Here is a 114714-nt window from a genome sequence, read left to right on the forward strand (position 1 = left end):
CTGCCATGCGCTGGATATCGTTCCAGGATACCCAGTCATAATACATACCTGCAGCTGGCCAATATCCACTCCCAACTCGAGTGCATTGGTACTGACTACTCCATAAATATCTCCGGAACGCAGGCCTTTTTCAATTTTTCTTCGTTCAGTTGGCAAATACCCTCCTCGATACCCCATGATTGATTTAGGACCTAATTGATTTTTAACCAACTCTTGCAGATAGGTTAAAATGATCTCTACTCGAACTCTGCTTCTGGCAAAGACAATAGTTTGAATTTTATTTTTTAACAATTCACCTGCGATCTTCCGAACCTCAAGTGTTGCACTTCTTCTTATATTTAAGGGCTTATTAACGATTGGCGGATTATAAAAAAGAAAGTGTTTGTTTCCACTTGGAGCACCATTATTATCAATCAGGACCATCTTCTCTTCTGTGAGGTTTTCAGCAAGCTCAAGCGGGTTGGCTATCGTGGCAGAAGTACAAATAAATACCGGGTTGCTTCCATAGTAACGACAGATTCTTTTTAGTCTGCGAATTACATTGGCCACATGGCTTCCAAAGACTCCTCGATACGTATGAAGCTCATCAATCACGACAAATTTGAGATTTTCAAAGAGTGAAACCCATTTTGTATGATGAGGCAGGATGGCCGAATGGAGCATATCTGGATTGGTTATGACAACATGTCCAGCTTTCCGGACCTTTTGACGAATGTTTGCTGGCGTATCGCCGTCATAGGTGTAACTATTAATATCAATTCCCGCCGCCTGAATGATTTCATTTATTTCACTCTTCTGGTCCTGTGCCAGCGCTTTTGTAGGAAACATATAAAGTGCCCTTGCGTTCGGGTTCGATAAAATACTTTGTAAAACGGGCAGGTTATAGCAAAGTGTTTTTCCAGAAGCAGTAGGCGTAACGGCTACTATACTATTACCGGCCATAATACTTTTGTATGCGGTTTTTTGGTGTGTATACAGCTTTTCAACTCCCTTACTAGTCAGTGAATCTCTTAATGCCGTATGAAGGTTATCTGGAAGAGACACCGTTTGGGCTTCTTTGGCCTCAAGTGTTTTCCAGGTAACAATATTTTCTTTAAAACTATCATTTATTTTTAAATCGGCAAGAATTTCTTGCAGATTTTTTTTCAATTTCATGGGATCACCTCGTTACCACCATTATAGCGAATAAACGTTCGCAAAAAAAGCTTATTAATTATTATTTATGTGTCTGTTACAATAGTATAAGGTATTTTATTTCGTCTGTGGAGGTATAGCATGAGAATTGAAGATATTAAGAAAGTGCTTTCGGAGTTCATGCTTTTTAAGGAATTAGATGACTACGAATTAACGAAGATTGCTAACATTTCCATTGCAAGGGAATGGAAAAAGCAAAGTCATGTTTTTCTTCAAGGTGACCCTTTAGAAAATGTTTACTTCATTTATGATGGCAAAATCAAAATATACAAAAGTGATATTCACGGAAAAGAACAAATTGTCGCGATTATGAAAAAGGGCGAAATGTTTCCCCACGTCGGCTTCTTTAGAAAAGGCAGTTACCCTGCATACGCTGAAGTTCTTGAACCATCAACACTGATTGCAGTGCCTATTTCAAAATTCGAAGGTGTTCTCATTGAGTATCCTGAACTAAGTATTAAAGTATTTAAAGTACTAGGTGAAAAAATCGTCGATTTGCAAAACCGGCTCGAAGAACAAATTCTTAATAATACATATGAGCAAATAATCAAACTCCTCATCCGTCTTGGGCAAAAGCATGGAAAGGAATTAGAGGATGGAACGATTCTGCTTAAGTCTGAGTTTACCAATCGTGACTTGGCCAGTATGATCGGGACTACCCGCGAAACCATCAGCAGAACGCTGACAAAAATGAAAAAGGACGAACTAATCGAAGTAGATGATAATGGAAATATGCTCCTGGATATAGATGTCCTGCTTTTAGAAATTAACTTAATTTAAATAACCGCAGCGTTTAAATAGCTGCGGTTTTTCTATTGATTAAGCTTTTGATAACTAAAGCATATCCGCTATGTCTTCTTGTGCGGTACCAATTAATTTTAAGTTAAAAGTTTCCTGGAGAACCTGCAGGACACCTTCTGAGATAAATACAGGCGGCTTTGGTCCGATACGAATATCCTGTATTCCTAAGCTAAATAGTCCTAAAAGAATCGCCACAGCTTTTTGCTCGAACCAGGATAATACGATACTAACAGGAAGTTCATTCATTTCGCATCCAATTGCATCAGCCAATGCCATCGCAATCTTTACGGTAGATCCTGAGTTGTTACACTGCCCTAAATCGATATAACGAGGAATATTAGTTCCAGGAACCACACCATAATCAACATCGTTAAAACGGAACTTACCGCATGAGGTTGTCAAAATAACGGTTTCCTGCGGAAGAGAAGTTGCCAACTCACGATAATATTCTCCTCCTTTACCAGGCGCATCACAGCCCGCAATGACAAAGAACCGTTTAATTTTACCAGCCTTTACTGCTTCTATAACTTCTGGTGCTAAGCCAAGAACGGTTTCATGATGGAAACCTGTAAGCAAGGTTTCGTCTGAATGTATATCTGCTTCCGGAAGCTCAAGAGCTCTCTCGATTAGTGGTGAAAAATCATCATTGGTGATCTTTTGTACATTTTCAAGACCGGCCACTTTATAGCTGAACATTCTATCTGCGTATGTACCTTTGATTGGCATTACACAGTTGGTGGTTGCCAAAATGGCACCAGGAAACTTTTCAAAAAGACGTCGTTGGTCATACCATGCCTTTCCAATATTACCCTTTAAATGAGGATATTTCTTTAAAGCTGGGTACCCATGTGCTGGGAGCATTTCGGAATGTGTATAAATATTAATGCCTTTTCCTTCAGTCTGCTTTAGTAATTCCTCGAGTGCAAACAGGTTATGACCCGAAACCACAATCGATTTTCCTTCAATTTTGTTTTGGCTTACACGAATTGGCTCGGGAATGCCAAGACGCTTTGTATGGGCTTCATCAAGCATTTCCATCACACGGACAGTTGCCTGCCCCACCTTCATTGCCATTTCGATATGTTCTTGAACATTGAAATTAGAATTCGTTAATGTCATATAAAGAGCTTCTTGGGTAGTTGTATCAACAAATGAATCCGTATATCCTAGTTGATTAGCATGTGTCCGATAAGCCGCAATTCCTTTTAATCCGTAGATTATGGTATCCTGCAAGCTTGAAATGGTTTCATCTTTCCCACAAACACCCACGACTGTACAGCCTCCAACAGGAGTTTGTTCACACTGATTACAGAACATTTTGTTCCCTCACTTTCTCGTAAATTACTTTCTCATGATATAAATAATAGAAAATTTTTCATGTGACATTTATCACTAAAAATAAAGTTGTAATAAAAGGTTCATAATTTATCGCAAACGTATGATGCTGCACACACACCAGCCTAACGCATATGATATGGTGAGAAAATACGGAAAGTGAGGGAAAGTATGATGTCATCCATGCCTCCAAGTGACAATAATAACAATAAGAAGTATAAACCTGAGCAGTTTCGTGATTTTTTTAGAACGATGAATGACTTTATTCATGAAAAACCCGTGAAGGGATTTCTACAATCTATTGATGAATTTTTTAATAGTCCGTTTCCAAGTGGAGCTTTTCCTGTTGAGGTTCAGGAAACAGAGGACGAATATATTATTACTGCAGAGCTCCCAGGGGTTAAAAAGGAACAAATACGTCTCAATATCTTACCAAATCATGTGAGTATTTCCGTCGAAAATAAAGAAATGGAATCAAAGGAAGACCTAAACAATCACTTTTTCCAAAAAAGGGTTTCACAACAAAGACTCTCGCGGACCATCCCCTTACCTATGACCATTAATGAAAAATTGGTTAAGGCTTCCTATCGGGATGGATTACTAACCATTCGAATTCCACAAGTTAGAGGCAAAACAATAAATATAGAGGACTAAAGAGCGATACGAAAAAATCAAACAATAAATTTTTCGACAAATACCCAAAAAGAAAGACGGCTTTTGGCCGTCTTTCTACTGTTTTATGCTTTAAATATTCCTCCTAACCCTTTTACGAGTGAGGATACTTGGGTTACTGCACTGACTACCTGCCCCGCTGTATTCACCATCTTATTCACGTCGACTGTCCCGTCTTGTGATTTAAAAGAATTCATTAAAGATTGAATTCCCCCCGGCTGTTTTATCATTGCATTTGGTTTTGGATATGGGTTCATTACACTGTATCCGTTCATTTGCTGCATATACTGATTTGGCGGTATTTGCTCCTTAGGCTGCAGAGGATTTTGAAATAAAAATTGTGCATCTTTAGGAGGATAATGCCCCGTTGTATTGGGCATTTGCGTAAGCTTTCCACCAGACTGATAGCTCGAATCAAACGGTTGATATGACGGTTGATAGTTCTGCTGAAAGTAAGGGTTCTGTTGTTGATATGGATACCATTCCATGCTTTGTACTGCTTGGTACTGATATGGCTGATTACGAGGAACTGGTTGAAAATTGGGTGGATAATAACCTGGGTTCCTGTAATTCATTTGCCCCGAGTATCCATGATTTATATAATAGTTTGATCTATTTCTACCGTACATGGGCAAACATCTCCTCCGCATTTTCATTACTACACACTATGTAACAATGAAGAAAGGGGTGCATATTTTCAACAAGTTTTCAATGTCAAAATGCAGAGAAATTTGTCTAAAGTTTAAATATTTTAAAAACTAGGAATCCTTTTTTTTCATGTTACTATAAAAAAAAGATGAAGGAGGAATTACATATGGACATTCGCTCACTTAAAAGCAAATTTAATCAAAGTCGGGATTACAGCACTGATGATGTAAACGCATTAATGGATTTTGCTAAAAAGGCTTATATTCATAACGAGATTAATATTAAAGAATATTTCCTGCTTGTACGTGAGCTTGAAGCTCAGGGCGCCGTGATTCCTGACGATTATAAGAAAGACTCCCTCATCGAAAATTCATAATAAATAAAATTACAGCTAGACAAGCCTTATTAGAGATGCATTCCCTGCATCTCTTTTTATTTTTCTAATTCTTTCACGATTTCTAAGAGAAAATATTCAACCGTCCGATTAGCATTTAGAAATCTAGAACGGCTTGTTTTCGGGAAAAATGCCTGTATAGATAACTGATCAATATGGTCTAAAGTGGTATCGATTTGTTTAAGATGGAGATGTTTTTGCGGATTTTTTACTAACCAGTTTTTCATCAAAGTACCCCATTCTTGGGCAGCTTTCTTAACCTCGTCGGCAAATGGCTTAATCACTTCATGAAAATCATGGCTCGTCCCTTTCTCCCGGGCTTCCTCGTAATAATTCATAAATAAATGGTTATAGTTTAACAGCTTTTTGGTTAAATCCAGTATCTCTTCTGACATCGAGTATTATTCCTTTCGAATACAAAAAATAAAAAGCAGCTTTTTATAAAGCTACTCAATTTTGATCTTATTCATATTCTATCGGTAACCAAAAGCCCATTTCAAGTTTTAGTGCTTTTGTAACTGAATTGTTTTGTTCTGCATTTGTTTCATTTGATGCTGGATTTATTTTATCTAGTTCTTCTTCAAGCTTAGAGAGTCTTTGTACAGGTGCCGTTAATTTATTTAGCTCCTCATTATTCATTTGAATGCGAAGGTCCGAGAAAGATGCTTCCAGCACAATCTCCAATTCTTCTAATTGATCATGTATCTCTGTCAGCATAGAAAGCAGCTTTTCCTTTTCCGGCAATGACGAATTCATCAAATTAAGAACCTCCTCGCGATTATATATTAGGTACTATTCGCTTTCTTTTAAAGGCTTCCTCCCCCTCTGACAAAACTAGAAGAGATTCGCCAAAGAAAGTGCCAATTTGGCATTTATTCCCTTCCTATTCGACACTGCCTCATTTTCGCATGAAAAAATGAAAAATCGAACAAGCTAAAATTGGAGGTGTTGATAAATGTCCAAAAAGAAACAAAACAAAAAATCTGGTGCAGCGCAAGTAGAAAATAAAGTTGGCTATGGTGATAAAAAGCTCGAAGGACCAAATCGTCCGGCGGAATAAGGAGTATAAAAAGCAAGGCTCTCGCCTTGCTTTTTATATTTTCTTTAGGTGTGAAGCCTTATGCAGCGCCAGCATTAAATCCAGCTGATTTGATTTCTCAAAGTACCAGTCTGTTAAGTGAATAGGATGGCGATGTCTTGCGGGAAAATGCAGCCATGCAGGGGAGATTACCTTTTTTTTGCTCCAATCCTCGTAGTCATAATGATTGTGCTCAATGATTGGAAAGGCTGCTCGTAGTATCGGTGTTTTACGATTGGTTTTTGTCTTAAAATATTGCTCGTAATCATAACGCGACCCAGTATGCGGTGTTTTATCGGCAAACTCGAAAAAAAACGGAAATAGACGAGGGTGGGTCAAAATTCTTGCCAGCCTCCTTCCGAGATTTATTCGTTTTGAAAGTGACTTAAAGCCATTTACACTTGCACCATATAATTCTCCCCCACATGTCGGAAATAGGACACAGCTAAAATGCAGCCAATCTTGAATATTAAAGATCCAAGTTTTAAAAACCCTCTCCTTGAATACGGGATGCTGGATGACTGGTGAATGAATAACATTTTGCTCATTAATTATCAATGCGGTGGTAAGCCGTTCCCGATCTCCTTCTCTCCAGTACTTCTCCCACTCTTTTTGGATGAATTCAGAACATTTGAAATACGGAAGCAAATGAAACATGGGACGCTTAATTTTCGTCGAATATTGATAGACCAGTAATTGGGGGTATACGTCGTGGAAAATCAACCAATTGGCTCGCTCAAAAGTAAGAAATAAATCTTTTTTTGTTTTAGGCTCTAATATTTCTCGAAAGACATGCCCCTCCAAATCACACATATTCCATCCGCCATTCCTTGATACCATGCTGGCAAGGAATGACCATATAATGTCGGAATTTTTTTTGAAATAAGCAAAATAGGCGTCCGTCCTTGATATATTATCAAGATTCTTGTTATCCGTTTCAGCTTTAATTTGACTGATGGTCTCAATCTCATGTATTGTAAGATGATTCATATTCACCTTCTACTTTCAAATAGGTAGTTTTTGAGAATCGATGATTTATGAAGGCTGTATTCGTAAAGATTGTTGTTAAAATCTTAAAGCCGATTTTACCGCGGAAATAGTTATTTTGCCCTTTTGAATTTTGTTTGCTGGCTCAAAGAGCCTTTTATGAAAAAAGAATCATGCTTTTTCTCGAGAGTCAAGGTACATTATTTTTATTAGCGTGTGTTTACCAGATAATTTTATACACCCCATAACAACGGAGATTTGATATGATAAGTAATAGCTTGAGAGGTGCTTATCATGAATTTTAATTATCCAAACGGAAAAAGGTATATTCCAAAAGGAACTGAAACAGAATCCAAAGTAAAGAAACAAAGTAATCACTCCTATAGTAATAGAGGAATGACCCTTGAAGAAGATTTGAACGAAACGAATGAATATTACCGAGAGAGAAAAATTGCCGTCATTCATAAAAAACCTACACCTGTTCAAATTGTTCAAGTGGATTATCCCAAAAGAAGTGCTGCTGTTATTAAAGAAGCATATTTCAAACAAGCATCGACCACTGATTATAACGGGGTATACAAAGGTAAATACATCGATTTTGAGGCAAAAGAAACGGCAAATTCAACATCGTTTCCATTGAAAAATTTCCATCAGCATCAAATTGATCATATGCAGGAAGTGGTTTCGCAAGGTGGTATCTGTTTTGTTATTCTCCGGTTTTCAAAGCAGGAGCAAGTATATTTACTGCAAGCCAAACACATGTTGTCCTTTTGGGATAGAATGAAAAATGGGGGAAGAAAATCCATTACAAAGGAAGAAATCGAGCAAATAGGAATATTAATTCCTCTTGGATTTCAACCCAGAATTGACTATATTAAAATAATAGATACACTTTTTCATTTTTAGATTATTGAAAATGGCTGAAGTATGAAAGGAAGGAAATTTATCATGGCAGAATCGAGAGAGGAGCGCCGTAAAAAACTACAGCAGTCCAAAGGTAAACAAAAGGCGAAGAAAAAACCCAGCGGGATGGTTAAAAAGATTTTTCTAGTCCTTGTTGCCCTTGGAATTATTGGTATTTTGGCAGGCGTTGGAACTTTTGCTTATTTAGTAAAGGATACTCCTAAACTTGATCCGAAATTATTAAAAGACCCCATCTCCTCTAAAGTTTTAGATAAAGATGGCGGGCTGATTGCAGAAGTTGGTTCAGAAAACCGTGAATATGTAAACTATAAGGATATACCAAAACTTCTTGAAGATGCTGTTTTAGCAGTAGAGGATGTTCGATTTTATAAACATCATGGTTTAGACCCTATCCGCTTGGCTGGAGCTGTTGTAGCCAATTTCCGTGAAGGATTTGGTTCTGAAGGGGCCAGTACCATTACACAGCAGGTTATCAAGAATTCATTTTTAACTCCTGAAAAAACCTTAAAGCGAAAGGTACAGGAAGCATGGATGGCCTATCAGCTTGAACAAAAATATACAAAACACCAAATCTTTGAAATGTATGTGAATAAAGTTTATGTATCTGAAGGGAGTCATGGACTGGCGACCGCGGCAAAAATATACTATGGGAAACCATTAAATGAACTTACCCTTCCAGAAGCTGCACAGCTCGCTGGGATGCCTCAAAGTCCAAATAATTACAACCCTTTTGATCATCCCGATTTAGCAGAAAAAAGACGTAATATTGTATTAATGTTAATGGAACAGCATGGCTATATTACCAAAGAACAAATGGAAGAAGCAAAAAGTGTTCCGGTGACTGCTACATTAGTTAAAGAAGAGGAACGAGATAGAGACGAAAAACCGTATGATTCATTTGTCGATGCTGTAATCGATGAAGTGGAAGATCAAGGAGACTTCGATATCTTTTCCGATGGATTAACCATTCATACCACACTCGATAAAAACGCACAATTGTATGTCAACACCATTCTTAATACGGATGAAGTCATAAAATATCCCGATGCAGAGTTTCAAGCAGGGATCGCTCTCATAGACACAAAAACGGGTGAAATCCGTGCGATTGGTGGCGGGCGAAACCAAGAGGTAAGCCGCGGATTTAACTATGCAATTGATACACAGCGGCAGCCTGGTTCAACCATAAAACCAGTACTTGATTATGCTCCAGCAATTGAATACCTAAATTGGGGTACTTATCAAACAATTGATGATAAACCGATAAAGTATTCTACTGGTCAAGAGTTTGGTAACTGGGATGACAAATATATGGGACCAATTTCTATGCGGACTGCCTTACAATACTCTAGAAATACACCTGCGGTTCAAGCGCTTCAGCAGGTTGGTTTAGAAAAGGCTAAGGAGTTTGCTATCAACTTAGGAATACCGTTAAAGGAAATTTATGAATCTTATGCCATCGGCGGCTTTGGCGGAAAAACGGTAGGAGTTTCCCCTCTCCAAATGGCCGGAGCTTATAGTGCTTTTGGAAATAATGGAATGTATACGAAACCTTATGCCGTCAAGAAAATCGAACTTCGAGATGGTACAGTCCTTGACACTGCACCAGAATCAAAACTGGTCATGAAGGATTCTACGGCTTTCATGATTACAGATATGTTAAAGAGTGTTCTTGTTTCTCCAGGTACTGGTACGACAGCAAAAGTTCCAGGGCTTCCAATTGCAGGAAAAACAGGTACGACTAATTATACGGAAGCTGATATGAAAAAATGGAATATAACGAGCAGCAAGGTTGTTCCTGATGCATGGTTTGCAGGATATACAACGAACTACACTGCAGCGGTTTGGACGGGTTATTCTAGTATTAAAACGCCTATTCAAGCAGGTGCAGATCAAAAAATCGCCCAATTAATCTTTAAGAATCTCATGGAATATGTATCAAAGGACATCAAGACACCTGACTTCCCTGTTCCAGACAGCGTGCAAAAGGTTAGAATTGAAAAAGGTTCTAAACCGCCAGCATTAGCAAGTGAATTTACTCCGGATAGTGAGGTTATTACAGAATATGCCGTGAAAGGTCATGCACCAAAAACGGTATCAGAGAAATACAACAAGATTGCCGCTCCGAGCAATCCAAAAGCAACCTATGATGCAGAAAAAAATGTTGTGACCCTAACATGGGATTACAACAATCCAGAAAATGCTAATGTTCAATTTGAACTTACAGTTACTGATGGTGCTGCACCAAAAACATCAACTATTTCAGAAAGAGTTGTTACACTTCAGAATCCAACACCAGGTACAACGTATAGCATTACAATCACAGCCATTATAGACGGGAAAAGAAGTGACCCTGCTTCAACTTCAGTTGAAATACCACTGCCTCAACAGAATGAAGAAGATGAAGGTAATGGCAACAACGGAAATGGTAATGGTAATGGCGAAGGTAATGGAGACGGTGGCGGTGACGGTGACGGTGACGGTGATGGTGATGGTAATGAACCCGGAACCACGGAAACTGGAAACGGTAATGGCAATGGTAATGGTAATGGTAATGGTAATGGCACCAGCAGCCCAGGTGGAGGTTAATACTCCGATAACAAAAAAGCGTCTAGCCCTTTTGGCTTAGACGCTTTTTTACGATATTTTTCTTAGCAAGCAGTTTTTCCTGCTCCGTAAACAACTCAGAAAGCTGGCGGTAAGAATGAAATAAGTTAGGCCTTGAAAGTATATAGGTTATTCTTTCTTCGAGATTAAACGGTTTTATTTCTAATAGATTAAATGGAATCGGTTCTTTTGACTGAACTTGTCTATCATTTGACCAATATAAAAATTGAATAAAATACCCGATTCCTTTCTTCATTAACTGTAGTGTGGATTTTTGATCACGATTACGATAAAGAGTTTCAAGTTCAGATCTTATTCCATCCCATTTAGCTAATAAGAGTGAAATATTCTCTTCCGAAGCTTCTATATCTATTTTCTCTAGATAAGGGATAATTAGCTGGTTATCCATTGACTGCTTCCCTCTCCTTCATTCTCTTTTTACCTTCCCTGCACAGCTCTAATAAAGGACAGCTAGGGCACTGTGGGTTTTGCGCTTTACAATGATAGCGGCCAAAGAAAATTAATCGATGATGAGTAACAGACCACTCGTCCTTGGGTACTTTCTTCATTAATGTTTTTTCAACTTCTAATACAGAATCCTTCCATCGGCATATTCCTAGGCGTTTACTTACTCGCTCAACATGCGTATCCACGGCGATAGCTGGAATATTAAATGCCACCGATACAACCACATTTGCCGTTTTTCTGCCAACACCTGCAAGTTTCGTTAATTCATCACGATCACGCGGTACTTCGCCGTCGTATTCATCCAAAAGTAATCTGCACAAACTTTGGATATTCTTCGCTTTGTTTCTGTAGAGTCCAATAGAGCGAATATCATTTTGCAATTCCTCTAATGGTACACGTAAGTAATCCTCTGGTGTTTTATATTTTTTAAATAAATCCTTGGTCACCTTATTGACGAGAACATCCGTACATTGAGCGGACAATGCCACAGCAATGACCAGTTCAAAAGGATTTGAATGTACTAGTTCACAATGTGCATCAGGAAACATTTCGTCCATTTTATCTAGACAAAAACGTATTTGTGTATTGTTTAACAAAAAAAGTCACCTGCCATGAGTAATAATATATTAAATATAAATGGAAACAAACGAGAGGAATTTTCCTCTCGTTCAGTATGTTTATTGCTCGAGCCAATTGTAAAAAGGCACAGAAGTAGTTGTAGAGGCTTGAGTATCTTGAGCCGGTCTATTTGGTGTTTGCTTTTGGCGAAACTTTCGTCCATGATTTTTAGCCTGTTCAATCGTTTTTATGCCATTCTTTTTCCATTCAAAAAGAATCCTGTCAATATACCGGAAATTTAACTTTCCTGACATGACCGATTCTCTTAGTGCTGCCTTTATGATAATGGGATCATGGTGGTCATCATCCATCCACATAGCTAACGATTCACATTCAAATGGGGATAGAGGACGGCCAAATTCCTTCTCAAAACACGTGTAAAGATCGCTTTCGTCTGCTTGCTTGGTAACCTCTTTTGACTGTTTATTTTTCATTAAAAATTGTTCTACAAGTCGTTCCCATAAAGGTTGAACAGAGTATTTCTCAAACCTGATACCTTCTGATGAGTATTCATCTATGATTTCAATAAACCCTTTTTGGATTAATCTACGCAGAATTTCATTGCATTCCGAAACGGTAATCGTCATTCGAGAGGATAGCTCTTCTGGGGTAGGGAAGTCATTTCCCTTTTCAATAAAGGTAATAATATTTAATAAAAGAACAAGTTCATATTCATTAAGATTCATATTTCGGTACTCAGAAAATAATACAGCAGGAACCGTTATATTACCTTCCTGAAGCCATGATAATATATTTGTTTTCATCTTTACGACACCTCTTGATTAGTATAACACGAACTATCTCTCTGAGTAAGAGGAATGGAGTAACCATATTTTATAAGAAAAGTAAAAAGCCTGCAGATGCAGACTTTTTTTGGTCATCCAATATTTTTAATCTTGACGTTTTGATTCGACAAAATCCTTTATTCTTGCTACAGCTTTTTCTAGCAGATCTAAAGAGGTTGCATAGGATAGACGGATATTATCTGGTGTGCCGAACCCGGAGCCTGGAATTACAGCTACCTTAGCCTCCACTAACAACGCTTCAACAAAAGCATCGACATTCGGATATCCTGTTATTTCAGCTGCTTCCTTTACATTTGGATATAAGTAAAAAGCTCCTTGCGGCTTTACACATGTGAAACCAGGTATCGAAACTAATTGATTATAAATGACTTCTAATCGATGTTCAAATGCCTGCCGCATTTCTTCTACTGGCTCCTGAGGGCCATTATAGGCTGCAATAGAGGCATACTGTGCAGTTGTCGTCGGATTAGAGGTACTATGACTCGCGAGATTTGTCATCGCCTCAATGATCTCCCTATTGCCGGCTGCATAGCCAATACGCCAGCCTGTCATAGAGTGTGATTTCGAAACTCCATTAATAACAATGGTCTGCTCCTTTAGTTCTGGTGATAGCTGCGCAATCGATACATGTTTATTTTCACCATATATAAGCTTTTCATAAATCTCATCTGAAACAATTAATATATTTTTTTCGAGGCATAATTTACCTAATTCCTGCAGTTCCTCCGCTGTATAAATAACACCAGTAGGATTACTTGGCGAGTTGATAATAACTGCTCTCGTTCTTTCAGAGATGACCGAACCTAATTGTTCAGGTGTAATCTTAAACTCTTGTGACTCTAATCCATCTACGTATACAGGAACGCCGCCCGCTAATTTAACTTGTTCAGGGTAGCTTACCCAATAAGGCGTCGGAATAATAACCTCATCACCTTCATTTAAGAGCACTTGAAAAAGCGTATATAAAACATGTTTCGCACCGTTTCCTACGATGATTTCATTTAGTTTATAGGAAAGACCTTGGTCTCGTTCAAATTTTTCGATGATGGCTTTCTTTAATGCCGGTAAGCCTGCTGAAGGAGTGTACTTTGTATGCCCTTCATTCATAGACCTCGTTGCAGCATCTAAAATATGCTGTGGAGTGTTATAATCGGGCTCACCTGCACCTAAACCAATGACATCCACCCCTTGATCCTTTAACTCTTTCGCCTTTGCTGTAATCGCTAATGTGGTTGACGGTGTTAATGCTAGTACCCTGTTTGCTAATTTAACTGCCATTTCCTTTTCCTCCTGCTCGAATAAAGCTATAAATTTTCAATTTTTTTTAGCCATTCGCCTGTTTTAAAATCAACATAATAATAATTTATTAAATTATTTTCAGAACGGTAATATATTTCCCATAATGGGATATTATTTTCCATTCCTAATTTAACTGAAATAATCTTTTTTGGACTTTTCTCTTCCAATAGTCTCTGTACAGCATCTTCTTTTGAGATTCCATTTTTCCGTTTATCCCAAATTACTTTCTTGCTCTTCTCAGGAATCCATACGATGATATTTTCACCTTTTTTATTTTTCCCCTCGAGAACACTTACGGTTTCTGTTCCGTGATAGATATGGAAATCCTCCACCTCACTAAACTCGACCTTTTCGTTAGCCAATGATACAGCTTTTTCTTGTGCTGTATTTAGAGGCTCCTGGGCATTTGCATATACTTTTACAAAAATCCCTACACAAATTACAATTAATAAAACTAAAAATAAGATTATTTTTTTCATTGTACTCCACTTCTTCCAGCTATGGCTCCTAACTTTTCGGTCGTTTCAATCCGTCAAAGTTGGACAGTCGCCTCCGCTTTACATCTTTATGTACGATAAATCGTAAAAATAGCTTTACTTTGATCTTCTTTGTCTAGTGCCAAGCCGAACATTAGGTCCTGTTGTTTTAATGTTCGGTTAAGGGCATCAACAATTTTGTATAAGTCCGGACTAAGCTGAAGCTTTACAGTCGAGAGGACTTCTATTTTTGACTCCATAGTATTCCTCCTTTATCTCTCTAAAGCAATAATATCAGCTATAGTCTTCCTTTTCTACAGGAAAGGTGAATACTTCATAGTTATTTTCAGTAAATTTTATTGTAATCGTCCCATGCTTTTTGGTAAAAAAGACTTCTGACCATGTATCCTGCAAATCATAAATAATATCAGGGTCAGGCTGGTGCTGCTCTGACTCAAACAAAATCGATATTTGCGGATTAACATATTGAATCAATTTCTCAGATAACGAATCTTCCTTAGCCCAATTAGGTACTTTGAAAATTGTAACGTCATCAAGTGGTTTCTTTAATAAATTTTCTTCCACACGATCACTAGAGGAAGTCATTAAAAAAATGCGGTGCTTAAAAAACTGCAGCGTAAAATCGATTCCTTCATTTTCGCCTTTTCCTGCAGATAATACTTCTGCCGATAAATCAGGGATCAGGTCTTGGATTGTACCCTCGTTCCATGGAATCACTTCTACTTCGGAAAAGGATGCAGTCATATTTTTTAGTTCGTTTGTTATCTCAGGAGTTGAAATCAATTTCTTTACATTATATTTTGGTATGATTTGAGTAAGTTGGTCAACAAAAAGATTTTGACGGCTGGTAATGATTAATGTTGAAACTTCTTTTACACGGTATGTTTTGAGAATCTCACTTAAGTCCTCACTTGTTTCTTCTCCACCCGTATTTACCAAGATATTTTCTCCATTAGAGCCTTGAATGAGGGTAGCTTCACCGTCACCTAATCCCAAAAACGTAACAGCAATCTCATGATCCTTCAAATTTAAATCGATTTTTTCAACATTACCATATTCAAAAGAAGAGGCACTTCCAATCGAAGTTAACTGAAAAAAGATTGCTGCTGCAAGTAATAACATTTTCATACACATACCTCCCATATTATTAGGATGTGTAATTTTTCCAAATTTCATTATAACCATTTGTAAATTATTTCAACCAATTCATCGATATTACCCTTCTTCATCGGTACATTTGGAATAGATTTTAGAAAGGCCTTACCATATTTCGTAGTAGTAATCCTTTTATCAAAAACCATCATAATTCCACGGTCTTTTTCCGTACGGATTAGACGTCCAAAGCCCTGTTTAAATCTGAGAATTGCTTCAGGTAATGAATACTCCGTAAAGGCATTTCCACCCTGCTGTTTGATTACTTGACACTTGGCTTCTGTCAGTGGTTCGTCAGGCGGACTGAAGGGCAATCTGACAATCACCAAACAGGATAAATCCTCCCCTGGGATATCTACCCCTTCCCAAAAGCTGCTTGTCCCCAGCAAAATGGCTTTATCATACCTTTGAAAATTCCTTGTGAGTCTCGATCGGCTGCCGCTTGTAATCCCTTGAGCAATCATCGCAAAGTCATTGAGGAATCCACTTTCTTTAATAAGCTCATAGGTTTTCTTTAACATTTCATGAGCCGTAAAGAGAATCAACATTCTTCCTTTTGTTGCCTCAGCAATGGTAATGATATGCTCGGAAATGGCAATCACGTAGTCCTCTAGACTTGTTGCATTTACTTCTGGCAAATCCTCAGGAATTAACAGCTGAACCTGATTTTTATAATCAAAAGGAGACGGTATGGCCAATGTCAAAGTATTGTCTTTGACAAGCCCAATTTCATTTATCACATAATCAAATGAATGATTAACAGTCAGGGTGGCTGAAGTTAAGACAACTCCCTTTTTAATGTTAAAGAACCTTTCTCTTAGCGAAGCCGATACAAACGCCGGCTGGGCATAGAAGGTCGTTACATTCTGTTGTGAACGGAAGTCTATTTCTATCCACTTAACATCATTGGACTTTTTAATAAAGCAATCTTGAACGGTCATTCTCAGCTCTTCTAGTTCATTTCTAAAGGATATAATTTCCTCTAATTTTCCTTTTTGCTTACTTGTTAGTGATCCCTTACTTTTCCTTATCAGCTCTAAACGCTGAGTTATTGCTGTTTGCAGATCTTTCAAAAGAAAGGAAAATCGCTCGGCGCTATGGACTAGCGCATTTCTTCCTTTGCCGCCATCGTTATGTGAAAAACGCACCTTCGCACGGTTTAAGCCTTTTCTTTCTGCAGAATTGGATTTTGCATAAAGGGCAGTCAGCTTAAAAAACTCGTCCATTTCGTACGAAAGATCCGCGGCAAGTTGATTTATTTTTCCGGTCTCAGCTGCCTCATCCCTAGCAGTTTTTAAAGAATCCAGGATGATTTCGAGCTCATAAAATAGCAGGCGCTGCTCATATTGTCCAAATTGGCTTAAAAGCAAACGCGTAGTTAAGTAGTCTAAAGAGCGGCCAAAATATTGACTGGCCACCTTCTCAAAATGATGACCTTCATCAATAACAGCATAATCAAAGTCAGGTAATATGGATGTATCAGCTGATAGATTACTTAATAGCAGTGAATGATTGGTGATGATGATGTCCGCATTCTGTGCTTCGTTTTTTGCCCGTAAATAAAAATCTTTCTCCTGCCAAAGTTTATTCATCGAAAAGATGGTTTGTTCATTTTTAATTTTATTCCAAAAAATATTGCCGCCGCTTGATAGATTTAATTCATCTCGATCACCGGTATTGGTTTCCGTCAGCCAGACAAGAATTTGCATTTTGGTTAACGTGGTATCATAATTGTCATTTTCCTCTAACAAGGACAGAACGAATTTCTCTAAGCTAATATAATGATTTCTCCCTTTTAACAAAACGCACTTTGTTTCGAAAGGAAGAATCTTTGCTAATACAGGAATTTCGTTATAAATGATTTGCTCTTGAAGCTGAATGGTATGGGTACTCACTACAATTGGCTGCTTAGTTTGTTTTGCGAAATAAGCAGCTGGAAGCAGGTAACCTAGAGATTTTCCAACACCAGTTCCTGCCTCAATGAGAGTATGCTTCCCAGAATGGAAAGCATGGTAAACCCCATCCATCATTTGAAATTGACCTGTTCTCTTTTCAAAATTGGTAAAAGCATTTTTAACCATATTCACTTTTTCGTCTTCGCCGGCTGGATACAGGCAATCCTCCTGATACTGCCTGGCAGCTGAAGTTATAATACTCTGAGTTTTTTTCAAAGCAAGCGTATTGTTGCATATCTCAATCGATTCGTTCCAGCTGACATTTGCCAGGTCTATTTCTAAAATAATTTCATCTATCAATTGCTGTAAATCACTTTTTAGGCCTCCTGAAAGCTGCGATAGCTGACGGAGCGTCAATTCCGGTAATTGAGATAAACGATTTACCAAAATAAGAAATAGCTCTGCCGTAACTTGGGCATCACTGTCAGCCTGGTGAGGGCGATCATGCTGCAGGTCCTCTCTAACTGCAAGGTCTGATAACTTATAGCCATCGGCAGTAGGAAATATGATTCTCGCCATTTCAACGGTATCTAAGACTGATCCATAGAAGCCGTCAAATCCTGCTTGAATTAATTCTTCCTGTAAAAAGGACAAGTCAAATAAAACATTATGCGCAACGAAATAGGCACCTTCTAATAACGAGTTAACCTTTGGGGCTATTTCCATAAATAATGGAGCGTCTTTTACCATGTTATCCTCTAAGCCTGTTAATTCTTCAATAAAAGCTGGGATTGGCCTTTTGGGATTGACTAAAGATGAGAAGCTTTCTGTGATTTTCCCGTCTTCAATGACCACAGCAGCAAATTGGATTATTTTGTCCCCTTTTTTAGGGTTATTTCCTGTAGTTTCTAAATCGACTACAACAAATTTATTGTTCATTCTATATAACACCTCAAACCTTCATTAAAACGGTATCACAAAAAAGCTAAAAGAAAAAGAAAACCTTACGATATAGTATATAAAATTATCACAAAAAAAGAAAAAATCCCCGGTTAACGGGGATTACCTTACATAATCGTTAAGGCTGGTTCAGCATATATTAGTTCTTTTATTCTATTTTGTTCATCCATAATCGCAACTTTAGGCTGATGGCTTTGGACTTTTTCTTCAGCTACCAAGCAATAGGAGATAATAATAACAATATCACCTTTTTGCACAAGCCTAGCAGCTGCACCATTTAAACAAATAACTCCGCTCCCTCTTTCGCCTGGGATGATATACGTTTCAAGTCGTGCACCATTATTGTTATTAACAATTTGAACCTTTTCATTTGCGACCATACCAACAGCATCGAGTAAATCTTCATCTATCGTAATACTTCCAACATAATTAAGATTAGCTTCTGTTACCGTTGCACGGTGGATTTTTCCATTCATCATATGCCGAAACATTATTTTACTCCTCCAATTTCCTGGCCCACTTCTAGGATGATATTATCAATTAACCGAACCTTTGAAAATTTAACCGCAATCGCAATGATACAGGTACCATCTATATTTTCTAATGTTTTTAACTGAGGATAAGAATAGATCTCTACATAATCAATTTCTCCATTGGTTTCTGAACAAATCATGTTTGAGATTAAATTCTTTATCGTTCGAGGGTTCCGTTCCCCTCCCTCAATCGTTTCTTTAGCGGCGGCTAAGCTTTTAAATAAAACGGCAGCTTGACGTCTCTCGTTAGGCAATAAATTAACGTTTCGAGAGCTTTTCGCAAGACCATCTTCTTCACGGACAATATCTACAGGAATTAACTCAATCGGAAAATTAAAATCCGTTATTAACCCCTCAATAACAGCAACTTGCTGGGCGTCCTTCTTACCAAAATAAGCCCTTGTTGGCAGCACAATATTAAAAAGCTTTGTTAAAACAGCAGCCACACCATCAAAATGGCCAGGTCTAGATTTCCCACATAAAACATCTGTACGTTCCTGAACGATTATTCTAACGGATGAAGAATGCGGATACATTTCTTCTACTGAAGGATAAAAAAGGAAGTCAACTCCTTCACATTCAGCTAATGATTGATCTCTATCAAAATCTCGAGGGTAGGTTGAAAAATCCTCAGTCGGCCCAAATTGCAGTGGATTGACAAAAATACTCAAAACAACAATATCATTTTCTTCTCTCGCTCTTTTTAATAGAGTTAAATGACCCTCATGTAAAAATCCCATAGTCGGCACAAACCCGATTGATTTTGATTGGGCCTTCAGATTTATTATTTCAGTTTGCATGTCTTTTATCGTGGTAATGACTCTCATTTTATTCCTCCGTAAAGGCCGCTGAGCTCTCTTTCTTTCATCGTAAAGGAGTGCTTATCTTCAGGAAACTGCTCCGACTTTACTTCTTTTACATAGGCTTGTATGGATTCAATAATGAATGGATTTAGGGAGTAATATTGCTTTACAAACTTAGGCACTCTCTCCACACCATAACCTAAAATATCATGATAGACGAGTACCTGTCCGTCTACATCAACCCCTGCACCAATACCGATAATAGGAATGGTTACATTCTTAGCTACTTCTTCAGCAAGCTGCTTTGGTACACATTCTAGTACAATAGCGAATGCCCCCGCTTCCTCACATTTTTTTGCGTCTTGCATCAATTTCATTGCACCTTTAGCATCTTTTCCTTGAACTTTATAACCGCCTAATACGCCAACAGACTGCGGGGTTAATCCAAGATGGCCGCAAACCGGAATACCAGCCTTTGTAAGAGCTGCAATCTGGTCAATTACTTCATCCGCTCCCTCTAGCTTTACAGCGTGAGCACCTGTCTCTTGAATTAATCTGCCGGCGTTCAGTAAAGTATCCCGAACGGATAAATGATAGGTTAAGAAAGGCATATCAACGACAATAAACGTGTCTTTAGCTCCTCGTTTAACTGCTTTCGTATGATGAATCATGTCTTCCATCGTCACTGGAACTGTAGAGTCGTATCCAAGTACCACCATACCGAGAGAGTCTCCAACTAAAATTACATCCACTCCTGCTTGCTCTGCCTGCTTAGCAGACGGGTAATCATAAGCAGTAAGCATGACGATTTTTTCCTTGCTTTCTTTCATTTTCAAGAAATCTGTACTTTGCTTCATCAACATTCCCTCCTTTTCAGTAGGAAGAGGGGCTAAAAAAGAGCAAATAAAAAGATCCATCTGAAGGCAGAGGATCTTGGTACTCTTTTACATGTTCTATCCCTCTGTCCCGGTCCGTTTTACGGATCTAGGCAGAAACCTTTTTAATTGTAAAAAGCAGTTTCAGGTGCAGCTCTCAAGGATACCGCCCATTATTTGAATTATAAGAAAAAATTCAGAAAACCGCAAGATATTCTTTTTATCAATAACCGTTAACTTTATAGTTCTATATCCGCGGAGTAGACATGGTGTGTTTTGCCATGGTCGTCTACCATTATTAAAACTCCATCATCTGTAATGCCTTGTGCGGTACCGGTAATAGAATTAGATAAGGTACGGGCTGTGATTTTTCTGCCAATACTTATGGCATAACCTTCCCATAGAAGCTTTATAGGAAGGAAACCTTCCTCTAAATATAAGAGATACAATTTTTCCAGATTCATAAAGATCGCCTTGATTAAGTCAGATCGGGATACTTTATCCCCCTTTTCAATGAAAAGGGAGGTGGCTGTCTCCTGCAGCTCAATAGGAAAATCTTCTTTTGTCTGATTAACATTCATACCGATTCCGATAATGATTGAATTAATACGGTCTGCTTCTGCTTCAAGTTCGGTTAGTATTCCCGTTACCTTTTTCCCTCTTATAAGGATGTCATTAGGCCATTTTATTTCCGGCAGCAGCCCTGTAAGGTCCTCAATCGCCTGAACTATGGCCACCGCGGTTAAAAGGGTTAATTGTGGAGCCTTTGGCAGCGGGATATTTGGCCGAAGAATAATACTCATCCAAACGCCTGTATACTTGGGCGAGTGCCATTTGCGATCCATTCTTCCACGTCCGGCTACCTGTTCTTCTGCAATAATAACTGTTCCTTCAGATGCATTTTCATAAGCCAGCCGGTGGGCAATTTTTTGAGTGGATTCTACGGTTTCCTCATAGTATACGTTTTTACCTATGAAATTTGTTTTTAATCCAAGTCTTAATTCATCAGCAGTTATCTTCTCGGGTGTTTTCACAATCCGATATCCTTTGCGTCGTACCGCTTCTAATTCAAAACCTTCTTTACGGAGCTCTTCAATATGCTTCCAGACAGCCGTCCTAGAGCAGCCAATTAATTCTGCAATCCGCTGCCCTGATAAGTAGGATTCTCCGGCATTAGTGAAGGCATCAAGCAAGTCTTTCCTTAGTTGTGATTGCACTCCATCAGCCACTCCTTTATGATTTTTTTATTATTTACTATTTTACCAGCTATAATAGCTTGCTCAACCTTAAACAAGAGCTCCTTCACCCATGGCCCGCCGGTTTTGTTAAACCAACCCATTAAGTCATTTCCTGTTACGTCCATTTCTGATCGCTTTTTAATTGGCAGTCCTTCGTACACTTGTAAATAGTGCGGAATGGCATTTTGATCTTCAATACCTTTTATGACAAGGTAGAGAACTTCTACAGAAACAAAAATCCCTTTGCCAGCAGTATATAAATCATAAGAGGACCAGCTTGTTTCGAATCTCTGATATAGGTAATGGAGAATAAGCTGAATTTCCCTAATTTCCTTCAACGGGATTCGCCAGCCTCTGAGAAATTCCTCGATACCCTTCTTTTCAATTTTCAGACAGTAAACTAACAATGACCACATTTCACATCTGTTTAATTTTTCAAGCTTGTACTCGAACATTAATTTAATGTTGTCTTCTTTGTTCGATAAACCTGGTAAATAGGAATAAATATTCGTTTGAAGTATTAGTTCTAATGCCTGTTTCCGATCATCACCACAAAGTAATTTGTCGAACTCAGCTTGTTTTCGCTCAACCGCAATATTCTCGAGTAAATGTACCAAGCTAATCAGTGCGTTTAGCGTTTCCTTTTCAATTTTGAATGATAACTGACTGACAAAACGCACAGCACGCATCATTCTTAAAGCATCCTCTTGAAAGCGATCAACTGCTTTTCCGACTGTTTGAATGATTTGGTTCTTAATCGAATTTTGACCGTTAAAGGGGTCAATAAGGATTCCGTCTTTATCCATAGCTATCGCGTTCATGGTGAAATCTCTGCGCTGCAAATCCTCAGTCAGATTCCTAATAAATGAGACTTCTTTTGGTCTGCGGAAATCCTCATATTCCGCTTCACTGCGAAATGTCGTAATTTCATATGATTGATCATGAAAAAGAACTAAAACCGTTCCATGCTCAATCCCGATATCCACAGTCTTTGAAAATATTTGCTTTACTTCCTCGGGGGTTGCTGAGGTAGCAATATCCACGTCGTTTATCTCTTTATTTAATAGGAAATCTCTCACAGAACCCCCGACAAAATAAGCTTCAAACCCGGCATCCTCCAGTTTTTTTAAAACTGGTACCGCTGCTATAAAAGGCTCTTTCATTCTAATCACCCTTAATTTAAGAGCTTAAAATATAATTGCTCATATTGCCCGACAATTTGTTCGGCTCTAAATTTTGTGTTAACCACACCAACACCGTTGGCTGCAAATTGCTGATGTAGTTGTTGGTCACTTAATACCTTAATCGCCTTGGAAGAAATATCGTCAATATCCCCTAATTCACAGATGTATCCAGTCTCTCCATGCTGAATGACTTCAGGCATACCGCCAACATTCGTACCAATACAAGGAACCCCGCAAGCCATTGCCTCAAGCGCCACTAGACCAAAGCTTTCCTTTTCTGATAATAAAAGCTTTAAATCACTGATTGAATACAATTCATCAAGGTTTTCCTGTTTTCCAAGCAGGTGAACTTTATCCGTTAAGCCTAATTTTTTCACTAACCTGCACACAGGTGTCATTTCAGGACCATCCCCAACTAGCAGTAATCTAGCCGGCATCGCTGCTGAAATTCTTGCAAATGTCTTTACAACATCCTGAACTCGTTTAACTGGTCGGAAATTCGAAACATGGATGACAATCTTTTCGTTATCTTTAATCCCAAATTCTTTCTTTAAATGATTTGCATCTCTCTTTTGATAAATTCTTTCGTCAATAAAATTATAAACCGTTTCGATTTGTTTATCTGGCTGTATAAGTTCATGAGTCTGCTCGATTAAAGACCTTGAAACTGCTGTTACAACATCTGATTTTTCAATTCCAAATTTAATGGCTTCAGTTAGCGATGGATCGTAGCCTAATACGGTGATATCTGTCCCATGAAGAGTGGTGACAATTTTTACATCCACGTTGGACATTTGTTTTGCCAATATGGCACAAACGGCATGTGGAATCGCATAGTGTACATGAAGAATGTCTAAATTCTCCCTGTTTGCAACCTCTGCCATTTTACTGGCTAAAGCAATGTCATAGGGTGGATATTGAAAAACTGAGTATTGATTTACCTCAACTTGATGATAAAAAATATTATGATAAATTCGATTAAGTCTAAAAGGAATGCTGGATGAAATAAAATGAATTTCATGTCCCTTCTCGGCCAGCATTTTTCCTAATTCTGTGGCTACAACTCCTGAGCCCCCAACCGTGGGATAACAGGTAATTCCTATTTTTAGTTTCTTCATTTTTAATCTCCAATCAAGTCACGATACAAGAGGATTGGCACCTTTGATTTAAAACCTTCTGCAAATTTAACTCCAACTTGTTGACCAAATAATCTTTCCCTTGCTTCAACGGTTTCTATATATCCATTTACAAGCGGCGTTTCGACACTGTTTTCTGTTTGCTCAAATTGGCTTTTATAGGCCCTTAAAGCAGCTGTTTTATGCCCCATTGTCTCTGAGATATCGATGGTGAAATCTGGCTTATGAAAGCCATTTATCATATAGAAATATATCCTTGAAACCTTATGAGGTGCTTCATTATTTTTTGTTTGGTATTTTCTTATCCCAGCAGAAAAGACCGCCTCCTCTACAAGGCGGGCACAGTTCCCGTGATCAGGATGTCGGTCTTCAAAATAGGGAGCAAAGACGATTTGTGGCTGGTATCGTCTAATGACGGACGCAATCTCACGAATAAATTCCTCCTTAAGAAGGAGCCCCCTGTCTGGTAATCCAAGTGACAATCTCTCTGTCACACCCAATATTTCAGCCGCTTTCTTTGCTTCTAGTTTCCTTAATTCGATGGTCCCATTTGAAGATAAATCTGCGTCTGTTAAATCACAAATTCCTATCCTTTTTCCATTTGCAGTCAGTTTGGCAATACTGCCTCCCATGCCAATTTCAACGTCATCAGCATGGGCACCAAACGCTAGTATATGTAAGGGCTTATCGCTCATCACTTTCACCGTTTTTATGAAGAATATTTCTCCACTCTAGGAACCCTTCATCTAAACCTCTTATCAAGAGTTCAGCGGTCCCCATATTTGTTGCAAGCGGAATCGAGTATACGTCACATAGACGAACAAGCGCTGTTACATCTGGTTCATGCGGCTGTGCAGTCAGTGGATCACGAAAAAAGAATATTGCATCCATTTTATTTTTTGCGATCATTGCACCAATTTCCTGATCTCCCCCAAGCGGGCCAGACTGAAATCTTGTAATGGGTAATCCTGTTGCTTCTTGAATTCTCATCCCAGTAGTTCCGGTCGCAAAAAGTGTGTGCTTTGAAAAAATTGTTTGATATGCTGTTGCAAATTGTACAAGGTCATTCTTTTTATTATCGTGTGCGATTAAGGCTATATTCATGGCAGTGCTCCTATTCTAGAATATTTTCAAGTCCATAAACAAAAACATCTTGCTTCATTACTGTCTCTACTGCTATCTTAACACCAGACATAAAAGATGCGCGATTATAGGAATCATGACGAATCGATAATGTTTGTCCATCTGAACCAAATAAAACCTGTTGATGCGCAACTAATCCTGGGAGTCTCACAGAGTGAATATGCATTCCATTAAACTCTGCACCCCGCGCGCCACTGATGGTTTCTTTCTCATCAGGATGACCCTGTTCTTTGAATTCCCTCACAGCTGCCATCATTTCAGCAGTTTTAACAGCAGTGCCGGATGGAGCGTCCAATTTCTGATCATGATGCAGTTCGATTATTTCGATATCATTAAAATATTTTGCAGCCATTTGTGAAAACTTCATCATTAAAACAGCGCCAAGAGCAAAATTTGGGGCAATAATACAACCTAACTTCTTGTCCTTACAAATACGCTCCAACTCTTCTAAGTCAGCTTTTGTAAACCCTGTGGTTCCTACAACTGGCCTCACATTATACTGCAGCGCTGTTCTTGCATGATGCATACCTACTTCAGGTGTAGTTAAGTCAATTAATACATCACACTCAACGCTTTGCAGGCTCTTTTCGATCGTTGAGTAAATTGGGACATTCTTAATAGATTGGAAACCATCTAAGTCACTTAACATGTGGTCCTCATATTTATGGTCAACTACTGCCACTAGTTCAAAGTGTTCAGTATTCGTTACCATTTTGACGGCTTCAGACCCCATCCTTCCTCGTGGTCCCGCAATAATAATTTTTACGCTATTCATTCACTTACTCTCCTCATCCTTATTTTCTATCCTCGTCCAGCGATCCTTGTCTCTCGTGTTAAATTTATTCATGACATAATCATGAGCCTGTTCCAAGTCAATATTCAAAGAATTGGCCAGGCAAATGATGACGAAAAGAAGGTCTCCCAGCTCCTCCTCAATAGCCTTTTCCGTTTCGCTTGATTTCTTAGGCTTCTCACCATAATAATGATTAACTTCTCTAGCAAGTTCACCTAGTTCTTCTGTAAGGCGAGCTACCATTGCAAGAGGACTAAAATACCCTTCTTTAAATTGACTTATGTATGTATCTACTTCCGTCTGCAGATCTTTGATAGATTTCCCTTCGGGCACACCATTCACCTCTTTTGAAAATTACAAAAACACCTACTAAATACATTAGCCTAAAATAGGTTCGTTTTACAAATATTTTTATATTAAGTATAAACTTTCCTGCTTAAAATTGCTCTTCTATTGTTAATTCGCTATAATTAAAGCCGCTGGCTGGGGACTATTTGGCAGAGGAGGAAAAATTGTGATATTCGGACTTAAAATGAAAAATGTTTTATTTATTCTAATTGGAACAGCGATTATGTCTTTTGGACTGGTCAATTTCAATATGCAAAATAAACTCGCTGAAGGCGGTTTTACAGGTATAACCCTTCTTCTTTATTTCATGTTCAAATGGGATCCATCTTATACAAACTTAATTTTAAATATCCCGCTTTTTTTTATTGGCTGGAAATTACTTGGAAGAAACGCTTTTATCTACACAATTCTTGGGACAGTTGGCCTCTCGGTATTTTTATGGATTTTCCAGCGTTATTCAATCTACATGCCGCTAAAGGATGACTTATTGCTGGCTGCACTATTTGCTGGTGTTTTTCTTGGAATTGGATTAGGAATTATCTTTCGCTACGGCGGGACGACAGGCGGAGTCGATATCATTGCACGACTTGTTCAGAAATATGCTGGCTGGAGCATGGGAAGGACCATGTTTATCTTTGATATATGTGTGATTGGGGCATCTGTTCTCACCTATCTCAATTATAGAGAGGCAATGTATACACTAGTCGCAGTATTTATTGGAGCGAGGGTGATTGATTTTATTCAAGAAGGAGCCTATACAGCCAGAGGTGCGATGATTGTCTCTGAAAGAAACGATGATATTGCGAAAAAAATTATGGATGAAATGGATCGTGGCGTTACCGTTCTTAAGGGTTATGGGTCTTTTACAAAAATAGAACGTGAAGTGTTATATTGTGTCGTAGCTAAAAATGAGATTGTACGCTTGAAAAATTTAATTACTTCCGTTGACCCGCATGCTTTTGTTTCGGTCACCGTTGTCCATGATGTCCACGGAGAAGGTTTTACTCTAGATGAAAATAAAAAACCAATCGAAATATAGAAAAAGCAATGTCCGGCTGGACATTGCTTTTATTCATTACTTCTATTCATTCCAGTAAAAATAAGGACTAGCCTCAATAACTCTAAAACAGCTACTGCAGCGGCTGCTACATATGTTAATGCAGCTGCATTTAAAACCTTTCTCGCATTCCGCTCCTCTTCATTGCGGATTAATCCTAAAGAAACGACTTGGTCCATTGCCCGATTAGAGGCATTAAATTCAACTGGCAACGTAATCACTTGAAAAAGTACGGCAGCTGCCATAAACACAATACCAGCTAACAACAGTCCGCTCATTTGAGAAAAGATCCCAATTAGAACCAGTACCCAAGATAAGTTAGAGCCAATATTTGCTACAGGAACTAGAGCATGACGAAAGCGTAAAAATGCATATCGCTGTGCGTCTTGTATCGCATGCCCGCACTCATGGGCTGCAATGGCAGTAGACGCTATGGAATGACCACGAAAATTTTCAGGGGATAACCTTACTGTTTTCGTCCTGGGATCATAGTGGTCACTTAAAAAGCCTCTTCCCTCTTCAACTCCCACATTAAAAAGACCGTTTGCATTTAGTACTTCCCTCGCTACTTCTGCACCTGTACGATAGCTTGAATTAGCTACACGAGAATATTTTACAAAAGTACCCTTAACCCTAAATTGAGCCCATAGGGGCACCAGCATAACAATAAGAAAATAAATTAAAAATCCCATTTTGAACCTCCAGTACTTCTAAAGGTGAAATGATTATTGTGAAGTCCAAACTTAATCCTTATGAACTCTAGAACGGTTTTTTCGCATATCCTTTTCACCCTGATATTTTCTCCAGCCTACATAAGAAAGAGTTAAAATGATAATGCTTCCGGTAGAAATAATTACCCACCAGAGTGATGGGTCTGCCTCATCCTCATCCATATTCTCAAAAAGATTCTTTAAATCCATTTCTAGACCTTCTAATTCCTGCTGGGTTTTTACGTTGCTTACAACCTCCGACCGGTATTCATCAATAAAATTGATACGAGCGTCTATTCTTTGAATATTCTCTGCTGAAACATCAATTTTCATACTTGGATAAATAACGTTGTATAAGGCCATAAAATTATTGAAATTTGAATGGAAATGTGCGGAATCACCTGTACTCGCGGCTTCTCTCGCTTCTTGAAACGCCGTTAAAATTTGATTCTTCATTTCAGTCCATAATGGCTGATGACTAGTAGCAATAGCATCAATCACTAAACGAAACTTCGTAAGTCTTTGAACCCTTTCCTCGTATTCCATATTTGGGCTTGCTGCCGCCTCCATTGCCTCATCGTGTGAGACGGTAATAATTCTTAATTCATCCATCGTAAAAGGATGTTCTTTGCTGGAAATGTCTGTGAATTCCTCTGAGAAATAACTCAGAAGTTTTTTGCCATCTTCATATCTTTGAAATTTTATCATTTGAAGTGCTTCATCAGAGATATGATCAAGCTTCTCTATCGGCGTGTGCGAATTCGCACTAACCGTCATGGGAGTCAGCATAATGACAATTAAAAATAATAGAAACCATTTATACTTCAAACCTTGTCCCCCCTATCATTACTATTAAAATGTATGAGGGGGTGGACAAGGTTAGACCATCTTTTATCCTATCAAAAAACTATTTTAATTCTAGTTTTTAAATAGTAAGTTTAAAACGATTCGGGCGTATTACGAAGTAATAACCGATCCCAACTGATAAGATGGAAAGCCAAAAGGTAAAATAACCAATTTGAGGTGTAACTTCATGTAACATATGATATCGAGGTAACATGAAAAAGACATAATCTATTACATCATTATGTAAAGTCCAAATAGCTGTAACAACCAAATGCCACCATTTAAAACGATAAAAAGGGGCATACAATAATGCTTGAACTGCCATAGCAAAATGAGAAAAAATCAGCATAACTCCGACCCAATCCAACTCACCTTGAGCGGTAAAGACCAGTAGATTCATTACTACAGCCCATATTCCATATTTAAATAACGTGACAATAGCAAGTGCCTCTACAAGCGGCCAATTCTTCTTCATTAGAAAAGCCGCTAGGACAAAGACAAAAAATAGACTAGCAGTAGGACTATCAGGGACAAATAAAAGGAAAATAGGGGGGGTTTCTTTTAACTGCCAGCCATACCACACATACCCATAGACTGTTCCCGCAATATTTACAACAAGTAAAAGCCATAAAAATGGCCTGTTAGCCAACAGAGGATAAATCCATTTCACTACGATTCCTCTTTTCTATTTATGAATAATAAAAGCTGACGAAAATCCGTCAGCTTTTTTTCAATCGTTTATTATTTCCCTAAGTTTGCGATGTATTCAGATAGCTTTTTCAGCTGATCGTCATCACCTTTAAAAACACCTGCAGGCATGGTTCCTTTACCTTCTTTTGCAATTGTTGCAATTTCCTCAGCAGATAGTCCTGTTTCAATTAATGTCGGGGCACCAGCTCCACCCTGGAAGCTATCACCGTGACAAGTGATACAGGTATTATCGGAAGCAATTTTATATTCTTCAGATGTCTTATCAATTTCAACGTCAGCTACAATTTTACCATATTCTTTCGCTGCTTCCCAATCATGAGTAACAGCAGACTGCCATGTTAAAAATGTAATACATGCTAACGCCAATAGCATAAATCCAGTTGCCAATGGACGCTTACTTGGGCGGCGTTCTGGTCCACGATCTAAGAATGGAGCTAATAATAATGCGCCAAAAGCTAGTCCCGGAATAACCATAGCACCAATTACAGTATATGGTCCAGCAGCAAATTCATACTTCAGTAATTGATATAAGAACAAGAAGTACCAGTCTGGCATTGGTGTGTAACCTGTATCTGATGGATCCGCAATCCTTTCAAGTGGACTCGGATGTGCAACTGTTAAACATAAAAAGCCGACAAGAAATACTGCACCTACCAACCATTCTTTCAAAAGGAAGTTAGGCCAAAACGCCTCTGTTTTACCAGGGTATTCTGAGTAATCTTTCGGAATATTTGTTTTCGTACGTGCCTCAGGTGCCAATACACGTGAGTCACCCACGAATTTCATTCCTTTACCGCGATGCATCGAACAATCCCCCTCCTTTATTCGCAAATTAAAAATAGTTCGGAATCAAATAAGAGTATTATAGTGGTCCAGAAATACCCTGTTTACGAATCATCATGAAATGAGCTGCCATTAATCCAAATAATGCAGCAGGTAAGAAGAACACGTGAATCGCAAAGAAACGAGTTAATGTTTGAGCACCAACAATCGTCTCATGGCCCGAAAGTAAAGTTTTTAGATAAACACCAATAAAAGGTGTTGCCTCGATAATTTGAAGTGTAACTTTTGTTGCGAACAACGCTTTCATATCCCAAGGTAATAAGTAACCAGTTAAACCTAACGCCAGCATGATGAAGAAAATGAGTACTCCAACAATCCAGTTAAGTTCACGAGGTTTTTTGTATGCGCCTTGGAAGAAAACGCGTAATGTATGTAAGAACATCATTACAATAACTAAACTTGCACCCCAGTGGTGCATACCGCGTACGATTTGTCCAAATGCTACTTCGTTTTGAAGGTAGAAAACAGATTCCCACGCGTTTTTGATATCTGGTACATAATACATGGTTAAGAACATACCAGAAAGTATTTGAATAACTGTAACAAAAAACGTTAGACCTCCAAAGCAATAAACAAACGCCGAAAAATGATGCGCCGGGTTTACGTGCTCAGGGACTTCATGGTCTGCAATATCGCGCCACAAAGGCGTAATATCTAAACGTTCATCTACCCAATCGTAAATTTTGTTTAACAATGATTACGCCTCCTTCGTCCGTGGTTCAGCTTTTCCTAAGTAAAGTAAACCGTCTTTTTCTTGAATTGGATATACATCCAGCGGTGCAATTGGTGGTGTACCCTTAACATTCATTCCATCCTTTGTATAACGGCCAAAGTGACATGGACAGAAGAATTGATCCTTATGTTGTTCGTCTGTTGCCCAACCAACTGTACAACCTAAGTGTTTACAGACAGGAGATAGAGCTACAATATTATCTTGCTCATCCCTATACACCCAGGCGGTATTCGTCACGTCTGAAGTATACCATGCATCCTTTTGTTCAAAGGTGAAATCTACTCGTTGTGGTTCAGTGGTAATATCTTTAATTTTCAATGGAGTTGCAATAAAATCTCCACCTGCTTCAGCTGTTAATACTGGATCAATTGCAAAACGAACCATTGGCATTAACATACCTGCCGCCATAAATCCCCCTACACCAGTCAAAGTATAACTTAAAAATTGTCTTCTTGATACGCGATGCTTACTCATGCTTATCCCCCCTCTATTCACAAGTTAAGTCCATCGGACATAAATTAAACACATATAAAACTAGGACATAACCATGATATATCAATCTTTATCCTAGGTCAATATCATACTATTTTAAAAACATGTTAATCAGCAAAGAATTACAAATTTTCATGCCACTTTTGCGTAAAAAGGGGCAGAATCTGTTTTACCTGGCTTTCAATCATTGAAATCTTTTGTGATTCATTCAAATGCTCGAGCGGCAGGGAAGGAAGCCAAACTAATGAACCTTTAAGCTTGTCCTCAAAGTTCTTCCAATCAATCTCAGAAGTTATGTAAAATATATGCTTAAACTCATTTTTTTCGATATTCTCTTCCCATTTCTTCAATCCGTTTATTATATCTTCATATTGATCACTCTTTAAGTATGTATAGGGAGGAACCAACATCAATCTTCCAGTAAATTGTCTCTCAAGGTAATTGGTTAGTAACGTAATAAATTCTGCGCTCGAGGCTGATTGTTTCATTTCATTCCCAAATGCAACAGAATACAATGGGATTACCGTCGTATCCACGTATTCTTTTGCAGTTAAATATGTTTCTATATCCTTTGATACCCACTTCATTTATTCACCCCCCTTTTTGTTCATCATTAGTTCTATCATATCATTTTTTTTTTGAAAACATAAAAGGAAAAGAGAGAAAAAATTCAGTAAACACACAAAATGGAAGCTTGCTTATCGCAAGCTTCCATTCTGCTCTGTTTCTTTGAGTTGATTTAGCTGTTCGGTTAAAGCACGAAAGGCTTTTTTATCCTGCTTATCAAGGGCTTCATCAATTAATTGAAGTAGCTTCTCGCGTTGAAACCGTTCAATGCTGTTTTGCAAAAATTGTTCTGCTATAATTCCGTCTTTTTCATTTACTTGAAGGTGTTTCGGAACAAATGGGTTTTCCTCTAATACAGCAGCGTATTGGTGTGCTTGATTGGATGCATGAAAGTTTAATTGAATAAAAATATCTTCATCACGATTTAACCGAATATCATGAAAGGATTTTTCAGCATCAGTTGTCATAACATTCTCTTTATAAAAGCGAAACGGTACCTTATCAACACAGTGAGTTGACATGATCAGCCCACGCGGACAATACTGTGCTTGCTCTACAAAATGAACCTTCTCCATTAATTGGTCGTGACTCATTAAATAATTTAGAATCCAAACACACTCTCTTCGTTTTAATTGATAATGATTTAAAAACCAGCGAATAAAGTCCTTTTTCTCGTTGACAGAAACAGGGGTTGCCATAAGATAGTTTCCCTCCTCTGTATATTCAGCTTTTTATTAATTCTCTCTACTAATTAGACGGTCAAGCAAATCAGCATACTCTCCATTTGTTGGATCACCTTTTTGTAACTGTTTAAAAATTTCGGCAGCAAGGTCGATTTTTCCTTCCTCAATTAAAAAATAACCATAATCGTTCAAAAATGCTTCATTATTCTTAAAAAAAGTATATGCACTTTCATATTTGTCTAATGCACCGGAATATTCCTCTAACTTATCGTAGGCTAGGGCAGAATCCCATAGGAGCTGGGGTTCCTCGTCTTCTACAAAGTCCAGCTGTGAAATCAAATCAATGACTGCTTCATACCTCTCTTGCTGAAAGAAAAGCTTATTTAAGGTTAGTGCCGCTTCAGTAAAACCTGGATCTAATGCGAGTGCCTCGCGGAAGTATTGTTCGGCCAGCTCCGGTTGAACGAGCTTAATCGCAATCTTGCCGCCAAAGAAAAATAAATCCTTATTAAATTCATCCTGCTTAATACCTTCTTGAATTACCTTTAAGCTATTTTCAAGTTCTTCTTCCCGTTCATATGCCTTTGCAAGATGTAGATATAGGGAATGGTATTCTGGGTCCAGCCCTTTTAATTCCTCGAACTTTTCTATGGCAGTCCGATTATATCCTGCTTGAAGTGCTGTAAAGGCATAACCAAATAGTGTATTAATCTCTAATTTCTGATCAATTGCTTTGTCATAATAGAATAGAGCTTCTTCAAATTCTCCAGAGGCACTTAAAAGCTCCGCCATTCGCTGATAAATACTAACTCCTGCAATCTCTTGCTGCTCCTTTAAAACAGCCTCATATGATTTCAGAGCCTTCGTTACTTCACCTTGGTCACTGTAGAGTTCACCCAGTGCAAAATCAATGATAACCTCATCCGGCAATATATCCTTTGCTTTCAGCAGTTTTCTTTCACATACCTCATATAAACCTTGAACTTGATACAAGTCTGCTAACAGCAAGAGAGATTGTCCAAAGCTGGGGTCGTGTTCAGAGATTTTTTCTAATTCAAGAATTGCTTGTTCCTCATCGCCGGCATCGACTAATATTTCACCTAGTAAGACGAGCAGTTCACCCTCTTCAGGGTAAATGGTTAATAGGTTTTCAACAAGTGCCTTTGATTCAGCTAAAAATCCAAATTGGAACATTTCTTCAGCAAGAAGGAATTTTTCATCGGGCTGACCTTTGGTTAATACAACATTATATTCATTTATGGCCTCATTATGTTGGCCGTTTTCCAACATTGTAATAATTTTATTCACTCTGTCCATTATCTCTTTCCTCTCGGTTCCCTTAATTAACTATAACGCAAAATAAGATGGAGTTCGCACCCTAACATATTCTCCATATCCAGGTTTAAATAAAACCTCTTCCCCTGCACGTACTACTTTTCCCTTATTAACTGTAACTAGAAGTCTATCACTATGATAATGAAATAATTCCACTTCATCAACATTGATGATTTCTCTAGCTTTAAGGTATAGATTATAGCTTACTTCAGCTCCATGCAATAAACTTGCCTTTTGTGGATATAAACCGATTTTATTTAAAACTGGAACGGACAATGGCTGATCCTCTTTCATTTCCTCAAGGATGGCAGGAATTTTTTCATTTTCCATTATATCCTTCCATTTCGACAAAGCCCTTCTTGCATCCTTCTTTAGGTCGGTAGAAATTAATGGAACAAGCGGACAATTATAAGGAAAAAGTGCCTCTCTAATCCATCCCCATGGAATGTTGGTTAGTTCATTAAGGTCCTCTATATAGATAAAAATTGCCGGAATCCTTTCTTTCTTACATTTCCTGATAAATGAGGGAGTTAAAAGACGCAGTGGAATTTTTACACTAATGAGAAAATCGATAGGACTGCTAATGAGAGCCGTTTTGGTTTCTTTTATCTTTTCTGTTAATTCACTTTCGTATGTTATCGAACTGCAGGTAACTAATGTAGTACATCCTTTCAAAAGAAAGTTATCAACCATGTATGTTCGGAATTCGTGAAAGGAAGCATTAAGAGGTATTCTTGTATCTAAAAGTACATAAGATGGGGTCATGATATAAGATTCTGCATTCATTTTTACATATTTGTTATGATGTATAAGATCCTTCTTTGCAGCAATGTGGTCTCCCTCAACCAACAGAGATGATCTTGTAAGTTTCATTTCCTTTAGTATATTAGCATTTTCAATGATATAACCCATCCTACCACCCTTTTCACAGCTTTCCTTCTTAAGACAAGCTATGAGTGATCTTTAAAAACTAGAACCGGAAAATAAACACAGAAAAAGCTGCACAAAGGCAGCTTTAATTTTTCAGGCTATTTAGATGATTAAAGAAATTTGGATAAGAAACTGAGATAGCTTCTGGATCTTCGAGCTCTACTTGGTCCTCACAAAGCAAGGAGGCGATTGCAAGCATCATTCCAATTCTATGGTCACCATGACTGGAAACTTTTCCACCTCTTAGGGTAGTGCCGCCATGAATAATCATTCCATCATCAGTTGCTTCTATGGAAGCACCCAGCTTTGTTAATTCTTGAACGACCGTATCAATTCGATTTGTTTCTTTGACTTTTAATTCAGAAGCGTCTTTTATAATTGTTGTTCCTTCAGCTTGTGTCGCTAATAAGGCAATGATTGGGATTTCATCAATTAATCTCGGGATAACATCCCCCTCAACGACAGTACCTCTTAGCCTTGAAGTTTTAATCGTAATGTCCCCAGCCGGTTCAAAGGAATTCTCATCATTGTTATGAATTTCTAAATTAGCTCCCATTTGATTCATAATCTCAATGATTCCCGTTCTAGTCGGATTAAGACCCACATTCTTTAAGAGAATTTCACTATCTTCCACAATCGCACCTGCAACCAGGAAAAACGCTGCAGAGGAAATATCTCCAGGTACAAGAATATCAGAAGCAATAAGCTTTTGACCTCCTTTTACCGTGATTTTACGATTATCCTTCCCGACTTCTCCGCCGAATTTACGAATCATTCTTTCTGTATGATCACGTGATTCAGCTTTTTCGATTATAGTCGTTTCTCCCTCAGCCTGAAGACCAGCAAGAATTAAAGCGGATTTTACCTGAGCACTCGCAACAGGCATCTTATAGTTAATAGGATTTAAATGTCCACCGCGAATACTAAGTGGAGTAAATTCTCCATTTTTTCTGCCGTCAATCTTCGCCCCCATCGTTCTTAATGGCTCCGTTACCCTAGTCATTGGTCTTTTTCCAATCGACTGGTCACCTATAAGTGATGAGAAGAATGGTCTTCCCGCTAAAATTCCTAATAATAGACGAATGGTTGTTCCAGAATTTCCAACATCCAATAGTTCATTAGGTTCTTTTAAACCATCAAATCCATTCCCGTAAATCGTTAGACCTTCTTCATTTTCTTCAATTACGACTCCTAACTTTCGGAAACAAGAAATGGTACTTAAACAATCATCGCCCGGCAGGAAGTTTGTTACCCTTGTTACACCTTGGGCAATAGAACCAAACATAACAGAACGATGTGAAATTGATTTATCTCCAGGTATTTCTATACTGCCCTTTAAACCCTTCAGTGTTGGCTGTAATGCTATTAATTCCATTTCATCACCTATATTCAAATCAAATTATGTTCCAATCGAGGTAGCATAGCTGGAACAGGCATGAATACATCTTTCTGCCCGCCTGCGGTCCTCTTCTGTTTGAAAACTAATGACTAGTACTCCATAAATTTCGTCTTCTCTAGTTTCTAGTATGCGGATGTTTGTAATACTGATATTTTCTTTTGCTAAGTATCCTGTAACCTCTGAAATAACACCTGGATAATCTGGAACGTCGACAAATAAATCGTAAAATGCAGGAATAGCTCCCTTTTCTCTAACAGGGAGACCGTCACGGTACTGCTTTGCCTGCAGAAAATAGCTGAAAATCCCCTCACTATTTTCTTGCTCAAGCAACACCTTTACCCAATCCATTTCTTCCTTCCATTTATCGATTAACTCTATCAAAACCTCACGATTATGCAGTAATATATCCTTCCACATTTCCGGGCTGCTAGAAGCAATCCTAGTAATATCTCTAAACCCTCCTGCTGCTAAACGTGGAATAAGACTCTCACCTTCCGCTAACCTTTCCGTTTGACGGACGATAGATGCCGCAATGATATGAGGGAAATGACTAACAATTCCCGTTAAGTAATCATGGTTATCAGGAGTAACAGTTAGGAATTTTGCATTTGTACCTTTGAGCCATTCCTTTAACCTTTCCACCTTTGAGCTTTCAATATGCTCCTCTGGCGTAAAGAGATAAAAGGCATTTTCAAATAGAATCTCTTTTGCAGCAGATACACCGCTTTTATGGGAACCAGCCATCGGATGTCCCCCGATAAAGGTGTATCCTTTTTTCTTTAAACTTGCAGCATTGGCAACAATTTTACTTTTTGTACTTCCGGTATCCGTAATAATTACCTCTGGATTTAACGACTGTTCTGATAATAATTGAATGATCGTTTCCGTCTCGATTACTGGTGCGGAAATAATAATTAAATCTGCGGTTTTAGCACCTTCAACGATATCATCAGCCACTTCATCAATAACACCTAGCATTTTTCCAAGTCTAGCTTGTTCTGGATGAATATCATAGCCCATTATGATAGCATCTTTATGTTCTTTCTTAATACATAAAGCTAAAGAACCGCCAATTAACCCAAGCCCAATAACAAAAACTCGGCCTTTCATTGGTAGTCCCCCTAGTTTTTACTGAGCTTCTCTGTATTTTGTTTAGTCAAGAATTCTCCTAATGCATTTAGTACACCATCATTTTGATCAGAAGAGCCAACTGTAATTCTTAAATAAGAAGGGAATCCTAAAGCTTTACCAGATCTAACAATATAGCCTTTTTCTAATAAATATTGAAACCCTTGATTGGCATCGGCCTTGATATCAATTAAAACAAAGTTAGTTTGAGAAGGATAATAGCTCAGATTGTGTCGTTCGCAGAAATCATAAAATTGAGTCAAACCTTGTCTGTTTTTCTCTTTACAATCTTTGACAAACTCTTGGTCTTCAAGTGCAGCTTGAGCCGCCACCTGTCCAAATGAATTAACATTAAAAGGTTCTCTTGCAGGTTCCAAAGCTTGAATAATTGAACGATTTGCAACACCATAGCCAACCCTTAGAGAAGCAAGACCGTATATTTTTGAGAAAGTTCGTAACACAATTAAATTTGGATAAGTTCTTGTTAATTCAATTGAGTCATAATAATCATCTGCAAATACGTATTCATAGTAAGCTTCATCCAACACTACTAAAACATGTGCTGGTACTTTATCTAAAAATGTAATTAAATTATTTTTTGAGACGTATGTACCTGTCGGATTATTAGGACTGCAGACCCAGACGACATTGGTATCAGCATCAATCGCAGCATACATTTTTTCTAAATCATGCTGGCCATCAAGTAATGGGATTTCCCTAATCTCTGCTCCCTCTATCACTGCATTATGTTTGTATTGGGAGAAGGAAGGTGTCGCCATCACCGTATTTGCACCTGGGTGGAGCAGTGACCTTGAGATGATTTGTATAATATTATCTGACCCATTACCAAATATCAGTTCATCTTGGTTGACCTTTAAGAAGGAAGCTACTGATTCTCTTAAGGTGGTCGCATACCCATCTGGGTAAATAGCAAAGCCTGGCTGCTGACTTTGTAAAGCAGTATGCACTTTAGCAGAACACCCAAAAGGATTTTCATTTGATGCAAGTTTTACAATCTGATCTAATTTGTATTGTTTCTTAACTGACTCAATTGATTTTCCCGGCTGATATGGAGTCAGTGTTAATAACTGCTTTTTCCATCTCATTTATCTCCACTCCATCCTTTTGATTATTTATTAATATCTGTCTATTTAGTCAAGGTATTGCCTAAATCAGGTCGTAATGCCTTTGCCCCTCCTAAATAAACATGAACAATCTCTTCCTGTGGTACGGCCGTATTTACGTGCAGCATGACTCTTACACAAAACGGCAGAGCATTTGGCACTGCCAATTCTCTCATACACATAACCGGTACGTAGGTCCAGCCAGGAAATTTACGCAGTGCTCTTGCTGGGAAAGCCGCGTTTAGGTCATCCGTAGTTGAAATGAAAACAGAAGCAACCTGCTCTGGAAGGATATTGTTTCCTTCGATTACTTGTTTTAAAAGCTCTTCTGTTGCTGATATGATTACTTCTTCGGAATTGCAATCAACGGTGACTGCACCCCTCACCCCTCTAATCATGAAAAGCTCCCCCTTGTTTTTAGAGATTCTTGATACGTTCTAATAAAAATTCATCCGAAAGCTCTTGAAGTTTTGGCTGCCCAATTTGCTCTAATAAGACAAAATTTACTGATCCACCGGATGATTTTTTATCCTGCTTCATTTTTGACAGCAGGCGATCAGCTGATAAGTGAGCTGGTATCTCTGTTTGATACCCAAGTCCTTGAACCCATGAAATAAACTCATCCGTTTTAAAGGATAGCCCTGAAACCTCTTTGCTAAGCTTTAAAGCGAAAATCATTCCAATCATTACTGCTTCACCATGTGTGAAATTACCGTAACCCATTTCAGATTCAATGGCATGTCCTAGTGTATGACCAAAATTTAAGAAAGCACGGATTCCTGTTTCTTTTTCATCCTTAGACACAAATTCATTTTTGATTTGAATCCCTTTTGTGAGTGATTCAAATAATTGTTCAGAGGTTAAGGCATTAAGATGATGAATTTCGGTCTTTAACCATTGATAAAAGTCAGCATCATAAATAAGGGCATGTTTAATAACCTCTGCAAAACCAGAACGAATTTCTTGATCAGGCAGCGTATTGAGCAGTTCAAGGTCATAAAAAACGGCCTCTGGCTGATGGAAAGCCCCAATCATATTTTTTCCTAGAGGATGATTAATGGCCACTTTCCCTCCAACTGCGCTATCATGCGCGAGAATGGTTGTTGGAATTTGGATAAATGGTATTCCTCTCATAAAAGAAGCTGCAACAAAACCTGATAAGTCCCCTACTGCACCACCGCCAAATGCGAGAATAACAGATTTTCGGTCCAGGCGGTGTTCTAATGCCATGGATAAGGCTTCATAGTAGACCTCGAACGTTTTTGCTTTCTCACCGCTAGGAGCAGTAAAAATAACTGAATTCCATTCAGACAAGAGCGGTATTACTTTTTCCAGATGTATTTTCGCAACTGTTTCATCTGTAATAATTAGTATTCTAGTCAGATTTGTAAAATGATTATTTAAAAAATGGCTGATTTCAGTTCTTACACCTTCGCCAACAAACACCTCATAGCTTTTGGAGCTCGTTTGAATTTGAATCGTCTCCATTAAAATTCCCTCGCGTATTCACGCTGACGTTTAATTTCGGCTGCGAATGTATCGAAGCGATCACTATTAAATTGTTCTATGAGAGAATTAGCAAGTTCCCATGCGACAACATTTTCTGCCACTACTGCAGCTGCAGGAACAGCACAGCTGTCTGAACGTTCAACACTTGCCGAAAAAGGCTCTTTTGAATCGATATCAACGCTCATAAGAGGCTTATATAGGGTTGGAATGGGCTTCATTACTCCGCGCACGACAATTGGCATCCCCGTAGTCATACCGCCTTCAAAACCGCCTAGACGATTTGTCTTGCGAGTATAACCATTGTCTTGATCCCAAACGATCTCATCATGTACTTCACTTCCTGGCTTTCTTGCTGCCTCAAAGCCGATGCCAAACTCTACTCCTTTGAATGCATTGATACTCACAATCGCTGCTGCCAGCTTTGCATCTAATTTTCTATCATACTGGACATAGCTGCCCACACCAGCAGGCATACCCGCTGCAATTACTTCGACAACGCCGCCGATAGAATCACCATTCTTCTTAGCATTGTCAATTGCATTCATCATGTCTTGCTCTACTTCTGGGTCAGCACAGCGTACAGGTGAAAGCTCTGTCCTTTGCTTTAATTCCTCAATGGATAAATTAGAATCAGTACTTGCCTTTACACCGCCAATCTCAACTACATGAGAAACGAGTGTAACGCCAACTAAAGATAAAAGCTGCTTTGCAACTGCACCTGCTGCTACTCTAACAGTTGTTTCCCGGGCAGATGAACGTTCTAAGACGTTTCTCATATCTCGATGCCCGTATTTTATTGCTCCATTCAAATCTGCATGTCCAGGTCGCGGCCGGGTTATTTTACGTTTAACTTCATCCTCTTGTCCCTCTTCTAATGGATCGGCTCCCATAATTTTTGTCCAATGCTTCCAATCATTGTTCTTTACTACTAGAGCAATCGGAGATCCAAGTGTTTGTCCATGTCGAACTCCTGATAAAATTTCGACAGTATCTTTTTCGATCTGCATTCTTCTGCCGCGGCCATACCCCTGCTGCCGCCTTGCAAGCTCAGTATTTATATCTTCAGCCACTAATGGCATCCCTGCTGGAAGTCCCTCTAGTATTGTCGTTAATTGTGGACCGTGTGATTCTCCAGCTGTTAAATATCTCATTCCCATTACACTTTCCCCCTTCAACTCATTAAAGGATTTTTATAAATATACCATAAACAGACAAATAAACCTAGTATAATTATCTGAAAATAGCATAAATTGCTTGATGATTATTTATCTAATGATAATAATAGATACTCTATTTGTACACTATTGTTTCTAAAATATTTTTATTTTTTCAAATGTATACGCATACAAAAAGGCACCTGTATATACTATACAAGTGCCTCTTTTATCTAAATTAGTAAATCCATTCGTTAACTAGTTTAGAGTATTCTACCACTCCGCCATCTTTAAAAAACAATCCAATTTCACGCTCTGCACTTGCAGGCGAATCCGAACCGTGAATAACATTCTTTCCAACAGTTAAGCCAAAATCGCCGCGAATTGTACCAGGTGCTGCATCCTTAGGATTGGTTGAGCCCATCATTTGACGTGCAGTAGCAATAACATTTTCACCTTGCCAAACCATAGCAAAAACAGGACCAGATGTAATGAAATCTACTAATTCACCAAAGAATGGACGTTCTTTGTGCTCACCATAGTGTTCTTCAGCAAGTTCAGTCGGGATGCTCATTAATTTAGCGCCTGCTAATTGGAAGCCCTTTTTTTCAAAACGAGCTACGATTTCTCCGATTAAATTACGCTGTACACCATCAGGCTTCACCATTAAAAATGTTTTTTCCATGAATTCCACTCCTAATATAGTATGTATAATAATTGCCATAGTGGGACAATCCATCAAGATGTTATCATTTTTTCGAATATTTCGCAAGTCGAAAGCGCCCTCATTCACTAAAAAGCAAAATAAAAAGAGAGAAAACGATTGTTTTACTCTCTTCCCTCTAATATTTACGCCGCCCAATAAATTTAGCGATATCACGCAGTGTCTTTTTAGCTTTATTAGCCGGAAGCTCTTCTAGCACCGCAAGCGCCTTATCTAAGTACATATCACTTAATGCGATGGACTTTTCAATTGCACCGGACTCTTTAATTAGATTGATAATCTTTTGAATCTGAGCTGGTTCGATATCCTGGTGAACCTTTTCGATCTCATAGCGAATAGTTTCATTTTCCATCGCATAAAGTGCAGGAGCTGTAATATTTCCCTGAAGTAAATCACTGCCTGCAGGCTTTCCAAGCTCCTCTTCGGAAGAGGTAAAATCCAAGATATCATCTGTAATTTGAAATGCCATTCCAACATAGTAGCCAAATAGATACAGTTTCTTGTGTATTGATTCTTCCACATCAGCAGCAATCGCACCCAACTGACAACTTGCAGAGATTAGCAATGCCGTTTTTCTTTTGATTCGTCGCAAATAATCCCTGAGATGTTGATTAAAACGATACTTATCTTTGATTTGTTGAATTTCACCAACCGTTACTTCAACAATCGTATTAGCTAGTATCTTATGAGCTAAGGGCTTATTAATATCACTCATCAGCTCAAGAGAAAGTGCAAAGATAAAATCGCCCGTATACATGGCGGTTTTGTTGTCCCATTTTGCCTTAACGGTCGGCTGTCCTCTTCGTAAATCCGCATCGTCAATTACATCATCATGAACAAGCGAAGCCATATGAATGAGTTCTAGAGCAACCGCAACGTTTTTCATCACATTAATATCGTACCGTCCAAACTTTCCAGCCAATAAAACAAAAACAGGCCGAATTCTTTTCCCACCTGCCTGCAAGGTATGCAAAGAAGCCCGTTTCAAAAAAAGAGAATCCGCTTGGATCGTCTCTTCCAATTTTTTTTCGATTGTATTAATATCTGAATTCAAAAATGAATACATCATCTTTAATTTCATTTGTATTCACCAGCTTTTCGTCCTGTTTACAAATCTAAATAGAATTACTTCTTATATCCAATATGAACCGCCGCTGCCCCGCCGCTATATGGTTTATAAAACACGTCCTTAAAGCCGGCAGTCTCAAACATTCGGGCCAATTCTTTCATACCTGGGAAACTGCGTGCCGATTCATTCAGCCAAGCATATTCCTGATAACTCTTAGCAAATAACTTACCAAACAAAGGCATGATAAATTTGAAATAAAAATAATAAAGCTGTTTATAACCAATTAAGGTAGGCTGGGAGGTTTCAAGGCAAACTGCAATCCCTCCTGGCTTTAATACGCGATTCATTTCTTTTAAAACTTGAAGGTAATCAGGTACATTTCTTAACCCAAACCCTATTGTAACATAATCAAAGCTATTATCTGGGAATGGCAGTTCCATCGCGTTACCGTGTATTAGGTTCACCTGTTTTAGACCTAGTTTTTTTACCTTTTCAATCCCAACATTTAGCATATTTTGACTAAAGTCCAATCCAGTAACCTCACCGGAAGAACCCACGGCTTCAGCTAGAGCAATCGTCCAGTCTCCTGTTCCACAACATACATCCAGCGCTTTCGAACCTGGCTTGACATTCATCCTTCTCATAGTGTCCTTACGCCATTTGATGTGCTGCTGAAAACTAATAACCGAGTTCATTTTATCGTAGTTATCGGATATTTTTTCAAAAACCTTATGAACTCGTTGTTCCTTAGATTGCTGCATATGCTTACCCTTCTTCCACTAAAGTTTTCACAATTGGTTGATGTTCATTAATGATCGAAGTAATTCTAGCTTCAAGCATATCATTTAAATATGGCAGCTGACTCGTTCCCTTTATCAGGAATTGTTTTGAAGAATCAAGATAACGATCACAAATGACAAGCAAATCACTTTGTTGTTTATCTGACAGATTTTTTATTGAGCGATTAGTATTCACTATGGTTAATTCTTTTAACGTTTCGAACACTACGCTGCTTCCAGCCTCCATAAAAAGCCTTTTCTCATGTAGTAAACGCTTGAAAAAGAATAGTTTAGCAATAAACTCATTCCACAAGTCCACTTTAAAACATTCGGAGAATTTCACAAGTAAAGAACTTTCAATTTTCTTTATACTTGTCATTAGATTTTCAATGCTGTTTAATTCTTTTTGATAAATGGAAATTTTATGTTCATTAATTTCTTTTATTCCTTTAGAGAGTTCTTTTATCATGTTGATATCTTCAGACTCTGCCAATAATTTATAATACAAGCCGCTATAATAATCCCCAGCGAGGACCGTTAATTGTCTATTTATCTCATCTACTGCAGCGTTAGATATATGCTCATGGGTATCAAGGGCAATTTGAATCAGCATGGTTGTCATCGCATAATTTTTCATCTCATTGTAAGACAATTCGAGTCGATCCATAATGGACACGAGAATAAGCAGTTTATCTTCATCTATTACTGGCGTCTCAATATATTTTAGCAAGTAAGGATGAAATACTTTTTGCTCAACTTGCTCCTTAATGTCTGTAAATTTTTGTCGAATGTCTGGCAATTTAATCACCCTTGCTTCCCCGAATTTATATATTTATGACGATCCTTTTGTTTAAACAAGGCAGTGACAATTATATCATAAAAGCGTTTGTATGGGCAGAAATTCACAAAATAAATACATTTCTAGCGTAAAGAAAGAAGAAGACTGACTAAAAATAATTACAGGCAATTAAAATATTTATCACTATTTTTTCATTTCACTTTCCATTTCGCCAAAATGCGTCATTATTTTTGCATTTCCCCTGATTTTAATCGCTGATGTATGTTCGGTGAACTGGGCGATCAATACTTCCCCTTTATCAAGCTTTTCAGAATGATGAAATTTTGTATCTGTTCCTCTTGTCAAACCAATCACATTCACACCATCATCAATTGCTTTTATCACAACAAAGTCACTACTTTGTGGTTGTCTTTTTTCCATAGTATCACCCCATTAATTCTTAATTAACGATAGTATTTCTGAACGAGCAATGGTATCATTTGCAAGATTACCGCGAACTGCTGTTGTAACTGTCTTTGAACCAGGTTTTTTTACCCCGCGCATTGTCATACACATATGTTCCGCCTCAATAACCACCATTACTCCATGTGGGTCTAATTTTTCCATCATACTATCAGCAATGGTAGAGGTAATTCTCTCTTGCAGCTGAGGTCTCTTTGCGACAGCTTCCACCGCCCTTGCTAATTTACTCAATCCTGTTACGCGGCCGCCTTTAGGAATATATGCTATATGTGCTTTTCCAAAGAAAGGTACAAGATGATGTTCACACATGGAATAGAATGGGATGTCCTTAACCAGAACTAACTCTTCATGGTCTTCACTAAATATGGTTTCGAAATGTTTTTTCGGATCTTCATTCAGACCGCTAAAAACCTCTTCATACATTTTTGCTACTCGTTTCGGCGTATCAAGAAGACCTTCTCTGCTCGGATCTTCGCCTATCGCCGTTAATATTGTACGCACCGCTTCCTCAATCTGCGTGCGATTCACTTCAGTCATGCATATTCCCCCTACTATGTATCAAACAAGTATATATGACAAATACATATTAGCACAACCGTGGTTTTGTTCAAAGTACATAGAAAAAAGGTCATGGAGTGTTACCATGACCTTTTTGCCGAAGCAATAAATTTATGTAATTATTTTACTGCATCTTTAAGCGCTTTACCTGGTTTGAAAGCAGGAACTTTGCTTGCACCAATTTCGATTTCCTCACCAGTTTGAGGATTACGTCCTTTACGTGCCGCACGTTCGCGTACTTCAAAGTTACCAAAACCGATTAATTGGACTTTATCACCATTTTTCAAAGCATCTAGAATTGAATCAAAAACAGCATCAACTGCTTTTGTAGCGTCTTTTTTAGAAAGTTCGCTTGCTTCTGCAACTGCGTTAATTAGTTCTGTCTTGTTCATGCTATTCACCTCCTCCCAATAATATAAGTTAAGAATCGTAAATAAGATTACTTATCTACATTTCTAAACAATTTTTCTTATTTCTATACGTCATAGCGCAGTTTTATTGGCAAAGTAATCAAAAATTACAGTTTTTGATATTTTAATCTACTTTTTTAATAAGAAACCTTATTATATAAAGGTTTTAAGCACTAGACGTGAGTCTGTTAAAAGATTATCACAATCATTTACTCTTATCAAGAATATTTCATGAAATAATGGTAATCTTTTCTTCATTTCTACAAATTTCTCCTTTTTTTTGACGAACTTGGTTGTTTTTTTTGTAAAAATAAAAAGAAGACTCCAAATTGGAGTCTCCAGGATTAAAGAATTATTGCAATCAAACCGCCAGATCCTTCGTTTATGATTCTCTCTAATGTTTCTTTTAGTTTATACCTTGCATTCTCTGGCATTAAGGATAGTTTCGCTTGAATACCCTCTCTAACGATGGAGCTTAACGAACGTCCAAAAATATCAGAATTCCAGATGGACAGTGGATCATCCTCAAAGTCCTGCATTAAGTAGCGGACTAACTCTTCACTTTGCTTTTCTGTTCCGATAATAGGAGCGAACTCTGATTCAACATCGACCTTAATCATATGGATCGATGGAGCTACTGCTCGAAGCCTCACTCCGAACCTTGCACCTTGGCGGATAATTTCCGGTTCTTCCAGACTCATATCTGATAATGACGGTGAGGCAATACCGTAACCTGTCTGTTTCACCATTTTTAAAGCATCTGATATATGATCATACTCCGCTTTTGCATGAGCAAAATCCTGCATGAGCTCAAGGAGATGGTCTTTACCCCTAATTTCTACCCCGACGATTTCTTTTAAGATGTCATCGTAAAGTTCATCTGGAGCAAATAAGTCGATTTCTGCAACCCCTTGACCCATTTCAATTCCGGCTAATCCCGCCCTCTCAATGTAGTCAAAGTCGCTGAATTGCTGCACGACCCGGTCAACATCTCTTAATCTCTTGATATCTTTAACCGTTTCTTTAACTGCTTCTTGATAGCTTTCACGCAGCCAGTGATTCTCTCTCAATACCATTACCCAGCTAGGAAGATTAACATTAACCTCTAGCACAGGAAACTCGTATAGAGCCTCTCTAAGAACGTTAAGTACATCACTGTCGCGCATGCTTTCAACACTCATTGCCAGCACAGGAATGTCATACTTTTCCGCTAAGCTGGACCTGAGTGTTTCCGTGCTCGGGTGATATGGCTGAGCACTATTAACAACCATAATAAACGGTTTGCCCACTTCCTTCAGCTCATTGATCACTCTTTCCTCAGCTTCGATATAATTACTTCTAGGTATTTCACCAATTGTGCCGTCAGTAGTCACCACTACACCAATCGTAGAATGCTCTTGAATGACTTTCCTAGTTCCAATTTCAGCAGCTTCATGGAATGGAATCGGCTCTTCATACCAAGGAGTCGTAATCATCCTTGGACCATTTTCATCCTCATACCCTTTAGCACCTGGAACCGTGTAACCGACACAATCAACCAGTCTAATATTAACATTAAGTCCTTCGTCAACATGGACACTAGCAGCTTGATTCGGAACGAACTTGGGCTCAGTTGTCATGATTGTTTTTCCTGCAGCACTTTGAGGAAGCTCATCTACGGTTCTAGATCTCTCTGCTTCGTTGTCTATATTGGGTAAAACCACAAGCTCCATAAATTTCTTAATAAATGTGGATTTTCCTGTTCTTACAGCTCCTACTACTCCTAAATAAATATCACCGCCGGTTCTTTCGGCAATATCTTTGAAAATATCAACCTTTTCCAAGTGATCCCCTCCCGATCATAGAGTAAAGTGGGATAATATTATCCATCAAGATATTTTTGGACAATATATATTTATGACGTTGTCCTACATTGTTATGACAGTTTTTAAAAATATTTTTACCCCCTTAACTATTTATTCCTTGAATATGCTAGTATCTGTTGTGTCTGAACAGTTGATTGAATGAGGGTTTATGGTAAAGTAACACGGGAGAGACTCCTAAACCGTATGTCTTTAACCTGATTGGTATATGACAATTATGTGCCCAAAAAAAACCCTTCTCCTACAATATATTTCGAAGGAGAAGGGTTATGACTATTTGATATTACTTATTGCTTTAAAAAAACTGGTTCGTTTGTCTCAGGATCCACTGTATACGGTAAAGAATAGGCGGGAACAAACATGGAATCCTCCACAAGAATATTACGAATATCCTCGCCAGGTATTACCTTCTTGTCCGATTTCTTTAACTCCTGAAATAAATCTTGACGGTAATCGACGTAGACTTCCGCGTCTGTCGTTACTACAAACGGCAGATTTTGATTAGAGTATGGACTAATGGCATATGGCTCCTGCTTATACCCCAATTCGTTAAAATCAATTGTATATACATTATCAGCAATTTTTTCTTTATATGGCGGGTAGCCATTGGATTTGATTCTCAGATTAATATCACGAATGGTATCAGCCATTCTCAAGTCTAATAGTTTTACGGTTGGGTTGGTTTCAACATCTACAAGGACATATTGAAAGATCCCGCCGCTTTCAAAGGCATTCCCTGGAGGCTCTGCCATATATTTAGGAGCAACTTTTTTAAATTCAATTGGGTATTTTTGATAGATTGGAGTCACAGCATCTCTTGTTTTTATCGGCAAGATTCCGCCATTATCCTCCTTAAAAGAATTTACCGCTTGTTGAACTGCAGCGATTTGGTCTGTATATGGGATTTGATTTTCCGCTAACTTCTCAGATGGATACATACATCCGGATAAAAACAAAGAAGTTACAATGATCAATGTGACAACGGCCTTCCAATTCATACAATCACCTATTTTTTCTTTTTTCTGTATTTATGTAAAAAGGACAATAACCAACGTGATTCCCGAAATGATTAAAAAAATGTAAGCAAGAACCGCAGTAAAAAACTTTAGGATTCCTGTTAACTTATAACGGCTCAAATAAATTGTAATAATAGCAAGAAACATAATTCCCATTCCTGCAATCGATATCCACATTTTCAACATACCTGGTGACATCAGGACACCCCCTTTATTCCGAAAGCTATTATAACATATGGATGGTGCTTTCATAAAAGTTTTGTTTTTTTACATAAAGGAAAAAAGGAATTCTTGTTAAAATAACGTGTTGATTTGTGCGGAAGGCACGAAGACTCCTCGAAAATGCTATCGCATTTTCTTCGTGCGTGGGCGGACTCGAGGATGTAATTCAATGTCCTGCAGGAGTACGGAGCAGGTGAGACCCCACAGGCGCTACAGCGCCGAGGAGGCTCACCGCAACGCCTGCGGAAAGCGAAGTGCCTCGTGACAGGCAAAGACCGCCTGTCTCTGCGGTGATTATTCAAGGAAGCTTTCCTTAGTGGAGCACAAATCAACACACCCCATCAACAACAAAAAAACTGAAGTAAAGAGGGGCGAGTTCCTTACTTCAGTCTTAGTGACTAAACAACCCAAACATTTAGGTTCATACTACACGTGTGCTTCGCTTGCATTGTATGCAACAATGTGGGGAAACGCACTCAATGAATGCCTATTTTTCAGTGAAAAATACACAATTTTAATCTTCAAGGTTTCTTTCTTCAAGAATATTTACTAAATCTTCCATTTCATGAGTTTTTCCACGTGCCATTAATACATCAACTGCATCTTTTGCATTTTTTCCATTAAATAAAACATCATATAGGGCAAATGTGATCGGCATGCTGACCTCATACTTATTGGCAAGCTGATAGGCTGCTTTCGTTGTCCTAACTCCTTCAACAACCATACCCATGTTATCGAGAACCTCATCAAGGTTTTTTCCTTTACCAAGCAGATTTCCCGCTCTCCAGTTCCTTGAATGGACGCTTGTACAAGTTACAATTAAATCCCCTATTCCCGCTAAACCAGAAAAGGTTAACGGGTTAGCTCCCATTTTTGTTCCGAGTCGCGCTATTTCAGCTAATCCTCGAGTTATTAAAGCCGCTTTTGCATTATCACCATACCCCAGCCCGTCCGTTATTCCGGCAGCCAAAGCAATGATATTCTTTAATGCTCCGCCAATTTCAACCCCTATAACATCAGGATTGGTATAGACTCGAAAATTATGGTTAATAAACAAATCTTGTATCTCTTCCGCTGCAGCCATATTTTCTGACGAAACCGTTACAGTTGTCGGGTGTCTCAGACTAACTTCCTCGGCATGACTTGGACCTGAGAGGACAACCACTGCCTTTAATAGCTCACTTGGCATTTCTTCCTCTATCAGTTCCGATATTCTCAAAAGGGAATCGGGCTCAATCCCTTTACTAACATGTGCAATGGTCAAAGGTGAGTTTTGAACGGTACGTATTTTCCCAAGTACTTCGCGAATTGCTTTCGTCGGTACCGCTAATATCACCGTTTTGATTCCAGCTAAAACGTCACTCAATGAAGCATAACCGACAATTAATTCAGGTAAATTGATTTCTGGCAAGTATTTCTTATTTGTATGGAACTGATTGATTTCCTGCACCTGAGATTCATTATGGCTCCACAACCGGACTTCATGTTCATTGTCTGCAAGGACCATCGCAAGTGCAGTCCCCCAGCTCCCTGCTCCAATAACGGCTACAGCTTCTTTTTTTTCCTGCATTTAGCTCACTCCCACCGTAAAATTATTTTCTTTCTCTTGCATAAATTTTTATCGGGGTTCCCTCGAATCCAAATGCTTCACGGATTCGATTTTCTAAGAAGCGCTCATAAGAGAAATGCAATAATTCTGGTTCGTTTACAAAGACGACAAAGGTTGGCGGTTTCACCGCTACTTGCGTCGTATAATAAATCTTTAATCGACGACCTTTATCCGTAGGTGTTGGATTCATAGCTACCGCATCCATAATTATATCATTTAAAACGCTGGTTTCGACACGCATTGCATGGTTTTCACTAGCAGTATTGATCATTGGAAGCAGCGTATGAATGCGTTTCTTGGTCTTTGCAGATAAGAAAACAATTGGAGCATAACTTAGGAAGAGAAAATGCTCTCTAATTTTTTGCTCAAGTTCCTTCATTGTCTTTTCATCTTTTTCTACCGCATCCCACTTGTTGACAACAATCACAATTGCCCTCCCAGCTTCATGTGCATAACCGGCAATTTTCTTATCCTGTTCTATGATTCCTTCTTCTGCATTAATGACAACTAAAACAACATCAGATCGTTCTATTGCCCTTAAGGCACGAAGTACACTATATTTTTCGGTACTCTCATACACTTTTCCTTTTTTCCGCATTCCAGCCGTATCGATAATGACATACTTATCGCCATTATATGTATACGGTGAATCCACGGCATCTCTTGTTGTTCCAGCAATATCACTTACAATGACACGGTCTTCTCCCAAAATTGCATTCACTAATGACGACTTCCCAACATTAGGCCGGCCTATTAAAGAAAATTTAATGACATCTGCATCATAATCCTGTCCCTTGTTCTTAGGGAAATGTTTAGCTGCCTCATCTAGAAGATCACCTAATCCAAGACCATGAGAGCCTGATACAGGTATAGGTTCACCGAATCCTAATGAATAAAAATCATAGATTTGTTCACGCATTTCAGGATTATCAATTTTATTAACAGCTAATACAATGGGTTTTTTTGATTTATATAATATCTTTGCAACTTCTTCGTCTGCAGCCGTTACCCCTTCTCTGCCATTTGTTAAAAAAATGATAACATCTGCCTCATCAATAGCTACTTCTGCCTGTTGACGAATTTGCTCGAGAAACGGTTCATCACCAATATCAATTCCACCCGTATCAATGACATTAAAATCATGTGTCAACCATTCTCCTGAGCTATAAATTCGATCACGTGTCACTCCTGGTATATCCTCAACGATGGAAATTCTTTCTCCAACAATTCTGTTGAAAATAGTTGATTTTCCAACATTTGGTCGTCCTACAATGGCTATAACAGGTTTTACCATTATAATCGCCATCCTTTCATCCATATATTTATCAATATTTTGTTATTATTATCGTTAAAGCAGAGAAACTCAATTTTTATAATTAAGCAGTTGCGTACTAATGATAAAGAAACCCTTCTTTGAAGAGAAGGGTCTAACCATATTATTTTAGCAATGTTAGTCCTTTACCGCAATCCAAAACATGGAAGAATTATTCTAGGAAGATTTTTGTTTACCCTTCTCCAAAAAATGAAAATGGTTTTGAAAGAAGGAACCTGCATTTTCTAGTATGCTCCAGCTTACCAACAAAATTGTAATTAATGAAAACACATCTAGGTAAGCAATGGCCCCAATCGGATAAGAAAATTCAAATTTACTAAGATAAAAGGCATAGAGGATCTCTCCTTGCATGGTGCCACTTACAACAATCAACAATCTGTCTTTTAAAGAAGTTAGTAAAAAAATCGCCAGGCAGCTAAAACATATCCCCATCATCCATTCCTTTTGAAAAATCACCCATACAGGATCATAAATGACAAATAAGTTAAAGGTAACATATGCAATCGTTACAATGAAAGAACAAATAAAGGCATATAGCAATGATCCCAGTTTTTTCTTACTAAGAATTATATAAGATAATATCAGCATAAATAATCCACTAGCATGAAACTCAAAGCTCAAAAACATAAAATGTACATTCGAAAGAATAATCAATACTAAAATGAAACTTGCTAATTTTGAACGATAATGATTTTGTTTGTTCATAAAAAAAGTCACATATACCCAAAATACCCAAAGTATCCAATAAAACATTGAACCCTCCATTATCACACACCTCCTACTATTTCCATTATCGGTATTCTTTATGTAGTTTCATACTTCCCTGAATAATCTTTCATCAACAAAATCATGTTAATAGTAGGAGGTGTGGAGAAATGGGAAAAGATCGACAAGCAAAAAAGGTTAAAGCAAGCGGCAGAGCTGGAGTAGACCGTGATCAGGCGCTTCATTATCCTGGTTCAACTAAACTTCAAAGCCCTGAAGAGGCACGAGGATTAAACGATAATAAGTATAGCTGACAAAAAAGCTCCCGCTGGCTGCGGGAGCTTATTTTATAGTTCGCTGGCTGTATGTTCTTGTATCGATTCCCCTTTGCGTTAACCAATGGTGCATTTGACCAGATATCATCAATGGTGCTTTTTGCAGTTCTTGAATAGATTTAGCTCCTAAAGCAGTCATAATGATTGTTAACTCATCATGAAGGAACGAGATTTCTTCATATAGGGCATCTATTCCCTTTTCAACGAGGATCTTCAAGAAAAAGCCTGCAAAGCCAATCGCACTAGCTCCTAAAGCTATACCTTTAGCGAGTTCAACACTAGAGGTAATCCCGCCAGAGCCAAGGATTGAAATCGATTTCGAGGCATGTGAGGCTTCAGAGATAGAAATGGCAGTAGGTATTCCCCATTGATTAAAGAAAGCTTGTGATTTTTCACTGCGCTTGTTTTCTATTTCAGCAAAATTTGTTCCCCCGAAACCGCCGATGTCCACAGCTGAAACCCCTATTGCTGAGAGAGACTCCACTGTTTCTTTACACATTCCAAAGCCAACTTCCTTTACTATAACGGGAACGTTTACCTCTTTTACAATCGCTTCTATTCTTTTTAGAGCACCAGAAAATTCCCGGTCCCCTTCCGGCATCGTCAGTTCCTGGATTACGTTTAAGTGCACCTGTAAAGCATTAGCCTCAATCATATCTATAGCCATTTTTGCTTGTTCAGGAGTTGCTTCACTACCTAAATTAGCAATCAGCACACCAGAGGGGTTTTCTTTTCGTACTACTTCATATGTATAACTCTCAGATTTATCTTTCAATGCCGACATTTGTGACCCCACTGCCATAGCTAGCCCCGCTTCCTTTGCCAACTGTGCTAACTGCTTATTAAGCTTGTAGGTTTTCTCGCCGCCGCCGCCTGTCATAGCATTGATAAAAATTGGCGAACTTAAAGAAAGTCCGCCAATTATTTGGTGAAAGGTGACATCTGAAACATTGATGTTTGGTAAACTTTGATGAATAAATTGGACATCATCAAATGCTGTTGACCGCTTTTGCCCAGTTTCTAGGGCATAGCGAATGTGATCCCATTTCCGTTCAGATCTAGACACTTTATATCACCATTATTTTCCCAGATTCTTTAATTTATCGCCAATCATTTCGCCAAGCTGGAATCCTTTTGATTCCTCTGGAAGTTCGTAATCAAAGTTTTCTTCCACATCTTTTTCAAGAAGATCTTTGATACTTAGTGAAAGTCGCTGCTCCTGTTCGTTTGCGTCTAGTACTTTCACTTGCACCTCTTGCCCTTCCTTCAATACTTCATGTGGTGTACCAATATGCTTATGAGCAATTTGTGAGATGTGCACCAGGCCTTCAACACCAGGAAAAACCTCTACAAACGCACCATATGAAACTAATCTTTTAACTGTTCCTGTTAATGTGCTGCCCTTAGGTGCTTTTTCAGCTATATCAGACCATGGTCCTGGTTGTGTTTCTTTAATAGATAAAGAAATTCTTTCATTATCACGATCTACATTAAGGACCTTTACTTTTACTTTTTGACCTTCTTGTACAACATCTGAAGGTTTATCAATATGTTGATATGATAATTGAGAAATATGAACAAGACCATCGATACCGCCAATATCAACGAATGCTCCAAAATCCGTAATTCTTTGAACAGTACCATCAATTACTGAACCTGGAGTAATCGTGTTAAGGAGGTTTTTCTTATGTTTACCCTTTTCTTCTTCCACCACTGCACGGTGAGATAGAATGAGACGATTTTTTTCTTTATCAAGTTCAACAATCTTAAAAGTTAGATTTTTACCTTTATAATCTGAAAAATCTTCGACAAAATGAGCTTCTACTAAAGATGCAGGTACAAAGCCTCGAACGCCAAGATCAACGACAAGACCTCCCTTTACTACATCCTTTACTTCCGTTTCAAATACTTCTCCGCTATTGAAAAGATTTTCTAGATTTACCCAGGCCTTCTCAGCGTCTACTTTTCTTTTTGATAATACTAGGGCATCTTCTTCAACCTTTAATACCTCAAGTTCTAATTCATCGCCTTCAGAAACAACGTCAGAGGCTTTTTCAACATGAAGGCTAGAAAGCTCGCTGATTGGAATAATACCATCATGCTTACTATCTTGAATATTTACAATAACCTGTTTTTCTTCTACCTTCGTAACTTGTCCAGTGACTTTATCACCGATCGTATAATTTTTTACATCTACTTGGTTCATTTCTTCCGACATATGTATTCCTCCTTAATCCAATTACTGCTAAATAAATTATATAATATCAAAATGATAAACGAGTGAATATTCTAATAAAATCTCTTTTTATTAACTTCTTACAAATAGCCATTTTTGTCAAGCAGAACCTATCGGTGCTCTTTAATAAGTTTATGGATTTCTGACATTATTAATTCAGTCACCTGTTCCGCAGAGGCCTTGGCTGACCTCATTTCCTCCATTGCAATCGGCTTTCCATAAACAACCTTTAACGTTTTCAAACTTTTGTACGGTCCAATTATGGCGCATGGGACTACATCTGCTTCTGTTCTAAGGGCAAAAAAACCCGCACCCGATAGACCTTTGCCGATTTCACCCGTTTTACTCCTTGTCCCTTCAGGAAAAAGCCCAAACACATTTCCTTCTTTTAAAACCTTTAATCCAGCTCTTAATGATTCCCTGTCCCCTTTCCCCCTTTTTACTGGGAAAGCGTTGCACTTTCTTACGATATTACCCAATACAGGAACCTTGAACAATTCTTCCTTTGCCATAAAATGGACAGGTCGAGGAGCCGTGATACCAACGATTAAAGGATCAAAATTATGAATATGATTTGTACAAAGCAGCACCCCGCCATCTTTAGGGAAATGCTCTAATCCACTAACTTCAATTCGATACCACGGTTTAAAAACACCCGCAACAACTGATCTTGCAAACGAATAAAACGTCACACTTATCCAACCCTTTCATGCACGAGATCCATAATTTTTTCTACTACTTCTGGGATCGTCAAAGATGTTGTGTCAATTTCAAATGCGTCGTCTGCTTTTTTTAATGGTGCAAATTCTCGTTCAGAGTCTATTTTATCACGACGGGCAATTTCTGCCTTTAATTGTTCTAAATCGGAAGGAAAGCCTTTTTGGAGATTTTCTGTATGTCGTCTTACGGCTCTTTTTTCTACACTGGCAAGTAGAAAAACCTTTACTTCCGCATTTGGAAGCACATGTGTCCCTATGTCCCTGCCATCCATCACAACCCCGCCGTCTACGGCAAAGGATTGCTGCATTCTTACCATTTCTTCACGGACCTTTTGGTGCTTAGCTACAATCGAAACCGAATTTGTAACTTCTGATGAACGAATCGCTTCCGTTACTTCTTGATTATCAAGAAATACCAATTGACCTTTGGGTGAAGGGAACAGTTCTAATTTTGTTGCTAATAGAGTGTCTAATAGAGAGTTTTCATCTTCTAAGTTAAGTTCATTAACCAGTGCTTTATATGTTAAGGCACGATACATTGCACCAGTATCTATATATATGTAGGATAACTTTTCTGCCACAACTTTTGCTACTGTGCTCTTACCCGCTGCGGCAGGTCCGTCAATTGCGATTGATAATTTTTTTTCCATAGATCCTCCTAAGTTACTCATGTTCGTCTGATACACTCTTATTTATTTTACCATAAGAAAGCTGATTGCCTCTTTTTTTTAGCATTTTTATATTGGATTTTCTTTTATAATGTTCCCACTTTGAGAATAAAAAAAAAGCAGGAATCCTGCTTTTTAATCACTAAAGGTTTGTAGAATCTCTGTAAATGTATTTTCATTTACACCTTCATATTTTGTTAACTGTTCTAATTGAGGAAAAATATCTAGTTGATGTAAGAATAGCTGAGCGAAAAAAAGAAAGATAAATTGGATTATAATTACCTTTATTAATATTCTTTCTACCATTTTCATACCATCACTCCAAATTCCAATTACTACTATTATTGGAGTGATGGCATAATTTTATTCTAACAGCTTATATAACCTCGTCGTAGACTTCTTCGGCATTTTTTAGTTTTTCTACTTCTTCTTCGACACCGTCTACAGCATTAATAAAGATTCTATAGGAGTCGTCACCAATGGTTCCTAGGAATTCGTAACATAATACTTCTTTGTTTAGATCGTTAACGATAACAGCTTGTCTCTCTTCCATTACTTTAAAGTTAGGATTTACTTTTGCTCGAGCTTGTTCACTGGTTAGTGCTGGTTTTTCAATTTTTCTTGTGTCATTTAATGATTTTAAATAATCCTCTGCCGAGAAACCAATGATATTGCCATTATCCAGTGCCACTTCTACTTTAATAGCCTCAGGATAAATTCTGATATTGTTTTCTGTGGTGACAAAATTAAATACACCCGTATTATCGTATTGAGTACTCTCAAACAACTCCATATTTTTATATCCATTCTCTTTTAGAAATGCTGCAGCTCTAAGATTTGCATCGTTTAAACTAATTTTCTGCTGTGTAACATCTCTATGATTAATAAACCATATTGGATACCCTGCTTTTTTGGTAATATCCATGCTTCCCTCTTGACCAGTTTTCTTATTTCTTATCGAGATACTATAAAAACCGTAATCTGAACCTTTACCATTCTCAGTTACTTTAACCTCAGCATTCCCGTCAAATTTCATATATTTTTTTGCAATGCTGATGGCTTCTTTTTCAGAAATGGTCTTTCCTTTAATTTTCTTAAAATTATCGTCCTTCTTTTGCATATTCGTAAAGCTCGGACCAAAGTCACTTTCATCATACCCGGATACCGTTTTTTCAACTGTTTTAAATCCATCAATAATCGTATTGTCGGTTTGTTCTTTCCCTGAAGCTAACGCAAGTTCAACGTCCATCCAGCGAAGATTATTTTCCAACACCATATGCTGTACTTTACGCAGTTCACTCTGAATATCACCAGATTGCTTGTATAGAACCTTTAACGTTTCATACTCCTCTTCTGATAATGGTTCTTTATCCAAATCTCTTACCGCTGTTTGATAACTAAACTTTCCAATTTTAGATAAAAACTCTTCTGTTTTATTGAATGGAAGCAATGTCAGTGGCAGCTGTCCTACATCACTATGTGCTTCAGAGGTTAGTCTCCAAACTTCAACTAGTGAAGGGGATAAAGAATGCCTAGAATTCATCGCAAGAGTGGTGCCAATCTTATCGTGAAGTATATCCATTTGATAAGTAAGATCATGAAAGGCACGTTGATAATTATTTTCAGCATTTAATAAAATCGCATTTTTCTCTCGATGTTCTTGATATCCCCAGTAGGCTGTTCCCGCCACACCCAGTGCTAGAACACCAATAACTATTCCTCTTATCATCCTTTTCACCCCTCTATTCGCAAAAAATATGTTTCCCAATTCGTTTGATTTGCGGTCTTGACCAAATCCACTTGCTAGTAGCTGTTACTGGATTAAAATAATAAAGAGCTTCGCCAGTAGGATCAATTCCATTTATGGCATCTAAAACTGCTTTTTTAGCTGTTTCATTCGGAGTAAGCCAAATTTGCCCATCAGCGACGGCAGTAAAGGCACCAGGTTCGAAAATAACTCCTGATACGGTATTAGGAAAGGATGCGCTATTTACCCTGTTAAGGATAACTGCTGCTACTGCCACTTGACCTGTATATGGTTCACCCCTCGCTTCTCCATAAACAGCATTAGCCATCAATTGTATATCATTACTTGAAAATCCACCTGGAGTATTAGCCGCAGTTGGTTTAGTTGGTGCTGCTTTTGGAGCAGGGGCTGGGGCAGCCGGTTTTGGACTAGGTGCTTTAGCAGCAGGTGCCTTGGCTGGAGCTTTAGCCGGTGCCTTTGGCTGAGCATTTGGCTGTGGTGCGCTCTGCTTTTTTTGATCTACTCCACCGTAATGTGTAAATTTATTTCCTTTGTTGATTTGATTCTTTACAAATTGTTTATTATATTTACTTGCTTTGACCAATTTTGCCTTTGTTTCCGTACCTGCTAGACCATCGATTGGCAGCCCGAACTCATATTGAAAATTCCTTAATGCCCAATAGGTGCTCCAACCGAATACTCCATCGATTTTCTTATTGTAAAATCCCAAATACTGAAGTCTAGATTGAAGCTCGATGACATCATCTCCAACCGCACCTTGTTGGATAACCTGATTAGAGAATGCAAATGCCCTGTTATTCTCGAGAAACGTAAATGGCATTATACAAAGGGAGATTAAGATTGGAACAGTTAATTTAACGATTTTCTTCTTCATGGTAAAGTAACCCCCAGTTGTAAATCTTTTTAGATGTAAGCCTATTTTTTGTCTTAATGGCAAATTTATTCAAAAAAAATACCCTTCATTTAAGAATGAAAGGAATTTTGAGTTGAATATTGTTTTTTCTTATGGTTAGTCGTTAAAATTCTGGCAATCTTAACCTTCCTTAAACCGAACCACCAAAGGAAGATCATAAAAGGTAAAATAATATATAGCCAGTTTTCTTGTGAGATTAAAATGTAATCATAAAATCCATGTAAAATGAATGGCAATAGCAGGGAGATTATAACCCATTTTGCCTTTTTTCCTTCTGTAAATTTTGCTTTACCAAGGTAAAATCCCATAATGACTCCGAATAGAGCATGGCTGGATACAGGCAGAAGCGCCCTTGCCATCGCATGTTCGATTCCATTGGCAATCAAATAAAAAATATTTTCAACGGTGGCAAAACCAAGTGATACTGCCACCCCATATACAATTCCGTCAAATGGCTCATCTAACTCGACGTGCTGGTAGATAGCATAAAAAAGGATAAACCATTTAAAAAATTCTTCAAGAAGGCTTGATGAAAGGAATGCTTCAATAAATCCAGATTTGATTATATTCTCCGTATGAAGTACATGCTGAATAAACATGATTGGAAACACTAGCAGAGCACCAAACATGAATGTTCTTAAAACTACCGAAATCGGCTCTGACTCATATTCATCTTTTAAATAAAAATAACTTAATAAGGCCAGTCCGGGGGCAATACCGGCTGATAATATTCCCAGCATGGATAATCCTCATTTCAAATCAATTCGTTACTTTAATCCTAACATGATATTGTCATTAATTAAATGAAAGATTATATCCATTTGTTAATTGCCCTTTAAAAATTTATTTTCTCTAGTCCACTGGCAAGTGCTACTGCTAATTTAATTCTAGCTTTTTTGGAATCATTATCACTACCAAGGATGACACCCTTATTATAAAGGTCATAGGCACTGCCTTTATAGTCATAAGTTGTATAAACAGAACCTTCTTCTGCACTAGTTGTGATTACTAAGACGATTCCTTCTGTAAGTGATTTTTCTATTTCTTCCATCATTTGAGGTGCAACTTGACCGCGGCCCACACCTTCAAGGATGATTCCTTTTACCCCTGATTCTCTTGCGGCCTTAATAAATTTACCATCAGCGCCAATATAACATTTTACGATATCTACTTGAGGAATAGGTGATTGAATAGAAAAGTATTCTCTCTTTATTGGCTTTTGAAAGATCTGTACCACATCATTATCGATAATCCCAAGATAACCGAATCCAAAAACGTTAAATCCTTGGATATTAGAGGCGTGTTCTTTTTTTACGTATCGGGCAGCAAATATTCGTTCATTGAACACGACAACTGCACCCGCATTCAGTAAATCCGTAGAACAAGCTGAATAGATAGCGTGCCTTAGATTAATGAAGACATCACTTCCTAAATCCTCTGGAGAGCGTTGTGAGCCTGTTATTACAACCGGCCGCGGGTCCCTGATAGTTAAATCAAGAAAATAGGCGGTTTCCTCCATTGTATCTGTACCGTGAGTAACGACAACTCCAGAAACCTCTTCATCCTCATAATACTTGTCAATTTTATTTTTTAAAGCGACTAAATCCTCAAAAGTAATATGTATGCTTGCCTTTTGAAATACTGATTCAACAATGACTTCAATGTCAGTGGGAAGATTACACATCGCTGCAAGCTCTTCGCCAGTTAATTCGCCCGAAGCTAATTTTCCTGAATCCTTATTTGGTTTGCTGGCAATGGTACCTCCTGTTGTTAACAAAACTACCTTTTTCATAAAATACTTCACCCCGTAACTTGTTTTTCTTTAATAGATTGAGCAATAAGATCTCCATGGAACCTGCCATTTTCAATAAAAATTTCATTAGCGTTATTCCCAGCTGCGATTACTCCTGCAATATAAACTCCTTCAATATTCGTCTCCATTGTATCAGGATTAAACAGCGGTCTTCCAGTTTCTTCGTCAATTTTTATCCCCATTGCTTTTAAAAATTGGTGGTCTGGACGATATCCTGTCATGGCAAAAACAAAATCATTGTATACGGCCTTTTCTTCGCCATCCTTTTTATACCGTACCTGCTCTTCGGTTATTTCAATAACATGAGCATTAAATTCCATTTTAATGATTCCATTTCGTACCAATGCCTCAAATTCTGGGAGAATCCACGGCTTTATGCTCGGTGAATATTCTTTACCGCGGTATAAAACGGTTACTCTCGCACCCGCTTTTACCAGTTCAAGTGCTGCATCCACACTAGAGTTTTTTCCGCCAATAACACATACATCCTTATCAAAATAAGGGTGTGCTTCTTTAAAATAATGAGACACCTTCGGTAAATCTTCCCCAGGGACATTCATGTAGTTTGGATGGTCATAGTAACCTGTAGCAATGACAACAAACGATGATTGATAGGTTTGTTTATCCGTAACGACGTGAAAGCCCTCTTCTTCTTCTTTCATCACTTTTAATACTCGCTCAAAAGAGTTGACACACAGTTGTTTCCTCTTTACTACATCCCGATAGTAGACAAGGGCTTGATTTCTTTTTGGTTTATAGCTTTCGGTTATGAATGGTACATCGCCGATTTCTAGCTTTTCACTGGTACTAAAAAATGTTTGATGGGTTGGATAATGGTAGATAGCATTTACTACGTTACCTTTTTCAATAATAAGAGGGTTAAGCCCCATTTCTTTAAAGGCAATAGCTGCAGCCAAACCGCATGGTCCACCACCAACGATAATGATATCTTCTAATTGCAAATTGATCACCTCAATTTATTATTCCATAAGCTGTGATAAATTTGTCTGTTGATTTGAGCTCCACTAAGGAAAGCTTCTTTGAATAATCACCGCAGGGACAGGCGGTCTTTGCCTGTCACGAGGCACTTCGCTTTCCGCGGGCGGTCCGGGGAGCCTCCTCGGCGCTTATGCGCCTGCGGGGTCTCCCCAGCCCCGTCCTCCCGCAGGAGTCTTCGTGCCTTCCGCGCAAATCAACAGAGTGCCAAAATAAATAAATCTGCTTTTAACACAGCCATTTAAAAAAACTCCTACCGTCATATGATAGGAGTTTTTCCAATTTGTTTCAATAGTAATGTTTTAAATCCAGCCTCTGAATCGGCTTGCTTCGGCCATTTTCCGGACACCGACCATGTATGCGGCTAGGCGCATATCTACACGTCGAGTTTGTGCTGTTTCATAAATATTGTTAAATGATTTGACCATTACTTTTTCGAGTTTTTCTTCTACTTCTTCTTCAGACCAGTAATAGCCTTGGTTATTCTGAACCCATTCGAAGTAGGAAACCGTAACTCCTCCAGCAGATGCAAGTACATCTGGAACCAGTAACACACCTCGCTCGGTTAATATCTCAGTTGCCTCTAGCGTTGTTGGTCCATTAGCAGCCTCAACAACAATTCCCGCACGAATATTATGAGCATTATCAGCTGTAATTTGATTTTCTATCGCAGCAGGTACGAGAATGTCGCACTCAAGTTCTAGCAGTTCCTTATTCGAGATTGTGTTATTAAATAATTTTGTTACGGTACCAAAACTATCACGACGGTCTAAGAGATAGTCAATATCAAGGCCATCAGGATCATATAAAGCACCATACGCATCGGAAATACCTACAACCTTAGCTCCTGCATCATGCATGAATTTTGATAAATAGCTTCCTGCATTACCAAAACCTTGAATAACAACCCTTGCACCCTCAATTTCGATTCCTTTTCTTTTTGCTGCCTCGCGGATACAAATGGTTACCCCCTTAGCAGTAGCCGATTCACGCCCGTGAGAGCCTCCTAGTACCAGCGGCTTACCAGTAATAAATCCAGGAGAGTTAAATTCATCTATACGACTATACTCATCCATCATCCAAGCCATAATTTGAGAATTTGTAAAAACATCCGGTGCAGGAATATCTTTTGTAGGACCAACGATTTGACTGATTGCTCGTACATACCCACGACTCAATCTTTCAAGTTCTCTAAATGACATATCACGCGGATCACAAATAATTCCGCCTTTGCCACCGCCATAAGGAAGGTCAACAATTCCACATTTTAAGCTCATCCAAATGGAAAGGGCCTTTACTTCAGTCTCCGATACATTGGGATGAAACCTAATCCCGCCCTTTGTTGGACCGACTGCGTCATTGTGCTGCGCACGGTAGCCGGTAAATATTTTTATTGATCCGTCATCCATCCTTATTGGAATTTTAACTGTCATCATACGTAATGGCTCTTTTAAGAGCTCATAAACTTCTTCAGGATAACCTAACTTTTCAAGAGCTTTATGTATAACGGTCTGTGTTGAAGTTAATACATTATTTTCTTCCTCTTGATTAGTTTTTTCATTACTATTTTCGGCTGCCATCCTGTAAACCTCCTAGAAAAATCACTTTTACAAATGTTGTCGCTTTCAGACACAAGTATACACGTTTAAATGATTTATGCAAGATGAAAAATTCACTTTTCACTATTTTTGAGTTATTTATTGTAACCGCTGTCATACTTGTTGAACATGGCTTTCGAACAAAATAAAAAAGGAGCGGCGGACTCCTATTTACATTTCCTCAAAGGTTCAAAATCTATTTGAAATATTTTCGAATCATCTCCACCGCTTCATTTTCAACAATCAGATTTCCATATTCTTCAAGTACATGTGTACTAAGAATCGATGGATTACCATACTCGGATAAAAATGCTGCAATTTTTTCTACGATAGAAGTATCAATGTTATTCATATTTAAGTAATATCGATTGTTATAGGAATATAAACTGCCGCCATTTACGTTTAATCCAAACAACCTGTGAGAAAGAGCGATGATATCTTCTATACTTTCGAATTGATACAGTAGGTTTTCACAGCCTTCAACCCTTACTTGCATCTCCACAAAGCCATCAAATAAGACTTCTTCATCTTCAATATTATCGTCAACCGTTATGATCATAATCATTCCTTGAGCCTGCAAGGAGAAAATTTCAACTGCAACAGAACCTTGTATCTCAACATCAAATTCTTCACTTGCCTCCTCCAGCATGTCATGGAAAAGTTGATGCCATTTTATAGAATCTTTCCAAATATCATCCTTGGAAAGTCCCCTTTCCATTAAATCATCAGAGGTTAAAAAAATCTTTATCTTATTGACCGTTAAGCGTTCTAAGCGCATGCTCTTTTGCCCCCTGCCGTGACATAACTCTTATCCCTAGTGTATGTCAATGGCGTTGGTTGGTGCTTTGTCTAAAAGACCATCCGTTCCATTAGCCAAATTTCCCATTCATTAATGGTTTGTCCAAAAATGAAGGATGAGTATAGATCTTTATCAGATGGTTTCATTGCAGTTATAGCCCTACCTCCAAGCCCAATCGTAAGATCCTTATGTTTCACCGTTAGATGATTAACAACTAAAAGTGCATCTTTTAACTCCTCCTGAACCCCACAACAGATAATCACGAAATCAGGATGAATCATATCCAATATTTGGTCATTCTCATCTTCTGAACTAAATTTACCAATATTTATTACTTGTATACCACGTTTTCTTAAATAAAAAGAAAACATTAGGAGCTCAATATTATCCCAATCATTTGACCAGTTTATACATAACGCTTTGTTCTGATGGACATTAATAGGTAAACTATGAATAATAGTCTCAACCCTGGCTTTTATAAGAGATAAGGAAAAATACTTCTGTGCAGATACAATTTTTCCAGCACTAAAAGAATCCTCTATTTTCTTTAGAATCTGACTAAAAATATCAATGATAACTTTTTCCATTGTAAAGATACTAAACAAATTATTTATAATTTCGTTTATCCTCTCATGCTCGAAGTGGATTAAGGCTTCGTACAGAGAGTCTGTCAAACTGATTAGGGGATTATCCTGCTTCAGGTTTAAGGCTTCAGAATCCATCTGAGATTGATTATGTCCCATTAAGGAAACGGCCTGACTGATGGTGAATCCCTGGTTAACCTTTTTTATTAACCACTTTAGTATTTTGATATGCTCCTCTGTATATAATCGATGCCCTGCATCATTTCTAACAGGAGCAATCATTTGATATCGTCTTTCCCATGCTCGCAGCGTTCCTGGCTGAATCCCCAGCATTAATGCAGCCGCTTTAATATTATATTTACCCTCTTGGTCCGCCATCCTTATTCCTCCGATAATTAACCAGCCATTCTTGAGAAAATTAACTAACCCTTTTTAATGGTAATTAAATGACATTGTGCAGGTGCACCTAGCCTTAACGGGATCCCTGTTGTACCATAGCCATTACTAATTAATAATGTAGTATTATCTAATTTTTCTACTTTCCCTTTTTTATATGGACTGTAACCCAAAATATGTATTTGTCCTCCATGAGTATGACCACTTAGCACAAGACGAATATTATGTTCGGGCAATATTTTGTCTGTGATATCTGGGTAGTGACTTGCCAATATTTTAAAACTGTTATTCTCGGCATCTAACAACGCCAAGTCCAATCTGTCTCGCCCTTTACCTACTTCATCCACACCAAGCAAAGATATTTTATCGCCATTTTTAGATTCAAAGATAGCTGAAGTATTATCCAATACTTTTATTCCAGAATCCAAAAGAATGGCATCCAATTTACGAAAGTCCGCTTCATAATCATTATTACCCCAAACAAAATATACTGGACCAGCCTGTTTTAATTTCTCAAGGTTTTGCTTAACCCTTTCAAAAGGAACCTTTTTCTCCATTAAATCCCCGCCAATTATTACAATATCAGTTTTCCCTTTAACTGTATTGATAATCTCATCCGAAATAAGGCGCTTATGTATATCAGAGATAAAAAATATTGATACCGAACCGAACGACTCTGGAAAATCTTCAAAGGTCATTTCATGTGGTACTACGTGATTTAGGAATGCTTCTTTTACCATATACAAGATTAAGGCTACTCCTAGTATTAAAAGTAAAACAAGAATAATAATCATTCATTTCCCCTTTTCCATTCTAAAATGTTCTATGGAAATCATACCATAAAGAAAACTAAAACTAAAAAGGACTAATGCCTACTCCGTCTTTTCTTTTCTCCCTTTATTGTAAGATTGAGTATCTCTTTAAATAGTTGTACACTAACGAATAATCCGAAGAATAAAGCTAATGAGGCAGCAAAAAATTCCAATGGATAAATAATCGGCCCAACCAAAATATCAGAAAAATGTAATGGATCAGTAATTGGAAACCATTCAATAAATAAATATCCACACAGAAAAATAAAAAATATCCGCCAGATTATCCTCAACACAAAAATCCCTCCCATACATTGTATGAGAAGGATTTCATTTCTTTCCGGTTCAATTTACTAATCCTCCTGAATACTTAAAATCCGGAAACCTTGCTCTTCCAGCTCACCTCTATGGAATATCCTACCTTCCTAATTATAGTTCAACAAAACATTGAATTATCCTTTTTATCTCAAGTATTATGTCATGAATCTTGAAAATTATCATATTTATTATTGATGTTTACTAAGGGAGGGAGACAATGTTTACACATTATAAATCATACTGTCCCGTCGTCAGTCCGTTTGACCCCTGCAAACCAATACCAGAAAAAGTATATTCTACTCCGCCGAATCTTTATATCGGTTTTCAACCTCCAAATCTTCCACAATTCACACCACTTGAAGCATTAAAAGCAGGGACACTATGGAAACCATTTTATGATCCTTACTTCAACCCTTTTGAGAAAGCAACGGGGGGAGTGCCACGATGAAACAAATTCCAGCCGAATATTATCAGATGTTAGAGCAGCTTCAAGCAGTAGACTTTGTTTTAGTTGAATTACAATTGTATTTAGATACACATCCGGACGATCTCGAGGCCATTAAGCAATTTAATCATTATGCAAAAGAAAGAAAAACGTTAAAAAAGGCTTTTGAAAGTCAATTTGGACCCCTTTTGCAGTTTGGCAACAGCTACTCGGGACACCCATGGAATTGGAACGATCCTCCATGGCCTTGGCAAGTTTAATCTAAATTTATAAACTGAGGGAGGTAATTCTGTACATGTGGATATACGAAAAGAAGCTTCAATATCCAGTTCGAGTTAGTACTTGCAATCCAACTTTAGCCAAATATCTAATTGAACAATATGGTGGGGCAGATGGTGAGCTTTCAGCAGCTTTACGTTATCTAAATCAAAGATATTCTATACCTGATAAAGTCATTGGGTTATTAACTGATATTGGCACTGAGGAGTTCGCACATCTAGAAATGATAGCCACCATGATTTATAAACTAACGAAGGATGCCACCCCAGAAATGATGAAAGCAGCGGGTCTTGGAGACCATTATTCCAACCATGATAATGCATTATTTTACCATAATGCTGCAGGAGTACCTTGGACAGCTTCCTATATACAAGCCAAAGGTGATCCGATTGCTGATCTTTACGAAGATATTGCAGCAGAAGAAAAGGCGAGGGCCACGTACCAATGGATTATTAATCTAAGTGATGACCCTGATTTAAATGATGGTCTTAGATTCCTGCGCGAACGTGAAATTGTTCATTCGCAGCGCTTCCGTGAAGCAGTAGAAATATTAAAAGACGAACAAGGTAAAAAGAAGTTTTTTTAAAAATGCCAGAAGAAGCAGTTTATCGCTGCTTCTTATTTTTTTTCGTGATAAAGATTAATGTCATAGATTTTTTTCATTACCTCAAAATCAAGATGGCGATTTTTCCAATGCTCTTCTTTCTTCCAAAGATCCTTGCTGCGATTTACGATTTCGCACCTTAATTCCTGGTATTCTTTTTCTTTTTTATCTTTTTGCTGCCTTAAGACATTCATCGCCCCATACAGGATTGCTGTAATGGCAAATAAACCGATATTTACGGCGTCACTAACAGAGGCTGAAAACATTGCAAAGAAAGAATAAGAGTATTGTTTAGCAATCATAAAATAGAAATAACTAAAAAATAGGAATGCAAAAAGGAGCATAGAATAGATGGTTAAATAATGCCATCTTTTGGCTGTATCAAATTTAATTTTCCTTTTGCGTACGTTTTCCAGCATTTGTTTCGTTGCCTCATCAGTATACTCCAGTGAACGTATTGGTTTATCCATACTATCAACCACCTCAGTAACATAAATATGAACTTGTCCGATAAAATATGAAAAATTACATAAAAAAAACCGACCAAAAAATGATCGGCTACTTATTTAATGGAATTTTTAAAACTTGACCTAAATAAATTTCATTACCTTTCATGTTATTGGCTTTCCGGATAATATCCTCTCCAGCTTTTGAATGGTAATATTTCAAAGAAATTCGATAAAGATTTTCTCCCGATTTAACTGTATGATAAATGACTGAAGGCGCAGGTTCAACATTTTTATCGGTGCCTTGCCCGCTAATAGGAGTCGGTTCAGAAGCTGGACTCTCAATTGGAGCATCCTGGCTGATAGACTTTTGAACTTCGATAGCCTCTTGGTCATCCTCCACAGGGGCGTTTTCTTTTTCCTCTACTTCGGTTTCAATCGTACTTTCCGTTTCAGGTTTTTCAAAGTTAATGACTTCATATCCAGAAGAGTCACCGGTGACTTTCTCAGTTTTACCGCCTTTTCCCTCCTCAAGATACGAGTAAGCACTAAAAATAACGATAGGAAGAAGAATAAAAAATAATACCAGGATACGAATAATTGGATACTTTATTTTCCATTTTGTTTTCTTTCTTTTTTCCCTATGAATTTGTTCCCTCGGAGGTAATTGGTCACGAACCTCAGTTGTTTCTTCATTAATTTTTTCAATTCGCCGTTTTAGCCGTTCCGCCTGGCTTCTAAAAGGTTCTTCTTTATTCATGAAGCAGTCCCTCCTGTTCATCGACATCTATGGTGAGTTTATATTTAATATAAAGCCCTAATAAAAAATCAATTGTAAAATGCATGATCATCGTAAGAGCTAAATTGTTACTCCATTCATAAACGGAGCCAATAAAAAAACTAAGAATGACAATATTAGAAAATAAAAACCAATTAAAAAGGTATCGATAATGTATAATGGCAAAAATAAGACTTGCAAGAATTAATCCAACCTTCGTTTGGATGACACCACGAAAAAGCAGCTCTTCACTGAATGCAACAAATGCTGCAATCAAAGCTATGTGAAAAACACTTCTATTCTTAAAAATTCTTTCGTTCAAACCTCCATCGTCGTAAAAAGACTTTGGTAGTAATTTGATTAATATAATATCTACAATGACTACAGTTGCACCTGCTGGAACGCCAATTAACAAAATTCTCACATCAGAAAAGTCAATGGTTTGCAAATATGAAAAATGATCAAATAATAGAATGCCTAAAATAAATGTAATGCCAAGCAGTAAGATTTGGGTCATATATAGATGAGAGAGCAGTTCTCTATCGGTTAATCCTTTAATTAGTTCATTATATTTATTTTTCATATACTCAACTCACGATTTAGTAGAATATTGGCTAAATAATCCTTCCACATTTCTTCGTTAACAGTGTTGTTGTGGACATTATCCGCTGCTTCGTATTCTTGTAACTGAATTCCACAAACGTCGCAGCAATTCTGTTTATTTCCCTCAACAGGCTCTTCTTCAAAATAATCTAGAATTAATTCTCTTCTACACGATTTGGATTTAATCCACTTTTTTAAATAATGAATACTGTCCTTCTTAACCTTTAATCTATCATTAACAAAATCCTTCAAGCTCTGTCTTGCTTGTTCTAAGTTTGAAAAAGCTACAGGCTTTTTGATAAAGTCTTGAATAATCCGCCACTGAACCTCCGAGAACCCCCCATCTTCTCGTAAATGCTGATTCATTTTAAGAAAATGGTCATTCAGATTTTCTTCCTTTGGAAAATATGAAAATAGCCAGTCAATTTGCAGCTCAGACGGTAATTCGCTTTCTGCCAGCTGTACTGGAAGCTGTTCATCTCCTGGAGAATATAGTAAAATCGCAATACTATCCTCACCATCGCGTCCTGCCCGCCCAATTTCCTGCAGGTAAGATTCGACTTGCATTGGCATATGGTAATGAATAATAAATCTTATATTTTCCTTATTAACTCCCATTCCAAAAGCACTTGTTGCACAAATTACATCGAGTTGTCCATGAATAAATTGTTGTTGTATTAAGATTCTTTGTTCCTGGTCTAAGCCTCCATGGTAAGCCATGGCTTTAGTAATACCCTTTTCCGCTAATAGAGAAGCCATTTGTTCAGCCATTTTCTTACTTGAAAAATAAATGATTCCCGGTTTTTGAAGCTGTCGAACTAATTCTATCAAACGAGATTGTTTATCATAATAGTTAGGTACTTCTTCAATATAAAAAGCGATATTAGGCCGGTCTATCGTTGATTCAATCTTAGTAAAACTCTGTAAGTCGAGAGATTGAATAATATCCTCTCTTACTTTTTTGGTTGCTGTTGCTGTTAAAGCGAGGGTTAGGGGATTCCCTAATTGTTTCCGGTATTCTCCTAACTTCGAATATTCCGGGCGAAAGTCGTAGCCCCACTGTGAAATACAATGTGCCTCATCTACTACAAATAATGAAACAGTAAGAGCCTGCAGCCTGTTCATAATAATAGGCAAGCTTAACATCTCTGGCGAAACGAAAATATATTTATATTTTGTTAAATTCCGTAATACGTATCCTCTCTTCTCCGAATCAAGAAAAGAATTCAATGCAATGACCCGTTTCTCGCCAAACTTCATTAATTGTTCCACCTGGTCCTGCATTAAAGATAACAGAGGAGAAATGATTAAGATTTGACCTTCTAGACAATACCCTGGCAGTTGGTAGCATAAGGATTTTCCAGTGCCTGTTGGAAGCATTGCAATCGTGTGGTTCCCTCCAAGCAGAGAAGAAATCACTTCCTTTTGCCCGGTTTTAAAGGTTTGATACCCAAAATACTTATTAAGAAGATTTTCTAATTCCATTGTCTATCACCATACTTTGCAAGAACGAGTCTGATTTGAAAGTAGGAAGCTGTTTTTAAAGTGTTCCTAATTACCTTAAGCTCCCTAGTAGATTCTCGCCTTGAAATTTCTAAAATCTTAAGCTGAATTTCTTCATCTACATATGAGTTAATAGAAAAATCTTTAACATTCAAAGCAAACTCTACAAGATGGTCTTCAATCGTACTTATTTTTAGATTCCGAATGCTTGAGATCTCCTCAGCGGTAAAGCCTTGATTTAAAAGCACCAGGGTTTTACGAGCCGAAAGTGTTAAGGAATCCTTTTGGTCTAAATTAGCAAGCAGCGATGATAACACTTTAAAGCGAAAAGGATCAGTTTCAACAAAATGAAGTAAACAATGAATTGAATTAATAAATTCGAGATGATAGTGTGTTGAATCTATATTTAACTTTTTCGCAATTTGGGACGAGGTCAACCCAATTTGCTTGTATCCCGTTAATCGAAAGATTAAGACGTCTGGATTGACATCCCTTGCCTGTTCAAAAATATTAACTAATTCCGAAAAAAGGGATTTTCCCAGCTCTCGCTTGGGTATAGAGGCAGACTTTAGAAAACCCTTTAACCAGTTATGAACGTCCACATTTTTTTGGATTGGGATATATTTCGTTTCTTGGAATGTAAAATTTGAAGTTACTTGTACTAATAACGAGAGTCTTTCCCAAACTAATAAAGTAAAGGGTTGATACCGCCAGCCATTTACATAATAGGGCTGTGAATGATTTATTAAGTAATCTTCGCCAGCTGAGGTAAGTAGAAATCTTTGTTCCCCACATGGTTCAACCAGTTTTTTTTCAATTAAGTGATTAAAAATCTCTTCAAAAGATTCTCGAGTTAATGGTTCAAGTATCCGAAAGTATCTTTTAAGTGAAAATAAATGTGCATCCTGAAGTGTTTGTGATGATTTTTTTCCATTTAAAAGATGATAGATGGAATAAATTGTTCGTTCACCATTTAATTGTTTTAAACAATATAACAAAATGTTTTCAATTTTACACATTTCATTCCACCACTTTTTGCTTATAATCGACAAAATCACCTATTTTTCTATCCCTTATTCTATCATGAAACAGACGGTCGTGCTGCTAAAAATTGTGGAGGATTAGCGGAATCCAAATCCTATAGAGCATTTTTCTATTGAAAAGTTACTCTTAGAGTTTTACAATAGGAGTGAGTAATGCGTTTCCATAATATATGGAATGTAGTAAGTTATTTTATTGGGAGGTTTTTTTTTCATGGCAAAGTATACGATTGTTGACAAAGAAACTTGCATTGCATGCGGAGCATGCGGCGCAGCAGCACCAGACATTTATGATTATGATGATGAGGGTATTGCATTTGTAACTCTTGATGATAATGAGGGTATTGTTGAAATCCCTGATGTATTAATTGATGACATGATGGATGCTTTCGAAGGCTGTCCTACAGATTCAATTAAAGTTGCTGATGAACCGTTTGAAGGCAACGCAACTAAATTCGAATAATATTTTGTCATTAAAATATTGTTAAGCTGCTGCCCCCGCCGACTTAGGCGGGGGTTATTTATTCATATAAAATAAAAATAAGAAACCGGGATCGCGCCTGGTTTCTTACTTTTAGTATATTAAGCACTTTTTACAATGGTTAATTTATTGATCCATGACTGCATTCTAATGAATAGCAGCATAAATATTGAAGACATCATTATGCCTTTAATGATATTGAAAGGTAAGATTGCAGGTACTACTAAATTACGCATGTCAGGGAACTGCAGCAGCGAAGTATAAGCCGGTAAAATAAACAAGTAATTTAAAACGCTCATCATTACCGCCATAATAAGGGTTCCGACAATCAGTGCAAGTGTCATTCCTTTTCTGGTTTTCATTTTGTTGTAAACATAGTAAGTAGGCAGCACAAACAATATACCAGCTAGAAAATTGGCAATATGCCCAACCGGAATTCCTGTTGCACTTCCAGTAGCTACATAATTAAGGGCATTTTTGAAAAACTCGACTAATATTCCTGCAGCAGGTCCAAAAATTAAAGCTGCGATTAATGCTGGGATATCGCTAAAATCAATGAACAAGAAATTTGGGAATGGCGGGAGCGGGAAATTTATCAGCATTAAAAGATATGCGATACTGCTCAGCATTCCAATTGATACAATTGCTTTGACACTCATGTTTTTCTTCATTTTTTCCTCTCTCCTCTTTGATCCATCAAGTTAGGAAGAGAGGTTCAGCAGCTTTTAAGGTGTCCCAGTAAAATAAAAAACCTCAAGAAATATATCTTGAGGGAGTTTACAAAGGCACTCTTAATAAACGTTCAAAATACCAGCATTTTTTGAACGTCGCAGAACCTCCATCTTCTCCCATCCAGACTATACTGTCGGCTTTGGAATCACACCAAATCCTGCCATAACGGCTCGCGGGCTCAAGAGTTTTACTCTAATACCGCCGATCGGGAATTTCACCCTGCCCCGAAGATAGATCGATATTTAATTTCTTTTTAATTATACTAATAATAATTAGTTATGAAAAGAAAAAAGCGCTAACACATATTTGATGGTTAGCGCGGGTGAGTTATTTATAGATAACTAAAATTTGTTCAGGCATGATAAGATCTGATTTTAATTGATTAACTTCCTTTAGCTTTTCAACTGTAAGATTACTTTTCTTTGCTATAGAAGTCAGTGTGTCTCCTGCTTGTACAATATAATGGGCCTTATCACTATTTACATTCGTACTAGCAACTAGGCTTTCTATGTTACTAGCCATGCCGCCTTTTACTGCCACACCAACCTCAGCATTGCCAAGAAGCCTTTCGGGATCGATAGCATTTTTCTTATCATAGGTCCATTCGATTTGATGACTCTCAAAATGGAGATGAACGCCTGTAGATTCACCCGTTCTCCCCATGGTTCCAATTCTATCACCCTGTTTAATCGCTTGCCCCTCATTAACAAGTCGATTATTTAAGTGAGCATAAACAGTAACAAAATTATTTGGGTGCTTAATAAAGACAACATTCCCATACGTTTTCGAATAATAGGATTTACCAACTACGCCATCCTCTACAGCAACTATAGGTGAATTAAGACTCCCAGCAATATCTATTCCTTTATGTGTTCCATGCCTTGTCCCATATGTATCAGATACGACACCATCCGTGGGCCATATCCATCCAGCTTTTATTTCTTGTGAATCCCGCATACTCGCTTCCGTCTGTTTACCTCCTAAAAATAATAAACTGACACAAAGCGCCATAATTGCGGCGATTAAAAGCCGCCTTATGTAGTCTCGCATTTAATTTTTTTCCTCCTTAATCTTGTCCTCTCCTCCACAAACCATATGTTAACTTAATTAAGTTTAGAACTTATAGTTTGATGAGAGCGGTTGAACATACTTGTTATAATTTGGAGACAAATGGATTTTTATACACAAAAAAAGATTAACCTTGTTATGGTCAATCTTTTTAACACATTTTTATTGGATTTGACGAAGATTCGGCGCTAGTGGAACTTTCATTTCTTTCGTTAAATCAAATGGTCCTAAAAGCTGAATAGGGGCATTCAAAACCGTTATCGTATCAATCCCAAAATCCTTAGCAGTTAATAAAATAGCTTCATAGGAGTACACGGTTTCCAAGTTATTCTCCATTGCTGCGTTTTCATCCAGGGTGATGATTAAATTATTTTCTTTGGTTGTAACCTCCTTAATAGGGAAGGAAGGCACTAAAGAGGCTGCTAGACCTAGCTCTTGATGATCTGTCTTCATTGCTTCGAAAGCAGCGTTAATATCTTGATACGTATCAGCCGAAGGGACGAGGTAGGTGGTTTCCATCCCATCAGGTGTATAAAAGAAATAAGCGTGTTTTCCTTCTGGTTTTACTTCTAATTCTTGCAGTACGCCATAATTACCAAGTTCTATACCGGGCTGACCATCTGTTTTTAGCATAATTTTATTTACATTGCTGTTCGAAGCTATATTTTTCTTAAGCGTGGTTATAAAATTCAATTCAGCAGTAGAACCTTGCCCATATGGATGATTTTTAGGTACGTCAACAATGACCGTATTCTTAGTATCATCCAATTCGAACTTGGCATTTACAGGATAATAATCAGATAATCCCCATTCCTCTTCATTTAATAATTCCATTGATTCTGTAAAAATAGTTAACCAATTCTTATTATTATCCGGAGTAACAACAATGGATATAGGTACTACATTTTGTGCCTGCGAATCAGGAATCCAATAGGTGATTACAGTTCCATCATCCACTTCATCATCATATAAAGCATTTTTATTGATTTCGGTTATCCCCATTTCAGGTTCAGAACCTGATATACGATCTTCTTTTTTCATCAAAAGCGATGAGTGATCATCAGACTGGCTTATCTTTGCTTCACTTGAAGATTCTTCCTGTTTTGCACTATCAAAAGAATTTTGTGTTCCATTCAACATTTTAGGAACTAATAAGAAGAATAGGAGTAAGGCCGCTGCAGCTGCAAAACCTGGAATTAGCCACGCCGGTCTTTTTCTCTTTTTTATAGAAAGATTTTGGTATATGTCACGAGGATTGCGATGGTCTTGTATTTTGGGCATTTGCCTTAGTAATTCTTCGAGCTGCTTATCGCTCCACTCTGACTTTTTCACTTTCTAATCCCTCCTTTTCATTAAACATTTCCATATACTTCTTTAAAACCTTTAATGCGCGGTGCTGTGTTGTTTTCACTTTACTCTCTGTCCACCCCAATGTTTCGGCAGTTTCGGTAATAGATAAATCATTTAAGAAACGCAATATCACTACAGAACGTTGATCCACTGTACAATGCTCTAAACACTGATAAATCCATTTGACTTCTTCTTTATGAACCATAATTTCTTCTGGAATTGGGTATTCATCTTTTACTTGGCTTGAAGACCAATCAAACTTTTCAAGCAGTCTGCCCTTCCATCCCTTTTGCTTTCGAAATGAATCAATTGCGACATTCCGTGCGATAGAAAAAAGCCACGTTTTTTCGCTGCTCTTTCCTTCAAAACGATGATAGGATTTAAACACCCTGATATATACTTCTTGTACTAAATCCTCTGCCTGTTCCTTGTTTCTTACCATATAAAATAAAAATTGAAAAACGTCATGATGATATTTTTGATATAGTTCATCGAAAACGGAGTCCATCCATTCCCCTCCCCGTTCATAGAATTAGTCGATACTTATGTACAAAAAGTTTCACATTTTAAATATAGACTTTTTATGCCAAAAAGTGAAGGCTACATTAAGAACTGTAAAAAACAAAAAAACTCACCAGTAAATAGATGAGTTTTGCGTTTTTCAAAATGTTCCCCGTGAATCAAGAGAAATCGCCATTTTTTTCTTATTTTCGTGGAAGTAAGAAGGTAAATGTCGTTCCTTGTCCAATTTTACTTTGTACCGAAATATGCCCTCGGTGTGCATCAATAATATTTTTCGCAATAGCTAGTCCCAGCCCAGTACCAGCTCTTCCTCTAGTACGTGCTTTGTCCGCTTTATAAAAACGTTCAAAAACGAATGGTAAATCTTCTTCCGGTATACCTGAACCTGAATCTGACACTTCCACTCTTATGCCAAAATCATCCTTTTTTACAAGTAATCTAACTGATCCACCCTGTGGAGTATGTCTGATAGCATTATCAATTAAATTGGTCAGAACTTGTTCAATCCGATCGGGGTCAAATAATATATTGGGTATATTATTTTCTAGGTCAGCACTTAGGTGAATTTCATTGTCTCTAGCCAGCCCTTGAAATTTATGGACGATTCTATTCATAAAGGAGTGGAGGTTTACCTCATCAAGTGTTAACTGAATATGTCCTGCTTCCATTCTAGCAAGGTCAAGCAGCTCATTAACAAGTCTGCCCATCCTTAATGATTCATCATAGATGACCTTAGCCATCTCTTTTTTCTCTTCCTGTGATTCAGCAATGTCATCTACAATCGCTTCACTATAGCCCTGTAACATGGAAATAGGTGTCCGAAGCTCGTGAGAAACATTTGCAATAAAGTCTTTTCTCATCTTTTCTAATACCCGTTCCTCTGTCATATCTCTAAGTACAGCTACCGCTCCACGAATAAATCGGTTACTATAAAGCGGGCTGACCAGAATGACCCAATGGCGGCCTTGAAGAGAAATTTCCCCTACTTGCTCTTTCTCCGTATCAACAGCTCGTTGAAAAAGTTCCATTGCTTCTGTTGGTATTTCTTCAGAAGTGGAACCAGGTCCACCTTTTTCATAATACCAATATTGCAAAAAGCGGTCTGCTGGAGGATTGGTTATCAAGATCGTTCCATCACGATTAAAGGTTATTACACCATCAGCCATACTACTTAAAATGCTCGCAAGCTGCTCTTTTTCCTGGCTAAGGGCATTCATATTGAACTTTAATTGACGCCCCATTTGGTTAAAGGCTGTGGCAAGTTCCCCAATTTCGTCATGCGTTAAAATCGGTACTTTTGTATCAAATTTCCCTCTTGCTACTTCAAAAGCTGCTTCTCTCATTTTCCTTAATGGTGCTGTAATCCTAGTAGACAAAAAGAAAGCAAAAATAGTTGTTAGGATAATTGCGACACCCGCAACAAGTAATATAAAATTAGTTGTTGAATGCGTAGTTTCTTCAACTACCTCCAAGGATTGATAGATAAACACAGCACCATTTTGTCTATCATCCATGTGCAGCGGAACACCGATGATTGAATATTTTGCACTGTCTTTTTCTGATTCATTAGAAGAAAGCTTTGAGACTTTTTCTACTGTTCTGTTTTCCTCAAAAACTTTGGACAATTCAACATCATTTCGGATGTCTGGTGCCGATAATTTCACTGATTTTTCCGAGTTGGGAGAGAAATAGACTTCCTGGTCATTTTTAATGATGACCACATTTGTAACCTCATCAATAATTTCCCAAAAGATTTCTAATCCTAAAGGAAATTGCTCATCTGGATGATTTTCCAATACTTTAGCTATTTTCTCAGCCTGATGAGTTAAATCATTTTTGGTTTCCATAATGGTGTTATTCTCGAAAAACTCAAGAAGCATAACCGTTAAGATGAAAAGGATAAAGGCAACCAAAAATATTATGGTAAACCAGAGTTTACCAACAACACTTCGTAAAAAGGTCATTCATTAACTACCTCAAATTTATAACCAACTCCCCAAACTGTTACAATCATTCTTGCTGCCTGCTCAGAGACTTTATTTAACTTTTCACGAAGACGCTTTACGTGTGTGTCAACTGTACGTAAATCTCCAAAAAATTCATAATGCCATACTTCTTTCAGTAATTGCTCCCGGTCAAATACTTTATCAGGTGCTTTAGCAAGGAAATATAATAATTCATATTCTTTTGGAGTTAAACTTACTTCCTTACCGTCCGCCAGAACTCTATGTGCGTCATTATCAATTGTTAAATGCGGGAACACTATAACATCCTTCGTTGTTGTATCTGTTTGCAGATAACTAGTTTGAGAAGACCTTCTTAACAGAGCCTTTACCCGCAGCACTACTTCTCTAGGGCTGAATGGTTTAACAATATAATCGTCTGTACCCACTTCGAACCCTTGTACACGGTTTACCTCTTCACCTTTTGCTGTTAACATAATAACAGGTGTAGCCTTTTTTTCCCTTAATTCACGGCATACCTCTATACCATCTTTACCAGGCATCATTAAGTCTAAAAGGATTACATCATAATCATTTGCAATCGCTTTCGTTAAGGCTTCATTCCCATCTTCTGCTTCATCAATCGAGTATTCCTCACGCTCTAAATACATTTTTAATAATCGACGAATTCTTTCCTCGTCATCTACTACTAAAATTTTTACGTCTTTATCCATTAATAATCCCCCCCATGCTGTTATTTTACAAAATGTGACTATTTTAATCTATAACTAAACGTAATTGTCCTTGCAAATAGTGTCGAAATTTTGACAAATCAACTAATTTTTAACTTATTATTTGAAAAATAACCTTTACTTGGAAAAAGTAAAGGTTATAAAATTAAAATCTTGATTATCCAGCATAAGAATGGAGTCCTGCGATAACTAGGTTTACAGCCACTAAGTTAAACATGATAATGACAAAACCAATGACCGCAAGCCATGCTGATTTTTCCCCATGCCATCCTTTTGAAAGACGGAGGTGTAAAAAGGCTGCGTAGAATAACCACGTAATTAATGCCCATACCTCTTTTGGATCCCAGCCCCAAAATCTTGTCCAGGCAATTTGTGCCCATATCATCGCAAAAATCAATGCCCCTAAGGTAAATACAGGGAAACCTATTAGTACTGACCGATAGCTAATTTCATCCACAAAATCCAGATTAATGTTTTTAACTAAAGGCTGAAGTGCAGCAGAAATTCGTTTTCTTAGTATTAATCTTAATAACCCATAAAGAATAAAACCACCAATAAATGACCAAATAACAGAATTCATTTTCTTTGCATTTATGATTGCAGGCATTTCAATGAGCGGTTCAAATTTCCCTTTTGTTAAAAGTTCCCCTTCATGAGGACCAGTAAGAGCTGGCATTGTATATTCAATTGTCGCCGCTTGGTCATTCTTATCAATCCAATTAAATTCTGCTTTGTACTCCATAGCGGAGAACAAAGTAGATACAAGAACAAATCCAAGTGTAGTTACTAACCCAAACATCACTGTTTCAAGCCAAAAAGTTCGCTTACTTGCTTTAGATTGGTCAATTACCTTTACTAGATAGATCAATCCGGCAGCAAAGCTTATTGCTAAAATCGCTTCACCTAAAGCTGCCGTTGTAACATGGATATGAAGCCAGTCACTTTGCAGCGCAGGTATTAATGGCGAAATATCTCTAGGAAACATACTTGCATAAGCAATAACAAGTATCGCAACAGGCATTGTAAACAACCCAAGGAGCGGTGTCCGATAAATAAAATAAATGACTATGAATGCACCAACGAGACACATTCCGAAAAAGGTTGTAAACTCAAATAGATTACTTACAGGCGCATGTCCAGCAGCGATCCATCTTGTAATAAAATATCCCACCTGAGAAATAAAGCCCACAATTGTTATAAAAACGGCAATTTTCCCCCAGCGATTTGTACCTTTTTTTTCTTCAATATCTTTTTTAGCCTTGATGGCTCCACCAAAGAAGAGGGTCGCAACTAAATAAAGAACAAATGCAATATAAAGTAAATTACTACTTATTGTTACCAACTAGACTCCCTCCTTATCCACTTTTTCATTTTGAATCTGATCATTAGGAATATTAATTTTCGTTTCAGAGAGTACACTTTCAATTTCTCTTTTTAGACCATACCAATTTTTATTCGTATGAGCAGCAATCCAGATTTCACCATTTTTGTTTTGTACCCAAATTCTCCGATGGTTCCAATAAGCACCTTGGATGACACCAATCATAAAGAGAATTCCGCCTAAAACAATGATCCAAATCGTTAAATCTTTTCGAACAGTTAAGGCCGTAACATTTTTGGTTTCGATCCCTTTGAATGCCATTTTGTATTGATTATCACCTAATGGCTCAATGGTTTGCTGAATGGCAACGAAACTCGTTTCCCCATTTGGTACTTCCGGTGAAGTCATTTTGAACACAAAGGCAGGATTATTAGGTATCCTTGATTTTGTTGTAGGTTCCCCGTTTTCTGCAAATTCAAAGTCTGGGAAAAAACTCAAAACTTCAACCTGATATCCATTTCCTAGGTCATATTTCGGATTTGGGTCATAAAGATTTATTTTTATGTCTCCAAAGGTTTTCCCGCTCGCTTTGTTTGTTAATGAGAAGGACATTGTATTTAGTTCATCCAATTTGTAGTCTACTTGGTATAAAGCAAACTTTTCAAATTTTAATGGCTGATTGACTTTGATTTTGTGTTCTTTTACCTTTTCTAATTCTGGCTTTTCCCCTGGAATAGCTGGTCCTACTCTTTTATAAAGCACTGCGTTTGTCTGATAATTTTTCACTACCATACCAGCACGATCAATCGCAGCTTCAAAGGTTTTGTCCTTTTCCTTATCATAATTTTCCAGAATAAACTTCTCGTTTGCTACATAATATTGTCCATCTGTTTCAGGGACAACCTTGGTTTCACCTTCACGCAGCCATAACACTTTATCAATGTACATTCCTGGAACAAATCTCAGTATACCGCCGATTAAGAAAATAATTAATCCCACATGGTTCACATAAGGACCCCAACGAGAAAAACGCCCCTTTTCAGCAAGTAAATCTCCGTTTTCTTCTCTTACATGATAGCGTTTTGCCTTTAATCGTTGTTTAACAGCTGCGATATCTTGCTCATCAATGTTTTCACTTGTTCCAAACAGACGCTGGCGCTTTAAAAAACCCTCATGCCTTGTTACTCTTTGGGCTTTTAGTGCCTTATACAATGGCACCACCCTGTCTAGACTGCAAATGACAAGAGAAATGCCTATCATCGCGATTAATACTAAATACCACCATGAGCTGTACAAATTATTAAAGCCTAACTCATAGTATAATTTTCCAAACCAACCATACTGATCTTCATAATACTCTTCTGCCGGCATAGTAGGAGGTATGTACATTTCCTGTGGAAGAATCGTCCCAGCCGCAGAAGCAACTAGAGTGATGACGATGAGCCACACACCTACCTTAACAGAAGAAAAAAAGTTCCATATTTTATCAACAATGGTTTTATTATATGTTTGTGAACGGCGGGCACTTCCTTCGTAGCGCATATCCAGCAGCGATTTATCTTTTGATTGTTCATCAAAAACCTTACCGCATGCCTCACACAATACGGTTCCATGTGGATTAACATGTCCGCATTCACATTTAATATCTTTCATTGCAAAAAACTCCCTACAAACCCTTAAGGTTTAATTTTCTCCATAAACTCCCTTACCGTTGACTCTGTTAATGTTCCTGTATGATATTTAACCACTTTCCCATCCTTGTCAATCAAAAATGTTGCTGGAAGAGGGTTAATTCCATATGCAGCCTGAACTTGTCCGTCGGTATCGATGACAATAGGAAAGTCTAGCTCCTTTCGCTCTGCAAATTGATTTACGGCTAATTCAGACTCACTGACATTAACTGCCAATACTTGAACACCATTGTCTTTATAATGATTATATTGATTATTAATATAAGGCATTTCCGCTTCACACGGTTTACACCATGTTCCCCAAAAATTCAAAAATACTCCCTGTCCTTTATAATCGGAAAGTTTATGTTTTTCACCTTCCATATCAACCAATACAAAATCAGGAGCTTGTTTGCCAACTGCCACTTTCATTCTATTATCCTTTGTTAAGTTGGCATACAGCGTGTAGGCAACGGCCGCAGCAAGAATAACGAGGATTGTTGTCCTCATGACTAATCGCCGTTTTTTCATCTTTCTCCCCCCCTGAAAGGTATAATTTCTAAGCACAATTGTCTAAATTATATCACTTTACACTATATCTATAGTAAATACATTCGAATACAATTGTGACAGCTTTATGAATTTTTCTTAGTAGACTCCAATGATAGTCCTCTTAATAGCTTGACTTCATGGTGTGTCAGTTCTCTAGCATCCCCAGCAGATAAACCATGCAATGTTAAAAAGCCATAGCGTTCTCGTTTTAGTTTTAAAACTTCATGTCCAATTGCTTCAAACATTCTCCTAACCTGACGATTTCGCCCTTCATGTATGATAATTTCAACGATTGCGGTTTGTTTTTGCTTATCAACCGAAAGCAATTTGACTTTAGCAGGAGCAGTTTTTCCATCCTCAAGACGGATTCCTCTCTCCAATTTTCTTAAATTTTCCTTTGATGGAATTCCTTTCGTTTTTGCTACATACGTTTTTTCTATCTCATTCCGTGGGTGCATAAGCAAATTTGCAAACTCCCCATCATTTGTTAGCAGCAATAATCCGGAAGTATCATAATCAAGCCGTCCCACCGGGAAAATTCTTTCTTGTTGATATGGAAAGAAATCCGTTACTACCTTTCTTCCTTTATCATCACTTACACTCGAAATGACACCGCGTGGTTTATATAGAAGAAAATAAACAGGCTCCTCCTTCTCAATTTGGATTCCATTCACTTCAACCCTGTCAGATGATGTAACTTTCACACCTAGCTCTGTAACTATTTTCCCATTGACTTTTACCTTACCTTCTTTAATTAACTCCTCAGATTTTCTTCTTGAAGCTACTCCAGCTCGTGCTATTACCTTTTGCAATCTTTCCATTATGATCCACCTCAGCTGTTTACCTTTATTTTGAATACTATGTGTAACACCACAGTTAATTAGGAAAACAATTAGTTATTCTTTCCTAATGAATTATGACACAAAATCGCCTTTTTTCAAAGCAACGGCTATTTTATTGAAAAAATAAATAAGCAGGTTCCTAAAATGTTTTCTTCTTCTAGGAACCTGCTTATCAATATAGAATTAATGAACAATTTATGCTTTTTATTTTGCGCCAAATACGAATATTACTACAAGAATAGCTGCGATAATCCCTACTACATCCGCAAGGAGCCCAACCTTTAATGCGTCCCCCATTTTTTTGATCCCGACTGCGCCGAAATAAACAGTCAACACGTAAAAGGTAGTATCTGTACTGCCCTGCAAAACGGATGCCAGCCTGCCAATAAAAGAATCAGGACCATAGACAGCAATTAAATCACTCGTCATACCAAGTGCCGCTGTTCCAGATATGGGTCTAATTAAGATGAGGGGGACAATTTCAGCTGGGACACCGATGGCTTCCATCACTGGTCTTATCCAGTTCATTAATGCTTCTAAGGCACCTGAAGCCCGGAAGACTGTAATCGCCACTAACATGCCTACAAGAAATGGAATGATGGAAAAAGCAATTTTGATTCCTTCTTTTCCGCCTTCAACAAAACTCTCATAGGTCGGAACTTTTTTAATCGTTCCATAAAGGAGGATAGTTCCTATTAATACTGGGATAAAACCCAGGGATATGAGCGAAAGAAATTCCATTCCATTCATCCTTTACGACTTCGTCGATTATAAAAATAACGATCTATCATGACAGCTCCGAGCATTGAGATGATGGTAGCGATTAACGTTGGTACAACTATTTCAGTTGGGGATGCAGAATTATAGTTCATTCGAATTGCAATGACTGTTGTAGGGATGATGGTAATGCTTGCTGTATTTATTGCCAAGAAGGTAACCATTGAACGGCTCGCTGAATTCTTGCCGCCATTCAATTGTTTTAATTCCTCCATTGCTTTAATTCCAAGCGGCGTGGCTGCATTACCCAAGCCGAACATATTGGCAATCATATTAGACAATATATATCCCATTGCAGGGTGATTTGTTGGCACATCAGGAAATAATCTTCTTACAAGCGGGCGAAATAACTTAGATAATAATTCAAGCAGGCCTGATTCCTGGGCAATACGCATCATCCCCAGCCAAAAAACAAGAATGCTGATCAATCCAATACAAAGAGTCACAGCCTCCTTTGCCCCATCAAATATCGCTTTATTTACTTCTGCCATAGTGCCGTTAATCATCGCAAAAACGAAACCAACAAGTGTCATAAAAACCCAGATATAATTAACCATGTAATTTCACGCCAAGAACGGATAGAAATATACTTTTTAACGAATTAAACAGTCCCTTTTTCTTCTCAGGACCCCCTTGATAATAGATAGGTGTTTCTCTAACCACTTTGCCATCCAAGAAAACCTGGGCTTTACCCACAGCCTCCCCATTATGGTCCGAATCCTCCCAATCTTCTCCTGGCTTATTCAATTTATATTTTATGGAGAACAAGTCCATTTCCTCATTAGTGGCAGGGTAAACTATAGTGTTTTTTAAATATAAGTGTTTTTGATAAACCTTATTGGTTTTTATATCTAGCTTTCCTTTTGACAACACTTCCGCTAAATCATAGGCTTTAAACCCATTTTCATACATGGCAATGTGATCATTCCAGTCATCTGAAGCATTCAAAGTAACGGCAATTAAACTCATGTCTCCTTTAGTTGCTGTTGTAACAAGGGTTCTTTTTGCACGTTTTGTATATCCTGTTTTACCGCCAGTTGTATATTTGTATTTTGTAAGTAACCGGTTTTTATTTTTCCATTGGCGATCCCAATTTTCAGTAGGATTTGGCGCTTTATAAGTCTTTGTTCCAGCAATTTTTTGATATGTCTTATTTTGCATAGCATACCGGGTTAATAGAGCCATATCATAGGCTGTTGAATAGTGGTCTTCATGGTCGTCTAAACCATGTGGATTGGAAAAATGAGTATTCAACATACCAATCTCTCTTGCTTTTTGGTTCATTAAATAAACGAACCCATCCAAACTTCCCCCAACATGTTCAGCAATTGCAACCGCCGTGTCATTGCCAGATCTAAGCATCAAACCATAAACTAAATGCTCCAGCTTGATTTTTTCCCCAGGTTTTAAATAAACAGACGATCCCTCAGCACGGGTAGCTTGTTCACTTACTTTCACTATTTCACCCATTTTTCCCGATTCGATAGCAAGAATCGCTGTCATGATTTTGGTAATACTAGCGATCCTTCGTTTTGTGTGGGCATCCTTCTCAAATAGGACACGCCCTGATTCTTGCTCCATTAGAACTGCACCTCGTGCACTTACGGAAACGGAAGCATCCACCTTTTGAGGAATGTTTGCAATGAATAGTGAGACCATGAGGGCAAAAATGACTAGCTTCCAAATCATTCTCATAAGTTTACCTCGTCCCCTTCGTTAACATTTCTAGCAGCAATTCTTACTGTCTAGCTTTCTAAAATTTTATGCAGGACAAGGCTTGATATGACTATTTGTCCTAAAAAATGAAAAAGCAATCGACTTCAGCCGATTGCCTAACCAATTAAAATGCTGGCCACTTAATCTCAGAAGCTTTATCATACCTCATTTCAACATCATTCCAGTTTACGAGATTCCACCAATTGTCAACATAGCTAGCTCTATTGTTTTTATATTGTAGATAATATGCGTGTTCCCACACATCTAAAACCAATAGAGGTATGGTATCCCACTGCGTTAAAAGCATGTGTCGTTCAGATTGTAATATTTCAAGGTGCCTGGCACGCGGGGACCATACGAGGATTGCCCACCCAACGCCTTCAACCTGTTTTGCTGCTTCAGAGAACTGTTTTTTAAATTTGTCAAAACTGCCAAAATAATTTTCTATTTCTTTTTTAAGCAGTCCTTGTGGGCTTCCTCCTCCTTTTGGGATCATGTTTTTCCAAAAAATTGTATGCAAATAATGCCCTGAGCCGTGAAAGGCTAATTCTCTTGACCAATGTTTTATGAGAGAAAAATCATTGTTGTCTCTAGCCTTCTTCAAATTTACCTCTGCTTTGTTTAAACCCTCAACATAGGAGCGATGGTGCTTATCATGATGCAGCCTCATAATTTCCTCCGAGATATAGGGTTCTAGGGCATTATAGGCATATGGGAGATCTGGGAGTGTATGACCGCCAGGCGGGACAGTCTTTTTTTCACCCCAAATATTCCCCACTCCTTCTTTACGCGAAAAATAACTCTCCAGTTGTTCGTGAATTTCTTCTGCTTTCGATTGAAGACTTAGCATATCTTGATCAGATAATGATCCATTTGTATTCTCAATCAATTCAGTAAAATATTCGAGCTGCTCCCATAACTCTAAGTTATCTTTAACATCATCTGTTTCTAGAAACTCCTTCATTTGCTCGTTCCATTCAAATAACTCGTGGACATATTGACTAAATCGATTCATACTATCCCACCCTTTTATTTCGAATCTACCCCTAAAAGGTATGAAAAAAATGATGGATTATGAACAAAAAAACTGCCCTTATTAAAAGGACAGTTTTTTTGATCATTTTATTTAGATTGAATCATTTTTGTACGGTAATCTGTTTCATAGTATTCCAGTTCTTCTCTAACCCTTTGAAATTCTCCTTCAAGACCTTTCACTAACTTTTGTACACTTTCAGGTACAGATTTATAAAATTTTATCGAATTTCGTCCTGTATATGCGGAACGACTATCCTCAAACCAAGCGTCATTTTTGGGAGAGAAAAATTCCTCAATACACTGATGAAATATACGATAAAGAGTTTTCTCAGCAGTTGGCTTTTGAAAAGGTTCACTTTGCAAGATTACTGAACAAGCATCAAGGCTTTCTTCACAAAAAACAAGTAATTTTCTCAAATTGGAAAGAATTAATCGATAATAACTTGAATCTCCTGATAATTCTTGTTCCATTTGTGAGAGCGTTGTTTCATTTAAATAATTTTCTAGTGTTCCGATTGTCGAGGTTAAAAATCCTCCAACATCTTTTAGCTGTGTCTTAACTAGTGAATTTCCCATTCAAACACCCCTTCGAATTATTTAAACCTTCCTATCTCGGTTGCTTAATGTAGTCCAGTGGAGAACGGAGTTCAAATTTATGGTCTTGCTTAACAGCAAGTACTATTTCAGATAATTTATCAAAATCAATATCTTGAAAGTATGAAGCAAATTCTTGTTTAGAATTAATGTATAAACGTTTTCGATTACGTAAACCCGTGTTCTTGATTAAACATACTAATGCAACGATATCCTTGAAGGTTACTTCAATATTGTCTTTTGTCAAAATTGGGTTTTGCTGAAAAGGAGTGAATTCTTGAAACAACTCATCAAAGTATCTAACATACAATACGTGCAGTGTTTTTTCTTCAGAACCATCAATAAACGTGACTTCGCTTCTATTAAAAAAGTCTTCTGAAGTGTTAGATTTTTCCTTTTCCAATTCGTATCCGATGCATTCTTTAATTAACAATTAAATCAATCTCCTTTAGCCATTAACGAATAAGTAGAATTTTCGGAAATTCTTTGAAATCATACCTCTATTCTATCACAACCATATGAAATTGTTTTATTTTTAGTGCTTTTAATTTGGCTGTTGATTTGCACTCCAGGCAAATCAACAGGTGAAATATCAATTAATGAGCTTTAGATATCAATTCTTAAGAATTTATGCTTTCGTGAAACTTTTCGAAGAAGAGGTCGGCTTCTTCTTGTACGAATTCTTCTTCGACTCTATCTGGAAGTTTGGGCAGTTCATTGATATTTTTTAATCCGAAGTAATCAAGAAACTCTTTTGTGGTCCCGTATAGGTATGCTCTTCCTGTGCCTTCCGCTCTTCCAACTTCCTTTATAAGTGCTTTCGTCATTAGGGTATGAAGTGGTCTTTCTGTTTTTACTCCACGGATCTCTTCTATTTCTGCACGTGTGATTGGCTGTTTATAAGCAATAATAGCCAATGTTTCCAAAGCGGCCTGAGACAAGGCAGAAGTATTAGGGGAGTCAACAAGTCTTTTAAGGTAGGCGGCATTTTCTTTTTTTGTTGCAAGCTGATACGTACCCGCGAGCTGGACAATCATGATTCCGCGATTCTTATCTTTTTCATATACTTGTCTTAATTCTTCTATAATCTCACCAGCCTTTATTTCCTCTACCTCCAGGACCTCGGCCACATGCTTTAACGTAAGTCCCTCATCACCAGCTGCGAATAAAAGACTCTCTAAAATACTTTGCCAATTAACTATTACCAAGCCCTTCTGCTCCTTCCTTAACTGCATGAACAAAAATATCTCCAAAGTTTTCATGTTGTTCTACGTCTATTTCTTTTCTCTTGATAAGCTCCAATACCGCCAAAAATGTCACAACAATATGTTCTTTTGCAGCAATTGGAAACAAATCGTTAAAGTTTTTCCGGCCTTTAATATGCTTTAATTCATTCATAATTTCTGTCATTCTTGCTTCGATTGATATTTCTTGTCTGGCAATCTTTGTCGCCATTGGACGTTGCAGCTTTTTCCTGCGCAATAGCTTTTGAAAAGCGGCCAGCATGTCGTATAGAGTGACATTTAATTCTGTTTTTTCCGGCTGTTTGTCTTTTGCAAAATCTGAAAGGTCACTCGGAGGTTTCGTATACATGAGTCCTCTTTCTTCCTCGAGAGACTTTAAATCAAGAGCAGCCTCTTTGTATTTCCGATACTCAATCAGCCTTTCGACTAACTCGTCCCTTGGGTCTTCTTCGTAATTTATTTCGGAATCTAAATCATCTAATTCCTCTTCATGCTTTGGTAATAACATTTTACTTTTGATCGCTAATAAGGTTGCAGCCATCACGAGAAACTCACTGGCTATATCCAATTTAAGTTCTGACATTGTTTTTATATAGATTAAGTATTGCTCAGTGATTTGGGCAACAGGAATATCGTATATATCAATTTCAAGCCGATTTATTAAATGGAGTAATAGATCTAATGGACCTTCAAACGCATCAATTTTTACATTATAGTGTATCATCTTTCACCAGAATCCTTGAAGTAATTTTCATAGGCTGTGTTAAAATGGTCTGTTGATTTGCGCTCCACTAAGGAATGCTTCTTGGAATAATCACCGCAGGGACAGGCGGTCTCTGCCTGTCCCGAGGCACTTCGCTTTCCGCGGGCGGTCCGGGGAGCCTCCTCGGCGCTTAAGCGCCTGTGGGGTCTCCCCTGCCCCGTCCTCCCGCAGGACACTGATTTGCATCCTTGAATCCTCCCACGCACGAAGAAAATGCGATAGCATTTTCGAGGAGTCTTCGTGCCTTCCGCGCAAATCAACAGAGTGCAAATTATCAATATTTAGCTTTTAACACGGCCCTTTTCGTAAAAAATCATGACATTACTAGTATAGATGAATCAAATACGTTATCCAATAGAAATTTATTGGCTTTAGTATTTATTGAAAAAGTGATGTTTGCCCATAACACTGGACAACGACGGTACATATGATGAGAGTGAAAAGAATAACAAAACAACTATAGGAGGTTTTTACACATGGCTGAAGGTTACGGTTTCGGAGGCGGTTTTGCATTAATCGTGGTTCTATTCATTCTGTTAATTATCGTTGGTGCTTCTTGGTTCTAAACTAGAAAAGCGGAAGCGCCTTGCCCAGGGGCGACAGGCATAAGACGAGCCGGCTAGAAGGTGATTTTTACCTTCTTGACGGATTGGCTTATGACCCCGAGAGCCCCCTAGGCGCTGCAGCTAGACAGAAATCTAAGTTCAAAAAAAGAGCAAGCCAGCCTGCCTTTCTTAGGCGGGCTTTTTTCTATTGGGGAATTCTGAAGAAAGACGGATTATATGCTACACTGTACATATCTTATCAAATTAGGGGTGATTTTTTGTACCCAGCGCAGTATATTGAATTTTTAGCCCATTTTAATGGAGACAGGGATTATTTTGAATGCCACGAGATACTAGAAGAGTATTGGAAAGAGTCTAATGACAGAAGTAAAGATTCTATTTGGGTAGGCCTCATCCTTTTAGCGGTTTCGAGGTATCATCATCGGCGGAGGAACTTTAATGGTGCTAAACGAACATTGGAAAAAGCAATAAAAATCTTCTCCTTACATGATCGTCAGCAAATCCTCTTGGGTTTAGATATGGATACTTTTTTTCCTATGCTTTCAAAACTTTTGGCGCAAGCCGACAAAGAAGAAGGATACCAAAGCATTACTTTGCCGATATCTGATCCCGCACTTTTAGAAGCATGCATAAAGGAATGTCAAAATAAAGGCTTTAACTGGGGAAAGGAAAGTAATTTAGAGGATGTATCTATTATTCATCGACATAAGTTACGAGACCGTACAAACGTAATTGAAGAACGAATGGAAGCACTGAAAAATAAAAAAGGCAGCGAATAAACTTTCGCTGCCTTTCTATTATAGGGTTAGCAAAAATCACATTTCTCAACAAACGGTGCAGTATTATCATTCGCTGTTATAGCCTTATCTGGATACATATCCTTCAAGGCTTTAACCATTCGTTTCCCCACTCCTTGGTAGCGGTGTGAGGGATTGACAGAAATATGTTGAATCATTAATGAAGAATCATCATCGTTCATTTGAACCCCAATAAGTCCAATAATATCTTCTTCCTTCCAAAGGAAAAGCTGCAAGTTTTCTTCTGTTTCATACTCCTTAATGGTGAATTGGAGTTTCTTCAAGTCCTTTTCAGTAGGCATAAAGGACAATAAGCCCATGGCTATTTTTTCAAATGTTTTCTTATAACGAATTAACATAATAGCTCCCTCATTATATTAAATAAACCCAGTTTAGGGGATAGTATATTTTTTCCAACCAACTTATAAATAAACAGTTTTCTCTATAATATGTAGTCGAATCCGTAAAGTGTTTCAATATTGTCAATCATACATAATAATTGTTTATCTATCAATCCCAATTATTATTATTATTTTGGTACAATAAAAACCCAATATATAATTCCCCATAACAGGGCAAGTCCTACGAGGATACCAAAAACAGCCCAATTACTTTTCTTCATAAGAAATCCTCCAAATGCAATTTGAAGATAGCGTACATGTTGTCATTCTACACTATATCTAAAAAATAATCCATTTTCGAAACAAAATAAATAAACTGCCGCATCGGCGGCAGCTTATTTATTTTAAGGGAAGGTCTAACCGAAGCAGATCTTCATACGTTTCTCTTTTAACGACAAGAGCTGCCTTGCCGTTCTCCACAAATACTACTGCAGGGCGGGGTATACGATTGTAATTGTTGGCCATCGAATATCCATATGCCCCAGTACAAAATACAGCCAGAAGGTCATCATCCTCAGTCTCTGGAAGTGGTAGATCCCAAATCAGCATATCTCCTGATTCACAGCATTTACCTGCTATAGAAACTTTTTCTGTTGCTTCTGCTAAAGGCTTGTTTGCTAAAACAGCTTCATACTTAGCCTGATAGAGAGCAGGTCTTATATTGTCACTCATTCCCCCGTCGACAGCTAAATATTTTCTAACTCCTGGAACTTCTTTCGAAGAACCTATTTGATACAGGGTAGTACCCGCATCACCTACAAGTGAGCGTCCTGGCTCAATCCAAATCTCTGGCATTTCCATGGAGTATTGCTGTATTAATCTCTTCACTTCTTTAATAATCTCACTTACATATTGTGATGGTAACAGTGGTTCATCTTCACTTGTATAGCGAATTCCAAAACCACCGCCTAGATTTAGTACCTTTGCTTCAAAATTAAGAGTATTTTTCCACTGGTTCATTTTGCCGACAATTTTTTCAGCGGCCAGCAAGAAACCAGTTGTTTCAAAAATTTGCGAACCAATATGGCAATGCAGCCCTAAAACATCAAAATGCTTAAACCGAAGCGCGGTCATTAACGCCTCTTCCGCTTGTCCATTTTGCAAATCAAATCCAAACTTAGAATCTTCCTGCCCCGTTAAAATGTAATCATGTGTATGTGCTTCAATTCCAGGAGTAACCCGAAGCAGAATGCTTATCGTTTCATTTTTTTCTTGGCAGATGTTTTTTAATAAATCTAATTCGTAAAAATTATCAACCACAATACAGCCAATTTTGTGGTCTAGCGCCATTTCGAGTTCTTCTCTGCTTTTATTATTTCCATGAAAGTGAATTCTCTCAGATGGAAACCCTGCAGCAACGGCCGTATATAACTCTCCACCAGATACAACATCAAGAGATAAACCTTCTTCTTCTGCCAGCTGGAGCATGGCAATCGTCGAAAAGGCCTTACTTGCATATGCAACCTGGGCTTTGACGTTTTGTTCATCAAATGTTTTCTTAAACCCTCTAGCTCGTTCCCTCATTAATGATACGTCATAAACATAGAGAGGAGTTCCAAATTGCTCGGCCAATTCTACTGCATCTACTCCGCCTATTTCCAAATTACCCTTGCCGTTTACGCCTGTTGTCCCGTAAAAATACATTTCCTTCCCTCTCTCCGTATAGACTCTTTATTAGTGTATGGTCATGCTATAAAAAAAGTAATAATAAATAGACAGAATCCACAAAGGATACTGCCTATTTTAGCTTCTTATCCTTTTATACAATTAAAAATACTTTAGCATAACCTTTCGCATTCCGCAATAAGTTATTGTTCACCCGGCGGCTGACGGAATCGATTTCTAGGATGTACGATACTAGGACGAAATAACGAACCCGGTATGGCACGGCGGAAAATAATTTGTAAAAATCCCTTTGGCTCGAAAGGGAGAAATGGCCAAAAATAGGGAGTATTAAGTGCACGAGTTGTTACTAAATGAATAAACAGCAGAGTAGAACCGATTACAAAGCCAGGTGTATGGAAAGCCGCTACGAGAATGACTAGGATCATTCTCGCTATTTTATTTGCGACACTTAACTCATAGCTTGGTGTCGTAAATGAACCAATCCCTGCCACTGCAACATATAAGATCACTTCTGGAACAAATAATCCAACATCAATAGCAATCTGACCAATTAACACTGCAGCAATTAACCCCATTGCTGTTGAAAGAGGTGTAGGGGTATGTATGGCTGCGATTTTTAAAAATTCCAGCCCAAAATCGGCTAATAAAATCTGTAATACGATTGGAATATTAGTATGCTCATTTGGTCCAATAAATGAAAGCCTCTCTGGAAGCAAGGATGGTTCCAGCACGAATAACATCCATAATGGAAGTAAGAAAATTGATGTTAAAATACCTAAAAATCGAGACCAACGGACAAATGTCCCCATAACAGGAGCTTCACGGAACTCCTCAGCATGTTGGACGTGATGGAAATACGTGGTTGGTGCAATAATGACACTCGGAGAGGTATCAACGTAAATTACGACATGCCCCTCTAAAAGATGTGCTGCGGCGACATCGGCCCGTTCTGTATACCTAACTAATGGATAAGGATTAAAACCTTGTTTTAAAATAAATTCTTCAATCGTTTTATCTGCCATTGGGATTCCATCAATTTTTATCGCTTTAAGTTCTTTACGAATAATATTTACTAGATTTGGATCTGCAATATCATTTATGTAGCCAATCGCTATATCTGTTTTTGATCGTTCGCCGACCTTAAGAATTTCAAAGCGGAGCCGTTCATCACGGATTCTTCTTCTTGTTAACGCAGTATTTAATACAATATTCTCGACAAAACCATCACGAGAGCCCCTGACTACTTTTTCTGTGTCTGGCTCCATTGGTGTTCGACCAGGATAGCTCCGAACATCAACCGCAAGTCCGGTATTTGCCCCCTCCACCACGACAACGATTAATCCAGATAATACTTGTGTAACCATTTCGTCAAGCGTTTTTACGGGCTGAACAGATTGATTCACAAGCCTGTTTTCAACTATTTTAAAAAGATCCGATGACAACTTTTCATGGTCATTAATTCTAACAAGTTCTTCAACTGTTTCAATGATAAATTGTGTATCACATAAACCAGTTATCCAGTAGAAGTGTACATCCTTTTTGAGAATTTTTAGCTTGCGAACACCAAAGTCAAAACTCACACCTAAACCGACCCGCTGTTTCATGTAGTGCTCTATTTCTTGCAGTGACTCAGGAATCGGCCATGTTTGTTCGTTCTCTCTCGTCACGAAATCCACTCCTTTCGAGTATTAACTCTACCGCTTTTTTCGTAATAGGTGCCCCGCATTCATAGTGATCACGCCTCGCCATTTTCCCTACATCTCCGATTCCCACGATAATTGGAACATCTAGTTCATCAAGGCAGTAAACCGTATCTCCATTTAATCTTCCAATCTCTAGCTCTGGTATACCGTGTTTATCTACACCATAAGGCGTTAATTCACCATCCCGATCGATACTTACATCGATTCTTGTCCACTCTGCCTGATGAGTTTTTGCGGCAACGGCAATAATTCCTAAAACTTCAATATCCTTATGGGTGGCGACATACTTTAATGCCCGTTCGCCTGCACCTTCACCAACCAGTCCACTGTCATCAAACATTACCAATACTGGGTCATTCGCTGCTTTTTTTATTAATTCCACAAGCTCCTCCCCTGTTAATACAGAGGGATTCCCATGTGACGCCGTGATACATCGCCCGCCTACTTCACGGGCGACATGCTCTACTGCCCTTTTTGCATACTCATCACCATCAGTAATTAATATAACCCGCCTTCGAATGCTCATACTTGTTGTCCTTTCCAGCCCGGGATTAATGATGAACAAAATAGACCCATTGAAAAATTGACCCAACAATTTTCCCTAAAACAATCGCCATTATTAGGATGATGATTTTCCCATCAATCCCCAGCCTTTTTGCAAGGACGGGGAATACATTTAATGCCTCTGTGAGCCCTGCGGCTAACATCCCAACAAAGACTCCTCCAGCCAATCCAAGAGGGACCATAAAATAGGGAGACAGCCCTAAGACTGGATCTCTTAGACTCCCTGCTATCCCTGTTAATGCACCCAAAACAACGGCCCATTCATAATGCCGAATCATTTTCATAGTCTTTGTCAGCTGTGTAAGTCTTGGGATAATTCCAAGGACTGTTAGAAAAGCTACAAAACCAGAACCAACTGCTAATCCACCTGCAAGCCCGATAAACATAACCGCAATTACTTTAATCGTCATTCGTTCGTTTCATACTTTCCTTATTTTCATGAATAATGACGTAGTTATCTAAATCCATTTGATAGTTAAACATCTCGACTTCCAGGGGACTTGGTTCTTCGTTGATCCTTTTTTGAAATACATGATTAAAGAATAAAATCATCCCTAGACCTAACCCAATTGAATAGGGAATTTGAAATATCCACGGTTTGGAATCCTCCACACCTGTAATGATTTTGTATAACTTCTCCTGAACACTTCGCATACTGACATCGTCATGAAAGTTCATAATCGCCATCGCAGAACCAAAAAATAATAAAAACCAAATTAAGATAAAGAAAGGTAACGACATTTGTTTTTTCTTTAGGATGACTTCGATAATCGTTTGCGCTGGTCCGATGGTTTGGACATCTGCATTTTCGATAAGAGTTGAAATCAATCTAATAACTTTCATAACATCAATGATGACAATATTTCTGTCATGAACGGATATTTGATGGACTTTTAGTTTTTTTAACTTAGGGATTATGGTTTCTGGAGCAATGATCTGAGCTATGTCGTCTAAATAGATGCTTTCTTCTGGTTTAGCCAGAACACGATTCCGCATGCGGATGTAGATTGTTTTTTCCAAAACATTCACTCCCCACACATTGATTTCCTTGTATAACTAGTATGAGCAAAAAAATAATCTTTACTAAAAAAAAGACCAAATGGATCATCAGAGATCCATTCGGTCTTTCATTTGCTGCAATATCTTTTTTTCAAGTCTTGAAACCTGCACCTGGGAAATACCCAGTCTGACTGCGACTTCTGATTGCGTTTGGTCTTTATAATACCGTAAATAAACGATTAGTCGCTCACGTTCATCCAATTCCCGTATTGCTTCTTTTAAGGCAATTTTATCGAACCATTTACCTTCATTTCCGTCATCTATCTGATCCAATAAGGTAATAGGATCTCCATCATTTTCATATACTGTTTCATGAATAGAGGATGGCGTCCGACTTGCCTCCTGGGCAAGAATAACATCCTCCGGCGACAGCTGGAGATGCTCTGAAATTTCGTTAACAGTTGGAATTCTTCCGTATGTCTTCGATAATTCATCTTTCGCCTTTCGAATTCGGTTTCCCATTTCCTTTAATGAACGGCTAACCTTTACCGTTCCATCATCACGAATAAACCTTTGGATTTCACCAATAATCATTGGAACCGCATAGGTAGAAAATTTCACATCATAGGAAAGATCAAACTTATCCACTGATTTCAGCAATCCGATACATCCAATTTGGAAAAGATCATCAGGATCATATCCCCTATTCAGAAACCGCTGGACAACGGACCAAACAAGACGCATATTTTTTTCAGCAATTAGGTCTCTTGCTGCTTGGTCTCCGTCTTGGCTTTTTTTAATCAATTCCTTCACTTCATGGTCCTTTAAATACGTTTGCGCTTTATCTTTTTTGACCTCCACATCCATTGGCAAGTCTCCTTAATTGCATAGCATTTTGCTTGTGTGTAAATGCTTTTTTAGTCTTACTTCGGTTCCTTTACCTGGTTGTGTGAGAACCTCAACCTCATCCATGAAATTTTCCATGATAGTGAATCCCATACCAGACCTTTCTAAATCTGGCTTCGTTGTAAATAATGGCTGTCGAGCTTCCTCCACATCTACAATTCCTAATCCGACATCTTTAATCGAAATATCCACTAAATTATCCTCAATCGTTACCTGGATATAAACAATTCCATCCGGGTCATTTTCATAACCATGAATAATGGAGTTGGTTACTGCTTCAGAAACAACTGTTTTGATTTCAGTTAGTTCATCCATCGTAGGGTCAAGCTGCGCGATAAAAGCTGCAACCGTGACACGTGCAAATGATTCATTTTGACTTAAAGCACTGAATTGAAGATTCATCTGATTCTTCATCTCAGGCCACCCCCAATCTTTGCAATGCAAACTCTTCAGTCGGTTCTAGCTTGATGATTTTAAACATCCCCGACATATCGAATAATCGCTGTATTGCTGGGGAAATTGCACAAACGACCATTTCACCATGCACCTGCTTTATTTGCTTGTACCGCCCTAAAATGACTCCTAATCCAGAGCTATCCATAAAAGAAAGCTGTTCAAGATTTAAAACTATATGACGAATTTCATTCTTTTCTATTGCATGAGCTGCCTGTTCACGTAATTCGTCGGCTGTATGATGATCTAGTTCACCACTTAAACGCAGCAATAAAACGTCATGTTTTATTTCCATTTCAATGTTAAGACTCACTATTCCTAGCCTCCTTCATCTGGTATAGTGAGTCAATTCGTTACCGTTAGAGCAATCTCCTTCTCTCAAGACAAAACTAGTTGATATTTGCTAAAAAAAGTTACAATTCGACATGAAAAGCGGAAGCGCCTTGCCCAGGGGCGACAGGCATAAGACGAGCCGGCATGAAGGTTGCGCCCTTTAACCTTCTTGACGGATTGTCTTATGACCCCGAGCCCCTAGGCGCTGGAACTGGACATTAGCTACTTACCTGCTTTTGTGAACATTCCAAATGAACGTTTATACAGCGTCCACCAGGTGGCTTCTTTTACGTCGTTTTTGGCAACCAATTCACTTTCAAGGACTACTTTTCCTTCTTTTACAAGCTGGATGGTTCCAACCTTATCTCCTTTTTTAATAGGGGCGTTAAGGTTTTTATCAAGTGTCACTTTACGTGTTACATCCTCAGTCTTTTCACCTTTTTTTGTTAATAAAGAAAGTGGTTCGCTTGTTACTGCTTCAACTTTTTTGTCTTTCCCCTTATTAACATGAGCATTACCAATCACTTGGTTTCGCTTAAACATTGGGTGTGTTTGATACTGGGCAAAAGCATAATTTAGCATTTTTGTCACTTGCGCATTTCTTTCCTTAGAGGTCGGCGCCCCAAAAACTACAGCAATTACACGCATACCATCCTTTTGGGCGGTTGCTGTTAGACAGTATTTTGCTTCAGCGGTAAAGCCGGTTTTTAGACCGTCTACTCCTGGATAAAAACGAACTAATTTATTGGTATTAACAAGCCAAAACTTTTTATCGGTATTTTCACGAAGATACGCTTCATACATTCCAGTAAACTTTGTTATATCCTCGTATTTTAATAGTTCTTTGGCCATAATCGCCATATCATGTGCGGAACTATAATGACCACTTCCTGGAAGGCCTGTGGTATTTTTAAAAATTGTATTCTTTAAACCAAGTTCTTTCACTTTGTTATTCATCATGTCAACAAAGGCTTCTTCAGATCCGGCAATTTTTTCTGCCATAGCGACAGAGGCGTCATTTCCAGAGCCAATCGCAATGCCTTGGAGCATTTGCTTAACGGTCATTTCTTCTCCAGCTTCAAGGAAAATTTGCGAGCCGCCCATTGATGCAGCATACTCGCTTGTTCGAACTTTTTCATCCCATTTGAGTTTTCCTTGGTCAATTGCTTCCATAATCAGCAGCATGGTCATAATTTTTGTCATGCTTGCTGGTGGCAGCTCCTCATTGCTATTTTTTTCATAAAGAATTTGTCCTGTATCACGCTCAATTAAAATCGCAGATCTTACATTTTCTGTAATATCAGTACTCGTTTTTTCTTCTGCAGATACGGATGGTATCCATAAACTTGTTAGTAACAAGACTATTACTAGTAAAGAGATATATCGTTTCATTCGCATAACCCTCCATTCTTTATATAGATTCCATTTTTTCCAATTCCAACAACTTTATACAGTATTTTCCTGTTAATAAAATAAAAAAGTCCAGGATTTTTTCCTGAACTTTTAGTTATATGTTCTATTCTGTTATTTCTTCATGAATGAGGATTGGTGCCTCTACTTTTTCAGAAGAAACGAGGATATTTTCATAAAGCATTGCTTTTACTTCACTTACATCTTCAAAATTACTATAAATCGTTACTAATGATTCACCTTTTTTGACTTGATCACCGATTTTTTTTCTTAAAACAAGTCCTACAGCTAAATCAATTACGGACTCTTTTGTCGCTCTTCCTGCTCCTAATTTCATTGCAGCCGTTCCTACTTCATCCGCAACAATTTCAGAGACATATCCATCTTCTTTCGCTTCTAACTCGAATGTAAATTGAGCTTGAGGAAGTTTAGCAGGGTCATCCACAATCGAAGCGTCTCCACCTTGTGAGCTTAGGAAGACCTTAAACTTTTCAAGTGCAGAGCCATCTTTAATGACCTTTTCAAGCATTGTGCGTGCTTCGGCCAATGAACTTGCCTTTTCTGCTAAGTAAACCATGTGGCTGCCAAGAGTTAAACAAAGCTCTGTTAAGTCCTCTGGACCTTCACCCTTTAAGGTATCAATGGCTTCCTTCACTTCAAGTGCATTTCCGATCGCAAACCCGAGCGGCTGACTCATGTCAGAAATAACTGCCATCGTTCGTCTTCCAACATTGTTTCCGATACCTACCATTGCTTTCGCGAGTTCTCTTGAGTCATCAATCGTCTTCATGAAGGCACCTGCTCCAGTTTTCACATCTAGAACAATGGCATCAGCACCAGCAGCAATTTTTTTGCTCATGATTGAGCCTGCAATTAACGGAATACTATTAACAGTTGCTGTTACATCCCTTAACGCATATAACTTTTTATCAGCAGGAGTTAAGTTTCCACTTTGTCCAATGACAGCAATCTTGTTTTTGTTAACCAGTTCAATAAATTCCTCGTTTTCAATTTCAACATGGAATCCTTTTACTGCCTCTAATTTGTCAATGGTTCCGCCGGTATGACCTAAACCGCGCCCTGACATTTTTGCAACAGGAACACCCAATGCGGCAACAAGCGGTCCAAGAACCAGCGTTGTTGTGTCCCCAACCCCGCCAGTTGAATGCTTATCCACTTTTATTCCTTCGATTTGTGATAAATCAATTTGATCGCCTGATTCAACCATGGCCATCGTTAAATCTGCTCTTTCTTTTTCTGTCATCCCTTGGAAAAAGATTGCCATGGTCAGGGCACTAACCTGATAATCTGGTATGGAGCCGTCAGTGTATCCATTGATAATAAACTTTATTTCTTCAGTAGTCAGTTCTTGCCCATCTCTTTTTTTCTCAATTAAGTCAACCATTCTCATTTTAGTCACCACTTTTATAAGATTATACCGCTATGCTTTTAACAATTTCTTTAATATATAATAGAAAGTTTGCTTTTACTCTTTCGGTTGTTTCAATAACTTCCTCATGTGATAAAGGCTGGTCTAGAATTCCAGCAGCCATATTCGTAATACAAGAAATCCCAAGGACCTTCATCCCTCCATGGCGGGCAACGATCACTTCAGGGACTGTTGACATACCAACAGCGTCTCCTCCTAGTGTTCTAACCATTCTAATTTCTGCTGGAGTTTCATAGACTGGTCCCGAAAATCCGAAATATACGCCTTCTTTTACATCAATATTTAAGCGGGCTGCAACCTCTTTCGCTGCATTCCGCAATTCTTTTGTATAGGCTTCTGACATATCAGGGAAACGGGGACCAAATTTCGAATCATTTGGACCTATCAAAGGATTAGCACCTGTAAAATTAATATGATCGCTAATAATCATAAGATCTCCTGCTTCGAAGCTTTCATTAACCCCGCCCGCAGCATTTGTTACGATTAACATGTCCACACCTAATTCTTTCATCACCCGTACAGGGAAGGTTACTTTGTTCATACCGTACCCTTCATAGAAATGGAAACGACCTTGCATCGCAACCACTTCTACACCCTCTAAAATTCCAAAAACAAGCTGCCCGGCATGACCTTCAACAGTTGAAATCGGAAAATCAGGGATTTCATTGTAGGGAATCTTAACAGGATTCTCAATTTCATCAGCTAGAACACCAAGACCAGAGCCTAAGATAAGTCCGATTTTTGGTGTCTTTGAATATTTACCTTTTAAAAAGCCTGCTGCATTTTGAATCTTTTCGATATTCATATTCATACCCCTTTTAATTTAGTTCATTTAAAAAGCTTTTTCCGAAGTTAGGCATTTTCACTTTAAAGTTATCTGCAACAGTTGCCCCAATGTCAGCAAATGTTTCTCTTAATGGAAGTTCTTTGCCTTCTGGCATATTCTTAGAGTAGACGATTAATGGGACATATTCACGTGTATGATCCGTTCCAGGAGCTGTCGGGTCATTACCGTGGTCGGCTGTAATAATTAACAAGTCATCTTCTTTTAATTTTTCAAACACTTCAGGTAAGCGGGCGTCGTATTCTTCTAGTGCTTTCCCGTAACCTTCTGGATCACGGCGGTGCCCATATAGTGCGTCAAAATCAACTAAGTTCAAGAAACTGAGTCCCTTAAAATCCATGTTCAGTGTCTGTACCAGTTTATCCATACCATCCATATTGGAAACGGTTCTTAAAGATTCGGTAACCCCTTCACCATCATAGATATCTGAGATTTTTCCGATCGCAATGACATCCAGTCCAGCATCTTTCATTTCACTCATAACGGTTCGATCAAACGGTTTTAATGCATAGTCATGACGATTAGCTGTCCGCTTAAAATTACCCGGTTCCCCCAAGAATGGACGAGCAATAACACGGCCGACCATGTATTTTTCATCAAGAGTTAACTCACGAGCAATTTTACATATCTTATATTGCTCTTCAATTGGAATAATTTCTTCATGTGCGGCAATTTGAAGCACTGAGTCTGCAGAAGTATAGACAATCAATGCTCCTGTTTTCATATGTTCTTCCCCTAGTTCATCAAGTATTTCCGTTCCACTGGCGGGTTTATTTCCAATAATTTTTCTGCCAGTGCGTTCTTCAAGTTCTGAAAGAAGCTCATCTGGGAATCCATCAGGGAATACACGAAAAGGCGTTTGAATATTCAACCCCATTATTTCCCAGTGTCCTGTCATGGTATCCTTGCCATTCGATGCTTCCATCATTTTTGTGTAGTAAGCTAATGGTTTTGAGGCTTTTTCAATTCCCTTAATTTCACGGATATTGCTTAAACCTAACTTACCCATGTTTGGCATGTTCAGCCCGTTCATTTTATCAGCAATATGTCCCAGGGTATCTGCACCATTATCACCAAACTTTTCTGCATCAGGTGATTCACCAATTCCAACAGAGTCCATTACGATTAGAAAGATACGCTTATATGTATTTCCAGCCATTCTAGTCTTCCTCCTTTTTCTATACGAACGAAAACATTTCTTATTAATAAAAATAGATTACCCTTAATAAAATAGGATTATTATGCACTTTTAATCATATAACGTCAGAAGTCTGACCTCTATATTTTACTAAAATATTATAAAATTACAAGAAAAAGCTGCCATTAATTTTGGCAGCTTTTCGACATTTTTAAAATATTTATGTAACTAGCATCCTATTAAGCTCTTGGATGGAATTTGCTATAGACGTCCTTTAACCTTGTCTTGGTTACTTGGGTATATATTTGTGTTGTAGAGATATCAGCGTGTCCAAGCATTTCTTGGACTGCTTTTAGGTCGGCACCGTTTTCCAATAGGTGTGTCGCAAACGAATGCCGAAGTGTGTTCGGTGTTAACTCACTCTCAATACCAGCCTCTTGAGCGAGCTTTTTTAAGATCTTCCAAAATCCTTGACGTGTTAATCTTTTTCCTTGATGGTTTAAAAATAATGCACGATCAGAGTGATTTTCATGTTTTGAAACAAAATTTTTTCTGCCTTTATCAATATAATCCTTTAGTGCCTCAGCTGCTGTTTTTCCAATTGGGATAATACGTTCTTTATTATTATTGCCGCTGACGGTGACAAAACCCATCGTTATATTCACATGATCTACATCCATTTGAATAAGCTCACTGACACGAATACCTGTAGCATAAAGAAGCTCTAACATTGCCTTGTCCCTTAAACCAAAATGTCCTTGTCCATTGGGGAAATCTAAGAGTTTTTCAACTTCCTTTAAGCTTAAAATCTTTGGAATTGACCTTTCTAACTTAGGAGGTTCAATAAGGACAGAAGGATCCTGATTCGATACCTGTTCCCGTAACAGAAACTGATGAAAAGCGCGGATAGAAGCAACATGTCTAGCCAATGTTTTTGTGGATTTTCCTTGCTCCTTTAAAAAGGAAAGGAAATGTACAATATGAGCCCGCTGGACTTGATTACATGCTTCAATAGCTTCTACGTTTTTTAAATAGTGAAGATACGTTTTTAAATCTCTTTCATAGGACAGCAGCGTATTTTTAGCTACTCTCTTTTCGACGAGTAAAAACTGCATAAAATTTTTTAAATGATCATCCATTGATACTACTCCCCATTTAAGTAAAACAAAATCAGCCGATCCAGCCAAACAGGATTCTCGTCATTATTTAATGTTGAAACCTTTAAAGCAGATCCTTCCGGTGAATCATAGCGATGATAATTTTGATACTCCTCATTTACCCACATAATACCATAGTAAAAGAGTATCGTACATCCAGTGAATATGATAAAAACCTTTAAGGTTTGTAGTATTACTTTAATAAAAGAGAGCATTTATCTTCCCCCAAACAGATTAGCCTAGTAAAAGATATGCCAAGTTGTCCAACTTTTATACCTACTGTTTAGGGTACAAGAAAGAAAAAAGCCCTTTTTATCAAAAGGGCTTTACCATTATTCAACTTTTTCTTCTGAATTATCTTTATCCTGACATCGATAGCAGATGCCATGGAATGTTAGGCGATGGTCTTTAATCTTAAAATTCCATCTGCGTTCAACGACGGCCTCAACATCTTCAAGTAGATCTTCTTGGATTTCATCCACCGCTCCGCATTCAATACAAACAAGGTGATGATGAAAATGTGCTGCCCCTTCTTGGCGAAGGTCATAACGCGAAACTCCATCACCAAAGTTAATTTTATCAACAATTTTTAATTCAGTTAGTAATTCAAGTGTACGATATACAGTTGCCAATCCGATTTCAGGCGACTTTTCCTTAACGAGGAGGTATACATCTTCTGCACTTAAATGATCCTCTTCATGCTCTAACAATACCCGAACGGTTGCTTCACGTTGAGGTGTAAGCTTATAGCTTGATGAATGCAACTGCTTTTTAATTCTCTCAATCCTAGTTTCCATCCCGAAGTCCCTCCCTCGCCGCTGCTATTCTCATTATAACAGATGAGAAAGTGGTGTCAAAATAAAATTATTATAAACAAGGGATTATATTTAATATCATATGATAATTATTATAAATTAAGTGATCCCATCATTGATTTCATCAGCCATGGGGATACATAAGCCTCTACACCAGAAGCTGCAGAAATAAGAATAACAGCTACAACAAAGGTTATGATGTAGTTTTTAAAAAATGGCAATATCGGCTGCCCATAGGTCTTAAAGAATTGTTTTTTTATCATTCTCAATGAGAATATAACGGATAAAGCAGCCATCAAAATGAAAACGGGAATGATAATCAAATTTTGTGGCAGAATGGACACAAATGCAAGCAAAAATCCTTTTAAGCCTAATTGACTAACTAAGAAACCAACCGTAAAACCTACCACTAATCCTTTTATAAATAATAGAATTAGGATTACCGGAAGTCCGATGATTGAAATTCCTAAAATCCATATCAACCCAATGAACTTGCTGTTATGAAGAAAGCTTTGGGCAAATAAATCATTATTCTCTGCCACTTTTCCATTTAGTATTTGACCAAAGAATTGTGACAGATAGTAAAACAAATCTTCTTTTTGGGTGATACTCATGCTATTCACGACAATTGCTCCAAAGATGACACCCATTAAAAATAAAATGACAATAAATAAAAAAATTGAGGAATGCTCACGGAAATAACTGGCGGCATCGTTCTGGTACAATCGTTTCTTCATCTGCAGTCCCTCCTACTTCTCCTAATCAGTTATTACATTTTATGCCTTTCTAGTAAATCTATGACCATAAATTAATAGAATTACTATAAAAAGAAAAACCCGACTTTTTATTTGTCGGGTTTGATCATTACTCTGCAATTTTGCCGTATTTTCCTCCGCCGCCTGCCGCTAGAGTTACTTTTCCTTCTCTTGCATTCATAATCATATCAGCAATCTTTGGAGGGACCACTTCAGTCAAGGCATGAAAGGGAACTTCATGCAATATAGCCATTTCTGAACCAAAATGATTGACGAGCTTTTCGAGTAACTTTGGTCCCAATCCTGGAATAAATTCCAGTGGAACTTGATGGACATAAGGAGGACGCCCATCTGGACGACTATCTGCTGTCTTCAACTCAAGAATTCGGTCGGCTACACCCTTAATCATCTTATTTTTTCCACAAAGGGAACAAATTTGGTCTTCCTCACCGGCTGGATGTAAACATTCTGCACAGACCGTTTTGTGATACTTACCAAGGAGCGGATCTAATCCGTAATTCGCTAGGATATGTCGTCCGTCCTCCTTCCTTAATGCCATTCCTAATTCTTTAAACGATGGTTCCTTCATCGATATTACCTGGTATTCGCGGGCAATTTTCGCTAAGGAGTGAGCGTCAGAATTGGTCACAAAGGTATAGTTATGTAATTCTTTTATCTGGTCTGCCATCCTTGTATCAGAACTTAACCCAAGCTCAATCCCATCAATCAAAGCCGGGTCGAATACTTCTGTTAATGATTTGTTGACACCTTTACCATATAGGCTTTTAAAAGGCGTAAAAACATGTGCTGGAATAAAGATTCCACCTAATGCCTTTACCTTTTTCTGCAAATCGAGGCCTGATGCATATATCCGCTGCGAACTCAACTGGATATTTTTTAAATGACCAGACAGCCAAATAGAGAACTCTCTCATGACCGCGATTGTAGCAAAAAACACAAGCACATGTATCGGACCATTGCATTGTTCATCATAAATTTCTAACTCCGAACCGGGTATTACCGTTAAATCACCGTATCCTAAGCCTCCATCATGATGTTCAATCATGTCTCCACTTGAAACGAGGCTTTCCATTTCAAGGATTACTTCTGGTGAGTGACTGTCAATAATCCCAATCATATTCAGCCCTTTTTCATGCCGAGCATGCTCAATGATATTGGTAAATGTTAATGTTTTAGCGCCTGTTATTTTTACAGGCTTCCCGGTCCAGGTTCTTCCGATATGAATATGTAAATCTACATAATACCGTTTCATTTATTATTCATTGCCTCTAGAAGCTGCAGATATTGAACGGCATAGGCGGTTTTAGCATCATAAATTTTTTGTTCCTTTATATATTGAATCGCTTCATCAAGTGATAGTTCCTCGATATTCACAAACTCATCTTCATCTAGTGCCGCAGCATTTTCTTTCTTTGTTAGTCCTTTGGCTGCAAATAGATGTACGATTTCATCTGCGAATCCTGGAGAGGTATAAAAAGAGATCAGCAGCTCCAAACTTTCACATTCATATCCTGTCTCTTCCTCTAACTCCCGGCGTGCACAGAGAGCTGGCTCTTCGTCCTTTTCTAGCTTTCCTGCTGGTATCTCAACGATTGTCCGCTCAAGAGCTTTACGATATTGCTCGACCATAACAATTTTTTTATCATCGGTGATCGCCAAAATAGCCACTGCCCCTGGGTGTTTAATAATTTCTCTTTTTGACTGTTTTCCATTCGGCAGCTCAACATCCTGAAGATGAAGGCTAATAATTTTTCCTGAAAATATTTCTTCGCTATGTATCGTTTTTTCAATAAGATTTGTCATCTATGTCACTCCTGTTCTAATTCGCTATATGCTGCTCATACATTTTACCATACATTATTTGGAGGGGTATGGATGAAGGTATACGTGCACGATAAGGGAATTATTCTTGTAGGTAAGGGCTGGGAGATTCTCCAAAAGCTAAAAGAATACAATAAGGATTATTCCACCGTTGCTGCATGGGTAGAAAAAGTTGCTTCTAAATAACCTTTCCGTTTGTAGTCTTCCCCGGACTTACGTAAAATTATAGTAAAGGACGGGGTGATCTGTATTGAAAAAAAGAAAACTGGGAAACTCAGATTTATGGGTTACTGAATTAGGCTTAGGCTGCATGTCGATTGGCACAGAGGAAAAAAGAGCTCGAGAGATTATTGAGACTGCCTTGGATGAGGGAATCAATTATTTTGATAGTGCCGATTTGTATGATTTTGGTGAGAACGAAAAAATCGTCGGGGCTGCTTTAAAGGATGTACGTGAAAAAGTCATTATTGCGACGAAGGTTGGAAACCGCTGGAATCCAGATAAAACAGGGTGGTCTTGGGATCCGTCCAAATCGTACATAAAGGAAGCAGTCAAACAAAGTTTAAAACGTCTTGGGACAGACTATATTGATTTATACCAGCTGCATGGCGGCACAATCGAAGATAATATTGATGAGACAATAGAAGCTTTTGACGAATTAAAGTTAGAGGGCTATATCCGCTATTATGGAATTTCATCGATTCGTCCCAATGTTATCCGTGAGTATGTAAAGAAATCCGATATTGTTTCTGTCATGATGCAATATAGTATTTTAGACCGGCGTCCGGAAGAAGAAGCACTGCCATATCTGCATGAGCATGGAATCAGTGTAGTCACCCGCGGTCCGCTGGCAAAAGGGCTTTTAAGTGATAAAATGCTAGAAAGAATTTCTCCAAAAGGATATCCAGACTATAGTCAGGAAGAGCTGCTTAAGGTGTTACCCTCATTGAAGGAAAAACTAGCTGCACAACGCTCTTTTACAGAAATTGCTCTTCAATATAATTTGTCTCACCCTGCCGTGGCCACGGTCGTTGCTGGAGCTAGCAGTCCTGAACAAGTAAGAAGCAATGCCAGGGCGATAAGAAGCCAACAGCTGACCAAAGAGGACGTTACATTGATTAAAGAGATCTCAAAGGCTGGGCAGTATAAAGAACATCGTTAAAATAGGAGAGCCGCTTGGCTCTCCTATTTAAATTCCTTCCAGTTCATGCCGCTTTCGTTCAGCAGCTCCTCAAACGATTTATTTTTTTCTTTTAAACGGCGTTCCTCGCGTTTACGCTGCTCCTCTTCTGCTCGTTTACGCTCCTCTTCTGCCTTCAACTGGTCCTGCTGTTCTTTTAATTGCTTGATTAATTCCGGATTGATCATATCTTTAAGCGTAACCGCTGCTTCTTCTGTTTTTGGTTTAGATTGATTTTTTTGTTTCAATTTCTTTTTCATCCTAAACTTCCCCCATAATCATTATTCCATATGTATTATAACATTTTAATAGAAAGGCTGTGTTAAATTTGGCTGTTGATTTGTGCTCCAGGCGGTTCGGGAAGCCTCCTCGGCGCTAAAGCGCCTGCGGGGTCTCCTGCAGGACTCTGAATTACTTCCTCGAATCCGCCCACGCACGAAGAAAATGCGTTAGCATTTTCGAGGAGTCTCGCGCCTTCCGCACAAATCAACAGAGTTCTAAAATCAACATTTACCATTAACACAGCCAATAGAAAAAGCAAGCTGTTCCGAAAAACAGCCTGCCATGTTTTTTAATAAGCTTCTAGAACCACGTTTTCGTCGACTGCCAATGCCGCCTCTGTCGAGTTAACTATATCTTCGACAGTAAACCCTTTTGCTACTTCAACCAATTTTAAACCGGTGTCGGTTACATCCATTACTGCACGTTCAGTAATAATTCGGTTAACCACAGCTTTTCCGGTTAACGGAAGGGTGCATTCCTTTAAGATTTTTGATTCGCCGCGCTTGTTCACATGCTCCATGATAACAATGATCTTTTGCGCTCCATGGACAAGATCCATGGCACCGCCCATTCCTTTTATCATTTTACCTGGTATCATCCAGTTCGCGAGGTCTCCTGTTTGAGAAACCTCCATCCCGCCAAGGATCGCAATGTTGATATGACCGCCGCGTATCATGGCAAATGATTCGGCACTATCAAAATAAGAAGCGCCGCTAATTGCAGTAACCGTCTCTTTTCCGGCATTGATCAAATCAGGATCTACTTCTTCTTCTGTCGGATAAGGACCAATTCCAAGTAATCCATTTTCCGATTGAAGAACAACCTGTTTATTTTCAGAAATATAATTAGCAACCAGCGTCGGCATCCCAATCCCTAAGTTTACATAAAAACCGTCTTCGATTTCTTTCTCTGCCCTAATTGCAATTCTCTCTCTAACAGAGACCATTGGCTCTCACTCCCTGCAGCAATCTATTTCCTAACGGTCATTCTTTCAATCCGTTTTTCCTGCTTGCCTTCAATAATCATCTGAACGTAAACACTTGGCGTGTGGATATAATTAGGATCAAGTTCACCAATTTCATAGAGTGTCTCCACTTCAGCAATTGTTACTTTTCCAGCTGCAGCAATCATCGGATTAAAGTTTCTTGCGGTTTTGTGGTAAACAAGATTCCCCATCTTGTCTCCCTTCCATGCCCTAACAAGACTAAAATCAGCAGTCAATGCTTCTTCTAATAGATACTCTCTACCATTAAAAATCTTTGTATCTTTGCCATCCGCAATCGGAGTTCCTACCCCTGCAGGAGTATAAAAGGCAGGAATCCCAGCTCCACCAGCTCTTATTTTTTCCGCTAATGTACCTTGTGGTGTCAATTCTACTTCAAGCTCGCCTGCTAAAACCTGTCTTTCAAACTCTTTATTTTCTCCCACATAGGAACCTATCATTTTTTTTATCTGTTTATTTTTTAATAGAGGGCCAAGACCCCAATCATCGATTCCACAGTTATTTGAAATAACCGTTAAATCCTTTACACCCTTTTCAACCAACGCTTGGATTAGATTTTCAGGAATGCCACACAAACCGAAACCACCAACCATCAACGTCGCTCCATCTTGAATACCAGCGACAGCTTCTTGGAAGGATGTACTAATTTTCTTCATCGTGTCGTTTCTCCCCTCATTGTAAGGTTTATGCTAACTCAACGATCGTTGCTACCCCTTGACCGCCGCCAATACAAAGAGTTGCTAATCCTTTTTGGGCGTTTCTCCGTTTCATTTCATGAATCAGCGTAACAAGAATTCTTGCACCGCTTGCGCCGATAGGGTGACCGAGTGCTATTGCACCGCCATTAACATTTAAGATATCTTTATTAAATTGAAGTTCACGGTCAACTGCTAATGCTTGCGCAGCAAATGCCTCATTCGCTTCTATTAACTCAAGCTCTTCCATCGAAATAGACGTTTTTTCCAGAACCTTTTTTACTGCTGGAACCGGCCCGATCCCCATGATGCTTGGATCAACCCCAGCACTGGCATTCCCTTTAATCGTTACTAAAGGCTTAATCCCTAGTTCTTCTGCTTTTTTCCTGCTCATTACGACTACCGCTGCTGCACCATCATTAATTCCTGATGCATTGCCAGCTGTTACACTGCCGTCTTTTTTGAATGCTGGACGTAATCCTCCAAGCTTTTCAGCTGTTGTTCCTTTTTTCGGATATTCATCTGTATCAAAAACAATCGGATCCCCTTTACGCTGTGGAATGACGACAGGGACAATTTCATCTTTAAATTTACCTGCTTCAATTGCCTTAACCGCCTTCTCCTGACTCCATGCTGAAAACTGGTCCTGTTCTTCTCTCGTAATCGAATATTTATCAGCTAAGTTTTCAGCTGTAACCCCCATGTGATATTGGTTAAAAACACATGTCAGTCCGTCACTTGTCAAAGTATCTATTAATTTTTGATCACCCATTTTGAATCCTTCACGGGCATTTTTTAATAGATAAGGTGCTTGGCTCATATTCTCCATTCCTCCAGCAACAACAATCTCAGCATCCCCTGCTAGAATGGCCTGTGTTGCTAGGTGAACAGCCTTTAATCCAGAACCGCATACTTTGTTGATCGTCATTGAAGAAACGCTATCAGGAATTCCTGCGCTAATCGCGGCCTGTCTAGCTGGATTCTGGCCAAGCCCTGCTTGCAGTACGTTACCTAAAATAACTTCGTCTACTTGCTCCGGCTTTACGCCCGCTTGTTCGAGCGCTCCTTTGATAACTGTCGCTCCTAATTCTGGTGCCGATACATTTTTTAAACTCCCGTTAAAATTACCTAGTGCTGTACGAACAGCGCTCACAATTACTACTTCAGTTTGACTCATTTTTTTTTCCTCTCCTTTTTAGCACTTTTACCTTTACTATTTCGAGAACGAACACAGAAAACCCTCTTATTTTGTCAAAATTTCTATTATTCTTGAATTTTACAATTCAGCACCTTTACACTAAAGGTATGAATAAACAGACTACTATATAAGCACTTTATTAAATGAAACCACTTCGAAGGGAGTCTGACGATTATGAGCCAAAAACGTGATAAGGGATACAGCCAAAAAGGTAAGGATTATGCAGAATCTGCCGGAACAGGTAAACGAATGATTGCCGCTGAGGAACTAGAAAAAGCACTTCATCCTACAAAGAGACAAAATGCTGAACAATAAATAAATTTACTAAGCCGCTAATGGAGTTAGCGGCTTTTCTTATGTTAAAATAAAAGCCAACAATAATTACCAAATACTGACTACTAATGAACCTTTTGGAGGTGTACTTGTGAGAAAGGCGCTGCGAGCTCTTCTAATTTCATTCTTGATTACATTTTCTTTAGGTTTTTATTTTACAAATAGGCTTATTTATATAAAAAAAAAGGATGAACAATTTATCGTACAGCGGGAAAAGGAAGCGGGTAGATTTAACCCCGAGCATTTCGAATCACTTCCTAAGAGAGAGGTACTCATTGAATCCCCTTTTGGCTATCCCATTAAAGCTCTTCTGGTAGAACCGCACGAGTCTAATCGCTATGTCATTATTTCTCATGGAGTAACGGAAACTAAAATTAATTCAATAAAATATATGAATCTTTTCTTAGAGCGTGGATTTAATGCGATTATTTACGACCATCGCAGACATGGTGAATCTGGAGGGAAGACAACCAGCTTCGGTCATTATGAAAAATTCGATCTAAAGGCAGTAATTGATTGGTTAAAAAAAGAGAAGGGGCCAACACTTACGCTCGGCATTCATGGGGAATCGATGGGGGCAGCTACGATGCTTCTGTACGCTGGAATGCTTGAGGATGGCGCTGATTTTTATATAGCAGACTGTCCCTTCTCTGACTTGAAAGAGCAAGTATCATATCAGCTAAAAAAAGAATTTAAGAAGGTTTCGACCTTATTAATTCCCATTGCTGATTTTATTTTGCGCCTTCGTGAAAAATATTCAATCCGTCACGTCTCACCCATTTCGGTTATTGAAAATATCAAACATCCCATTTTATTTATTCACAGCGAAAACGATGATTTTATTCTTCCTGCCATGACAAAAGAATTATATGAAAAAAAACAAGGTCCGAAAATGCTTTATCTAGCTGCAAATGGCCGTCATGCCCAGTCTTTTAATGAGAACCCTGAAGAATATCGAACTGTCATAGACAAATTTTTGCAAAAATATGTTGAGAAAGCTTAACCGAAATAATTTTTGGAGATATATCTGCGTACATTCTAATATATCTGCGTAAATAGAATTTTATCTGCGTTTCCTAAAAAACAGACTGTCCCACTGGGTCAGTCTGTCTTTTCTGTTACAACAAAACTCATGTATCCGTTTAAGATTTGCTGTGGGCTTTTTAGTTGAAAGCTATTCGTTCCTTTTGAAAAATCAATCGTCATCTTTTCATCAAAGAAAACGGCTTTCGACTTTTCCATATATACATTTCGTTCGTTTGTCTCAATGGTAATATCGTCTGTATTAACTTCGTGTACATACCACAATGCAATCACACCATTTACGGCACATCCGCAATCCTCTGTATCGTACTTAAGCTTTAAGTAACCTTCCCGGCCTTTTATTTTCTCAGTAAGCTTCTCAGCAGCTGCCGCGGTTATCATAATCTCCATGTTTAAATCTCCCCCTAGTTGGCATACGCTGATTGTAACATAATTTTTTGCAGGTGCTGGAATTTCTGCTTACTTGTGTTTTCCCCTAATTCAATATATTCTGAAAATAATACAATTACTTTTTAAAGGGAGTGTCAAGAATGTCAAAAGTACAAATTAAAGTAAACGATAATGGTTCACTGCGGATTACTGGTGAGGTAGAATTGCTAGATGGTGCTGGAAATGTCATGGAAACGAAGCCAGCCTTTTCTCTTTGCCGCTGCGGGCTTTCCAACAACAAACCTTTTTGTGATGGTTCTCATAAAGGGAAATTTGACTCTCAAGTGCGAGCTGCAAAAGAAGAGTAGTTTCTTCTATAGAAAAAGGACTCCGGTAATGGAGTCCTTTTTCTGATCAATTATTGAATTTTTTCTAAATGACGTACAAGCTGCCCGTAATGACCCGTTACATGCTTAACGATTAAATGGTCGACTAAAAATGATAACGGTTTTCCGTCAAAATTCGGATTATAACTTGGAGCAGTTTTTACTAAATCCTCATCTTTCACTTTTAAAAGTGCTGTCTCTACTTTCGGTACTAAGTTTTGAAGTGCAGTTATAGCATCCTCTTTCTTAATACGTGATACGACCGTTTCATCTACTGCAGCTAAACGGCGCACATG

The 114714-nt window shown here is 38.2% G+C and carries 134 protein-coding genes and 1 riboswitch (2 of these 135 only partly in view); of the genes, 18 read left to right on the forward strand and 116 right to left on the reverse strand.

From position 1 onward, the window contains the following. Window positions 1-1155, reverse strand: the 5' portion of a protein-coding gene (locus ACIQAA_RS01190; protein WP_402613876.1) for a DEAD/DEAH box helicase. 1122 nt of this gene lie to the left of the window's left edge; 1155 of the gene's 2277 nt are visible here — the first part of the coding sequence; its start codon is at window positions 1153-1155; its stop codon lies beyond the left edge, outside the window. A 120-nt stretch (window positions 1156-1275) separates the two neighbouring features. Between ACIQAA_RS01190 and ACIQAA_RS01195 the strand changes: the two genes are divergently transcribed. Continuing rightward, window positions 1276-1974 (forward strand): Crp/Fnr family transcriptional regulator, encoded by a 699-nt coding sequence (locus ACIQAA_RS01195; RefSeq protein ID WP_402613879.1) that lies wholly within the window; start codon window positions 1276-1278, stop codon window positions 1972-1974. A 54-nt stretch (window positions 1975-2028) separates the two neighbouring features. Here ACIQAA_RS01195 and hcp read toward each other — a convergent pair whose 3' ends face one another. After that, a complete protein-coding gene (gene hcp / locus ACIQAA_RS01200) occupies window positions 2029-3312 on the reverse strand; it encodes a hydroxylamine reductase (protein WP_402613882.1) in 1284 nt (427 codons plus the stop codon). A 189-nt stretch (window positions 3313-3501) separates the two neighbouring features. Here hcp and ACIQAA_RS01205 point away from each other — a divergent pair, with 189 nt between their 5' ends. Then, window positions 3502-3984, forward strand: coding sequence for an Hsp20/alpha crystallin family protein (locus tag ACIQAA_RS01205; protein ID WP_402613885.1), 483 nt, complete (start codon window positions 3502-3504; stop codon window positions 3982-3984). Between the two features lie 83 nt (window positions 3985-4067). On the opposite strand, the gene ACIQAA_RS01210 is transcribed toward ACIQAA_RS01205, so the two are convergent. Next, entirely contained in the window at window positions 4068-4631 is a 564-nt protein-coding gene (locus ACIQAA_RS01210; protein ID WP_402613887.1) for a YppG family protein, read from the reverse strand. Between the two features lie 185 nt (window positions 4632-4816). On the opposite strand from ACIQAA_RS01210, the gene yppF reads away from it, so the two are divergent. Beyond that, the gene (gene yppF / locus ACIQAA_RS01215; RefSeq protein WP_402613890.1) at window positions 4817-5026 is read left to right on the forward strand and encodes a YppF family protein; all 210 of its coding nucleotides are present in this window, start codon (window positions 4817-4819) and stop codon (window positions 5024-5026) included. A 56-nt stretch (window positions 5027-5082) separates the two neighbouring features. Here yppF and ACIQAA_RS01220 read toward each other — a convergent pair whose 3' ends face one another. The 3 genes from ACIQAA_RS01220 to ACIQAA_RS01230 all read right to left on the reverse strand — a co-directional run bounded on the left by ACIQAA_RS01220 (window position 5083) and on the right by ACIQAA_RS01230 (window position 7112). Next, window positions 5083-5439 (reverse strand): DUF1798 family protein, encoded by a 357-nt coding sequence (locus tag ACIQAA_RS01220; RefSeq protein ID WP_402613893.1) that lies wholly within the window; start codon window positions 5437-5439, stop codon window positions 5083-5085. A gap of 67 nt (window positions 5440-5506) precedes the next feature. Continuing rightward, a complete protein-coding gene (locus tag ACIQAA_RS01225) occupies window positions 5507-5803 on the reverse strand; it encodes a hypothetical protein (protein WP_402613895.1) in 297 nt (98 codons plus the stop codon). Window positions 5804-6137: 334 nt separating this feature from the next. Further along, a complete protein-coding gene (locus ACIQAA_RS01230) occupies window positions 6138-7112 on the reverse strand; it encodes a DUF2515 family protein (RefSeq protein ID WP_402613898.1) in 975 nt (324 codons plus the stop codon). Between the two features lie 291 nt (window positions 7113-7403). On the opposite strand from ACIQAA_RS01230, the gene recU reads away from it, so the two are divergent. Together recU and ACIQAA_RS01240 are read left to right on the forward strand one after the other, a co-directional pair. Further along, window positions 7404-8015, forward strand: a complete 612-nt coding sequence (gene recU, locus ACIQAA_RS01235) for a Holliday junction resolvase RecU (RefSeq protein ID WP_402613900.1) — start codon at window positions 7404-7406, stop codon at window positions 8013-8015. Between the two features lie 42 nt (window positions 8016-8057). Next, window positions 8058-10619 (forward strand): PBP1A family penicillin-binding protein, encoded by a 2562-nt coding sequence (locus tag ACIQAA_RS01240; RefSeq protein ID WP_402613903.1) that lies wholly within the window; start codon window positions 8058-8060, stop codon window positions 10617-10619. Window positions 10620-10641: 22 nt separating this feature from the next. Here ACIQAA_RS01240 and ACIQAA_RS01245 read toward each other — a convergent pair whose 3' ends face one another. From ACIQAA_RS01245 to ACIQAA_RS01330, 18 genes are all read right to left on the reverse strand, one after another. After that, complete coding sequence (locus ACIQAA_RS01245; RefSeq protein ID WP_402613906.1) at window positions 10642-11046, reverse strand: YpoC family protein; 405 nt, start codon at window positions 11044-11046, stop codon at window positions 10642-10644. After that, window positions 11039-11701 carry an endonuclease III gene (nth, locus tag ACIQAA_RS01250; protein ID WP_402613909.1) on the reverse strand — a complete coding sequence of 221 codons (663 nt, stop codon included), beginning with the start codon at window positions 11699-11701 and terminating at the stop codon, window positions 11039-11041. The genes ACIQAA_RS01245 and nth overlap by 8 nt, the downstream gene beginning before the upstream one ends. Before the next feature lie 81 nt (window positions 11702-11782). Next, window positions 11783-12487 carry a DnaD domain-containing protein gene (locus tag ACIQAA_RS01255; protein ID WP_402613912.1) on the reverse strand — a complete coding sequence of 235 codons (705 nt, stop codon included), beginning with the start codon at window positions 12485-12487 and terminating at the stop codon, window positions 11783-11785. Between the two features lie 126 nt (window positions 12488-12613). Beyond that, complete coding sequence (locus ACIQAA_RS01260) at window positions 12614-13807, reverse strand: pyridoxal phosphate-dependent aminotransferase (protein ID WP_402613913.1); 1194 nt, start codon at window positions 13805-13807, stop codon at window positions 12614-12616. 26 nt (window positions 13808-13833) lie between these two features. Further along, window positions 13834-14307, reverse strand: coding sequence for a cell wall elongation regulator TseB-like domain-containing protein (locus tag ACIQAA_RS01265; protein ID WP_402613916.1), 474 nt, complete (start codon window positions 14305-14307; stop codon window positions 13834-13836). A gap of 86 nt (window positions 14308-14393) precedes the next feature. Continuing rightward, a complete protein-coding gene (locus ACIQAA_RS01270) occupies window positions 14394-14564 on the reverse strand; it encodes a YpmA family protein (RefSeq protein ID WP_402613919.1) in 171 nt (56 codons plus the stop codon). Window positions 14565-14598: 34 nt separating this feature from the next. Beyond that, entirely contained in the window at window positions 14599-15453 is an 855-nt protein-coding gene (locus ACIQAA_RS01275; RefSeq protein WP_402613922.1) for a ComEC/Rec2 family competence protein, read from the reverse strand. Between the two features lie 47 nt (window positions 15454-15500). Next, window positions 15501-18311: an ATP-dependent DNA helicase DinG gene (dinG, locus tag ACIQAA_RS01280; RefSeq protein WP_402613925.1), complete on the reverse strand. Its 2811-nt coding sequence runs from the start codon at window positions 18309-18311 to the stop codon at window positions 15501-15503. 128 nt (window positions 18312-18439) lie between these two features. After that, complete coding sequence (gene panD / locus ACIQAA_RS01285; RefSeq protein WP_402613928.1) at window positions 18440-18823, reverse strand: aspartate 1-decarboxylase; 384 nt, start codon at window positions 18821-18823, stop codon at window positions 18440-18442. After that, window positions 18823-19692, reverse strand: a complete 870-nt coding sequence (panC, locus tag ACIQAA_RS01290) for a pantoate--beta-alanine ligase (RefSeq protein WP_402613931.1) — start codon at window positions 19690-19692, stop codon at window positions 18823-18825. The genes panD and panC overlap by 1 nt, the downstream gene beginning before the upstream one ends. After that, window positions 19689-20525 carry a 3-methyl-2-oxobutanoate hydroxymethyltransferase gene (gene panB, locus ACIQAA_RS01295; protein ID WP_402613934.1) on the reverse strand — a complete coding sequence of 279 codons (837 nt, stop codon included), beginning with the start codon at window positions 20523-20525 and terminating at the stop codon, window positions 19689-19691. The genes panC and panB overlap by 4 nt, the downstream gene beginning before the upstream one ends. 257 nt (window positions 20526-20782) lie before the next feature. Then, window positions 20783-21760, reverse strand: a complete 978-nt coding sequence (locus ACIQAA_RS01300; RefSeq protein ID WP_402613937.1) for a biotin--[acetyl-CoA-carboxylase] ligase — start codon at window positions 21758-21760, stop codon at window positions 20783-20785. Further along, complete coding sequence (locus tag ACIQAA_RS01305) at window positions 21745-22944, reverse strand: CCA tRNA nucleotidyltransferase (protein ID WP_402613940.1); 1200 nt, start codon at window positions 22942-22944, stop codon at window positions 21745-21747. Before ACIQAA_RS01305 ends, ACIQAA_RS01300 begins: the two co-directional genes overlap by 16 nt. Before the next feature lie 11 nt (window positions 22945-22955). Next, entirely contained in the window at window positions 22956-24083 is a 1128-nt protein-coding gene (bshA, locus tag ACIQAA_RS01310) for an N-acetyl-alpha-D-glucosaminyl L-malate synthase BshA (RefSeq protein WP_402613942.1), read from the reverse strand. A gap of 2 nt (window positions 24084-24085) precedes the next feature. After that, window positions 24086-24796 (reverse strand): bacillithiol biosynthesis deacetylase BshB1, encoded by a 711-nt coding sequence (bshB1, locus tag ACIQAA_RS01315; protein ID WP_402613944.1) that lies wholly within the window; start codon window positions 24794-24796, stop codon window positions 24086-24088. Continuing rightward, window positions 24786-25205 carry a methylglyoxal synthase gene (gene mgsA, locus ACIQAA_RS01320; protein ID WP_402613948.1) on the reverse strand — a complete coding sequence of 140 codons (420 nt, stop codon included), beginning with the start codon at window positions 25203-25205 and terminating at the stop codon, window positions 24786-24788. Before mgsA ends, bshB1 begins: the two co-directional genes overlap by 11 nt. A 10-nt stretch (window positions 25206-25215) precedes the next feature. After that, a complete protein-coding gene (gene dapB, locus ACIQAA_RS01325; RefSeq protein ID WP_402613951.1) occupies window positions 25216-26019 on the reverse strand; it encodes a 4-hydroxy-tetrahydrodipicolinate reductase in 804 nt (267 codons plus the stop codon). After that, window positions 26020-26370 (reverse strand): nucleotide pyrophosphohydrolase, encoded by a 351-nt coding sequence (locus tag ACIQAA_RS01330; protein ID WP_307194658.1) that lies wholly within the window; start codon window positions 26368-26370, stop codon window positions 26020-26022. A gap of 181 nt (window positions 26371-26551) precedes the next feature. Between ACIQAA_RS01330 and ACIQAA_RS01335 the strand changes: the two genes are divergently transcribed. After that, entirely contained in the window at window positions 26552-27424 is an 873-nt protein-coding gene (locus ACIQAA_RS01335; RefSeq protein WP_402613954.1) for a YitT family protein, read from the forward strand. 29 nt (window positions 27425-27453) lie between these two features. Here ACIQAA_RS01335 and ACIQAA_RS01340 read toward each other — a convergent pair whose 3' ends face one another. The 29 genes from ACIQAA_RS01340 to ACIQAA_RS01480 form a co-directional block, all read right to left on the reverse strand. Then, window positions 27454-28134 carry a zinc metallopeptidase gene (locus ACIQAA_RS01340; protein WP_402613957.1) on the reverse strand — a complete coding sequence of 227 codons (681 nt, stop codon included), beginning with the start codon at window positions 28132-28134 and terminating at the stop codon, window positions 27454-27456. A gap of 51 nt (window positions 28135-28185) precedes the next feature. Beyond that, window positions 28186-28980 carry a sporulation protein YpjB gene (gene ypjB / locus ACIQAA_RS01345; protein ID WP_402613960.1) on the reverse strand — a complete coding sequence of 265 codons (795 nt, stop codon included), beginning with the start codon at window positions 28978-28980 and terminating at the stop codon, window positions 28186-28188. Window positions 28981-29077: 97 nt separating this feature from the next. Further along, window positions 29078-29668 carry a lipoprotein heptaprenylglyceryl N-acetyltransferase LhaT gene (gene lhaT / locus ACIQAA_RS01350; protein WP_402613963.1) on the reverse strand — a complete coding sequence of 197 codons (591 nt, stop codon included), beginning with the start codon at window positions 29666-29668 and terminating at the stop codon, window positions 29078-29080. A 71-nt stretch (window positions 29669-29739) separates the two neighbouring features. Next, window positions 29740-30513: a menaquinol-cytochrome c reductase cytochrome b/c subunit gene (locus ACIQAA_RS01355; RefSeq protein ID WP_402613966.1), complete on the reverse strand. Its 774-nt coding sequence runs from the start codon at window positions 30511-30513 to the stop codon at window positions 29740-29742. Between the two features lie 58 nt (window positions 30514-30571). Next, window positions 30572-31246, reverse strand: coding sequence for a menaquinol-cytochrome c reductase cytochrome b subunit (qcrB, locus tag ACIQAA_RS01360; protein ID WP_307194652.1), 675 nt, complete (start codon window positions 31244-31246; stop codon window positions 30572-30574). 3 nt (window positions 31247-31249) lie between these two features. Further along, window positions 31250-31765 (reverse strand): QcrA and Rieske domain-containing protein, encoded by a 516-nt coding sequence (locus tag ACIQAA_RS01365; RefSeq protein ID WP_402615572.1) that lies wholly within the window; start codon window positions 31763-31765, stop codon window positions 31250-31252. Between the two features lie 134 nt (window positions 31766-31899). Further along, on the reverse strand, window positions 31900-32364 hold the full coding sequence (locus ACIQAA_RS01370) for a YpiF family protein (protein WP_402613969.1): 465 nt from the start codon (window positions 32362-32364) through the stop codon (window positions 31900-31902). Between the two features lie 111 nt (window positions 32365-32475). After that, window positions 32476-33042 carry a ReoY family proteolytic degradation factor gene (locus tag ACIQAA_RS01375; protein ID WP_402613972.1) on the reverse strand — a complete coding sequence of 189 codons (567 nt, stop codon included), beginning with the start codon at window positions 33040-33042 and terminating at the stop codon, window positions 32476-32478. Window positions 33043-33078: 36 nt separating this feature from the next. Beyond that, the gene (locus ACIQAA_RS01380; RefSeq protein WP_402613975.1) at window positions 33079-34344 is read right to left on the reverse strand and encodes a tetratricopeptide repeat protein; all 1266 of its coding nucleotides are present in this window, start codon (window positions 34342-34344) and stop codon (window positions 33079-33081) included. A gap of 30 nt (window positions 34345-34374) precedes the next feature. Then, window positions 34375-35274, reverse strand: coding sequence for a hypothetical protein (locus tag ACIQAA_RS01385; RefSeq protein WP_402613978.1), 900 nt, complete (start codon window positions 35272-35274; stop codon window positions 34375-34377). Window positions 35275-35377: 103 nt separating this feature from the next. Then, window positions 35378-36667, reverse strand: coding sequence for a 3-phosphoshikimate 1-carboxyvinyltransferase (gene aroA, locus ACIQAA_RS01390; RefSeq protein ID WP_402613981.1), 1290 nt, complete (start codon window positions 36665-36667; stop codon window positions 35378-35380). Window positions 36668-36691: 24 nt separating this feature from the next. Further along, window positions 36692-37801 carry a prephenate dehydrogenase gene (locus ACIQAA_RS01395; protein WP_402613984.1) on the reverse strand — a complete coding sequence of 370 codons (1110 nt, stop codon included), beginning with the start codon at window positions 37799-37801 and terminating at the stop codon, window positions 36692-36694. An 11-nt stretch (window positions 37802-37812) separates the two neighbouring features. Further along, the gene (gene hisC / locus ACIQAA_RS01400) at window positions 37813-38925 is read right to left on the reverse strand and encodes a histidinol-phosphate transaminase (RefSeq protein ID WP_402613986.1); all 1113 of its coding nucleotides are present in this window, start codon (window positions 38923-38925) and stop codon (window positions 37813-37815) included. Between the two features lie 41 nt (window positions 38926-38966). After that, window positions 38967-39341 (reverse strand): chorismate mutase, encoded by a 375-nt coding sequence (aroH, locus tag ACIQAA_RS01405; RefSeq protein WP_402613988.1) that lies wholly within the window; start codon window positions 39339-39341, stop codon window positions 38967-38969. A gap of 19 nt (window positions 39342-39360) precedes the next feature. Continuing rightward, window positions 39361-40431, reverse strand: a complete 1071-nt coding sequence (gene aroB / locus ACIQAA_RS01410) for a 3-dehydroquinate synthase (RefSeq protein WP_402613991.1) — start codon at window positions 40429-40431, stop codon at window positions 39361-39363. Further along, window positions 40431-41603 (reverse strand): chorismate synthase, encoded by a 1173-nt coding sequence (gene aroC, locus ACIQAA_RS01415; RefSeq protein ID WP_402615575.1) that lies wholly within the window; start codon window positions 41601-41603, stop codon window positions 40431-40433. The genes aroB and aroC overlap by 1 nt, the downstream gene beginning before the upstream one ends. Before the next feature lie 241 nt (window positions 41604-41844). Continuing rightward, window positions 41845-42291, reverse strand: a complete 447-nt coding sequence (gene ndk / locus ACIQAA_RS01420) for a nucleoside-diphosphate kinase (RefSeq protein WP_402613994.1) — start codon at window positions 42289-42291, stop codon at window positions 41845-41847. A 157-nt stretch (window positions 42292-42448) separates the two neighbouring features. Further along, the gene (gene hepT, locus ACIQAA_RS01425) at window positions 42449-43411 is read right to left on the reverse strand and encodes a heptaprenyl diphosphate synthase component II (RefSeq protein WP_402613996.1); all 963 of its coding nucleotides are present in this window, start codon (window positions 43409-43411) and stop codon (window positions 42449-42451) included. Window positions 43412-43455: 44 nt separating this feature from the next. After that, window positions 43456-44160 (reverse strand): demethylmenaquinone methyltransferase, encoded by a 705-nt coding sequence (locus ACIQAA_RS01430; RefSeq protein WP_402613998.1) that lies wholly within the window; start codon window positions 44158-44160, stop codon window positions 43456-43458. Window positions 44161-44164: 4 nt separating this feature from the next. Next, window positions 44165-44986, reverse strand: a complete 822-nt coding sequence (locus ACIQAA_RS01435; RefSeq protein WP_402614001.1) for a heptaprenyl diphosphate synthase component 1 — start codon at window positions 44984-44986, stop codon at window positions 44165-44167. 174 nt (window positions 44987-45160) lie between these two features. Further along, a complete protein-coding gene (gene mtrB, locus ACIQAA_RS01440) occupies window positions 45161-45397 on the reverse strand; it encodes a trp RNA-binding attenuation protein MtrB (protein WP_402614003.1) in 237 nt (78 codons plus the stop codon). 12 nt (window positions 45398-45409) lie between these two features. Further along, the gene (gene folE, locus ACIQAA_RS01445; protein ID WP_402614006.1) at window positions 45410-45976 is read right to left on the reverse strand and encodes a GTP cyclohydrolase I FolE; all 567 of its coding nucleotides are present in this window, start codon (window positions 45974-45976) and stop codon (window positions 45410-45412) included. A gap of 140 nt (window positions 45977-46116) precedes the next feature. After that, complete coding sequence (hbs, locus tag ACIQAA_RS01450; protein WP_034676225.1) at window positions 46117-46389, reverse strand: non-specific DNA-binding protein Hbs; 273 nt, start codon at window positions 46387-46389, stop codon at window positions 46117-46119. A 362-nt stretch (window positions 46390-46751) separates the two neighbouring features. Then, on the reverse strand, window positions 46752-48230 hold the full coding sequence (gene spoIVA / locus ACIQAA_RS01455) for a stage IV sporulation protein A (RefSeq protein ID WP_402614009.1): 1479 nt from the start codon (window positions 48228-48230) through the stop codon (window positions 46752-46754). Window positions 48231-48556: 326 nt separating this feature from the next. Next, window positions 48557-49267, reverse strand: a complete 711-nt coding sequence (locus tag ACIQAA_RS01460; RefSeq protein ID WP_402614012.1) for a hypothetical protein — start codon at window positions 49265-49267, stop codon at window positions 48557-48559. 30 nt (window positions 49268-49297) lie between these two features. Beyond that, a complete protein-coding gene (locus ACIQAA_RS01465; protein ID WP_307194636.1) occupies window positions 49298-49483 on the reverse strand; it encodes a DUF2768 domain-containing protein in 186 nt (61 codons plus the stop codon). A gap of 538 nt (window positions 49484-50021) precedes the next feature. Then, a complete protein-coding gene (locus ACIQAA_RS01470) occupies window positions 50022-51077 on the reverse strand; it encodes an NAD(P)H-dependent glycerol-3-phosphate dehydrogenase (RefSeq protein WP_402614015.1) in 1056 nt (351 codons plus the stop codon). Between the two features lie 22 nt (window positions 51078-51099). Further along, window positions 51100-52410 (reverse strand): ribosome biogenesis GTPase Der, encoded by a 1311-nt coding sequence (gene der, locus ACIQAA_RS01475; RefSeq protein ID WP_402614018.1) that lies wholly within the window; start codon window positions 52408-52410, stop codon window positions 51100-51102. Window positions 52411-52605: 195 nt separating this feature from the next. Beyond that, a complete protein-coding gene (locus ACIQAA_RS01480) occupies window positions 52606-53214 on the reverse strand; it encodes a YphA family membrane protein (RefSeq protein WP_402614021.1) in 609 nt (202 codons plus the stop codon). A 110-nt stretch (window positions 53215-53324) separates the two neighbouring features. Here ACIQAA_RS01480 and ACIQAA_RS01485 point away from each other — a divergent pair, with 110 nt between their 5' ends. Beyond that, window positions 53325-53468 carry a YpzI family protein gene (locus ACIQAA_RS01485; protein WP_306073551.1) on the forward strand — a complete coding sequence of 48 codons (144 nt, stop codon included), beginning with the start codon at window positions 53325-53327 and terminating at the stop codon, window positions 53466-53468. A 28-nt stretch (window positions 53469-53496) separates the two neighbouring features. On the opposite strand, the gene fni is transcribed toward ACIQAA_RS01485, so the two are convergent. The 15 genes from fni to ACIQAA_RS01560 form a co-directional block, all read right to left on the reverse strand. Then, entirely contained in the window at window positions 53497-54555 is a 1059-nt protein-coding gene (fni, locus tag ACIQAA_RS01490) for a type 2 isopentenyl-diphosphate Delta-isomerase (protein ID WP_402614026.1), read from the reverse strand. Window positions 54556-54567: 12 nt separating this feature from the next. Then, entirely contained in the window at window positions 54568-55707 is a 1140-nt protein-coding gene (rpsA, locus tag ACIQAA_RS01495; RefSeq protein WP_402614029.1) for a 30S ribosomal protein S1, read from the reverse strand. A gap of 128 nt (window positions 55708-55835) precedes the next feature. After that, complete coding sequence (locus ACIQAA_RS01500; protein ID WP_402614032.1) at window positions 55836-56417, reverse strand: lysophospholipid acyltransferase family protein; 582 nt, start codon at window positions 56415-56417, stop codon at window positions 55836-55838. Window positions 56418-56419: 2 nt separating this feature from the next. Next, a complete protein-coding gene (gene cmk, locus ACIQAA_RS01505) occupies window positions 56420-57094 on the reverse strand; it encodes a (d)CMP kinase (protein WP_402614034.1) in 675 nt (224 codons plus the stop codon). Window positions 57095-57247: 153 nt separating this feature from the next. Then, a complete protein-coding gene (locus ACIQAA_RS01510) occupies window positions 57248-57424 on the reverse strand; it encodes a YpfB family protein (protein ID WP_402614038.1) in 177 nt (58 codons plus the stop codon). 64 nt (window positions 57425-57488) lie between these two features. After that, complete coding sequence (gene ypeB, locus ACIQAA_RS01515) at window positions 57489-58841, reverse strand: germination protein YpeB (protein WP_402614041.1); 1353 nt, start codon at window positions 58839-58841, stop codon at window positions 57489-57491. A 13-nt stretch (window positions 58842-58854) separates the two neighbouring features. After that, complete coding sequence (gene sleB / locus ACIQAA_RS01520) at window positions 58855-59754, reverse strand: spore cortex-lytic enzyme (protein WP_402614044.1); 900 nt, start codon at window positions 59752-59754, stop codon at window positions 58855-58857. Window positions 59755-59843: 89 nt separating this feature from the next. Next, window positions 59844-60533, reverse strand: a complete 690-nt coding sequence (gene prsW, locus ACIQAA_RS01525) for a glutamic-type intramembrane protease PrsW (protein WP_402614047.1) — start codon at window positions 60531-60533, stop codon at window positions 59844-59846. Between the two features lie 95 nt (window positions 60534-60628). Then, window positions 60629-61585, reverse strand: a complete 957-nt coding sequence (locus ACIQAA_RS01530) for an asparaginase (RefSeq protein WP_402614050.1) — start codon at window positions 61583-61585, stop codon at window positions 60629-60631. Window positions 61586-61593: 8 nt separating this feature from the next. Continuing rightward, window positions 61594-62568, reverse strand: a complete 975-nt coding sequence (locus tag ACIQAA_RS01535; protein ID WP_402614053.1) for a YpdA family putative bacillithiol disulfide reductase — start codon at window positions 62566-62568, stop codon at window positions 61594-61596. Between the two features lie 336 nt (window positions 62569-62904). After that, window positions 62905-64182: a Glu/Leu/Phe/Val family dehydrogenase gene (locus ACIQAA_RS01540; RefSeq protein ID WP_402614056.1), complete on the reverse strand. Its 1278-nt coding sequence runs from the start codon at window positions 64180-64182 to the stop codon at window positions 62905-62907. 214 nt (window positions 64183-64396) lie between these two features. Then, window positions 64397-64978, reverse strand: coding sequence for a genetic competence negative regulator (locus tag ACIQAA_RS01545; RefSeq protein ID WP_402614058.1), 582 nt, complete (start codon window positions 64976-64978; stop codon window positions 64397-64399). A 71-nt stretch (window positions 64979-65049) separates the two neighbouring features. After that, the gene (locus ACIQAA_RS01550; RefSeq protein ID WP_402614061.1) at window positions 65050-65961 is read right to left on the reverse strand and encodes a MerR family transcriptional regulator; all 912 of its coding nucleotides are present in this window, start codon (window positions 65959-65961) and stop codon (window positions 65050-65052) included. A 44-nt stretch (window positions 65962-66005) separates the two neighbouring features. Beyond that, window positions 66006-66773, reverse strand: a complete 768-nt coding sequence (locus ACIQAA_RS01555) for a metallophosphoesterase (RefSeq protein ID WP_402614064.1) — start codon at window positions 66771-66773, stop codon at window positions 66006-66008. 71 nt (window positions 66774-66844) lie between these two features. Then, window positions 66845-67087, reverse strand: a complete 243-nt coding sequence (locus ACIQAA_RS01560; RefSeq protein ID WP_402614066.1) for a hypothetical protein — start codon at window positions 67085-67087, stop codon at window positions 66845-66847. A gap of 239 nt (window positions 67088-67326) precedes the next feature. Between ACIQAA_RS01560 and ACIQAA_RS01565 the strand changes: the two genes are divergently transcribed. Genes ACIQAA_RS01565 through ACIQAA_RS01575 form a run of 3 tightly spaced genes read left to right on the forward strand, consistent with a single transcriptional unit; the run spans window position 67327 to window position 68419 of the window. Continuing rightward, entirely contained in the window at window positions 67327-67557 is a 231-nt protein-coding gene (locus ACIQAA_RS01565) for a spore coat associated protein CotJA (RefSeq protein WP_402614069.1), read from the forward strand. Continuing rightward, window positions 67554-67814, forward strand: coding sequence for a spore coat protein CotJB (locus tag ACIQAA_RS01570; protein ID WP_402614072.1), 261 nt, complete (start codon window positions 67554-67556; stop codon window positions 67812-67814). Before ACIQAA_RS01565 ends, ACIQAA_RS01570 begins: the two co-directional genes overlap by 4 nt. Before the next feature lie 35 nt (window positions 67815-67849). Beyond that, window positions 67850-68419: a manganese catalase family protein gene (locus ACIQAA_RS01575; protein WP_179596466.1), complete on the forward strand. Its 570-nt coding sequence runs from the start codon at window positions 67850-67852 to the stop codon at window positions 68417-68419. 32 nt (window positions 68420-68451) lie between these two features. Here ACIQAA_RS01575 and ACIQAA_RS01580 read toward each other — a convergent pair whose 3' ends face one another. From ACIQAA_RS01580 to ACIQAA_RS01600, 5 genes are all read right to left on the reverse strand, one after another. After that, the gene (locus ACIQAA_RS01580) at window positions 68452-68907 is read right to left on the reverse strand and encodes a DUF2663 family protein (protein WP_402614074.1); all 456 of its coding nucleotides are present in this window, start codon (window positions 68905-68907) and stop codon (window positions 68452-68454) included. Between the two features lie 88 nt (window positions 68908-68995). Continuing rightward, window positions 68996-69643, reverse strand: coding sequence for a LysM peptidoglycan-binding domain-containing protein (locus ACIQAA_RS01585; protein WP_402614077.1), 648 nt, complete (start codon window positions 69641-69643; stop codon window positions 68996-68998). Continuing rightward, window positions 69636-70244 carry a CPBP family intramembrane glutamic endopeptidase gene (locus ACIQAA_RS01590; protein ID WP_402614079.1) on the reverse strand — a complete coding sequence of 203 codons (609 nt, stop codon included), beginning with the start codon at window positions 70242-70244 and terminating at the stop codon, window positions 69636-69638. The genes ACIQAA_RS01585 and ACIQAA_RS01590 overlap by 8 nt, the downstream gene beginning before the upstream one ends. Then, on the reverse strand, window positions 70241-71749 hold the full coding sequence (locus ACIQAA_RS01595) for a RecQ family ATP-dependent DNA helicase (protein WP_402614081.1): 1509 nt from the start codon (window positions 71747-71749) through the stop codon (window positions 70241-70243). The genes ACIQAA_RS01590 and ACIQAA_RS01595 overlap by 4 nt, the downstream gene beginning before the upstream one ends. Continuing rightward, window positions 71740-72786, reverse strand: coding sequence for a YpbB family protein (locus tag ACIQAA_RS01600; RefSeq protein ID WP_402614084.1), 1047 nt, complete (start codon window positions 72784-72786; stop codon window positions 71740-71742). Before ACIQAA_RS01600 ends, ACIQAA_RS01595 begins: the two co-directional genes overlap by 10 nt. A gap of 235 nt (window positions 72787-73021) precedes the next feature. Here ACIQAA_RS01600 and ACIQAA_RS01605 point away from each other — a divergent pair, with 235 nt between their 5' ends. Beyond that, window positions 73022-73270, forward strand: coding sequence for a ferredoxin (locus tag ACIQAA_RS01605; RefSeq protein WP_306073531.1), 249 nt, complete (start codon window positions 73022-73024; stop codon window positions 73268-73270). Window positions 73271-73389: 119 nt separating this feature from the next. On the opposite strand, the gene ACIQAA_RS01610 is transcribed toward ACIQAA_RS01605, so the two are convergent. The 18 genes from ACIQAA_RS01610 to ACIQAA_RS01695 all read right to left on the reverse strand — a co-directional run bounded on the left by ACIQAA_RS01610 (window position 73390) and on the right by ACIQAA_RS01695 (window position 90130). Beyond that, window positions 73390-73959, reverse strand: coding sequence for an ECF transporter S component (locus ACIQAA_RS01610; RefSeq protein ID WP_402614087.1), 570 nt, complete (start codon window positions 73957-73959; stop codon window positions 73390-73392). 165 nt (window positions 73960-74124) lie between these two features. After that, window positions 74125-74256, reverse strand: a riboswitch (FMN riboswitch). Between the two features lie 91 nt (window positions 74257-74347). Then, window positions 74348-75070 carry a peptidoglycan DD-metalloendopeptidase family protein gene (locus tag ACIQAA_RS01615; protein ID WP_402614090.1) on the reverse strand — a complete coding sequence of 241 codons (723 nt, stop codon included), beginning with the start codon at window positions 75068-75070 and terminating at the stop codon, window positions 74348-74350. 180 nt (window positions 75071-75250) lie between these two features. After that, window positions 75251-76420 carry a hypothetical protein gene (locus tag ACIQAA_RS01620; protein WP_402614093.1) on the reverse strand — a complete coding sequence of 390 codons (1170 nt, stop codon included), beginning with the start codon at window positions 76418-76420 and terminating at the stop codon, window positions 75251-75253. Further along, the gene (gene sigX, locus ACIQAA_RS01625; protein WP_402614095.1) at window positions 76395-76946 is read right to left on the reverse strand and encodes an RNA polymerase sigma factor SigX; all 552 of its coding nucleotides are present in this window, start codon (window positions 76944-76946) and stop codon (window positions 76395-76397) included. The genes ACIQAA_RS01620 and sigX overlap by 26 nt, the downstream gene beginning before the upstream one ends. A gap of 196 nt (window positions 76947-77142) precedes the next feature. Beyond that, complete coding sequence (locus ACIQAA_RS01630; protein WP_402614098.1) at window positions 77143-78924, reverse strand: ATP-binding protein; 1782 nt, start codon at window positions 78922-78924, stop codon at window positions 77143-77145. Further along, a complete protein-coding gene (locus ACIQAA_RS01635; RefSeq protein WP_402614101.1) occupies window positions 78921-79637 on the reverse strand; it encodes a response regulator transcription factor in 717 nt (238 codons plus the stop codon). The genes ACIQAA_RS01630 and ACIQAA_RS01635 overlap by 4 nt, the downstream gene beginning before the upstream one ends. A 175-nt stretch (window positions 79638-79812) precedes the next feature. Then, window positions 79813-80997 (reverse strand): c-type cytochrome biogenesis protein CcsB, encoded by a 1185-nt coding sequence (gene ccsB / locus ACIQAA_RS01640; RefSeq protein ID WP_402614103.1) that lies wholly within the window; start codon window positions 80995-80997, stop codon window positions 79813-79815. Further along, entirely contained in the window at window positions 80998-82629 is a 1632-nt protein-coding gene (gene resB, locus ACIQAA_RS01645; RefSeq protein WP_402614106.1) for a cytochrome c biogenesis protein ResB, read from the reverse strand. 23 nt (window positions 82630-82652) lie between these two features. After that, entirely contained in the window at window positions 82653-83177 is a 525-nt protein-coding gene (resA, locus tag ACIQAA_RS01650) for a thiol-disulfide oxidoreductase ResA (RefSeq protein ID WP_402614108.1), read from the reverse strand. Between the two features lie 104 nt (window positions 83178-83281). Then, the gene (gene rluB, locus ACIQAA_RS01655) at window positions 83282-84019 is read right to left on the reverse strand and encodes a 23S rRNA pseudouridine(2605) synthase RluB (protein WP_402614111.1); all 738 of its coding nucleotides are present in this window, start codon (window positions 84017-84019) and stop codon (window positions 83282-83284) included. A 225-nt stretch (window positions 84020-84244) separates the two neighbouring features. Beyond that, the gene (locus ACIQAA_RS01660) at window positions 84245-84781 is read right to left on the reverse strand and encodes a spore maturation protein (RefSeq protein ID WP_402614113.1); all 537 of its coding nucleotides are present in this window, start codon (window positions 84779-84781) and stop codon (window positions 84245-84247) included. A 5-nt stretch (window positions 84782-84786) separates the two neighbouring features. Further along, entirely contained in the window at window positions 84787-85374 is a 588-nt protein-coding gene (locus tag ACIQAA_RS01665) for a nucleoside recognition domain-containing protein (RefSeq protein ID WP_402614116.1), read from the reverse strand. Next, complete coding sequence (locus ACIQAA_RS01670; protein ID WP_402614119.1) at window positions 85367-86512, reverse strand: D-alanyl-D-alanine carboxypeptidase family protein; 1146 nt, start codon at window positions 86510-86512, stop codon at window positions 85367-85369. The genes ACIQAA_RS01665 and ACIQAA_RS01670 overlap by 8 nt, the downstream gene beginning before the upstream one ends. 145 nt (window positions 86513-86657) lie before the next feature. Next, window positions 86658-87548: a superoxide dismutase gene (locus ACIQAA_RS01675; protein ID WP_402614122.1), complete on the reverse strand. Its 891-nt coding sequence runs from the start codon at window positions 87546-87548 to the stop codon at window positions 86658-86660. A 107-nt stretch (window positions 87549-87655) separates the two neighbouring features. Next, window positions 87656-88144, reverse strand: coding sequence for a YpuI family protein (locus tag ACIQAA_RS01680; RefSeq protein WP_402614125.1), 489 nt, complete (start codon window positions 88142-88144; stop codon window positions 87656-87658). A 31-nt stretch (window positions 88145-88175) separates the two neighbouring features. Then, entirely contained in the window at window positions 88176-88595 is a 420-nt protein-coding gene (locus ACIQAA_RS01685) for a hypothetical protein (RefSeq protein ID WP_402614128.1), read from the reverse strand. Between the two features lie 187 nt (window positions 88596-88782). Next, entirely contained in the window at window positions 88783-89370 is a 588-nt protein-coding gene (gene scpB / locus ACIQAA_RS01690; RefSeq protein ID WP_402614131.1) for an SMC-Scp complex subunit ScpB, read from the reverse strand. Continuing rightward, window positions 89357-90130, reverse strand: a complete 774-nt coding sequence (locus ACIQAA_RS01695; protein WP_402614133.1) for a segregation/condensation protein A — start codon at window positions 90128-90130, stop codon at window positions 89357-89359. Before ACIQAA_RS01695 ends, scpB begins: the two co-directional genes overlap by 14 nt. 515 nt (window positions 90131-90645) lie before the next feature. On the opposite strand from ACIQAA_RS01695, the gene ACIQAA_RS01700 reads away from it, so the two are divergent. Together ACIQAA_RS01700 and ACIQAA_RS01705 are read left to right on the forward strand one after the other, a co-directional pair. Further along, complete coding sequence (locus ACIQAA_RS01700) at window positions 90646-90735, forward strand: YjcZ family sporulation protein (RefSeq protein WP_179156986.1); 90 nt, start codon at window positions 90646-90648, stop codon at window positions 90733-90735. Window positions 90736-90992: 257 nt separating this feature from the next. Next, the gene (locus ACIQAA_RS01705; protein WP_402614136.1) at window positions 90993-91514 is read left to right on the forward strand and encodes a DUF309 domain-containing protein; all 522 of its coding nucleotides are present in this window, start codon (window positions 90993-90995) and stop codon (window positions 91512-91514) included. Window positions 91515-91540: 26 nt separating this feature from the next. Here ACIQAA_RS01705 and ACIQAA_RS01710 read toward each other — a convergent pair whose 3' ends face one another. The 19 genes from ACIQAA_RS01710 to ACIQAA_RS01800 form a co-directional block, all read right to left on the reverse strand. Continuing rightward, window positions 91541-91891, reverse strand: coding sequence for a GNAT family N-acetyltransferase (locus ACIQAA_RS01710; protein WP_402614138.1), 351 nt, complete (start codon window positions 91889-91891; stop codon window positions 91541-91543). A gap of 381 nt (window positions 91892-92272) precedes the next feature. Next, entirely contained in the window at window positions 92273-93577 is a 1305-nt protein-coding gene (lysA, locus tag ACIQAA_RS01715; RefSeq protein WP_402614141.1) for a diaminopimelate decarboxylase, read from the reverse strand. A 164-nt stretch (window positions 93578-93741) separates the two neighbouring features. Then, entirely contained in the window at window positions 93742-95226 is a 1485-nt protein-coding gene (locus tag ACIQAA_RS01720; RefSeq protein WP_402614144.1) for a spore germination protein, read from the reverse strand. Then, complete coding sequence (gene spoVAEA / locus ACIQAA_RS01725; protein WP_402614147.1) at window positions 95189-95788, reverse strand: stage V sporulation protein SpoVABEA; 600 nt, start codon at window positions 95786-95788, stop codon at window positions 95189-95191. Before spoVAEA ends, ACIQAA_RS01720 begins: the two co-directional genes overlap by 38 nt. A gap of 25 nt (window positions 95789-95813) precedes the next feature. Then, a complete protein-coding gene (locus tag ACIQAA_RS01730; RefSeq protein ID WP_402614149.1) occupies window positions 95814-96236 on the reverse strand; it encodes a stage V sporulation protein AB in 423 nt (140 codons plus the stop codon). Then, window positions 96226-96846, reverse strand: a complete 621-nt coding sequence (locus ACIQAA_RS01735; protein WP_402614152.1) for a stage V sporulation protein AA — start codon at window positions 96844-96846, stop codon at window positions 96226-96228. Before ACIQAA_RS01735 ends, ACIQAA_RS01730 begins: the two co-directional genes overlap by 11 nt. 87 nt (window positions 96847-96933) lie before the next feature. Further along, entirely contained in the window at window positions 96934-97692 is a 759-nt protein-coding gene (sigF, locus tag ACIQAA_RS01740; RefSeq protein ID WP_034677308.1) for an RNA polymerase sporulation sigma factor SigF, read from the reverse strand. A gap of 12 nt (window positions 97693-97704) precedes the next feature. Beyond that, window positions 97705-98145, reverse strand: coding sequence for an anti-sigma F factor (gene spoIIAB / locus ACIQAA_RS01745; protein ID WP_034677305.1), 441 nt, complete (start codon window positions 98143-98145; stop codon window positions 97705-97707). Between the two features lies 1 nt (window position 98146). Continuing rightward, window positions 98147-98497 carry an anti-sigma F factor antagonist gene (gene spoIIAA, locus ACIQAA_RS01750; RefSeq protein WP_402614156.1) on the reverse strand — a complete coding sequence of 117 codons (351 nt, stop codon included), beginning with the start codon at window positions 98495-98497 and terminating at the stop codon, window positions 98147-98149. Window positions 98498-98739: 242 nt separating this feature from the next. Continuing rightward, window positions 98740-99909 (reverse strand): D-alanyl-D-alanine carboxypeptidase family protein, encoded by a 1170-nt coding sequence (locus ACIQAA_RS01755; protein ID WP_402614159.1) that lies wholly within the window; start codon window positions 99907-99909, stop codon window positions 98740-98742. A 124-nt stretch (window positions 99910-100033) separates the two neighbouring features. Beyond that, a complete protein-coding gene (locus tag ACIQAA_RS01760) occupies window positions 100034-101338 on the reverse strand; it encodes a pyrimidine-nucleoside phosphorylase (protein WP_402614162.1) in 1305 nt (434 codons plus the stop codon). 22 nt (window positions 101339-101360) lie between these two features. Next, the gene (locus ACIQAA_RS01765; protein WP_402614165.1) at window positions 101361-102182 is read right to left on the reverse strand and encodes a purine-nucleoside phosphorylase; all 822 of its coding nucleotides are present in this window, start codon (window positions 102180-102182) and stop codon (window positions 101361-101363) included. 13 nt (window positions 102183-102195) lie between these two features. Next, window positions 102196-103380 carry a phosphopentomutase gene (deoB, locus tag ACIQAA_RS01770; protein ID WP_402614168.1) on the reverse strand — a complete coding sequence of 395 codons (1185 nt, stop codon included), beginning with the start codon at window positions 103378-103380 and terminating at the stop codon, window positions 102196-102198. A gap of 218 nt (window positions 103381-103598) precedes the next feature. Continuing rightward, entirely contained in the window at window positions 103599-104498 is a 900-nt protein-coding gene (gene xerD / locus ACIQAA_RS01775) for a site-specific tyrosine recombinase XerD (RefSeq protein ID WP_402614171.1), read from the reverse strand. A 5-nt stretch (window positions 104499-104503) separates the two neighbouring features. Then, entirely contained in the window at window positions 104504-104731 is a 228-nt protein-coding gene (locus ACIQAA_RS01780; protein ID WP_402614174.1) for a YqzK family protein, read from the reverse strand. 117 nt (window positions 104732-104848) lie between these two features. Continuing rightward, window positions 104849-105313: a ferric iron uptake transcriptional regulator gene (gene fur / locus ACIQAA_RS01785; RefSeq protein ID WP_402614177.1), complete on the reverse strand. Its 465-nt coding sequence runs from the start codon at window positions 105311-105313 to the stop codon at window positions 104849-104851. Between the two features lie 110 nt (window positions 105314-105423). After that, window positions 105424-106068 carry a stage II sporulation protein M gene (gene spoIIM, locus ACIQAA_RS01790; protein ID WP_402614180.1) on the reverse strand — a complete coding sequence of 215 codons (645 nt, stop codon included), beginning with the start codon at window positions 106066-106068 and terminating at the stop codon, window positions 105424-105426. A gap of 127 nt (window positions 106069-106195) precedes the next feature. Continuing rightward, entirely contained in the window at window positions 106196-107359 is a 1164-nt protein-coding gene (locus ACIQAA_RS01795) for an endonuclease Q family protein (protein WP_402614183.1), read from the reverse strand. Then, window positions 107356-107910, reverse strand: a complete 555-nt coding sequence (locus ACIQAA_RS01800; protein WP_402614186.1) for an NUDIX hydrolase — start codon at window positions 107908-107910, stop codon at window positions 107356-107358. Before ACIQAA_RS01800 ends, ACIQAA_RS01795 begins: the two co-directional genes overlap by 4 nt. 72 nt (window positions 107911-107982) lie before the next feature. Between ACIQAA_RS01800 and mciZ the strand changes: the two genes are divergently transcribed. Both mciZ and ACIQAA_RS01810 read left to right on the forward strand, forming a co-directional pair. After that, a complete protein-coding gene (gene mciZ / locus ACIQAA_RS01805; protein ID WP_402614189.1) occupies window positions 107983-108114 on the forward strand; it encodes a Z-ring formation inhibitor MciZ in 132 nt (43 codons plus the stop codon). 64 nt (window positions 108115-108178) lie between these two features. After that, window positions 108179-109090: an aldo/keto reductase gene (locus ACIQAA_RS01810; protein WP_402614192.1), complete on the forward strand. Its 912-nt coding sequence runs from the start codon at window positions 108179-108181 to the stop codon at window positions 109088-109090. Between the two features lie 23 nt (window positions 109091-109113). Here the strand turns inward: ACIQAA_RS01810 and ACIQAA_RS01815 are convergent, their stop codons facing one another. From ACIQAA_RS01815 to ACIQAA_RS01830, 4 genes are all read right to left on the reverse strand, one after another. After that, complete coding sequence (locus ACIQAA_RS01815) at window positions 109114-109368, reverse strand: YqkE family protein (RefSeq protein WP_402614195.1); 255 nt, start codon at window positions 109366-109368, stop codon at window positions 109114-109116. Window positions 109369-109679: 311 nt separating this feature from the next. Beyond that, window positions 109680-110336, reverse strand: a complete 657-nt coding sequence (locus ACIQAA_RS01820; RefSeq protein ID WP_402614198.1) for a CoA transferase subunit B — start codon at window positions 110334-110336, stop codon at window positions 109680-109682. A 23-nt stretch (window positions 110337-110359) separates the two neighbouring features. Continuing rightward, window positions 110360-111049: a CoA transferase subunit A gene (locus tag ACIQAA_RS01825; RefSeq protein ID WP_402614201.1), complete on the reverse strand. Its 690-nt coding sequence runs from the start codon at window positions 111047-111049 to the stop codon at window positions 110360-110362. Between the two features lie 28 nt (window positions 111050-111077). After that, window positions 111078-112265 (reverse strand): acetyl-CoA C-acetyltransferase, encoded by a 1188-nt coding sequence (locus ACIQAA_RS01830; protein ID WP_402614204.1) that lies wholly within the window; start codon window positions 112263-112265, stop codon window positions 111078-111080. A gap of 195 nt (window positions 112266-112460) precedes the next feature. Here ACIQAA_RS01830 and ACIQAA_RS01835 point away from each other — a divergent pair, with 195 nt between their 5' ends. Together ACIQAA_RS01835 and ACIQAA_RS01840 are read left to right on the forward strand one after the other, a co-directional pair. Then, complete coding sequence (locus ACIQAA_RS01835; protein WP_192649748.1) at window positions 112461-112601, forward strand: hypothetical protein; 141 nt, start codon at window positions 112461-112463, stop codon at window positions 112599-112601. 109 nt (window positions 112602-112710) lie between these two features. Then, window positions 112711-113622, forward strand: coding sequence for an alpha/beta hydrolase (locus ACIQAA_RS01840; protein WP_402614207.1), 912 nt, complete (start codon window positions 112711-112713; stop codon window positions 113620-113622). A 98-nt stretch (window positions 113623-113720) separates the two neighbouring features. Here the strand turns inward: ACIQAA_RS01840 and ACIQAA_RS01845 are convergent, their stop codons facing one another. Beyond that, the gene (locus tag ACIQAA_RS01845; RefSeq protein WP_402614210.1) at window positions 113721-114053 is read right to left on the reverse strand and encodes an iron-sulfur cluster biosynthesis family protein; all 333 of its coding nucleotides are present in this window, start codon (window positions 114051-114053) and stop codon (window positions 113721-113723) included. Between the two features lie 140 nt (window positions 114054-114193). Between ACIQAA_RS01845 and ACIQAA_RS01850 the strand changes: the two genes are divergently transcribed. Next, a complete protein-coding gene (locus ACIQAA_RS01850) occupies window positions 114194-114400 on the forward strand; it encodes a CDGSH iron-sulfur domain-containing protein (RefSeq protein WP_402614213.1) in 207 nt (68 codons plus the stop codon). A gap of 50 nt (window positions 114401-114450) precedes the next feature. Here the strand turns inward: ACIQAA_RS01850 and ACIQAA_RS01855 are convergent, their stop codons facing one another. After that, window positions 114451-114714, reverse strand: the 3' portion of a protein-coding gene (locus ACIQAA_RS01855) for a DinB family protein (protein WP_402614216.1). Its footprint extends 231 nt past the window's final position; the window shows 264 of its 495 coding nt (coding positions 232-495); the start codon falls outside the window, past its right edge — the gene reads right to left on this strand; the stop codon is at window positions 114451-114453.

This window comes from Neobacillus sp. NPDC093182 (genome assembly GCF_044754045.1).

Bases quoted from the DNA above. Each gene is read 5' to 3' on its own strand.
- ACIQAA_RS01195 (WP_402613879.1), top strand. From the start codon at position 1,276: ATGAGAATTGAAGATATTAAGAAAGTGCTTTCGGAGTTCATGCTTTTT.
- hcp (WP_402613882.1), bottom strand. From the start codon at position 3,312: ATGTTCTGTAATCAGTGTGAACAAACTCCTGTTGGAGGCTGTACAGTC.
- ACIQAA_RS01205 (WP_402613885.1), top strand. From the start codon at position 3,502: ATGATGTCATCCATGCCTCCAAGTGACAATAATAACAATAAGAAGTAT.
- ACIQAA_RS01210 (WP_402613887.1), bottom strand. From the start codon at position 4,631: ATGTACGGTAGAAATAGATCAAACTATTATATAAATCATGGATACTCG.
- yppF (WP_402613890.1), top strand. From the start codon at position 4,817: ATGGACATTCGCTCACTTAAAAGCAAATTTAATCAAAGTCGGGATTAC.
- ACIQAA_RS01220 (WP_402613893.1), bottom strand. From the start codon at position 5,439: ATGTCAGAAGAGATACTGGATTTAACCAAAAAGCTGTTAAACTATAAC.
- ACIQAA_RS01230 (WP_402613898.1), bottom strand. From the start codon at position 7,112: ATGAATCATCTTACAATACATGAGATTGAGACCATCAGTCAAATTAAA.
- recU (WP_402613900.1), top strand. From the start codon at position 7,404: ATGAATTTTAATTATCCAAACGGAAAAAGGTATATTCCAAAAGGAACT.
- ACIQAA_RS01240 (WP_402613903.1), top strand. From the start codon at position 8,058: ATGGCAGAATCGAGAGAGGAGCGCCGTAAAAAACTACAGCAGTCCAAA.
- ACIQAA_RS01245 (WP_402613906.1), bottom strand. From the start codon at position 11,046: ATGGATAACCAGCTAATTATCCCTTATCTAGAGAAAATAGATATAGAA.
- ACIQAA_RS01255 (WP_402613912.1), bottom strand. From the start codon at position 12,487: ATGAAAACAAATATATTATCATGGCTTCAGGAAGGTAATATAACGGTT.
- ACIQAA_RS01260 (WP_402613913.1), bottom strand. From the start codon at position 13,807: ATGGCAGTTAAATTAGCAAACAGGGTACTAGCATTAACACCGTCAACC.
- ACIQAA_RS01265 (WP_402613916.1), bottom strand. From the start codon at position 14,307: ATGAAAAAAATAATCTTATTTTTAGTTTTATTAATTGTAATTTGTGTA.
- ACIQAA_RS01270 (WP_402613919.1), bottom strand. From the start codon at position 14,564: ATGGAGTCAAAAATAGAAGTCCTCTCGACTGTAAAGCTTCAGCTTAGT.
- ACIQAA_RS01275 (WP_402613922.1), bottom strand. From the start codon at position 15,453: ATGAAAATGTTATTACTTGCAGCAGCAATCTTTTTTCAGTTAACTTCG.
- dinG (WP_402613925.1), bottom strand. From the start codon at position 18,311: ATGAACAATAAATTTGTTGTAGTCGATTTAGAAACTACAGGAAATAAC.
- panD (WP_402613928.1), bottom strand. From the start codon at position 18,823: ATGTTTCGGCATATGATGAATGGAAAAATCCACCGTGCAACGGTAACA.
- panC (WP_402613931.1), bottom strand. From the start codon at position 19,692: ATGAGAGTCATTACCACGATAAAAGACATGCAAACTGAAATAATAAAT.
- panB (WP_402613934.1), bottom strand. From the start codon at position 20,525: ATGAAGCAAAGTACAGATTTCTTGAAAATGAAAGAAAGCAAGGAAAAA.
- ACIQAA_RS01305 (WP_402613940.1), bottom strand. From the start codon at position 22,944: ATGAAAGAGCCTTTTATAGCAGCGGTACCAGTTTTAAAAAAACTGGAG.
- bshA (WP_402613942.1), bottom strand. From the start codon at position 24,083: ATGAAGAAACTAAAAATAGGAATTACCTGTTATCCCACGGTTGGGGGC.
- bshB1 (WP_402613944.1), bottom strand. From the start codon at position 24,796: ATGAGCGATAAGCCCTTACATATACTAGCGTTTGGTGCCCATGCTGAT.
- mgsA (WP_402613948.1), bottom strand. From the start codon at position 25,205: ATGAATATAGCCTTAATCGCACACGATAATAAAAAGAATGACCTTGTA.
- dapB (WP_402613951.1), bottom strand. From the start codon at position 26,019: ATGAATAGCGTAAAAATTATTATTGCGGGACCACGAGGAAGGATGGGG.
- ACIQAA_RS01340 (WP_402613957.1), bottom strand. From the start codon at position 28,134: ATGGGATTTTTAATTTATTTTCTTATTGTTATGCTGGTGCCCCTATGG.
- ACIQAA_RS01355 (WP_402613966.1), bottom strand. From the start codon at position 30,513: ATGCATCGCGGTAAAGGAATGAAATTCGTGGGTGACTCACGTGTATTG.
- ACIQAA_RS01370 (WP_402613969.1), bottom strand. From the start codon at position 32,364: ATGAAGTGGGTATCAAAGGATATAGAAACATATTTAACTGCAAAAGAA.
- ACIQAA_RS01375 (WP_402613972.1), bottom strand. From the start codon at position 33,042: ATGGCAACCCCTGTTTCTGTCAACGAGAAAAAGGACTTTATTCGCTGG.
- ACIQAA_RS01380 (WP_402613975.1), bottom strand. From the start codon at position 34,344: ATGGACAGAGTGAATAAAATTATTACAATGTTGGAAAACGGCCAACAT.
- ACIQAA_RS01385 (WP_402613978.1), bottom strand. From the start codon at position 35,274: ATGGGTTATATCATTGAAAATGCTAATATACTAAAGGAAATGAAACTT.
- aroA (WP_402613981.1), bottom strand. From the start codon at position 36,667: ATGGAATTAATAGCATTACAGCCAACACTGAAGGGTTTAAAGGGCAGT.
- ACIQAA_RS01395 (WP_402613984.1), bottom strand. From the start codon at position 37,801: ATGAAAGGCCGAGTTTTTGTTATTGGGCTTGGGTTAATTGGCGGTTCT.
- hisC (WP_402613986.1), bottom strand. From the start codon at position 38,925: ATGAGATGGAAAAAGCAGTTATTAACACTGACTCCATATCAGCCGGGA.
- aroH (WP_402613988.1), bottom strand. From the start codon at position 39,341: ATGATTAGAGGGGTGAGGGGTGCAGTCACCGTTGATTGCAATTCCGAA.
- aroB (WP_402613991.1), bottom strand. From the start codon at position 40,431: ATGGAGACGATTCAAATTCAAACGAGCTCCAAAAGCTATGAGGTGTTT.
- aroC (WP_402615575.1), bottom strand. From the start codon at position 41,603: ATGAGATATTTAACAGCTGGAGAATCACACGGTCCACAATTAACGACA.
- ndk (WP_402613994.1), bottom strand. From the start codon at position 42,291: ATGGAAAAAACATTTTTAATGGTGAAGCCTGATGGTGTACAGCGTAAT.
- hepT (WP_402613996.1), bottom strand. From the start codon at position 43,411: ATGAAATTAAAGATGATGTATTCATTTTTGAATTCAGATATTAATACA.
- ACIQAA_RS01430 (WP_402613998.1), bottom strand. From the start codon at position 44,160: ATGCAGCAATCTAAGGAACAACGAGTTCATAAGGTTTTTGAAAAAATA.
- mtrB (WP_402614003.1), bottom strand. From the start codon at position 45,397: ATGGAAAAAAGACAACCACAAAGTAGTGACTTTGTTGTGATAAAAGCA.
- folE (WP_402614006.1), bottom strand. From the start codon at position 45,976: ATGACTGAAGTGAATCGCACGCAGATTGAGGAAGCGGTGCGTACAATA.
- hbs (WP_034676225.1), bottom strand. From the start codon at position 46,389: ATGAACAAGACAGAACTAATTAACGCAGTTGCAGAAGCAAGCGAACTT.
- ACIQAA_RS01460 (WP_402614012.1), bottom strand. From the start codon at position 49,267: ATGAATTGGAAGGCCGTTGTCACATTGATCATTGTAACTTCTTTGTTT.
- ACIQAA_RS01465 (WP_307194636.1), bottom strand. From the start codon at position 49,483: ATGTCACCAGGTATGTTGAAAATGTGGATATCGATTGCAGGAATGGGA.
- ACIQAA_RS01470 (WP_402614015.1), bottom strand. From the start codon at position 51,077: ATGCAGGAAAAAAAAGAAGCTGTAGCCGTTATTGGAGCAGGGAGCTGG.
- der (WP_402614018.1), bottom strand. From the start codon at position 52,410: ATGGTAAAACCTGTTATAGCCATTGTAGGACGACCAAATGTTGGAAAA.
- ACIQAA_RS01480 (WP_402614021.1), bottom strand. From the start codon at position 53,214: ATGGAGGGTTCAATGTTTTATTGGATACTTTGGGTATTTTGGGTATAT.
- ACIQAA_RS01485 (WP_306073551.1), top strand. From the start codon at position 53,325: ATGGGAAAAGATCGACAAGCAAAAAAGGTTAAAGCAAGCGGCAGAGCT.
- rpsA (WP_402614029.1), bottom strand. From the start codon at position 55,707: ATGTCGGAAGAAATGAACCAAGTAGATGTAAAAAATTATACGATCGGT.
- cmk (WP_402614034.1), bottom strand. From the start codon at position 57,094: ATGGAAAAAAAATTATCAATCGCAATTGACGGACCTGCCGCAGCGGGT.
- ACIQAA_RS01510 (WP_402614038.1), bottom strand. From the start codon at position 57,424: ATGAAAATGGTAGAAAGAATATTAATAAAGGTAATTATAATCCAATTT.
- ypeB (WP_402614041.1), bottom strand. From the start codon at position 58,841: ATGATAAGAGGAATAGTTATTGGTGTTCTAGCACTGGGTGTGGCGGGA.
- sleB (WP_402614044.1), bottom strand. From the start codon at position 59,754: ATGAAGAAGAAAATCGTTAAATTAACTGTTCCAATCTTAATCTCCCTT.
- prsW (WP_402614047.1), bottom strand. From the start codon at position 60,533: ATGCTGGGAATATTATCAGCCGGTATTGCCCCCGGACTGGCCTTATTA.
- ACIQAA_RS01530 (WP_402614050.1), bottom strand. From the start codon at position 61,585: ATGAAAAAGGTAGTTTTGTTAACAACAGGAGGTACCATTGCCAGCAAA.
- ACIQAA_RS01540 (WP_402614056.1), bottom strand. From the start codon at position 64,182: ATGGCAGCCGAAAATAGTAATGAAAAAACTAATCAAGAGGAAGAAAAT.
- ACIQAA_RS01545 (WP_402614058.1), bottom strand. From the start codon at position 64,978: ATGCGCTTAGAACGCTTAACGGTCAATAAGATAAAGATTTTTTTAACC.
- ACIQAA_RS01550 (WP_402614061.1), bottom strand. From the start codon at position 65,961: ATGGCGGACCAAGAGGGTAAATATAATATTAAAGCGGCTGCATTAATG.
- ACIQAA_RS01555 (WP_402614064.1), bottom strand. From the start codon at position 66,773: ATGATTATTATTCTTGTTTTACTTTTAATACTAGGAGTAGCCTTAATC.
- ACIQAA_RS01565 (WP_402614069.1), top strand. From the start codon at position 67,327: ATGTTTACACATTATAAATCATACTGTCCCGTCGTCAGTCCGTTTGAC.
- ACIQAA_RS01570 (WP_402614072.1), top strand. From the start codon at position 67,554: ATGAAACAAATTCCAGCCGAATATTATCAGATGTTAGAGCAGCTTCAA.
- ACIQAA_RS01575 (WP_179596466.1), top strand. From the start codon at position 67,850: ATGTGGATATACGAAAAGAAGCTTCAATATCCAGTTCGAGTTAGTACT.
- ACIQAA_RS01580 (WP_402614074.1), bottom strand. From the start codon at position 68,907: ATGGATAAACCAATACGTTCACTGGAGTATACTGATGAGGCAACGAAA.
- ACIQAA_RS01585 (WP_402614077.1), bottom strand. From the start codon at position 69,643: ATGAATAAAGAAGAACCTTTTAGAAGCCAGGCGGAACGGCTAAAACGG.
- ACIQAA_RS01590 (WP_402614079.1), bottom strand. From the start codon at position 70,244: ATGAAAAATAAATATAATGAACTAATTAAAGGATTAACCGATAGAGAA.
- ACIQAA_RS01595 (WP_402614081.1), bottom strand. From the start codon at position 71,749: ATGGAATTAGAAAATCTTCTTAATAAGTATTTTGGGTATCAAACCTTT.
- ACIQAA_RS01600 (WP_402614084.1), bottom strand. From the start codon at position 72,786: ATGTGTAAAATTGAAAACATTTTGTTATATTGTTTAAAACAATTAAAT.
- ACIQAA_RS01605 (WP_306073531.1), top strand. From the start codon at position 73,022: ATGGCAAAGTATACGATTGTTGACAAAGAAACTTGCATTGCATGCGGA.
- ACIQAA_RS01610 (WP_402614087.1), bottom strand. From the start codon at position 73,959: ATGAAGAAAAACATGAGTGTCAAAGCAATTGTATCAATTGGAATGCTG.
- ACIQAA_RS01615 (WP_402614090.1), bottom strand. From the start codon at position 75,070: ATGCGAGACTACATAAGGCGGCTTTTAATCGCCGCAATTATGGCGCTT.
- sigX (WP_402614095.1), bottom strand. From the start codon at position 76,946: ATGGACTCCGTTTTCGATGAACTATATCAAAAATATCATCATGACGTT.
- ACIQAA_RS01630 (WP_402614098.1), bottom strand. From the start codon at position 78,924: ATGACCTTTTTACGAAGTGTTGTTGGTAAACTCTGGTTTACCATAATA.
- ACIQAA_RS01635 (WP_402614101.1), bottom strand. From the start codon at position 79,637: ATGGATAAAGACGTAAAAATTTTAGTAGTAGATGACGAGGAAAGAATT.
- resB (WP_402614106.1), bottom strand. From the start codon at position 82,629: ATGAAAGATATTAAATGTGAATGCGGACATGTTAATCCACATGGAACC.
- resA (WP_402614108.1), bottom strand. From the start codon at position 83,177: ATGAAAAAACGGCGATTAGTCATGAGGACAACAATCCTCGTTATTCTT.
- rluB (WP_402614111.1), bottom strand. From the start codon at position 84,019: ATGGAAAGATTGCAAAAGGTAATAGCACGAGCTGGAGTAGCTTCAAGA.
- ACIQAA_RS01660 (WP_402614113.1), bottom strand. From the start codon at position 84,781: ATGGAATTTCTTTCGCTCATATCCCTGGGTTTTATCCCAGTATTAATA.
- ACIQAA_RS01665 (WP_402614116.1), bottom strand. From the start codon at position 85,374: ATGGTTAATTATATCTGGGTTTTTATGACACTTGTTGGTTTCGTTTTT.
- ACIQAA_RS01670 (WP_402614119.1), bottom strand. From the start codon at position 86,512: ATGAGAATGATTTGGAAGCTAGTCATTTTTGCCCTCATGGTCTCACTA.
- ACIQAA_RS01675 (WP_402614122.1), bottom strand. From the start codon at position 87,548: ATGAATCGATTTAGTCAATATGTCCACGAGTTATTTGAATGGAACGAG.
- ACIQAA_RS01680 (WP_402614125.1), bottom strand. From the start codon at position 88,144: ATGGGAAATTCACTAGTTAAGACACAGCTAAAAGATGTTGGAGGATTT.
- ACIQAA_RS01695 (WP_402614133.1), bottom strand. From the start codon at position 90,130: ATGATACACTATAATGTAAAAATTGATGCGTTTGAAGGTCCATTAGAT.
- ACIQAA_RS01700 (WP_179156986.1), top strand. From the start codon at position 90,646: ATGGCTGAAGGTTACGGTTTCGGAGGCGGTTTTGCATTAATCGTGGTT.
- ACIQAA_RS01710 (WP_402614138.1), bottom strand. From the start codon at position 91,891: ATGTTAATTCGTTATAAGAAAACATTTGAAAAAATAGCCATGGGCTTA.
- lysA (WP_402614141.1), bottom strand. From the start codon at position 93,577: ATGTATTTTTACGGGACAACAGGCGTAAACGGCAAGGGTAATTTGGAA.
- spoVAEA (WP_402614147.1), bottom strand. From the start codon at position 95,788: ATGAGCATTCGAAGGCGGGTTATATTAATTACTGATGGTGATGAGTAT.
- ACIQAA_RS01730 (WP_402614149.1), bottom strand. From the start codon at position 96,236: ATGACGATTAAAGTAATTGCGGTTATGTTTATCGGGCTTGCAGGTGGA.
- sigF (WP_034677308.1), bottom strand. From the start codon at position 97,692: ATGGATGTGGAGGTCAAAAAAGATAAAGCGCAAACGTATTTAAAGGAC.
- spoIIAB (WP_034677305.1), bottom strand. From the start codon at position 98,145: ATGAAGAATCAGATGAATCTTCAATTCAGTGCTTTAAGTCAAAATGAA.
- ACIQAA_RS01755 (WP_402614159.1), bottom strand. From the start codon at position 99,909: ATGAAACGATATATCTCTTTACTAGTAATAGTCTTGTTACTAACAAGT.
- ACIQAA_RS01760 (WP_402614162.1), bottom strand. From the start codon at position 101,338: ATGAGAATGGTTGACTTAATTGAGAAAAAAAGAGATGGGCAAGAACTG.
- ACIQAA_RS01765 (WP_402614165.1), bottom strand. From the start codon at position 102,182: ATGAATATCGAAAAGATTCAAAATGCAGCAGGCTTTTTAAAAGGTAAA.
- deoB (WP_402614168.1), bottom strand. From the start codon at position 103,380: ATGGCTGGAAATACATATAAGCGTATCTTTCTAATCGTAATGGACTCT.
- xerD (WP_402614171.1), bottom strand. From the start codon at position 104,498: ATGGATGATCATTTAAAAAATTTTATGCAGTTTTTACTCGTCGAAAAG.
- ACIQAA_RS01780 (WP_402614174.1), bottom strand. From the start codon at position 104,731: ATGCTCTCTTTTATTAAAGTAATACTACAAACCTTAAAGGTTTTTATC.
- fur (WP_402614177.1), bottom strand. From the start codon at position 105,313: ATGGAAACTAGGATTGAGAGAATTAAAAAGCAGTTGCATTCATCAAGC.
- spoIIM (WP_402614180.1), bottom strand. From the start codon at position 106,068: ATGAAGAAACGATTGTACCAGAACGATGCCGCCAGTTATTTCCGTGAG.
- ACIQAA_RS01795 (WP_402614183.1), bottom strand. From the start codon at position 107,359: ATGAAACGGTATTATGTAGATTTACATATTCATATCGGAAGAACCTGG.
- ACIQAA_RS01800 (WP_402614186.1), bottom strand. From the start codon at position 107,910: ATGACAAATCTTATTGAAAAAACGATACATAGCGAAGAAATATTTTCA.
- mciZ (WP_402614189.1), top strand. From the start codon at position 107,983: ATGAAGGTATACGTGCACGATAAGGGAATTATTCTTGTAGGTAAGGGC.
- ACIQAA_RS01815 (WP_402614195.1), bottom strand. From the start codon at position 109,368: ATGAAAAAGAAATTGAAACAAAAAAATCAATCTAAACCAAAAACAGAA.
- ACIQAA_RS01820 (WP_402614198.1), bottom strand. From the start codon at position 110,336: ATGGTCTCTGTTAGAGAGAGAATTGCAATTAGGGCAGAGAAAGAAATC.
- ACIQAA_RS01825 (WP_402614201.1), bottom strand. From the start codon at position 111,049: ATGAAGAAAATTAGTACATCCTTCCAAGAAGCTGTCGCTGGTATTCAA.
- ACIQAA_RS01830 (WP_402614204.1), bottom strand. From the start codon at position 112,265: ATGAGTCAAACTGAAGTAGTAATTGTGAGCGCTGTTCGTACAGCACTA.
- ACIQAA_RS01835 (WP_192649748.1), top strand. From the start codon at position 112,461: ATGAGCCAAAAACGTGATAAGGGATACAGCCAAAAAGGTAAGGATTAT.
- ACIQAA_RS01845 (WP_402614210.1), bottom strand. From the start codon at position 114,053: ATGGAGATTATGATAACCGCGGCAGCTGCTGAGAAGCTTACTGAGAAA.
- ACIQAA_RS01850 (WP_402614213.1), top strand. From the start codon at position 114,194: ATGTCAAAAGTACAAATTAAAGTAAACGATAATGGTTCACTGCGGATT.